General features: G+C 68.3%; 79 protein-coding genes, 4 tRNA genes and 2 pseudogenes (1 of these 85 only partly in view). 42 read left to right on the top strand and 43 right to left on the bottom strand.

The window, feature by feature from the left end; genetic code table 11:
• On the bottom strand, window positions 1-3,983 hold a 3,983-nt coding region (locus AB0L57_RS26320), incomplete at its 3' end, for an amino acid adenylation domain-containing protein (protein ID WP_364967351.1).
• Window positions 3,984-4,129: 146 nt separating this feature from the next.
• On the opposite strand from AB0L57_RS26320, the gene AB0L57_RS26315 reads away from it, so the two are divergent.
• From AB0L57_RS26315 to AB0L57_RS26305, 3 genes are all read left to right on the top strand, one after another.
• The gene (locus AB0L57_RS26315; protein WP_364967348.1) at window positions 4,130-5,158 is read left to right on the top strand and encodes a methyltransferase; all 1,029 of its coding nucleotides are present in this window, start codon (window positions 4,130-4,132) and stop codon (window positions 5,156-5,158) included.
• A complete protein-coding gene (locus AB0L57_RS26310) occupies window positions 5,155-6,390 on the top strand; it encodes a cytochrome P450 (protein WP_364967346.1) in 1,236 nt (411 codons plus the stop codon). The genes AB0L57_RS26315 and AB0L57_RS26310 overlap by 4 nt, the downstream gene beginning before the upstream one ends.
• Before the next feature lie 159 nt (window positions 6,391-6,549).
• Complete coding sequence (locus AB0L57_RS26305; protein ID WP_364967343.1) at window positions 6,550-7,878, top strand: salicylate synthase; 1,329 nt, start codon at window positions 6,550-6,552, stop codon at window positions 7,876-7,878.
• Window positions 7,879-7,985: 107 nt separating this feature from the next.
• On the opposite strand, the gene AB0L57_RS26300 is transcribed toward AB0L57_RS26305, so the two are convergent.
• Window positions 7,986-9,731: an ABC transporter ATP-binding protein gene (locus AB0L57_RS26300; protein ID WP_364967340.1), complete on the bottom strand. Its 1,746-nt coding sequence runs from the start codon at window positions 9,729-9,731 to the stop codon at window positions 7,986-7,988.
• Window positions 9,728-11,578 (bottom strand): ABC transporter ATP-binding protein, encoded by a 1,851-nt coding sequence (locus AB0L57_RS26295; RefSeq protein ID WP_364967338.1) that lies wholly within the window; start codon window positions 11,576-11,578, stop codon window positions 9,728-9,730. The genes AB0L57_RS26300 and AB0L57_RS26295 overlap by 4 nt, the downstream gene beginning before the upstream one ends.
• A gap of 363 nt (window positions 11,579-11,941) precedes the next feature.
• On the opposite strand from AB0L57_RS26295, the gene AB0L57_RS26290 reads away from it, so the two are divergent.
• The gene (locus AB0L57_RS26290) at window positions 11,942-12,442 is read left to right on the top strand and encodes a polyketide cyclase (RefSeq protein ID WP_364967335.1); all 501 of its coding nucleotides are present in this window, start codon (window positions 11,942-11,944) and stop codon (window positions 12,440-12,442) included.
• Window positions 12,443-12,620: 178 nt separating this feature from the next.
• Here AB0L57_RS26290 and AB0L57_RS26285 read toward each other — a convergent pair whose 3' ends face one another.
• Window positions 12,621-13,472: an SDR family NAD(P)-dependent oxidoreductase gene (locus AB0L57_RS26285; protein ID WP_364967332.1), complete on the bottom strand. Its 852-nt coding sequence runs from the start codon at window positions 13,470-13,472 to the stop codon at window positions 12,621-12,623.
• A 365-nt stretch (window positions 13,473-13,837) separates the two neighbouring features.
• On the opposite strand from AB0L57_RS26285, the gene AB0L57_RS26280 reads away from it, so the two are divergent.
• Together AB0L57_RS26280 and AB0L57_RS26275 are read left to right on the top strand one after the other, a co-directional pair.
• Window positions 13,838-15,283 (top strand): phosphatase PAP2 family protein, encoded by a 1,446-nt coding sequence (locus tag AB0L57_RS26280; RefSeq protein ID WP_364967330.1) that lies wholly within the window; start codon window positions 13,838-13,840, stop codon window positions 15,281-15,283.
• Window positions 15,284-15,526: 243 nt separating this feature from the next.
• Window positions 15,527-15,694 (top strand): hypothetical protein, encoded by a 168-nt coding sequence (locus AB0L57_RS26275; protein WP_364967327.1) that lies wholly within the window; start codon window positions 15,527-15,529, stop codon window positions 15,692-15,694.
• Between the two features lie 362 nt (window positions 15,695-16,056).
• Here the strand turns inward: AB0L57_RS26275 and AB0L57_RS26270 are convergent, their stop codons facing one another.
• Complete coding sequence (locus AB0L57_RS26270) at window positions 16,057-16,773, bottom strand: MerR family transcriptional regulator (RefSeq protein WP_364967324.1); 717 nt, start codon at window positions 16,771-16,773, stop codon at window positions 16,057-16,059.
• A gap of 334 nt (window positions 16,774-17,107) precedes the next feature.
• Here AB0L57_RS26270 and AB0L57_RS26265 point away from each other — a divergent pair, with 334 nt between their 5' ends.
• The 3 genes from AB0L57_RS26265 (at window position 17,108) to AB0L57_RS26255 (ending at window position 20,394) form a co-directional block, all read left to right on the top strand.
• On the top strand, window positions 17,108-17,758 hold the full coding sequence (locus tag AB0L57_RS26265) for a DUF3159 domain-containing protein (RefSeq protein ID WP_364967321.1): 651 nt from the start codon (window positions 17,108-17,110) through the stop codon (window positions 17,756-17,758).
• A gap of 475 nt (window positions 17,759-18,233) precedes the next feature.
• Window positions 18,234-18,974, top strand: a complete 741-nt coding sequence (locus AB0L57_RS26260; RefSeq protein WP_364967319.1) for an isochorismatase family cysteine hydrolase — start codon at window positions 18,234-18,236, stop codon at window positions 18,972-18,974.
• Window positions 18,975-19,437: 463 nt separating this feature from the next.
• Window positions 19,438-20,394, top strand: coding sequence for a glycoside hydrolase (locus AB0L57_RS26255; RefSeq protein ID WP_364967316.1), 957 nt, complete (start codon window positions 19,438-19,440; stop codon window positions 20,392-20,394).
• A 9-nt stretch (window positions 20,395-20,403) separates the two neighbouring features.
• Here the strand turns inward: AB0L57_RS26255 and AB0L57_RS26250 are convergent.
• From AB0L57_RS26250 to AB0L57_RS26235, 4 genes and pseudogenes are all read right to left on the bottom strand, one after another.
• Window positions 20,404-20,823 (bottom strand): annotated as a pseudogene (locus tag AB0L57_RS26250) (transposase); the annotation flags it as partial.
• Window positions 20,824-20,900: 77 nt separating this feature from the next.
• Entirely contained in the window at window positions 20,901-21,650 is a 750-nt protein-coding gene (locus AB0L57_RS26245; RefSeq protein WP_364967314.1) for an SDR family NAD(P)-dependent oxidoreductase, read from the bottom strand.
• 42 nt (window positions 21,651-21,692) lie between these two features.
• Window positions 21,693-22,211, bottom strand: coding sequence for a YceI family protein (locus tag AB0L57_RS26240; RefSeq protein WP_364967311.1), 519 nt, complete (start codon window positions 22,209-22,211; stop codon window positions 21,693-21,695).
• Between the two features lie 35 nt (window positions 22,212-22,246).
• On the bottom strand, window positions 22,247-22,684 hold the full coding sequence (locus AB0L57_RS26235) for a nuclear transport factor 2 family protein (protein WP_364967308.1): 438 nt from the start codon (window positions 22,682-22,684) through the stop codon (window positions 22,247-22,249).
• Window positions 22,685-22,809: 125 nt separating this feature from the next.
• On the opposite strand from AB0L57_RS26235, the gene AB0L57_RS26230 reads away from it, so the two are divergent.
• Window positions 22,810-23,700, top strand: coding sequence for a LysR substrate-binding domain-containing protein (locus tag AB0L57_RS26230; protein WP_364967306.1), 891 nt, complete (start codon window positions 22,810-22,812; stop codon window positions 23,698-23,700).
• A gap of 294 nt (window positions 23,701-23,994) precedes the next feature.
• Here AB0L57_RS26230 and AB0L57_RS26225 read toward each other — a convergent pair.
• A tRNA-Val gene (locus AB0L57_RS26225) sits at window positions 23,995-24,066 on the bottom strand.
• Between the two features lie 489 nt (window positions 24,067-24,555).
• Between AB0L57_RS26225 and AB0L57_RS26220 the strand changes: the two genes are divergently transcribed.
• From AB0L57_RS26220 to AB0L57_RS26205, 4 genes are all read left to right on the top strand, one after another.
• Window positions 24,556-24,628: transfer RNA gene (locus AB0L57_RS26220), tRNA-Gly, on the top strand.
• A 23-nt stretch (window positions 24,629-24,651) separates the two neighbouring features.
• Window positions 24,652-24,722: transfer RNA gene (locus AB0L57_RS26215), tRNA-Cys, on the top strand.
• 16 nt (window positions 24,723-24,738) lie between these two features.
• Window positions 24,739-24,813, top strand: a tRNA-Val gene (locus AB0L57_RS26210).
• Window positions 24,814-24,927: 114 nt separating this feature from the next.
• Complete coding sequence (locus AB0L57_RS26205) at window positions 24,928-25,386, top strand: SRPBCC family protein (RefSeq protein ID WP_364967303.1); 459 nt, start codon at window positions 24,928-24,930, stop codon at window positions 25,384-25,386.
• On the opposite strand, the gene AB0L57_RS26200 is transcribed toward AB0L57_RS26205, so the two are convergent.
• Window positions 25,383-26,150 carry a helix-turn-helix domain-containing protein gene (locus tag AB0L57_RS26200; RefSeq protein ID WP_364967300.1) on the bottom strand — a complete coding sequence of 256 codons (768 nt, stop codon included), beginning with the start codon at window positions 26,148-26,150 and terminating at the stop codon, window positions 25,383-25,385. The two genes, AB0L57_RS26205 and AB0L57_RS26200, sit on opposite strands and share 4 nt — an antisense overlap.
• A gap of 96 nt (window positions 26,151-26,246) precedes the next feature.
• On the opposite strand from AB0L57_RS26200, the gene AB0L57_RS26195 reads away from it, so the two are divergent.
• Both AB0L57_RS26195 and AB0L57_RS26190 read left to right on the top strand, forming a co-directional pair.
• A complete protein-coding gene (locus AB0L57_RS26195) occupies window positions 26,247-27,653 on the top strand; it encodes an MFS transporter (RefSeq protein WP_364967298.1) in 1,407 nt (468 codons plus the stop codon).
• Between the two features lie 98 nt (window positions 27,654-27,751).
• The gene (locus tag AB0L57_RS26190) at window positions 27,752-28,936 is read left to right on the top strand and encodes a hypothetical protein (RefSeq protein WP_364967296.1); all 1,185 of its coding nucleotides are present in this window, start codon (window positions 27,752-27,754) and stop codon (window positions 28,934-28,936) included.
• A gap of 3 nt (window positions 28,937-28,939) precedes the next feature.
• Here the strand turns inward: AB0L57_RS26190 and AB0L57_RS26185 are convergent, their stop codons facing one another.
• Entirely contained in the window at window positions 28,940-29,842 is a 903-nt protein-coding gene (locus tag AB0L57_RS26185; protein WP_364967294.1) for a hypothetical protein, read from the bottom strand.
• 299 nt (window positions 29,843-30,141) lie between these two features.
• Here AB0L57_RS26185 and AB0L57_RS26180 point away from each other — a divergent pair, with 299 nt between their 5' ends.
• Window positions 30,142-31,383 (top strand): MFS transporter, encoded by a 1,242-nt coding sequence (locus tag AB0L57_RS26180; RefSeq protein WP_364967292.1) that lies wholly within the window; start codon window positions 30,142-30,144, stop codon window positions 31,381-31,383.
• A complete protein-coding gene (locus tag AB0L57_RS26175; RefSeq protein ID WP_364967289.1) occupies window positions 31,380-31,919 on the top strand; it encodes a GNAT family N-acetyltransferase in 540 nt (179 codons plus the stop codon). Before AB0L57_RS26180 ends, AB0L57_RS26175 begins: the two co-directional genes overlap by 4 nt.
• 49 nt (window positions 31,920-31,968) lie before the next feature.
• On the opposite strand, the gene AB0L57_RS26170 is transcribed toward AB0L57_RS26175, so the two are convergent.
• Both AB0L57_RS26170 and zapE read right to left on the bottom strand, forming a co-directional pair.
• Window positions 31,969-32,775, bottom strand: coding sequence for a tyrosine-protein phosphatase (locus tag AB0L57_RS26170; RefSeq protein ID WP_364967286.1), 807 nt, complete (start codon window positions 32,773-32,775; stop codon window positions 31,969-31,971).
• A gap of 76 nt (window positions 32,776-32,851) precedes the next feature.
• On the bottom strand, window positions 32,852-33,871 hold the full coding sequence (gene zapE, locus AB0L57_RS26165; protein ID WP_364967283.1) for a cell division protein ZapE: 1,020 nt from the start codon (window positions 33,869-33,871) through the stop codon (window positions 32,852-32,854).
• A 35-nt stretch (window positions 33,872-33,906) separates the two neighbouring features.
• On the opposite strand from zapE, the gene AB0L57_RS26160 reads away from it, so the two are divergent.
• The 4 genes from AB0L57_RS26160 to msrB all read left to right on the top strand — a co-directional run bounded on the left by AB0L57_RS26160 (window position 33,907) and on the right by msrB (window position 38,270).
• Window positions 33,907-34,698 (top strand): pyrimidine reductase family protein, encoded by a 792-nt coding sequence (locus AB0L57_RS26160; protein ID WP_364967364.1) that lies wholly within the window; start codon window positions 33,907-33,909, stop codon window positions 34,696-34,698.
• Window positions 34,699-34,730: 32 nt separating this feature from the next.
• Window positions 34,731-36,299, top strand: a complete 1,569-nt coding sequence (locus AB0L57_RS26155) for an alpha/beta hydrolase (protein WP_364967281.1) — start codon at window positions 34,731-34,733, stop codon at window positions 36,297-36,299.
• A 159-nt stretch (window positions 36,300-36,458) separates the two neighbouring features.
• Window positions 36,459-37,784 carry a glycosyltransferase family 87 protein gene (locus AB0L57_RS26150; protein WP_364967278.1) on the top strand — a complete coding sequence of 442 codons (1,326 nt, stop codon included), beginning with the start codon at window positions 36,459-36,461 and terminating at the stop codon, window positions 37,782-37,784.
• Between the two features lie 33 nt (window positions 37,785-37,817).
• Window positions 37,818-38,270, top strand: coding sequence for a peptide-methionine (R)-S-oxide reductase MsrB (gene msrB, locus AB0L57_RS26145; protein WP_364967275.1), 453 nt, complete (start codon window positions 37,818-37,820; stop codon window positions 38,268-38,270).
• A gap of 127 nt (window positions 38,271-38,397) precedes the next feature.
• On the opposite strand, the gene hemQ is transcribed toward msrB, so the two are convergent.
• From hemQ to hemE, 3 genes are all read right to left on the bottom strand, one after another.
• Window positions 38,398-39,093: a hydrogen peroxide-dependent heme synthase gene (gene hemQ / locus AB0L57_RS26140; protein WP_364967272.1), complete on the bottom strand. Its 696-nt coding sequence runs from the start codon at window positions 39,091-39,093 to the stop codon at window positions 38,398-38,400.
• Window positions 39,094-39,260: 167 nt separating this feature from the next.
• Window positions 39,261-40,601 carry a protoporphyrinogen oxidase gene (locus AB0L57_RS26135; RefSeq protein WP_364967269.1) on the bottom strand — a complete coding sequence of 447 codons (1,341 nt, stop codon included), beginning with the start codon at window positions 40,599-40,601 and terminating at the stop codon, window positions 39,261-39,263.
• 138 nt (window positions 40,602-40,739) lie between these two features.
• A complete protein-coding gene (gene hemE / locus AB0L57_RS26130; protein ID WP_364967267.1) occupies window positions 40,740-41,807 on the bottom strand; it encodes a uroporphyrinogen decarboxylase in 1,068 nt (355 codons plus the stop codon).
• A 106-nt stretch (window positions 41,808-41,913) separates the two neighbouring features.
• Here hemE and AB0L57_RS26125 point away from each other — a divergent pair, with 106 nt between their 5' ends.
• Both AB0L57_RS26125 and AB0L57_RS26120 read left to right on the top strand, forming a co-directional pair.
• Window positions 41,914-42,552: a DUF3000 domain-containing protein gene (locus AB0L57_RS26125; protein ID WP_364967264.1), complete on the top strand. Its 639-nt coding sequence runs from the start codon at window positions 41,914-41,916 to the stop codon at window positions 42,550-42,552.
• 22 nt (window positions 42,553-42,574) lie between these two features.
• Window positions 42,575-43,876 carry a ribonuclease D gene (locus AB0L57_RS26120; RefSeq protein WP_364967261.1) on the top strand — a complete coding sequence of 434 codons (1,302 nt, stop codon included), beginning with the start codon at window positions 42,575-42,577 and terminating at the stop codon, window positions 43,874-43,876.
• Here AB0L57_RS26120 and AB0L57_RS26115 read toward each other — a convergent pair.
• Together AB0L57_RS26115 and dxs are read right to left on the bottom strand one after the other, a co-directional pair.
• A complete protein-coding gene (locus tag AB0L57_RS26115; protein ID WP_364967259.1) occupies window positions 43,864-44,667 on the bottom strand; it encodes an enoyl-CoA hydratase in 804 nt (267 codons plus the stop codon). The genes AB0L57_RS26120 and AB0L57_RS26115 overlap by 13 nt on opposite strands.
• Before the next feature lie 43 nt (window positions 44,668-44,710).
• Window positions 44,711-46,606, bottom strand: a complete 1,896-nt coding sequence (gene dxs, locus AB0L57_RS26110; protein ID WP_364967257.1) for a 1-deoxy-D-xylulose-5-phosphate synthase — start codon at window positions 46,604-46,606, stop codon at window positions 44,711-44,713.
• Between the two features lie 174 nt (window positions 46,607-46,780).
• On the opposite strand from dxs, the gene AB0L57_RS26105 reads away from it, so the two are divergent.
• On the top strand, window positions 46,781-47,473 hold the full coding sequence (locus AB0L57_RS26105) for an SIMPL domain-containing protein (protein WP_364967255.1): 693 nt from the start codon (window positions 46,781-46,783) through the stop codon (window positions 47,471-47,473).
• A 7-nt stretch (window positions 47,474-47,480) separates the two neighbouring features.
• On the opposite strand, the gene AB0L57_RS26100 is transcribed toward AB0L57_RS26105, so the two are convergent.
• Window positions 47,481-48,824 (bottom strand): TRAM domain-containing protein, encoded by a 1,344-nt coding sequence (locus AB0L57_RS26100; protein WP_364967252.1) that lies wholly within the window; start codon window positions 48,822-48,824, stop codon window positions 47,481-47,483.
• Window positions 48,821-50,809 carry an APC family permease gene (locus AB0L57_RS26095; protein ID WP_364967250.1) on the bottom strand — a complete coding sequence of 663 codons (1,989 nt, stop codon included), beginning with the start codon at window positions 50,807-50,809 and terminating at the stop codon, window positions 48,821-48,823. Before AB0L57_RS26095 ends, AB0L57_RS26100 begins: the two co-directional genes overlap by 4 nt.
• Window positions 50,810-50,977: 168 nt before the next feature.
• Between AB0L57_RS26095 and AB0L57_RS26090 the strand changes: the two genes are divergently transcribed.
• Together AB0L57_RS26090 and AB0L57_RS26085 are read left to right on the top strand one after the other, a co-directional pair.
• A complete protein-coding gene (locus AB0L57_RS26090) occupies window positions 50,978-51,649 on the top strand; it encodes a TrkA family potassium uptake protein (protein WP_364967248.1) in 672 nt (223 codons plus the stop codon).
• Window positions 51,646-52,326, top strand: coding sequence for a TrkA family potassium uptake protein (locus AB0L57_RS26085; protein ID WP_364967245.1), 681 nt, complete (start codon window positions 51,646-51,648; stop codon window positions 52,324-52,326). Before AB0L57_RS26090 ends, AB0L57_RS26085 begins: the two co-directional genes overlap by 4 nt.
• An 18-nt stretch (window positions 52,327-52,344) precedes the next feature.
• On the opposite strand, the gene AB0L57_RS26080 is transcribed toward AB0L57_RS26085, so the two are convergent.
• From AB0L57_RS26080 to AB0L57_RS26070, 3 genes are all read right to left on the bottom strand, one after another.
• Window positions 52,345-52,938: a sigma-70 family RNA polymerase sigma factor gene (locus AB0L57_RS26080; RefSeq protein WP_364967362.1), complete on the bottom strand. Its 594-nt coding sequence runs from the start codon at window positions 52,936-52,938 to the stop codon at window positions 52,345-52,347.
• A gap of 191 nt (window positions 52,939-53,129) precedes the next feature.
• Window positions 53,130-53,921 (bottom strand): DUF3159 domain-containing protein, encoded by a 792-nt coding sequence (locus tag AB0L57_RS26075; protein ID WP_364967243.1) that lies wholly within the window; start codon window positions 53,919-53,921, stop codon window positions 53,130-53,132.
• A 3-nt stretch (window positions 53,922-53,924) separates the two neighbouring features.
• Window positions 53,925-54,347: an OB-fold nucleic acid binding domain-containing protein gene (locus AB0L57_RS26070; protein ID WP_364967241.1), complete on the bottom strand. Its 423-nt coding sequence runs from the start codon at window positions 54,345-54,347 to the stop codon at window positions 53,925-53,927.
• A 277-nt stretch (window positions 54,348-54,624) separates the two neighbouring features.
• On the opposite strand from AB0L57_RS26070, the gene AB0L57_RS26065 reads away from it, so the two are divergent.
• Entirely contained in the window at window positions 54,625-55,353 is a 729-nt protein-coding gene (locus AB0L57_RS26065; RefSeq protein WP_364967238.1) for an alpha/beta hydrolase, read from the top strand.
• A 43-nt stretch (window positions 55,354-55,396) separates the two neighbouring features.
• On the opposite strand, the pseudogene AB0L57_RS26060 reads toward AB0L57_RS26065, so the two are convergent.
• Window positions 55,397-56,161 (bottom strand): annotated as a pseudogene (locus AB0L57_RS26060) (DUF3710 domain-containing protein); the annotation flags it as partial.
• A 1,454-nt stretch (window positions 56,162-57,615) separates the two neighbouring features.
• Window positions 57,616-58,110 (bottom strand): dUTP diphosphatase, encoded by a 495-nt coding sequence (dut, locus tag AB0L57_RS26055; RefSeq protein WP_364967237.1) that lies wholly within the window; start codon window positions 58,108-58,110, stop codon window positions 57,616-57,618.
• A 218-nt stretch (window positions 58,111-58,328) separates the two neighbouring features.
• On the opposite strand from dut, the gene AB0L57_RS26050 reads away from it, so the two are divergent.
• Window positions 58,329-58,772 carry a DUF3093 domain-containing protein gene (locus tag AB0L57_RS26050; protein ID WP_364967360.1) on the top strand — a complete coding sequence of 148 codons (444 nt, stop codon included), beginning with the start codon at window positions 58,329-58,331 and terminating at the stop codon, window positions 58,770-58,772.
• A 57-nt stretch (window positions 58,773-58,829) separates the two neighbouring features.
• Here AB0L57_RS26050 and AB0L57_RS26045 read toward each other — a convergent pair whose 3' ends face one another.
• Window positions 58,830-59,132, bottom strand: a complete 303-nt coding sequence (locus AB0L57_RS26045; protein ID WP_025351469.1) for a DUF4193 domain-containing protein — start codon at window positions 59,130-59,132, stop codon at window positions 58,830-58,832.
• Window positions 59,133-59,661: 529 nt separating this feature from the next.
• Here AB0L57_RS26045 and cei point away from each other — a divergent pair.
• Window positions 59,662-60,339 (top strand): envelope integrity protein Cei, encoded by a 678-nt coding sequence (gene cei, locus AB0L57_RS26040; RefSeq protein WP_364967234.1) that lies wholly within the window; start codon window positions 59,662-59,664, stop codon window positions 60,337-60,339.
• 41 nt (window positions 60,340-60,380) lie between these two features.
• Here cei and AB0L57_RS26035 read toward each other — a convergent pair whose 3' ends face one another.
• The gene (locus tag AB0L57_RS26035) at window positions 60,381-61,292 is read right to left on the bottom strand and encodes an inositol monophosphatase family protein (protein ID WP_364967231.1); all 912 of its coding nucleotides are present in this window, start codon (window positions 61,290-61,292) and stop codon (window positions 60,381-60,383) included.
• 119 nt (window positions 61,293-61,411) lie between these two features.
• Between AB0L57_RS26035 and ppgK the strand changes: the two genes are divergently transcribed.
• The 5 genes from ppgK to AB0L57_RS26010 all read left to right on the top strand — a co-directional run bounded on the left by ppgK (window position 61,412) and on the right by AB0L57_RS26010 (window position 67,394).
• The gene (ppgK, locus tag AB0L57_RS26030; protein WP_364967229.1) at window positions 61,412-62,170 is read left to right on the top strand and encodes a polyphosphate--glucose phosphotransferase; all 759 of its coding nucleotides are present in this window, start codon (window positions 61,412-61,414) and stop codon (window positions 62,168-62,170) included.
• A 152-nt stretch (window positions 62,171-62,322) separates the two neighbouring features.
• Window positions 62,323-63,702: an RNA polymerase sigma factor gene (locus tag AB0L57_RS26025; protein ID WP_364967226.1), complete on the top strand. Its 1,380-nt coding sequence runs from the start codon at window positions 62,323-62,325 to the stop codon at window positions 63,700-63,702.
• A gap of 94 nt (window positions 63,703-63,796) precedes the next feature.
• Window positions 63,797-65,386: a Na+/H+ antiporter gene (locus AB0L57_RS26020; RefSeq protein ID WP_364967224.1), complete on the top strand. Its 1,590-nt coding sequence runs from the start codon at window positions 63,797-63,799 to the stop codon at window positions 65,384-65,386.
• Window positions 65,387-65,584: 198 nt separating this feature from the next.
• Window positions 65,585-66,436 (top strand): MHYT domain-containing protein, encoded by an 852-nt coding sequence (locus tag AB0L57_RS26015; protein ID WP_364967222.1) that lies wholly within the window; start codon window positions 65,585-65,587, stop codon window positions 66,434-66,436.
• Window positions 66,437-66,533: 97 nt separating this feature from the next.
• A complete protein-coding gene (locus tag AB0L57_RS26010) occupies window positions 66,534-67,394 on the top strand; it encodes a rhomboid-like protein (protein ID WP_364967219.1) in 861 nt (286 codons plus the stop codon).
• On the opposite strand, the gene AB0L57_RS26005 is transcribed toward AB0L57_RS26010, so the two are convergent.
• The 3 genes from AB0L57_RS26005 to AB0L57_RS25995 are packed head-to-tail and all read right to left on the bottom strand — an operon-like array spanning window position 67,359 to window position 69,471.
• A complete protein-coding gene (locus AB0L57_RS26005) occupies window positions 67,359-68,537 on the bottom strand; it encodes a cation:proton antiporter (protein WP_364967216.1) in 1,179 nt (392 codons plus the stop codon). The genes AB0L57_RS26010 and AB0L57_RS26005 overlap by 36 nt on opposite strands.
• A gap of 4 nt (window positions 68,538-68,541) precedes the next feature.
• Window positions 68,542-69,024 (bottom strand): cation:proton antiporter regulatory subunit, encoded by a 483-nt coding sequence (locus AB0L57_RS26000; RefSeq protein WP_364967215.1) that lies wholly within the window; start codon window positions 69,022-69,024, stop codon window positions 68,542-68,544.
• Window positions 69,025-69,039: 15 nt separating this feature from the next.
• On the bottom strand, window positions 69,040-69,471 hold the full coding sequence (locus AB0L57_RS25995; RefSeq protein WP_364967213.1) for a DUF952 domain-containing protein: 432 nt from the start codon (window positions 69,469-69,471) through the stop codon (window positions 69,040-69,042).
• Between the two features lie 363 nt (window positions 69,472-69,834).
• On the opposite strand from AB0L57_RS25995, the gene AB0L57_RS25990 reads away from it, so the two are divergent.
• Complete coding sequence (locus tag AB0L57_RS25990; protein WP_030517230.1) at window positions 69,835-70,029, top strand: hypothetical protein; 195 nt, start codon at window positions 69,835-69,837, stop codon at window positions 70,027-70,029.
• 22 nt (window positions 70,030-70,051) lie between these two features.
• On the opposite strand, the gene AB0L57_RS25985 is transcribed toward AB0L57_RS25990, so the two are convergent.
• A complete protein-coding gene (locus tag AB0L57_RS25985) occupies window positions 70,052-70,867 on the bottom strand; it encodes a TetR/AcrR family transcriptional regulator (protein ID WP_364967209.1) in 816 nt (271 codons plus the stop codon).
• A gap of 171 nt (window positions 70,868-71,038) precedes the next feature.
• Between AB0L57_RS25985 and AB0L57_RS25980 the strand changes: the two genes are divergently transcribed.
• A complete protein-coding gene (locus tag AB0L57_RS25980) occupies window positions 71,039-72,727 on the top strand; it encodes a DEAD/DEAH box helicase (protein WP_364967206.1) in 1,689 nt (562 codons plus the stop codon).
• 1 nt (window position 72,728) lies between these two features.
• On the top strand, window positions 72,729-73,289 hold the full coding sequence (locus AB0L57_RS25975) for a hypothetical protein (RefSeq protein WP_364967203.1): 561 nt from the start codon (window positions 72,729-72,731) through the stop codon (window positions 73,287-73,289).
• A gap of 30 nt (window positions 73,290-73,319) precedes the next feature.
• Here AB0L57_RS25975 and AB0L57_RS25970 read toward each other — a convergent pair whose 3' ends face one another.
• A complete protein-coding gene (locus AB0L57_RS25970) occupies window positions 73,320-74,060 on the bottom strand; it encodes an SDR family oxidoreductase (RefSeq protein WP_364967201.1) in 741 nt (246 codons plus the stop codon).
• Between the two features lie 103 nt (window positions 74,061-74,163).
• Here AB0L57_RS25970 and AB0L57_RS25965 point away from each other — a divergent pair, with 103 nt between their 5' ends.
• A complete protein-coding gene (locus tag AB0L57_RS25965) occupies window positions 74,164-74,775 on the top strand; it encodes a TetR/AcrR family transcriptional regulator (RefSeq protein WP_364967199.1) in 612 nt (203 codons plus the stop codon).
• A 28-nt stretch (window positions 74,776-74,803) separates the two neighbouring features.
• On the opposite strand, the gene AB0L57_RS25960 is transcribed toward AB0L57_RS25965, so the two are convergent.
• On the bottom strand, window positions 74,804-76,525 hold the full coding sequence (locus AB0L57_RS25960; protein ID WP_364967196.1) for a DEAD/DEAH box helicase: 1,722 nt from the start codon (window positions 76,523-76,525) through the stop codon (window positions 74,804-74,806).
• 230 nt (window positions 76,526-76,755) lie between these two features.
• Here AB0L57_RS25960 and AB0L57_RS25955 point away from each other — a divergent pair, with 230 nt between their 5' ends.
• Complete coding sequence (locus AB0L57_RS25955) at window positions 76,756-77,949, top strand: YihY/virulence factor BrkB family protein (RefSeq protein ID WP_364967357.1); 1,194 nt, start codon at window positions 76,756-76,758, stop codon at window positions 77,947-77,949.
• A 767-nt stretch (window positions 77,950-78,716) separates the two neighbouring features.
• Here the strand turns inward: AB0L57_RS25955 and AB0L57_RS25950 are convergent.
• From AB0L57_RS25950 to AB0L57_RS25940, 3 genes are all read right to left on the bottom strand, one after another.
• Window positions 78,717-79,226 carry a hypothetical protein gene (locus AB0L57_RS25950; protein ID WP_364967193.1) on the bottom strand — a complete coding sequence of 170 codons (510 nt, stop codon included), beginning with the start codon at window positions 79,224-79,226 and terminating at the stop codon, window positions 78,717-78,719.
• 115 nt (window positions 79,227-79,341) lie between these two features.
• A complete protein-coding gene (locus AB0L57_RS25945) occupies window positions 79,342-80,355 on the bottom strand; it encodes an alpha/beta hydrolase family protein (protein ID WP_364967190.1) in 1,014 nt (337 codons plus the stop codon).
• 265 nt (window positions 80,356-80,620) lie between these two features.
• Window positions 80,621-82,291 carry an FAD-dependent oxidoreductase gene (locus AB0L57_RS25940; RefSeq protein ID WP_364967186.1) on the bottom strand — a complete coding sequence of 557 codons (1,671 nt, stop codon included), beginning with the start codon at window positions 82,289-82,291 and terminating at the stop codon, window positions 80,621-80,623.
• On the opposite strand from AB0L57_RS25940, the gene AB0L57_RS25935 reads away from it, so the two are divergent.
• Window positions 82,284-82,589: a hypothetical protein gene (locus tag AB0L57_RS25935; RefSeq protein ID WP_364967184.1), complete on the top strand. Its 306-nt coding sequence runs from the start codon at window positions 82,284-82,286 to the stop codon at window positions 82,587-82,589. The genes AB0L57_RS25940 and AB0L57_RS25935 overlap by 8 nt on opposite strands.
• 242 nt (window positions 82,590-82,831) lie before the next feature.
• Here the strand turns inward: AB0L57_RS25935 and AB0L57_RS25930 are convergent, their stop codons facing one another.
• The 3 genes from AB0L57_RS25930 to tatA all read right to left on the bottom strand — a co-directional run bounded on the left by AB0L57_RS25930 (window position 82,832) and on the right by tatA (window position 83,951).
• The gene (locus tag AB0L57_RS25930) at window positions 82,832-83,131 is read right to left on the bottom strand and encodes a hypothetical protein (protein WP_364967181.1); all 300 of its coding nucleotides are present in this window, start codon (window positions 83,129-83,131) and stop codon (window positions 82,832-82,834) included.
• An 86-nt stretch (window positions 83,132-83,217) separates the two neighbouring features.
• The gene (locus AB0L57_RS25925) at window positions 83,218-83,475 is read right to left on the bottom strand and encodes a hypothetical protein (RefSeq protein ID WP_364967179.1); all 258 of its coding nucleotides are present in this window, start codon (window positions 83,473-83,475) and stop codon (window positions 83,218-83,220) included.
• A 206-nt stretch (window positions 83,476-83,681) separates the two neighbouring features.
• Window positions 83,682-83,951 (bottom strand): Sec-independent protein translocase subunit TatA, encoded by a 270-nt coding sequence (gene tatA / locus AB0L57_RS25920; protein WP_364967177.1) that lies wholly within the window; start codon window positions 83,949-83,951, stop codon window positions 83,682-83,684.
• A 317-nt stretch (window positions 83,952-84,268) separates the two neighbouring features.
• On the opposite strand from tatA, the gene tatB reads away from it, so the two are divergent.
• Window positions 84,269-84,793 (top strand): Sec-independent protein translocase protein TatB, encoded by a 525-nt coding sequence (gene tatB / locus AB0L57_RS25915; RefSeq protein WP_364967175.1) that lies wholly within the window; start codon window positions 84,269-84,271, stop codon window positions 84,791-84,793.
• A gap of 204 nt (window positions 84,794-84,997) precedes the next feature.
• On the opposite strand, the gene AB0L57_RS25910 is transcribed toward tatB, so the two are convergent.
• The 3 genes from AB0L57_RS25910 to AB0L57_RS25900 all read right to left on the bottom strand — a co-directional run.
• Entirely contained in the window at window positions 84,998-86,386 is a 1,389-nt protein-coding gene (locus tag AB0L57_RS25910; protein ID WP_364967172.1) for an aminotransferase class I/II-fold pyridoxal phosphate-dependent enzyme, read from the bottom strand.
• Window positions 86,386-92,709, bottom strand: a complete 6,324-nt coding sequence (locus tag AB0L57_RS25905; RefSeq protein ID WP_364967170.1) for an SDR family NAD(P)-dependent oxidoreductase — start codon at window positions 92,707-92,709, stop codon at window positions 86,386-86,388. Before AB0L57_RS25905 ends, AB0L57_RS25910 begins: the two co-directional genes overlap by 1 nt.
• A 112-nt stretch (window positions 92,710-92,821) precedes the next feature.
• Window positions 92,822-93,803, bottom strand: partial view of a type I polyketide synthase gene (locus tag AB0L57_RS25900; protein ID WP_364967167.1) — the final stretch only. 5,024 nt of this gene lie beyond the right edge of the window; 982 of the gene's 6,006 nt are visible here — the last part of the coding sequence; its start codon lies off the right edge, out of view — the gene reads right to left on this strand; the stop codon is at window positions 92,822-92,824.

Here is a 93,803-nt window from a genome sequence, read left to right as displayed (position 1 = left end):
CGCACCTCCCCCACCGACGGCGCACAACTCACCACGTAATCACGAAACTCGACGGCCAATGGCGCCAGTTCGAGCCCGGGATCTGCGTACCAGCGCGTCCACTCCGACAGCAGCACGACGACGCTGAGGCCATCGGCGATCAGCGTGTCGAAGGCGGCACAGACCCGGACGTCCGCGCCGTCACGTACGACCCGGATATCGAACAGCGGCCAGGTGCCGGCATCGAGCAGGTGGTCGGACATCTCGTCACGTACCGCCGTGACGGGCCCATCGAGCACCGGAATCCGATACGGCGGCGGGTCGTCGAGGATCCGCTGCGTGCCATCCGCGGCGATCACCGCGCGCAGCATCGGATGCCGGTCGACAACCTGATTCCAGGCGGTCTCCAGTCGCGCCGGATCCACTCCGGGCCAGTCGTATTCGATGTACAACTGCGCCCCGATACCGCCCAGATCGAAGTCGGCGGATCGGCCCAGCCAGTACGCCACCTGGATATCGGTCAGCGGGAACGGCTCGTGCCGATGTCCGGGATCGGGGACGATCTCCGGCAGGCCCGTCGGCGCGCCCGCGGACAGGGTCGAGGCAAAGGCCGCGAACGTGGGTGCGGCGAACAGATGCGCCAGGTCGGCGCCCACCACACCGTCGCCGAGCAGCCGCCGGATCAGGCGAGTCGCCAGCAGACTGTCGCCGCCGAGGGCGAAGAAGTCGTCGTCGCGCCGGACGTCGTCGACGCCGAGAACCGTCGCCCAGGCATCGGCCACGATGCGTTCCACACCGAGGGCGGGAGTGGCGGATTCGTCTTCGCCGCGACTGCCGACGGCGGCAGCGAGGATGGCGTGTACCGCGTCGCGGTCGATCTTGCCGTTGCGGGTGATCGGGAGTTCGGCACTGCGGACGAACCGGCGGGGAACCATGTACGACGGCAGCCGCGCACCGGCCCAGACCCGCAGTGCGTCGTCGGTGAGGTCGTCGATCTCGCCGCCCGCGCCGACCACGACCGCCGCGAGGGATCTGCCGGGGTGTTCGAGCACGACGGCCGCCGCGGCGGCGACGCGGGGGTGGGCGGCGAGCACCGCCTCCACCTCACCCAATTCGATCCGGTGCCCGCGGATCTTGACTTGATGATCGGTGCGGCCGAGGAATTCGAGGGTGCCGTCGGATCGGTGGTGCACCAGGTCGCCGGTCCGGTACCAGCGGCGACCGTCGTACTCGACGAATTTCTCGGCGGTGCGCTGCGGATCACCGCGGTAACCGTGCGCCAATCCGGTTCCCGTGACCCACAATTCGCCGGGCGCCCAATCCGGGCAGTCCCGACCGTGCGTGTCCACCACCCGGCAGGCGGCGTGCGGGAGCGGAACCCCGTACGGCACGCACGACCAATCGGGATCGACGGTACCGACCTCGCAGACGGTGGCGTGGATGGCGGCCTCGGTCATCCCCCCGAGGCCGGCGAACCGGCAGCCGGGAACGCTGCGGCGCAACCGATCCGGCAGATCGACGGTGACCCGGTCACCACCGAGCATGACCACTCGCAGTGCGGTGCCCAGCCCGGAATCCGACGCCGCGACCAGCAGCATGTCCAGCAGCGCCGGTACCGCACTGACGACCGTGACCTCCCACCGTCGGATCGATTCCGCCCACGCCGCGGCATCACGACGCTGCGCCTGCTCGACCACGACCACCGATCCTCCGAAGGCCAGAAAGGCGAACAGGTCGTATGCCGACAGGTCGAAGTCCAACGCGGACAACGCGATCGTGCGATCGTCGGCCCCGATGCCGAAGTGGCCGTTGACGGAGTCGACGGTGGCCGCGACCGCGCGGTGCGCGACCTCGACCCCTTTGGGAGTACCGGTGGAGCCCGAGGTGAAGATGACATACATCACGTCCTCCGGATCGACCTCGACACAGCGTGCCAACGGGTCGACGGCGCGGGCCTGCTCCGGGAAAACCGGTTCGACATCGTCGGGCCACGACGCGGCGGTGACGGTGTCCCGGTCGGTGACGACCAGCCGGGCACCCGCCATGCGATAGATCCGTTCGCGGCGCGCGGCGGGGAGATCGATGCCGGCGGGCACGTAGGTGGCGCCGGCGGCGAGCACACCGAGCACCGCGACGATCTGGTCGACGCCCTTGGGCAACGTGATGGCGACGCTGTCACCGCGGCCGATTCCCTTGTCCCGCAACACTGCCGCCAGGCATCGAGCCCGCTCCGAAAGCTCACCGTAGGAGATCACCGCGCCGTCGGCGAGCAACGCGGCGCGTTCCGGATCGGCCCCGGCGCGTGCGAAGAACCGCTGGTGCAGCGGGACGGCGGGCGGCGGAGAGATCTCGCCGCACCGGGCGCCGGTCACCGGCCAGGGCGCCGCGCGCTCCCACGCGCCGGCGTCGTCCAGCAGCAGCTCGACGAACCGCACATAGGCGTCGAACATGGTGTCCAGCAGTCCGGACGGAAACAGTGACACCCGGGCGTCCCAGTTGAGCAGGATGCCGCCGTCGAACTCGGTCACCTGCGCGTCCAGCCAGACCTGCGGCCCTTGGGAAATCGTCCAGGTGGGGACACCCAGGCACCGCCGTACCTCCGGCGCGTACAACTCGCCCAGGCTCAGCGCACTGGTGTACACCACCGGCGCGAGGACCTGTTCCCCGCCGCGTACCCGGCCGAGGTCGCGCAGCACCTCCACACCGCTGTACGCGGCGTATCCGAGTACCTCGCGCAGGCGGCCGGTGAGCACCCGTCCGCGGTCGACGACCGACATCGGGCTGGACAGATCGACATCGAGCAGGACCGAGCTGGAGAAGTCTCCGACCAGGCGGTCGACGTCGTCGTGTAAGGGCTCCCGGTCGAAGGCCGGCATGTTCAGCAGGAACCGGTCGCCGCTGCTCCAGGCGCCGATGGTCTCCGCGAAAACCGTGGCGAGCGCGCTGGCGGTGGTCAGTCCGGCCCGGTGTGCCCGGGCATGCAGCAGTGCGGCACGCTCCGGGGACAGCCAGTGCCGGCGCCGATCGACCCGGGCCGCCCCTTCGGCGGTCCGCAGTGGAAGTTCCGGCGCCCCAGGCAATTCGGGCAGTTGCGACTGCCACCACAGCCGCGCGCGCTCCCCAGCGGCCGCCCGGGCACGGCCACGCTCGGCGAGGTACCGGCCGTAGCTGTATTCCAGCGCGGGCAGCGCATCGGGACCATGCTCGTACAGCGCGGTCAGATCGGCGAGAAGAGTGCGCAGGCTCAGCGCATCCCCCGCGATCATGTCCAGGTCCAGGTGCACCCGGGTCCGTCCGCCGGGCAGTAAGGAGAGCTGGAGGTCGATGACCTCGCCCGCTTCGACATCCATCCGCCGATGCGAGTTGGTGTCCTGTACCCGCGCCAGCCGCCGAAGTCGTTCCGGTTCGGGCAATTTCCGCAGATCGTGGACGACCAGTCCGGACCAGGATCCGTGCTCGGTCACCCGCTGCATGCCCGCGGCGTCGATTCGCACCCGCAGCATCGGATGTCGCGCGATCAGGGCGCGCATCGCGGTCTCGAGCCGGTCCGGTTCCAGACCGCCCTCGTGGTCGAACTCGCTGTAGAAGTGCGCGGCGACATCGCCCAGCTGCTGGGTGCGCGTCCGCCCGATCCAGAACGCGTGCTGCATCACCGCCAGACCGAACGGCTCCGAGAGGTCGACTGCGACCGGTTCCCGGGTTCCGGATTCGGCGGCCGCGGAGCCGGAATCGCGGTCGTGCAGCAGTTTCCACCACGCCGCGAGCGTCGGGGTCTGGACGAGGTCCCGGTACTCCACCCGCTTGCCCGCCCGGCGCATCAGCCCGGATATCCGCATCATGGTCACCGAGTCGATGCCCAGACCGAGCAGATCCGTGTCATCGGCCAGCTCATCGGCCGGCACCCCGGTCAGCTCGCTGACGTCCTGACGCAGACCACCGATACCGCCGGCCCAGCCCTCCCGCGCGGTCGAGCGTGCTGGTAGCAAACGAGGCCGTTCCTGCATCCCATTCCCAACTGTAAAACGATAATCATTTTCACTAATGCTAGAATCTACGACGTGCCGACGGATTCGGTCAAGCGGACCTCTTCGGTTCGGTGACACGAAACACGCAGGCGGCAAACAGCTTTGGTGACCAACGGGAAGTAGGCATGGCAGCCCATCAGCGACTCATGAACATGATGTTCGGCACGATCTGCTCCCAGGTTGTCGGCACCGCCGCCCGCCTGGGGCTCGCCGATCACCTGGGTGATGACGAACTCGGCTATCTCGAACTGGCCGAACTCACCGGCACCCATCCCGGCGCACTGTCCCGGCTGCTCCGGGCGCTGGCCGCGTTGCAGATCGTCGCCGAAACGCGTCCCGGCACGTTCCGGCTGGCAGAGGCGGGCCTCGCGCTGCGAACGGATCGGCCGGACTCCCAGGCGGCGGCCGTGCTGCTGTTCACCGATCCGGCTCTGCTGGATTCCTGGAAACTGACCGAGGAGGCGGTGCGCACCGGTCAGCCGACCTTCGAGAGCCAGTACGGCACCGACTTCTTCGGCTTCCTCGCCACCAGGCCCGAACTGTCGCAGCGGTTCAACGCGACGATGCGACAGGTCAGTCTGCCCATCGCACAACTGATTCCGGTGAGCTACGACTTCACCCGGCACCACACCGTCATCGACATCGGCGGCGGCGACGGCACCCTGATGTCGCAGATCTTGCGGGGCGCCCCCACGGTGCGCGGCGTGGTCTTCGACTCGCCGAGCGGGGTCGCCGAGGCCGCGGCGACTCTCACCACCGCGGGTGTCGTGGACCGCTGCCGCATCGAGGCCGGTGACTTCTTCGCCGCGGTTCCCGAGGGCGGAGACGGTTACGTACTCAAGAACATCCTGCACGACTGGGACGACGCGCGGTGCCTCACCATCCTCGAACGGTGCCGCGCGGCGATGCCCGCCGACGGGCGCCTGCTGATCGTGGAATCCGTGCTGCCCGACGTGGTCGACACCGCGGATCCGGCCCCCTATCTCACCGACATCAGCATGCTCGTCAACATGGGCGGCCAGGAGCGCACCCGCGCCGAGTACGAAACGCTCTGCCTGCGTGCCGGATTCGCGGTCACCGCCGTCCATCCGACCGTCCTGCCCACGTCGTATTCACTGATCGAGGCCACACCGGTCCGGACAGAACGCCGATGAGGCCCGGCAAGTCCCGCCCGATCGTGATCGACCTGCTGGCCGAGGATTTCCACGAACACGCGCACACCGTCTACGACCGGCTACGCGCACAATCGCCGGTCACCTTCGTCGAGCTCCCGCAGCAACCGGGGCGGGGTTTCTGGATGATCACCGGATACACCGCGGCCGACACGGCATTGCGTGAGAAGCGACTGGCCAATGATCCGCGCGCGCTGCTGTCCCCCGCACAACGCGCGGCCCGGGCCGCGGCCCGCATTCCCGGCCCACCGAACACCATGCTGATATCCGACCCGCCGGAGCACACCCGGCTGCGGCGGGCCGCGCAGCGGGCGTTCACCTCCAGATCCGTCACCGCCATGCATCCGGTGATGCTCCGGCACGCCGAACGGCTCCTGGACCACGCGGAGCAGGCAGCCCGCGACGGCGACGGCACCGTGGATCTGCTGCACGCATACGCGTATCCACTGTCGTTGACCGTCCTGGGCGAGATTCTCGGCTTTCCCGCGGCATGGCACGCCGGACTGCACGACCTCGCGGTCCGGGCCGCGACGGTGTCCACCCCGCTGTCGGGCCCCGATCCCCTCCTGCGCGACCGGCTCGACGGTTATACCCGCGACCTCGTCCTCCTCAAACGACAAGACCCCGGCGACGATCTGGTCAGCAGGCTGGCACATCCGGAATCCGATCGAGAAGCGCTCTCCGATGGCGAGCTGGGGGCCATGATCGGCCTGCTCGTGGCCGCGGGCTTCGAAACCTCGGCCAGCCTGATCGCCAGTGCCACCCTCTCGCTGCTCACCGATCCGCCGCAGTGGGCAGCACTGCGCGCCGAACCGGAGCTGGCCGCCGCCGCCGTGGAGGAGACCATGCGCTACTGGGGGCCGGTGGAGTCGGCGACGATGCGTCACGCGGTGGCGCCGTTCACGCTGGGAGACAAGCGCATCGAGACCGGCGATCGGGTTCTGGTCTTTCCCGCTGCCGCCAACCGGGATCCCGCCCACGTGCGGGATCCACACCGCTTCGACATCCATCGCGAGCCGCGGCCGCACCTGGGATTCAGCGGCGGCATCCACAACTGTCTGGGTGCCGCCCTCGCCCGCACGGAGGTCAGGTTCGCACTCACCACTCTCATCGCGCGATGGCCGCGACTGCGCCTCGACGCGCACCCGGCCGACTTGCGCTGGCGCTCCGGCATGGGACTGCGCGGACTGCGCCGTCTGCCGGTACGGCCGTGATCCCAACACGACGCGACGCGGACAGCCCCATCGACCGAAGCCCCCTCCCTCGTCCCTGACCGGTATCGGACGAACGGACCGGTTCGCGGCACCCGCAGCGACAACGCGATGCCGGTCGTTCGCGACCGGTGTCGCCCGAACCCGCAGATACGGAGCACCATGACCCGACCCACCGCACCGGACACCGACGACTACGTACACACCGTGCACCAACACGACACCGACCCGCTGACGCTGGCGGCCTCGATCGCGGCATCCGGGCAGCTCACCGAATACGTCGTCTACGAACAGCCGGGCCGCTGGTACATCGCCGGAAATCCCATCGGCACCGTGACCGTCGGTCCCGACCGGCTGCACACCACCCTCGGCGGCCACCATTCCGAGTCCTGGAACGACAATCCGTGGCCGCAGATCCATGCCGCGCTCGAACGGGCGCCGATGCCGGGGTGGCGGGCCTACGGCTGGGCGTGTTTCGAACTCATCCGCCCGGATACCGTTGCCGCGCAAGAGGTCCTCGCCCATTTCATGGTGCCCGGTGTGGAAGTCGAGATCACCGAGACCACCGTGCGCACGCGCAGCCGCGGCCCATTCGAACTCGCCCCGATCGATCCCGATGCGCTCCGATCAGCCCCCACGCCGGTTCCGGTGGACGCGGTCGACACCGCTTATCTGCTGCGTGTACAGGATGCGCTGAACCGGATTCGGCATGGCGATTTCCACAAGGTGATCATGTCCCGCCGGGTGGAGCTCCCCTTCGCGGTGGATATGCCGGCCACCTATGCGGCGGTCCGCAGAATGAATACCCCGGCCCGCTCCTTCCTGCTGGATCTCGGCGGCTGGCAGGCCACCGGCGTCAGCCCGGAGACGGTTCTGGAGGCCGACGGCACCGGCCTCGCCACCACCCAGCCACTGGCCGGCACCCGTGCCCGCACCGGTGACGCCGACCGGGACCGGGCCCTGCGCGACGATCTGCTCACCGATCCCAAGGAGATCTACGAACACGCCACCTCGGTACGGCTGGCCTGCGACGAACTCGACAGCATCGGAAACGCCACCCGGGTCAGCGAATTCCTCACCGTCAAGGAACGCGGCAGCGTCCAGCATCTGGCCTCGCGCGTCGAAACCCTGCTGCCCGAGGAGCGGACCTGCTGGGACGCACTCGCCGCCGTCTTTCCGGCGATCACCGCATCGGGTATCCCGAAAGCGCCTGCCTGCGCGGCGATCGGCGATATGGAACCCACCCCGCGCGGCCTCTACAGCGGTGCCGTCCTGCGCGCCGACAGCACCGGATCCCTGGATGCCGCACTGGTTCTGCGTGCCGCCTATCAACGCGGCGGCCGCAGTTGGTTGCACGCCGGAGCGGGCGTCGTCTCCGGCTCGACACCGGAGCGCGAACACGAGGAAACCTGCGAAAAACTGGCCTGTATCGCCCCGTATCTGATCCCGGCGCGGCGCACCGCCCGGGGCACGGACTCGGCGAGGGGGTGACCGGGGCGCCCCCGGACGACACGTGCGCGTCGTCCTCGGTGCCGGAGATCCGGCGCCGAGGACGATGATCTGTCTTGTGCGGCAGGCACATTCGCGCCCGGCCGCGGCTAGACGGTCGCGGTGACCCGCCAGTGGCGCGCCCGCGTCTGCGCCTCCCACATCGCGCTGTAGCGCCCCGGCCGCGCCAGCAACTCGTCGTGGGTGCCGCGCTCGGCGACCTCACCATCCGCCAGAACCAGGATCTGGTCCGCCGCCGCCACGGTGGAGAGCCGATGCGCGATCACGATGACCGTCTTCTGGGCGACCAGCGCGTCGATGGCCTCCTGCACGGCGACTTCGCTCTCGGTGTCCAGCGCGGCCGTCGGCTCGTCCAACAGGACGATCGGCGCGTTCTTCAAGATCGCCCGCGCTATCGAAATACGCTGGCGCTCACCGCCGGACAAGGCGCCACCGATCTCACCGACCCTGGTGTCGTACCCGTGCGGAAGCCGCTCGACGAAGGTGTGGACATTGGCCGCCCTGGCCGCGGCCTCGATGTCTTGCTGACCGGCGTCGGGGGCGGCCATCGCGATGTTCGCCCGGATCGTGTCGTCGAACAGGTACACATCCTGGAAGACCACCGCGATATTGCGATAGATCTCCACGGGGTCGAGGTCGCGAAGATCCAGGCCACCGATGCGGACACTGCCGGCACCGGGGTCCGCGTAGCGGGTCAGCAACCTGGTCACCGTCGTCTTACCCGAGCCCGACGGACCGACCAACGCCGTCAGCGATCGCGCGGGCGCGGCGAACGACACCCCCCGCAGGACCGGTGCGCCATCGGAATACGCGAAGTGCACATCCTCGAATTCGACGTCGTAGCGAGCGATTCGAGCCTCCGGCTCGGCCACGGGGAGCGCCGGGGCGTCCAGCACCGCACCGACCCGTTCCAGCGCCGAGTCGGTGATCTCGAAGATCGACGAGAGATTGGCCATGGTCGACAGCGGCTCGGCGAACCGCACCGCGGCGGCGACCACAGCGATCAGCAACGCCGCCGACAGGCGCATGTCGAGCACCAGGCCCGCCCCGACGGCGACCATCGCGACCAGGCACAATTGGACGACGCTGGACGCCAGCAGACCCGGCCAGGTCAGCCGCTTCTGCATACCCGACATGGCCGCATTCTGCTCTTCGAGAGTCTCGACCAGGCGCCGCGACGAACCGCCGATCTGCCCGGTGGCGCGCAACACCGGCAAGCCCTGCACATATTCCACGATCCGGCTCGCCGCGGCGGCATCGGCCGCGTCGGTCCGGCGCGCACCCGCTCCGGTGATCTGCTGGATGCGCCGGACGAACAGCACCGCGAACGGAAGCGATGCCGCGAGTACCAGACCCAGCCGCCAGTCGACAGCGATGATGATCACCCCGATGATCGCCGGGACCGTCACCATCTGGATGAACAGCAACGCCATTCCGGACGAACCCATCGTCGCGTTCGCGACATTGCCGCCCATCACCGTGGTGAGATCCCCCGCGGCCCGGCGCTCGAGGTCCGCCTGCGGCATGGTCCGCAGGGTGTCGCCGAGCCGCAAGCGGGTGGCGGCAAGCACATCGGCCCACCTGCCGAACTCGAACCGGAGCTGACCGTAGTGGAACGCCGCCTGAATCACCCAGCAGGCCACCAGGACGGCGAACCAGATCCACACGGCGGTGGTGTTCACCTCCGGCCGGCTCAGCTCGTACAGGATCGGGATCAGGGTGGCATACGCCGCCGCCTGCATGATCGAACCGAGCAGTGCGCACCACAGGGTGCGGCGGAATTCGTCCCGGTAGTCCCCGGCGGCGAGCAGCATGAGCCGCAGGATTCTCGTCATCGGTTCGTGGCCTCCTTGTTCCGGCCGCGGCCCAGGCCCCAGCCGCGAGCACGCTGGTGGTGCTCCCAGAGCTGGGCGTAGCGGCCGCCGTGCGCGAGTAGTTCGGTGTGCGTACCGGATTCGGACACCCGGCCGGATTCGAGCACCACGATGCGATCCGCGTCGACGATCGTGGACAGGCGATGCGCGACCACGAGCACGGTGCGACCGCGGGTGAGCTCGGCGATCGCGTCCTGGATCGCGGCCTCGTTCTCCGGGTCCGCGAACGAGGTCGCCTCGTCGAGGATCACGATCGGCGTATCGGCGAGCAGTGCCCGGGCGATGGTGATCCGCTGCCGCTGACCACCGGACAATCGCGCGCCCCGCTCACCCACCGGGGTCTCGTAGCCCTGGGGCAGTTCCGAGACGATGAAATCGTGGGCCTGTGCGGCACGCGCCGCGGCCTCCACCTCGGCGTCGGTGGCCGAGGGACGGGCCAGGCGAATGTTCTCCGCCACCGTGTCGGACAGCAGGAACGGATCCTGGAAGACCATCGCCATGTGCCCGAGCAGATCCTCGGAAGCGATCCGGCGGACGTCCACGCCGCCGACGCGCACTTCTCCCGCATCCACGTCCCAGAACCGTGGAATCAACCGTGCGACTGTCGATTTCCCCGATCCCGACGGCCCGACCAGCGCACACACGGTACCGCTGGGAACGGTCAGATCCACGCCGTCCAGCGCGAGCCGATCCGCGCCGCCGTATCCGAAGCGGACGGACCGGAACTCGATCGATCCGTCGGCCGGCGACAGCGGTTCCTCGGGCTCGGGCAGCGGTTCGATGTCGAGCAGTTCCGCGATCCGGGCGGCTCCGGCCTTGGAGTCGTTGATCAGATTGGACAGATTCATCAGTGGGACAACCGATTCCACCGGTAGCGTGCCGATCAGGATCGCCGCCACCAGTTGTGCCGGCGACATCGAACCGTTCGATGTCAGCCAGATACCGACGGTGGTCACGATCACGATGGTGGGCAGCGGTGCGACCGTCAGATTCGCGAAGATCATCGCGCTACGATTGTTGTTCTGCCATGCGGTCGTCGCCGCGGTGAACCGGCGGACCCGATCGACGAAGCGGCGGAACGAGACGGTGCCGTCATCGAAGGTCCGCACCACCGGCATGCCCTGAACGAATTCCACCGTCGCCGCGTTGATGGCCTCATTGGCCTCGTCGTAGCGGCGGCGGGTTTCGGCGTAGTCGCGCAATGTCAGCTGCATCCCGACGAACACCACCGGGAGGAACAGGGCGACCGCCAGCAACAACCGCCAATCCACGAAGCCCAGCGCGATGAGCGCCGCGATCGGCTGGGCCACGGTGAAACCGGCCAGCGGAACAGCGTCGGCCACCGTCATGTGCAATCCACGGACGTCGTCCTGGACGACCTTCTTGACCGCACCCGAACCCAGCCGCTGCGCCTCACCCAGCGGAACCCGGCCCAGATGCGCGGCGAGATCACTGCGCAGGCGTTGTTCGAGATCGAAGGACGCCAGGTGCGAGAGCTGGAAAGACCATGCGCGCATGGCGAATCGAGTGATGAATCCGCCCGCGGCGAGCACCAGCAAAGCCACGACGGAACCGGTATCGGTGCCGGCGTCCAGCAGCTCCCTGAGCGCCAGTGCCAATCCGACGAAGCCGGCCACCCCCGCCGCGCCGCCCAGCGCAGCGATCGCCGCTGCCACCCCCAACCGTCCACGGACCGGTTCGGTCACTCGGAACAGGGCGCCGCCGGGCGTCGTCCCGGCCTCGGCCGCCGCCGGCGCCGGAACTTGCCTTGCCTCGTCCACCTGGAGCGATGCCCCCGTGCCACCCATTCCCATCGGCTCCTGTCCGTCACCCACAAGACGCTGCCGCCCCACGTGTTCAGTGGGACGACACGACCTGCTGCCACGATCGACATCCCACTTCGACGTCGCCGACAGCTCAGTCTTCGAAAACGATTGTCATTGTCGAATAGCCGAACACTAACACACCCCCGTCCGCGGAGAGGCCCGGTCCGAGCCGCCACCCCCACTCCGATACCGAACGGCACACACCGAAGCGGATTGCGGCGCAGATCATCTCGTCACAGACTCCTTCCGCGGCATCACCGAAAGGACCGTGCGCGCGGTCGCCGGATCGAGATGGGACGGTCACACCCGACCCGGCCAACGCCGATACGGGTGGAGGATGGAGCAATGATCGGTGACCGCTGGGGAGTGAGCGACGACGAGGTCTCACACCCCTACCCGTGCGACGACTTCGTCACCTCATCCGCACTACAGGCATGGCGGGGTGTGACCGTCCGGGCGCCCGCCGAGGCGGTCTGGCCCTGGGTCGCCCAAATAAGGCTCGCGCCATATTCATACGACTGGATCGACAACCTCGGCCGCCGCTCACCTCGCGAGCCGGCACACCTGCCGGAGCCTCGCGTCGGTGAGAGTTTCACCACCGCAGGCGGCCGCAAGCTGGGGCGAATCGTCTCGGTGACCCCGGGCGAGCAATTGACCGCCACCATCATCGGCGCCTTCATGTCCTACGTCCTGCTACCCCGCGATGACAACACGACCCGGCTGTTGCTCAAGGCGGTCATGGACACCAGCCGCTGGGTGGCCCCCTGGGTGTCGGTCGGCGATCTGATCATGGCTCGGCGGCAGTTGCTGAACCTGAAGTCCCTGGCCGAGGCACACCAGCACTGAGCCGCGCCGCGCCGGTCAGCGGCAGGTGCGCCGATCACCCCTCCTGGCTGCTCTTTCGTCGGTGGCTTCTCCCTCGGCGCAGGAGCGAAACTCGGACAGACATGCACAGATGCGCATATCGCGGTAAAGGGATAGAAACGCCGCTCCCTCGATGCGCGGATCGAGCGGGAGCACAGAGTCAGCCGATACCGACGAGATCGGCTGAGGCAGACCACAATTCATCGATGAGGCGACGATTGTGCGCCTGTGGCGACTCGGGGCCTCGTGCGCGGTGCCGGTGGAAGTAGACGCCGTCGATCTCCGCATCCGCGCCGCGCCCGGCCAGCTCGATCAGTGGTTCGGCGCCGCGCTCGGGCGTGATGGTGCCGACGTGCCGCAGCGGGGTCCGGTACAGCAGGCCGACAACACGCGAATCCCGGCCGAAACTCGACGCCACCGGGCCCGGATGCACTGCGGCCGACACGATTCCGTCGGCCGACCAGCGCTGGGCGATACCACGGGTGAACATGATGTTCATCAGCTTGCTCGACCCGTAGGCGCGCCAGCCGAACGCACGACGCCGCCGGAAATCCAGATCGGAAATGTCGACGTGCCCGACGAGGTTGCCGATGCTCGCGGTGTTCAGTACGAGCGCACCCGCCGCGGCGGTGAGCCGATCGTGCAGCAGATTGGTCAGCAGGAACGGGGCGAGATGGTTGATCTGGAAGTTCGGTTCGTGCCCGTCGGCGGTGCGTTGTCGCGGATCGAACAGGCCACCCGCGTTGTTGAGCAGCACATCGATCGTGCGGGTGTGTTCGCCGATCTGCTCGGCGAGCGCGCGTACCTCGTCGAGAGCGGCGTAATCGGCCGTGAACGCGGTCGCTCCGGTATCGGCGGTCACGGCCGCGAGCTTGGCCGCCGATCTGCCGACGATGACGAGATCGACATCGGGCGAGGCCAGTGCCCGCGCGGTCACCGCCCCGATACCGTCGCTCGCGCCGGTGATCACAATCCGGCGCCGGGTGTTCGATGTTGATCGGCTGTCGGTCATTGCTGCCTCCAGGAGGTCGATGACGCGGTGCACTCCACATGTCGAGCTCATCGCCCACGGCCGGATCGGCCCGCGGCGGACGATCGCAGACGGCCCGAGACCGAGCCGGCGTTCCCGCGCTTCGACTCCCACCGGGTGCCGATCCGGTCGGCGATCGGCGCAACTCTTCCGACCTCAGCCTATGCGGTTCCGGCTCGCCCTGCCGGAGCGTTCCGGGTGCCGTGGTGGCGAGCGGGGATTCACCGAGCTGCCCGAGGCATTGCCGGCGGTCGAGCAGGTCACGAACAGCGCGGGATTCGTCCCGGTAGGCTTCCGAGGTGCGTAGACCTCGACTGTCACCTCGTCGGATCCACGGAATCAACGCGATGGATCGTCGGCTCGTCGATCACAGTGCGCGTGTGCGCCCGAGCGCGGCGGATTCCGCATTGCGCTCACTCAGCCTCGCCGCCAATGCCAATCGACTCTGGATCGCCGCGGGTGTGGGTGTGATCGTATTCGGCACCGGCGCCCAGCGGCGCGCCGGTGTGCGTGGGCTCGTCGCGACCGGACTGGCGAGCGCGATCGCCAATGGTGTTGCCAAGCCGCTGTTTCCGCGCCGCCGACCCCCGGCCGAAGCGGTGCCGCTGATGCGCCGTCTGGTCTCACCCCCGGTGTCGTCGTCCTTCCCGTCCGGGCACGCCGCCTCGGCGGCGGCCTTCGTCACCGGGGTCGCACTGGAGTCCCCGGCGCTGGCATTGGCCGTGGTCCCGGTGGCCGCGGCGGTCGGATACTCACGAGTGCATGTCGGCGTGCACTGGCCCACCGATGTGGTCGCCGGCGCCGCGCTCGGAGCGGCGGTGGCCGTCGGCACCAGGCGGTGGTGGGCGGTACGGCTCGACGAGCCCGCCGCGGTCGGCTCGGCGCAGCAAGTCGAACCGCTGGTCGGCGGTGCCGGACTGCTGCTGGTGGCCAATCCGAACTCCGGCGGCGGCGATGGCGCGGGGCTGCTCACAGACCTCGCCGCCCGGCTGCCCGCCGCGCAGATACTGCGACTCGGCAACGACATCGATCTCGACGCCGAGATCGATGCGCGCATGCGCGACGACTCGGTGCAGGCGCTCGGCGTCCTCGGCGGCGACGGCACCGTGTCGGCGGTCGCGGAAGCCGCTGTGCACCACAAGCTCCCGCTGGCGGTATTCCCCGGCGGCACACTCAACCACTTCGCCCGCGATATCGGATCCGACGATATCGCCGCCACCGTGCGGGCCCTGGTCTCCGGCCGGGTCGCCTGTGCCGACACCGCGCGGGTACGCCTGGACGACGGCAGCGAACGCACGGTGATCAATACCGCGAGTCTGGGTGGTTATCCGGATTTCGTGCGCTACCGCGAACGCTGGGAGCATCGCATCGGCAAATGGCCGGCCGCCGCGGTGGCGATGGTCCGCGTCCTGATGCGCGCACAGCCGCTGCACACCACCATCGACGGCGAATCGGCGACGGTGTGGATGTTGTTCGTGGGCAACGGGGCCTACCGCCCGAGCGACCAGGTCCCGACCGCCCGCACCGACCTGCACGAAGCCGGTCTGGACATCCGCTATCTGCGCGCGGACCGGCGATTCTCTCGCGGCAGGCTGATCTGGGCTTCGATCACCGGCACGCTGCGGGACTCGCCGACCTACGTGCAGCGACGCGCGGACACACTCGGAGTGCGGGTCCACGGGGCCCCGATCTCACTGGCGACCGACGGCGAAGTCGACAGCCGGAGTACGAGTTTCGAGTTCACCGGGATGCCCGGCACGCTGCAGGTCTACCGCCCCACCGACGAATTCTGAGCCGAACCCCGCCGACAGGGAGGCAACACATCCGTCCCCGAGGTGGCGCGTCGACCCGACCGGCCCGGTCGCGCACCGCCAGCTCGGGAGATGATGCGTGACGTCCTGTTCGCCGTGACCGCGAACATCGGTGCCACCCGACCTGGCACCTCCGGATCGACGTGGCCTTCACCGCACCGCACACCGCGCCGGGCGCGCAACTCCGGGTAGCATGTGGTGACACGATTCTGTAAGGGGGACATCATGTCGGACAGTCACCGAGACCAGGTCGGCGATCCACGCGCGCGCTGGCGCCACCTGCCCGCCGAACCCGCCCGCTATGTCGAGGAAACCGACATCGACGGGAATTCTGCGAGCTACACGGTGCCCGCCGTCGACCCGACCCAGGACTTCATCCGCCTCTACGGCTGACACCGCGACCGGCGGACTCCGGTAAGTGATCCGGACGTGTTCGGCATCGCTGTTCCTGCCACCGCTCACCCGCGTCGTCTCCCGGCTCGGGCCGGCAATTCTGTTGCCCCGCAACACCTCCCCCGGTCCGGCCGCCGAACTCGTACGCACCGTGCTCGACACCGGCGCGATCGTCATCCGCGACAACCGAGTGCGCGACCGTCCGCCACGGTCCCGTCGCCCCGCAGATCCTTCGTGCCACTGCCCCGCGACTTGGCCCGGCATTTGCGCACGGCCGTCATCGAGGTCGGCCTTCGGAGGTCGCACTGCCGGGCGGCCTCCGAAGCCGACCTCCGCGGGTGGCATCGCGAAACCCGGCGTACTCAGTCCGGGGCCGGTACGTCGAGTTGCTGGTTCACGCGGAACAGAACGTCGAGCTGGGCCTTGTTGTAGAGGTCCTTCAGCGCCACCGCCAGTGCCTGCGCAGCCCGCTCGGGACCGACCGGTGAGTCGTCGACCTTGCCGAGAGCTGGGTGTTCGGCATAGAGCTCGCGGACGATCGGGGTCATTCGCTCGGCCAGCTCCGCCCGGGTCCGCTCATCGGCGTCCTCCGGCAGACTGTCGAATTCGGCGCTGTCCGGCGGGGCGTTCAACGTCTGACGCAAGGCGTCGAGCCCCGCGGGGCCCAGCACACTGTTGAGAATCATCGTGTAGGAACGGTCGGCCTCCGACAGCCCGGCGACAGCCCCGCCCAGTTCGGGCGGGAGGTCGGTGTGTACGTCATTTTTCATGATGAGTGCGAGCTCGACGCGAATACGTTGCAGGCGATCGATGGTCGAGGCCAGCTCCGCGTCCAGCGTCTGGAGCGCCTCGCGTGGGTACTGGTCTTCATCACCCATGGTGGCGATCTGCGACAGCGGAATTCCGAGAGCGGCCAGGCGCTTGACCCGCAGGACGCGCAGCAGATGGGATACGCCGTAGTGCTTGTAGCCGTTGGATCCCCGCTCGGGCTCGTCGAGCAGGCCGATGTCGTGATAGTGCCGCACTGCTCGCACGGTGGTGCCGGCGAGTTCGGCGAGCTGGCGGGTACTCCACGTCATGATCGGCTCCTCGGAATGCGGATCGGCCGGGCGCGAGTGCGGCGGCCCGTACCAACAGCCTGAACCGTGCCGCACCGGCACAGTCAAGCGCGTGGGTCGTGGCGGGGCGCTCCCCCTTCGGCGAGGACGAGCCCGTGGACGCATCCGCCCCTGCCGAACTCAGGTCACCTGAGGCGCTCACCAGCTCGAACCGCGTCCTCGGCCGACATTCGACCGCACCGGGGCCGGGCAGCTCGGAGTGATCTGGAGCACAAAAAGCCCGCTTCGACTTGAGTGTGCCGCAACGGCACACCTTTTCCTCGATGGCAGGCATCCGACGACCCTTGGAGGACCGATGAGCTCTACCCCGGAGCGCCCCGGCAACGGCAAGCAGAGTGTGCTCGACCAGCTGGGTGGCCCGCTGGGCTTCGTCTATTCCACCGTGCCGGTGGTCGTGTTCGTCGCGGCCAACGCGGTGTTGTCCCTGCCCGTGACGATCGGCGTCTCCATCGCGACCGGCCTGGCGCTGTTCGTGTTCCGGCTGGCGCGCGGTGAGCGGATCGCCTCCACGATCGGCAGCCTCGCCGGGGTGGCGGTAGCCGCCGGCGTGGTGGCGTGGACCGGTTCCGCGCGGGACTTCTTCGTACTGGGGATCTGGGTTTCACTCGCCGGGTTCGTACTGACCTTCGGCTCGGTGCTGGCGCGGCGGCCGCTGACCGGGGTCGTCTGGAACGCCGTCCACGGCGGCGAGCACCCCTGGCGCGCCCACCGGGCCGTTCTGCGGGCCCACGATATCGCCACCCTCGCGGCGGCCCTGGTGTTCGGCGCCCGGTTCATCGTCCAGCAGTGGCTCTACGTCACCGAGAGCACCGGCGGACTGGGCACCGCCCGCGTCGCGATGGGCACCCCGCTGACCGTGCTGGCCGCACTCGTCGTCGTATGGGCCTTCCGCCGCAGCACGAAGCTGCTACGCACCACCGTCACGGTGCCCGCCCTGGACCGCTGAGCAGAAAAGTGTCCCAGCATGGCTGTGCCGCAACCGATCTCCGCACAATGCGCCCTGCGCCCACCGAGCGCTCCACCCCCCGTCATGATCTCCCCGGACGGCGCCCGCACAGCCCCTCGGCCGGACCGTTCCACCGCATCTCGACGAACGGCGAGCCCCACCCGACACGCGAGCAGCGTCCCGGTCGGCGTCGGCACCTCGTGCAGCAGATCATCTCGGGAGACACCAATGTTGTTCACCAGAACGTGCAGAACCCCGCCGGTCTACCGGCGGGCAAGACGAGCCTCCAATCCATCGAACTCACCCACAGCATTGACAATACCTAAAGCTATTAGATAATTTCGATTGAGTCGAGCACACCCAGAGCGCCATCACGACCGGCGGAAGCCCCTCCGGCCCACAGGTTTCGGGCGCGCTCTTTCCGCACGAGTGCTGGTCGGGCATCAAGCAGGTCAGGCGAAGAAGGGAGCACCGTATGGATAGCCGCGATGCACCGGAACCGGGCGGTGAAGTCGCACCCCGGTATCGAAAAGCCGATGCAGCCGGGGCCATCGACGCGCGACGCACCGCGGTGGTGGTGATCGACATGGTCAACCACCAAGTGACCCCGGGCCGATGGTTCCTCGCCGATACCGAATCCCGGGGTCTGGATACGACATATTTCGTCGACCGATTGAAGACCCTCGTTCTGCCCGCGCATCGACGGCTGCTCCCCGCGGCACGTTCGGCTGGTGCTCGCGTCGTGTACCTCCGTATCGGATCCCTCGCCGCCGACTACGCCGACGCCTCGCCGGCAACCAGAGATCTCTTCCCGCTCTGGGAAGCACACGATGCGTCCCCCGCTTGCGCCGTGATCGATGAACTCCAGCCGCAGCCCTCGGACCTCGATATCCTCAAAACCGGATCCGGCGGATTCACCACGTCCTCCCTTGATGTGCATCTCCGAAATATGGGCGTCGAGAATGTGCTCTATACGGGCGTGGCCACCAACGCCTGTGTCCTCGCGACGGCGGCGTCTGGGTTCGATCTCGGCTATCGGGGATTCCTCGTCTCCGACGCGACCGCCACTTTCACACAGCGTATGCAGGACATCACCGAAGAGATCATCGGATTCGCGATGACGGAAGTCGTGACCACCGATCACATCATCGGACGGTTGCGCGCCGGCCGTGGAACCGGCAACTCCGCGACGGAACCCGATACCGGACAGTGCTGATCCACAGCACCCGACGGGCGCCGTCGACGACGCAACCAACGCACTGAGAGTCACTGCAAGGCAAGGGATTCAGTGACCGCCCAAGCTCTCGCCGAGGAAAATGGATTCGACCATCTCGGTCCTCTCACCACACCGTCCCTTCCTGGCGACCCCCACTACACCCGATGCCGTCGCTGCGGCGAGCTCAGCGCGGAACGGCTCGGAGACATCGGCTTTGGCTGTACCTGCAACCGCTCAACCTCTCGGTGAAGCCAGTCATCAATGTGTCGGACGGGGCTGCTACAGGATGGGGTGACACCGACACCCGATCGTGCAGCAGCCCCGCGGCATATCGACCTACTCACGACGCGCGGTGTGTCAGCGATCATTCAGCGTTCACGGGCTGAATAATCCGCATATGACGTCGACCGGGCTGTCCCGCAGAGCGATGCTCGCCCTGGCAGCGAGCGTACCGTTGAGCGTTGTGGCATCCCGACGTGCAGCGGCCGCCGCTCCGCCGATCCGATACACGATGACGGCGTTCACCAACGCCAGCCAGACCGATATGTGGGTCTACGAATCCACCGACGCAACGAATTTCCAGCTCGTCCAGGCCGACGCCTACCGTCCGGCGGACGCCGACCCCGCCGACACCCCAGCAGCGGCCCCCACGACCAAGAAGGGCTTGTGCCGCGACCCCAGCGTCTTTCGTCACCTCGACGGCGAGTACTACCTGACGTACACGACCGCATGGGACGGCAACACCATCGGGTTCGCTCGCAGCCACGACCGGATCCACTGGGAGTTCCTGTACGAGTACACGATTCCGTTCGGCGGGGTCACCCATACCTGGGCGCCGAAATGGTTCGTCGACCGTGACGGCACGGTCAGCGTCCTGGTGAACATCAACGACGGCACGGTCTTCCGGCCCTGCGTCATGACCGCGACCACCTCATCGCTGAGCCGGCTGCATTGGACCACGCCCATACCGCTGGCAGGCATCATTCCCGCACCGGACGGCCTCGGATACATCGACACCACGGTCACGTTGTCGCAGGGACGCTACTACGCGTTCGTCAAGAACGAATCGACCAAGAACGTCGAGGTCGCGGTGGCCGACCGCCTGGTCGGCCCGTACACGTTCGCGCGGACCGGGAACTGGGCGCGCTGGGGCGGACCGGGCCCGGGACAACCGCGCGAGGGACAGTGCGTGATCCCGCTTCCCGACGGCCGTTGGCGGATCTACCTGGATGCCTACGACCTCGACGAACCCACGCACGGTCACTATCTCTACAGCGACACCGTCACCGGCGACCTGCTCGGCGAGTGGACCACACCGAAGGACCTGCCCGTCCTGTCCGGGTTCGTCCGCCACTTCACCGTGTTGCCCGAACAGCTGAACACCGGCCCGCAACCGGGCCCGCAGCCCGCCACGCGGTGAGGACGATCGCGCGAAGTGCGCCGAAACCTCCCCTGTGGTCAGGCCTTTCGCTGTCAGCGACAGCACGATCTCATCCACACCGGTCAGGCGGCGCTGACGCTTACGGACGATCTTCGGGTCGAACGAGGAGTTCGTGTCTCGGGGCACGTCGATCTCGACCGGCCCGATCTCGGTGATCACTGTCTTGGATCGGGTTCCGTTGCGGGAGTTGCTGGTTCCGCGGCCGGCGCTGTCGTGTTTCTCGTAGCCGACGTGCTCGGTCATCTCCGCGTCGAGGGCGCTTTCGAGCACGGTTTTGGTGAGCTGGTTGAGCAGCCCGCCCGGCCCTACCAGGTCGATCCCTTACTCTTTGGCCTGGGCCAGCGGTTGCTCGGCCAGTTTCTCGGTGTCCGCCGCGTCGTTCGCCACGGACTCGAGTGTCTCCGACATCAGTCGGTCCTTCCTGCCGAACCATCAGGTTCAGCCGGTCAGACCGAGGTCAGATCCGCCGTTATCCCGACACTCCCTCACCAGGCGACGGGGCCGAGGCGGTCGATGAAGGTCCCGGTTGGTCCGTCGGGGTCGAGGGTTGCCAGTTCGAGGATGGAGTCGGTGCCCTCGGTGACTGTCAGGGCGCCGGTGTTGTTGTTCATGTCGGTGGCGGCGAACTTGCGATTGGCGATCTCGCCGGGGGTGGCGAGGTTGAATTTGATGTCGGGCAGGGCCTGGGCGTAGCGGACGGTGACCATGTTGAGCGCCGCTTTCGACGAGCTGTAGCCGAGTTCGTGGATGCGGGAGATGGGTTGATCGGGATCGGTGACGACGCTGAAAGAGCTTCCGGCGCTGGAGATCATGACCACTCGCGGGTTCGCCGCGGCGCGTAGCAGGGGAATGAGCGCGTTGGTGACTCGGATCGGTCCGTAGACGTTGGTGTCGTACACGGCGTGGATCTCGTCGATGCTCACCTCGGCCGGCGCGGTGCCCCGACCCGGCGTGCCCGCGTTGTTGATCAGCACATCCAGAGAGTCGGTGTGTTGGCGAACAAGCTTTTCCGCGGCCGCCACCGACTCGTCGGAGGTGACATCGAGGCTTACGGGGACAGCATGGATGCCCTCGGCGATCAACCCCTCGGCCGCCGCGCGGCCGCGGGATTCATCTCGGGAGCCGAGGAAGACCGTCCATCCGCGCACACCGAGCCGGCGGGCGGCTTCCAGGCCGAGCCCCTTGTTGGCTCCGGTGATCAGCACCGTGGTCGTATTCGCGCTCGTCATGCTCATCTGGATCTCCTTATGGTTGGTACGGTTCGATGTCTGTGCGGGTCAGGCCCGTTGGGCGGCGGTGATGTCGAATTCCAGCGCGACCGTCTTGCCGATCGAGACCTTTGTCGCCGCATTCCAATTCACCTGCCAGTCACGGCGATCGATCACCGCGGTGCCGGTCATGTGAACCAGGCCGTCGGCCGCGGCGTGGCGCTGGAAGGTCACCGCGGTCGATTTCGTGATGCCTCGGATGCTCAGATCGCCGACCAGCTCGACGGTCGATTCGCCGACGTCTCGCGCTGCGGTGGAAACGAATTCGATGGTCGGATAGTCCGGCGTGCGCAAGAATTTCGCACACAGCAGTTCGTCGCGCTGCCGGTTGCCGGTGTCGATGCTGTCGGCCCGGATCGCCACGTCGACCCGCCACTGCGACAGATCGCCGGAAAGGTCTGCGTTGCCGTCGAACTGAGCGAATCGGCCGACCACGGCAGGGCCGATGACGTGGCGGGCCCGGAAGCCGATCCCGCAGGCGGTGGTGTCGAGGACATACGCGCCGGAGCGCAGGTCGAACGTGTTCATCAGGATTCCTTCGAAGTGGTTGAGCGGCTGATGGTTCATGCACTCGTGATGCCCAGCAAGGGCGTGGTGTCGAGGTAACGGACCTCGTAGACCCGCTGGCTGAACTTCCAGCCGTCGGGGGTGCGCTGGTAGCGGTCGTGGTAGACGGCGAAGTTCGAATGGGAACTGCCGTCGCGCATTCGGCCGAACTCGTGAATGTGGGCCCGGCCGGTCGCGGTGTCGCCGTATAGCTGGATGACGCCGGGGTGGACGTTCTGGATGAAGAACTCCCACCGGCTCTGGCCCCGTTCGATGCCGGCCCGGATCGCGGCGCGGCCGACGAACTCCTGGTCGATGTGCGGCCATCGCATCGCGCCGTCCAGGGTGAACAGTGCTGCCGCACGGTCGAAGTCGCGCATCATCACCGCATCGGTGAGCTCGCCGCGCAGGGCCTCGATCTCGACTCGATCGGCGATCGCTCCAAGGTCGGTCACCGTGCCCTCCTGGGTTATCGATCTGTCGGCCGGGCGTGTGCTCCGGCCGTATCCAAAGCATTGCCGCAGGTCAAACGTCGAACAAGGTAAGGTTCGTGGACTGATCCATAACGCTGGAGTTATTTGTGGAGCTACGCGACATCGAGATCTTCTTGACCTTGGCCGAGGAATTGCACTTCGGCCGTACCGCCGAGCGGCTGCGCGTCTCTCAGGCCCGGGTCAGTCAGGCCATCAGTCGTCAGGAGAAGCGGCTCGGCACAGCGCTCTTCGATCGCACCAGTCGCAAGGTCGGTCTCACGCCGGTCGGTCGGCGGCTGCGCGAGGACCTGCAACAGGTGCAGGATCTGTTGCAGCAGGCGCTCGCCCGGGCCGAGGCCATGGGGCCCGGGGCGAGCCGAACGTTGCAGGTCGGAGTGTTCGGCCACGCCGGGCACGAACTGCGCCCGCTCGCCGACGCGTTCCGAACTCGGCACCCCGGCAGCGACATCCAATTCCGGGAGATCAACGGCAGCGACCCGTTCGGCGCCCTGCGCAGCGGGCAGCACGATATCAATGTGCTGTGGCTGCCGGTGCTGGAACCCGACCTCACCGTCGGGCCCACCGTGCTCACCGGCGGCCGTGTGCTCGCAGTGGCCGCCGATCACCCGCTCGCCGAGCGTGGCACCGCGTCCCTGGAGGATCTGGCCGACAACCGGGTCGTCGACTTCGGCCCAAATGCGCCCGAATACTGGATCACCGCAATGGTTCCCACCCGCACCCCGCTCGGCCGCCGCATCCCCCGCGGACCGGCCGCCCGCACCTTCCACGAACTACTCGCCCTGGTCGCGGCCGGACACTGCGTGCACCCGCTCGGCGAGATCGCCGCCCGCTACAACAATCCCCCCGGCATCGTCTTCCTCCCCCTCCCCGATGCCCCCAGCCTGCAATGGGCCCTCGCCTGGAGTACCGCCGCCGACAACCCCGCCATCCGCGCGCTCGCGCGCACCGCCGCCGACCTCGGACCCATCGCACTATGACGGAACCGCCGCAGCAGCCGCGCAACTGGTGACGGGGGCGACACGTCCAGGGGCGGACACAGATACGAATCGCCATGGAAGACATCGATGCGGCAATGCGGCCCGTTCGGTAGATCCAGAGGAACGGCAGGCACAGCCCCGCTGACAACATTGTGACGTATATCACTTCGGCTGACCATCGCAGATCTCAACCAGCGCACCCAATGCGGCATATCGCTTCAGGGGATCTGGCACGTATCTGGCACGAAACTAACGGCAATCCAGAAAAAGTGTCGCTGACCTGGACATAAAAAGTGGTCCCAGCTGGTTTCGAACCAGCGACCTCTCGCGTGTGAGGCGAGCGCTCTCCCACTGAGCTATGGGACCGTGGGATTCGAGGCGGCGAAGGTGCCGTTCCGAACGAGAAGGAACCTTAACACGCACCACCCGTGTCACACCAAATCGGGGTGTGAGCTGGGGAAATTCCGTGAGGCTCGACGAACGGAACGTGAACGGGCGCAGCGGCTGTCGGCGACCGCGATTCGGGTGGACGAGGGGCTGCCAGAAGGGCGTCAGCTCTGGATGCGACAGGCGGCCCAGGTTCGGCCTCTCGTCGGATACGAACCCGGGCGAGGTGTGGGCCGGAGACGGGGTAGCGGGAACATTCGGCGGCGGGGCGGTGAGCGACCTTCGGGGCTCTCTTGGAGACGAGCGCGATCACCGGCTCGATGCGCCTCGTCGCACAGGCCTCGGAACAACACTCGTGTCATTCACATTTACCCCCATCTACCAGCCGATTTGTTGAGCGCACAGGTAGTGGGCTAATGTTCTCTCTCGCAGCCGGAAGGAGCCCGCAAGGCCCCGGAGAAGCTGCATGCGGATGTAGCGCAGCTGGTAGCGCATCACCTTGCCAAGGTGAGGGTCGCGGGTTCGAATCCCGTCATCCGCTCGAAGGCCAACCCGGCCTTGGTTGGCGGTGTGGCCGAGTGGTGAGGCAACGGCCTGCAAAGCCGTGCACACGGGTTCGATTCCCGTCGCCGCCTCTTAGTAGGCGAACACGCGCGATTAGCTCAGCGGGAGAGCGCTTCCCTGACACGGAAGAGGTCACTGGTTCAATCCCAGTATCGCGCACCATATAGGCACGAAAGCCCCGGTTCACACCGGGGCTTTCGTATTTCCGTAGCTTTTCGGGCACAGCGCGTCTTGTCGGCGGTTACCGTCGAAGTGCAGCGATCGCAAGGAGATATCGTGCGTGATTCGGTCACCGTCCGGATGTCGGCGACACCCGCCGAGGTGTGGGGTCTCGTCAGCGATGTCACCCGGATCGGCGAGTTCAGTCCGGAGACGTTCGAGGCCGAATGGCTCGGTGACGCACAGGGTCCCGAGGCCGGAGCGAAGTTCCGGGGCCACGTCCGCCGCAACGAGATCGGTCCGGTGTATTGGACGACGTGCCGTGTGGTCGTCTGCGAGCCGGAGCGTGAATTCGCCTTCGCCGTGCTCGGGCCCGGCGGAAAGACCATCAACCGGTGGTCGTACCGGATCGCACCACGGGACGACGGCAGCGATGTCACCGAAGCGTTCGAACTGTCGGGGACGCTGCCGCTGCGGATGTACTGGACGGTGTTGGGGTGGGCCCGTGGCCGACGCAACCGCCACGACATGACCACCACCCTCGAACGGATGAAAGCGGTGCTCGAGGACCGTTAGCCGGGCAGGTCCACGCCCAGCACGCGGTCCAGAACCAGCGCTCCCCGATCGGTCACACGCAGAGTTCTGCGAGTGCCGGGCCGGTCGACCCAGCCCGCGGATTCCATGCGCGTCAGCACCGCCGCGCCCAGTGCACCGCTGAGATGGTGCCGCTGTTCGCTCCAGTCGACGCAGAATCGCAGAAGCGGCCTGCGCTGACCGCGGGCCGCGTCGAGGTCGACTCCGAGCTCGCCGAAGACGGATGCCGCATTCGGGCCCAGCCGATAGGGGTGTTGCGGGAGCGGCGCGGACATCGGATCACCGTGTGCGCGCTGAGTTCCCGTGACACCGTCCACCCTGGTCAAGGCCGAACGTTCGAGGAGCGCTTCGGTGACCTCGACGCCGAGCCGACCGGCCAGGTGGTCGTAACAACTGCGTGCGCGGCGCAGTGCCGCCGCCCGGGTCGATTCCCGCAACGACCGGACCGGACGGGTGGGTGCGAGTACCGCCAGCGCTTCGATCGCGGCGCCCACCTGCGCATTGGCGATGCGGTAGTACCGGTGCCGGCCCGAACGCTGCACGCTGAGCAGGCCGCCCTCGACCAGGCGGGTCAGATGTTCACTGGCCGTGGAGGCCGCCACTCCGGCTTCCGCGGCCAGCACGGAGGCGGGCAGTGCCCGTCCGTCGGCCAGGCCGACCATCATCCGTGCCCGGGTCGCATCGGCCAGCAGGGCACCGACGGCGGCGATGTCGGAGTATCCGTGGAGCGGTCGGTGGTCGGTCACAGGACCAGTGTCCCGCCACGACACTTCGGCCCGCACCGAAATATGCCGGCGGATACTTCGGTCCACACCGAAGCATTCCCGGCCGACACTGCCCTCATGATCGCTACTCCGACCACCGCGTCCGGCCGCGGCCTCGTGCTGACGGTGATGTGCGCCGGGATGTTCCTGGTACTGCTCGACGTGACCATAGTCAACGTGGCGCTACCCGCGATCGGGCACGGGTTGCGGGCAGCGGTGGCGCAGCTGCAATGGGTGGTCGACGGATATGTGGTGGCCATCGCCGGGCTACTGCTCGCGGCCGGGACGCTCGGCGACCGGATCGGACATCGCCGGATGCTGCTGACCGGCTTCGCGCTGTTCGGCGCCGCGTCGCTCGCGTGCGCGCTGGCTCCGGGCATCGAGGTGCTCATCGGGGCGCGGGTGGCCCAGGGGGTGGGTGGCGCCGTGTTGCTGCCCAGCACGATGGCGGTGATCGTGGAGGTGTTCCCGGGGCGCGCGGAACAGGCGAAGGCACTGGGGACCTGGGCGGCGGTGTCCTCGCTGGCGCTGCCGTGCGGTCCCCTGCTGGGTGGCGTGCTGGTGACGCATATCGGGTGGCGGCCGGTGTTCTGGATCGCGGTCCCGCTGACGATCGTCGCGGCGGTCGCGGCCCGGTTCGTGGTGCCGGTGGATGCCGCGCGGCGCGGTGGTCGCGTGGATGTGCCCGGTCTGGCCGGATTCGTCGTGGGGCTGAGCGCGCTGATCTTCGCCATCATCGCCGCGGGTCATCACGGTGGTCCGGTGCGGATCCTCGCCGCCGGCGCGGTCGCGGTGTCGGGTCTCACCGTGTCCGTCGCCCGCGCGCGCCGCGGCGCCGATCCGTTCCTGCCGCTGGACCTGTTGCGGCGCGGCGAATTCCTGGCACCGAATGTCGTGGCCGTGCTGATGAACCTGATCGTCAACGGGATTCTGTTCGTGAGCACGTTGTATCTGCAGGACACCCTGGGCCGGTCGGCCGCCGCCGCGGGGCTCGCGGTGGTGCCGCTCGCGGTGCCGCTGGTGATTCTCGCGCCGGTGTCGGGGCGCCTCACCGCGCGATACGGCCCGCGGCCGGCGATCGTGGCCGGGTGCGTCCTGGCCGCCGCCGGCTCGGCGGGGCTGACCCGGCTGGCCGCGGCCGGCGGAATCGGCCTGTTGCTGGGATCCTTCACCCTGCTCGGCTGCGGCGCCGGACTGATCACCGCCTCGGTCGTGGCGGCCACCGTCCGGGCCACGCCGGCACAGCGGTCCGGCCTCGCGACCGGGGTGTCCAATACCGCGCGTCAGATCGGAACCGCCTGTGGTGTGGCGATATTCGGCGCCGTCGCCGGCGCACCGTCGGCTACGGGATTCCCCGGCCGTATTCACCTGCTCGGGGCCGGATCGGCGATCGTCTGGGTGGTGGCCGCGGTGATCACCCTGTGCGCGGTGGACCGCGGCTCTCGGCCCGCCGCCGCGGTCGCCGTCACCGAACCCGCCCGCTGAGCGAACCCATCGCGGTGGACACGCCCGCGCCTGACCGTCCGAAACCGCACGAGGGCATAGGCTTTCGAAGGTACGTGCGACACGGCGAAAGGCTCGAGGTGACGACCAACCGGATCGAGGAGATTCAGGCCGGGCTGCTCGACGACCTGCGCGACGGGATGTCCTTCGCCTCCGAGCAGATGGCCGCCACGCTGGCGGAGATGGTGGCCGATCAGGCCGAGGACCGTCCCCGGGACGGAGAACTGCTCACCCGGCGGCTGGGATTGCAGGGCATCCGACCGGAGACGTTGACACTGCTCGGTGCGCGTCTCGAGCTCTCACGAGACCGGGTCCGCCAGCTCTACACCCGGGCCGCCGGGCAGGTGCTGCGGCGGGTGCAGGCCACCGGATCGCCCGATCCTTCGGTCTTCGCCGAGCGGTACCCGGTCGGCACCGGCGATCAGAGCCTGATCCGCACACTGCTCATCGAAACCTATGTGAGCGACAGCGATATCGCCGCGCAGGATCTGGCCTATCTGAAGCTCCGGCTGGCCGGGCACGGGCTGATCGATGCCAAACGGGTGGCGGGATTCGTCTTCCAGCGCATCGCCGGCTGGCAGCAGCGCGGCCGCTGGCATCCGGATCATCCCCGCGGTGGCGAACCTGTTGCCGGACAGTTGCTTCCCCTGCTCCGGCGGGCGACGTGGCCGGAGAGCGACCCGGCCGGGCTCCCCGAGCTGCCGATCACCACCGTCGACGCCGGCGACGACGCCCGCGGCCGGATGTTCGCCGAAAAGCTCGGCCGGGAAACGACATTCGACACCGCGCTGCAGGCCCGGCTGTTGCGGATTCTGGACGAGGCCGAACAGGTCGCCGGTTACGTCGAACGTCCCTTCGGCGTCGACTACGACCTGGACGGCATACCGGACTCCTACTGCCCCACCGTCGCGGTCCGGCTCACCGACGGCCGGGTGCTGCTCGTCGATGTGATCGCGCTGGGGCAGATCGGTCTACACCCCCACCGCGTCCGGATCGACGCCGCCCGCGCCGAGGCTCGTGCCCGTGGCTGGGGCTGGCTGGTGTTCACCGGCAGCAGTCTCGGCGAGCCGGATCTGCTGCAGCACAAGGTCTCCGCGCGTTCGGAGAACATCCTGCGCAACCGGCTGGCCGACGGCGCGATCGGATGGCGCGAATTCCGGGACTGCGTCGAGGACACCGGCCTGGAACCGGTGGATCTGATCGCGCTGACCCTGCGCCACGGCTGGCGCTGGGACCGCGCCCCGTTCCGGCTCGGTGCCACCTGAGGCTCAGCGCAGCATGAACCCAGCGATGATGAAGGTCACGATCACCAGCATCGCGAAACATGTCAGCAGCTGCCAGTGCAGCACCGTCTCGCGCTGACGGGCTATCCGCACCCGCAGGCCCGCCTCGAGCCGATCGCGGTCGGCCAGCCGGCGGCGGGCGGCGTCCAGGTCGGTGACGACCGATTCGGCCCGTTCCAGCCGGTGATTGAGCTTGTGGATGTGTTTGGCCCGATCCCGAGTCGCTCTGCGCGCCACGGCCAGTTCGGTGCGCTGATCGAGCAGCTCCTGGCGCTGCTGCGCGATCATCATCGCCTGCGCGTGGGTGTGGGCCTCCCAATCGCTCACCGTCGCCCACCCTCTCGTGTCCTCGTCCAGATATCCGCAGGCCAGCTCGCCCACGACCCATCTGTCAATGAATTTCCTTATATCCCAAGGTGTTTCCCGATGGGCAAGAATACCGTCGGAATCGATGACCAGGCCGCCCGACAACGCCCGGTACTCACACCCGGCGGCGGCGAAATCGTCGACACCGAGCGCGGGTATCTGCCCGATCCAGTATCCGGTCGGGCACAACCACAGCACCTCGTCACAGCCCACCGCCTTCAACCGGGCGGTGCGTTTGCCGGCGTGAGCCAGCGAAACGGGTGCGCTGCGCACCTCGATCGCACACAACCGGTCCCCGCGCCGCCACAACAGTCCGGGCGTCTGCGCCCCCAGCGGCTTGTCCACTTCGGCATCGTCGGCACCGGCCGCCAGCAGCCGGCCACGCAACCAGTACTTGAGCCGCTGGACATCCCAGTGGCAATCGCCGCATCCGGGCTCGCGGCACCGGTCCCCTGCCTGGTGTCCGCGCGGATTCGGCTCGACCACAGGAAGTTTCACTGTCTCCAGAGGAGCCAGCGTCATCGTCTGCCGCCTCGTGTCGGCCCGTTCCGTCGTACTCACGCGACCACTTCCCCTACCCGTGCACCCGGGGCCCGTCCGACCCGCTCCTTCAAGAGTGCCGTACGTGCCAGGGGGCTTCACGTACCCGTGACCGGATTCGTTATCCAACCGGGAGCCCGGCGTGATCATGTCGCATGGCGAGCAGCGAATTCAGCACGATCGGACACCGGCGTGATCGGGACGCGGCAGAACCGGAACCCGCCGGGCGGACCAAACCGTCGAGCTGTGTCGAATGCGGCGGGAACCATTAGGCTGGGCCGATGTTCGACCGCGGATACATGTCTGTATCGGCCCCGCTCCGGGCCGCCCGGACCGCGAATTCGGTGGCGTTCGCCCTGCAGGGGTTCTTCCTCGCGGTGATCCTCACCGAGCTGCCCCAGCAGCGTGACCGGCTGGGTCTCACCGACACCGTCATTCTCGTCGCGGTCGTGATGATCTCCGGACTCGCGGCGGGTGGCAGCCTGCTCGCCGAGCGAGTGGCGCTGCGGTGGTCGAGCCGGGTGGCGCTGCGGGCGGGACTGATTCTGATCGCGGTGACCGGACTGGGCATCGCGGCGGCGCCCGATATCGTGGTCGACCTGATCGCACTCGGTTGCTATGGCGTGGCAGTCGGCATGGTCGACGCGGGCACGAACATGCAGGCGGTGTTCATTCAGCACGGGTACGGGCGATTCGTGCTGTCGTCGTTCTACGCGGCCTGGAGCGCGGGGTCGATTCTGGGCGCGCTGTTCGTCTCGGGGTGCGAAAAGGCCGGGATCACACTGCCGTACGCGGTGGCGATCGCCGCCGCGGTCGTCGCGATCGCCACGGCCGTGTTCGGACCGCGATTACTCGGCCGTGAACAGGCCGAGGCGCACTCGGCGGCGCCGGACCGGACCGATGCGCAGGGCGCGGCGGCGGTGCCGCTGCGGGCGTATCTGGCACTCGGAATCGCGATGGCCCTGGTGTTCGCCATCGATCTGGCCGTCGGCAACTGGTCGGCGCTGTATCTGACCGACGATCTGCTGTCCTCGTCGGCGACCGCGGCGTTGGCGCTGGCCGCCTATCAGGGCGCCTCGCTGATCACCCGGCTCACCGGCGACTGGTGGGTGCGCCGATTCGGCGCGCGCGCCGTGGTCCGGGTGGCCGCGGCCACCGGGGCGGCCGGGCTGGTCCTGGTGGTCACCGCGCCGGGGCCGGTGCTGGCGCTGGCCGGATTCCTCGTCGCGGGACTGGGACTGCCGGTGATCGCCCCGCTCTGCTTCAGCGAGGCGGGCCGGCTGACCGGCGGCAGCGGACTGGACGCGGTGATCGCGCGCCTCAATCTGTTCAACTACGCGGGCACCCTGATCGGCGGTGGTGTGGTCGGGGCCGTGGCCGCCGTCGCCAGCCTGCGTGCCGGGTTCGTCATACCGCTGCTGTTCGCCGCGGCACTGATCGCGACCGCCCGATTCTTCCGGCCGCGTCCACCCGTCAGCGAACAGGCCGCTAACCAAACCGGACGTGCTGTACTGGACTCATGAGCGAGCACGAAGTCGTCGTCGACCGGGCCGGGCTCTGGGATGCCGAGGCCCTCAGCGACGTCGCCGCGGCGACCTTTCCTCTGGCCTGCCCGCCGGAACTCACCGACGAGAGCATCGAGACCTTCATCGCCGATGTACTGTCCGACGAGCGCTTCGGCGATTATCTGAGCGATCCGCGGCGCGTGGTTCTCAAGGCGATGGCCGGTAGCGACATCGTCGGCTACGCCATGCTGATCGCGGGCGATCCGGCGGATCCGGCGGTCGCCGCGGTGATCGATCGCCGGCCCGCCCTCGAGATCAGCAAGATGTACGTGATGCCCGGCCACCACGGGAGCGGAGTGTCGGCGGCACTGATGGAGGCGACGATCGACTATGCCCGCCGCGGTGGATATTCGGTGGTGTGGCTCGGGGTCAACCAGCTCAACGAACGCGCGCAGCGCTTCTACCGCAAACATGGCTTCCACGAGGTGGGCACCAAGACCTTCACCGTCGGCGACCAACTGTGCCACGACTTCGTGATGCGGTTGACGCTGTGAATCCGGCTGTCGCGCAGCCGGACTCACTCGCGATCTTCGAAAACCCCACTCAGGCCAGCAGTTTCGCCTTCAACGCGGCGACATCGGTATCGGTGAGCTTCAGCCCGTCGTGGACGTAGTTGCCGAAACTCCCGTAGCTCTGATCCACCTGATCGAAGGCCGAATCCAGCGCCGAGAGCACCACCCCGTCGAGCGGGTCACCCTCGGAGGCATTGCGGTAATAGTTCGACAGCAGGAAGTCGTAGTTCACGGTGTCGCGGTCCACGCCCAGGATGGTCAGCAGCACGGCCGAGGTCCAGCCGGTGCGGTCCTTACCCGCCGAACAGTGGAACAGCACGGATCCGTCGGCGTCGACGATGTCGTGCAAAACACCGGCGAAGGCTTCGCTCGCGCCCGGGGCGGTGATGAAACCGCGGTACAGATCGTTGCCCGCACTGAGGGTCGACGCCATGACCTGCGGCGGCGCCTGGCCGATCACATCGTGGACGTGCAACTGCGCCCCGGCCGGGATCCGGTCCGGGCTCAGCGCCCGCTCGTAACCGGTACGCAGATCGGCGACGGTACGCAGACTCCGCGCGGTCAGGGCGGCGGAATCGGCATCGGACAGTTTGCTCAGGTCCGCGCTGCGGAACACCAGGCCGGTCCTGACCACGCGGCCGTCGCCGGTGCGGTAACCACCCACGTCCCGGGCGTTCTGCACACTCGCCAGAGGCAATGAGCGGCCTGCGGTGTCCACCGCGACCGACGAGGTCGCGGCGGGCGGATCGGCGGCGACCGCGACACCCAGTGCCGGGCCGGTCACGATCAAGGCTCCGGCCGCGACCGCGGCGGCGAGGCGAATCGGACGAGGGGCCATGTCAGCTCCGATCAGAGATACTGGACGGTTGTCCATGGTGAGACTCGCCCCCGACGGTACGCCGTACGGAACGCGCTCAGCCCGCCGGTACCTCGAAGCGCGACAGCGCCAGCAGTCGCGAGATCGCCCGCAGATACTTCTTGCGGTACCCGCCGCCGAGCATCTCCTCGGAGAAGATCTTGTCCAGCGACGTCCCGGACACCGTCACCGGGATACCGGCGTCGTAGAGCCGGTCCGCCAGGACCACCATGCGCAGCGCCACAGCCTGATCGGTGATGGTGTGCACCGCAGAGATGTAGACCGCGGCGACACCGGCGATCAGCGAACCGTACTTCGACGGATGCAGCGTGCTCAGGTGATCGAGCAGTGCGTCGAAATCGTCGAGGGTGGAATTCGGTGTGGCCGCCGCCTTTTCGATCAGGACCTCGGCATCGGTGGGTTCCGGTGCGGGCGGAAGGTCACGGTGACGATAGTCGGGGCCGTCGACGCGGATGGTCTCGAACAGTGAACCCAGCTTGCGGATCTCGCGCAGGAAGTCCTGTGCGGCGAAGCGGCCCTCGCCGAGTTGATCGGGCAGCGTATTGGACGTGGCCGCCACCGAGACGCCGCGCGCGGTCAGCTCACTGAGCAGCCGCGACACCAGCATGGTGTCGCCCGGATCGTCGAGTTCGAATTCGTCGATGCACAGCACACTGTTGCCGCCGAGACGCTCGACCGCATTGGTGAAACCCAGCGCGCCCACGAGATTGGTCACCTCACCGAAGGTGCCGAAGGATTTCCGGCCCGGAGACGCGTGGAAGATCGAGGCCAGCAGGTGGGTCTTGCCGACGCCGAAACCGCCGTCGAGGTACAGACCCGCACCACTGACCTGCTTCTTCTTCCCGAACAGCGATTTCTTACCGGCCACGGCGTGGATCTTGCCGACCCGCCCGGCGAAATCCTGCGCCGCGCGCACGGCCGCGGCTTGGCTCGGCTCCTTCGGATCGGGAATGTAGGAGGCGAAACTGACATCGTCGAATGTGGGCGGCGGCACCATCTGGGCGATGAGTTGATCGGCCGGAACGTCCGGATGGCGATCGACGAGGCGTTGTTGCACGCTCGTAGCGTACTGACGTGGTGAGATCGGAGCTTATGCAGCGTGTCCCCGATGCGATCCAGTTCACAGCACCGACCGCCGACAGCGCGGGTGAGATCACCGACCTGGTTCAGCTATACACCTACCCGGCGGCGCTCGAGACCCCGTGGATCCGGGCCAACTTCATCGCCAGCCTCGACGGTGCGGCCACCGTCGACGGCCGATCCGGCGCACTCGGCCGGCCCGCGGATGCCACCGTGTACGCCATCCTGCGTGATCTCGCCGACGTGATCGTGGTCGGGGCCGGAACGGTGCGGTCGGAGAACTACGGCGGTGCCCGCACCGACTCCCGCCGCCGCATGCGGCTGCACCATCACGGGCTCGGCGGCGCTCGCGACGGCACACCTCCTCCGATCGCGGTCGTCACCGCGAGTGCGGCACTGGATCCGGCGAGCCGGTTGTTCACCGATACCGAGCGCCTGCCCATCGTGCTGACCACCGTCACCGCCGACGCCGAACACAAACGCCTGCTGGCCGATACCGGTGCCGAGGTGATCGAGGCAGGCCACAGCACCGTCAGCGCCGCCGACATCCGCCGCGTACTGGGCGAACGAGGTCTGTTGCGGGTGCTGTGCGAGGGCGGGCCGTCGCTGTTCGGCGAACTGATCGGCGCGAATGCGGTCGACGAGTTGTGCCTGACCGTGTCGCCGCTGCTGGTCGGCGGCACCGCCGGGCGAATCGCGGTGTCGCCCAACGCCTTGCCGACGGCGATGAGCCTGCGCCACGCACTGCTCGACGACGACGGCACGGTGCTGACCCGTTGGGAGCGGACCCGCACCCAGAGCTGAAACGGCGCACCGAACCTGGCAGGGTGTAGCGCATGCGTTGGACTCGGGCCGCCCTGCTGGCATCATCGCTGACGGTTCTGCTCACCGCCGCCTGCGGTGCCGGACCGTCGCAGCGGCCGGGAGTAGCCGTGGAACAACCCCACGGCGGCCCGGGACCCGCGGTCACCGGCACCAGCACCGCACCGCCCCCGCCGCCACAGGCTCAGGTCCCCAAAACCGATCTGTCCTGGCACGATTGCGCCGCGCCCACGTTCAACCTCCTGGGCACCGGGGCGCCGCCGCCGGGAGTGATCTTCGAATGCGCGGACTTCTCCACGCCGATCGATACCGGCGGCACGGTCCTGGGCACCTTCCGCACCGGGGCCGTCCGTGTCCGTACCGCGCAGACCCCGGCGGACGCGGCTCCGGTGGTGGTCACCTCCGGCACCGATCGGTCCACGACGGCCACCCTCGCGGGTCTGGTCTCGGGCCCGGAGGCGACGATCCTGGCCGATCACCCGCTCGTCGGGGTGGACCGCCGCGGCCTGGGCAGCTCCCAGCCGATCGATTGCCTGTTCGAAGACACGCGCCGGGATCTGGCCGACAACGGGCAGTTCACCCCCGGCGGCGACCGCGTGGACGCGACGGCGAAGCTGAGCCAGGATGCCACCGTCGCGTGTCAGGACTTCCTGCAGCCGTATCAGGCCGCCTACGACGCCCCGCACGCCGCCGACGACATCGAACAACTGCGCAAACAGTGGCAGGTCGACCGGATCGACCTGCTGGGCACCGGTAACGGCACCCGGGTCGCGCTCAGCTACGCCGCGAAGTACGGCAACGACCACCTGGCCCGGCTGGTGCTCGACTCACCCGAAACGGTCGGCGCGGATCAGGTCACTCGCACCGAACAGCAGGTCAAGGGCGCGGAAGCCGCACTGACCGGATTCGCCCGCCGCTGCGCCGATCTGAACTGCTCGCTCGGCGCCGATCCGCGCGCCGCGATCACCGATCTCGTCGGCCGGGCCGGTGCGGGCCAGCTCGGGACCGTATCGGCCTCCGCACTGACCACCACGATCACCGCCTTCCTCGGTGATCCGCGCGCCGATCAGACCGCACACACCGCCGAACTGGCCGATGCGCTGTCGGCGGCCGGACGCGGTGATCTCGGCGCACTGCAGGCCCTGATGACCCGGGAGACCGCGGCGGTCGGATCCGACGGCCAGTTCGTCTCGCGATGCAGCGACAATCAACAGGCCGCCACCCCGGACCGGGCCAAACAGCTCGAAAACGACTGGGGCACGAAGTATCCGGTCTTCGGCCGGAGTGCGGCCAGCGGTCTGATGGAATGTTCGGCCTGGCCTGTGGTACAGGCGCCGCGCCAACCCGACAAGTTCACCCTCCCGGTGCTGGTCGTCGGCACCGCCGCCGACCCGGTGACCGGTGGGGACGGCCCGGCATCGGTGACCGGTGTGCTGGGAGCGGCCGGTGCGCGCACCTCCACACTGCAGTGGCAGGGCTGGGGTCATCCGGTCCTTTCGCACTCCAGCTGCGCCCAGCAGAACATCACCAGGTACCTGAAGGACGCCGAGCTGCCGGCCGACGGGACCGTCTGCCCCGCTTGACCGAGCAGCGCCCGGCGGCGGCGAGGAGGTGTCACCGCGCCGGGCGCCCGTCGGCCGGCGGACAACTGCCCGTGACGCCGGTGGCCGAGTCCGGTCTCCGGCACGCATTACGGCGGGTCCGCGCAACCATCACCGGGGTTTCCGGTGTACCGTGCCCCAGTGTTCCTTCGCCAGCTCGAGCCGCGCACCGCTCGCACCACCGCCGAAGTGTTCAACTTCGCTCTGTGGCCCTTCGCGATCCTCACCGTGCTGCATCAGGTCGTCGTCAAAGGGACCAACTTCACCATCACCGACGACTTCGCGCCGGTCTACAAGGCATCACTGGCATTTCTCAACGGCCGGTCGATCTACGGTGAGAACTTCGATCTGGTCGATCCGCACTACCTGTACCCGCCGAGCGGAACACTGCTGATCGCGCCGCTGGCGATCATCGACCCGGAGAAGTCGCGGTGGTTGTTCATCGGGCTCAACGCGATCGCGATCGTGCTGGCCTGGTATCTGCTGCTGCGCCTGTTCAAGTATTCGATCAGGTCGGTGGCGGCACCGACGCTGCTGCTGCTGATGTTCGCCTCCGAAACCGTCATCAACACACTGGGATTCGGCAACGTCAACGGCTGCCTGCTGCTGGCCGAGGTGCTCTTCATTCACCTGCTCCTGCAGCGGCGCGATCTGCTGGCCGGGGTGGTCATGGGCCTGACCATCGCGGTGAAACCGACGCTGGCGCCGCTGCTGCTGATACCGCTGGCACGCCGGCAATGGCAGGTGTTCATCACCGCGATCGGCGTTCCGGTGGTGCTGACCGCGATCGCGTGGCCGCTGATCAAGGATCCGATGGACTTCGTCCACCGCACGACGCCGTATCTGCTGAAGTCACGCGACTACTTCAACAGCGCCATCGTCGGCAATGCCGGGTACTACGGGCTGCCCGTCTGGCTGAGCTGGGGTATGCGCATCGCGCTGGGCGTGCTGGTGCTCGTCTCGCTGTGGCTGCTGTACCGGTACTGCCGCGAGGACGAACTGTTCTTCATCTGCACCACCTCCGGCATCATCCTCACCGCCTCGTTCCTGCTTCCCGGTTTGGGCCAGCAGTACTACTCGATGATGCTGTTCCCGTTCCTGATGACGGTGGTGCTGCGCAATTCGGTACTGCGCAACTGGCCGGCGTGGCTGGCGATCTTCGGATTCATGACCTACGACAAGTGGCTGCTCGATCACTGGCAGAGCGCCGGGCGCGCATTCGAGTACCTGCGCGTCACCTTCGGCTGGGCACTGCTGCTGATCGTGGTGTTCTGTGTGCTCGGCGACCGCTATCTGGCCGCTCGCCGGGAGGGACGCCTGGATTCCGGAATCGAGCCGTCGTTCCTGCTGCCCGGCGCCCCCGGACGCGCCGCGCCGCCCGCGCGACGGACCAACGGCCGCGAACCGGTGGCGGCCACCGACGTGGTCGATCAGCAGGAATCGACGCAGGCGGGCGTCCTGAGCTGACCGCCGGGCCCACCACGTCACTAGAATCGGCTCATGAGTTCACAGTCCGATTCCCCGACCTCATCGCTTCCGGCCGCCAAGATCGAATTGAGCCCGCAGCAGTGGCGGGCACGGCTGACCCCGCAGGAATACGCGGTACTGCGCGAGGCGGGTACCGAACGCGCGTTCACCGGTGAGTACACCGACACCGAGACCACGGGCGTCTACACCTGCCGCGCATGTGGTGCCGAGCTGTTCCGCAGCACCGAGAAGTTCCATTCGCACTGCGGGTGGCCGTCGTTCTTCGATCCGGCCGAATCCGAGGCGGTGATCCTGCGCTCCGACGATTCCCTCGGGATGCACCGCGTCGAGGTGCTGTGCGCGAATTGCCACAGCCACCTCGGGCACGTCTTCGAAGGCGAGGGCTATCCGACGCCAACGGACAAGCGGTATTGCATCAACTCGATTTCGCTGCGTCTGCACCCCTCGGACGACGCGGCCGGCTGACCGGGGCCGCTTGTCCACGATCACGCGCGTCCCAAGGAGACGCGCGGTGAGCCGACGGTAATTTTACGGACCGCTCACCACCCCGGCACGCCCCGAATTACGGGGGCATGCCGGGCCGGAGCGGCGATCAGGGCAACGCGGTGACGAGCTGTTCCACCTCGACACGGGGGCCGCTGAAGAACGGAATCTCCTCGCGCACATGGTGACGCGCGTCGGTGGCGCGCAGATCGCGCATGAGATCGACGATGCGATGCAGTTCCGGCGCTTCGAACGCGAGGATCCACTCGTAGTCGCCGAGGGCGAACGAGGCGACGGTATTGGCCCGCACATCCGGATAGGAGCGGGCCTGCTTACCGTGGTCGGCCAGCATGCGGCGCCGTTCCTCGTCGGGCAGCAGGTACCAGTCGTAGGAGCGGACGAACGGGTACACGCAGATGTAGTTGCCCGGGTCCTCACCGGCGAGGAACGCCGGAATATGGCTCTTGTTGAACTCGGCCGGGCGATGGATGGCCGCATTGCTCCACACCGGTGTGCTCGCCCGGCCCAGGTCGGTGGTCCGGCGGAAATCGGCGTAGGCGGCCTGCAGATCCTCGATCCGCTCGGCATGCCACCAGATCATGAAATCGGCGTCGGCGCGCAACCCCGCGACATCGTAGAGGCCCCGCACCACGACACCGCGCTCGTCGAGCGAGTCGAAGAACTCCCGCGCCTGCTTGACCACGGTGTCCCGCTCATCCCCCAGCACTCCGGGTTTGACCTGGAACACCGAGAACATCAGATACCGGATGGTCGAATTGAGAGCTTGGTAATCGAGTCGCGCCATGGTCCCCATCGTGCCACTGCGTGCCCGATCGCGGCACAGCCGCACCCCGTGCGAACCTCCCGGGATCGACTCCCCCGCCCCGGCCGCGCCTATCGCGCGCCACCGCTGGGGGCCGGTCCCGGCCATGCGGCCTGCCCGCGACGCCCGTCCGTCCGTCCGCAGAGCGGCTACCGGGACAGTAGCCGTTGTGCGGCAGCGGTTCCCGAGGCCGCACAGGCCGGAACACCGACACCGTGCAGATACGCCCCGGCGACCGCCAGCCGCGGCAACGTCTCCACCTCGGCCGCCAGCGCGGCGATCCGCTCGGTGTGCCCGGGCGCGTACTGCGGCAGCCCGCCGCGCCAGCGCTGCACCAGGGCGGTTTCGGGCCGCAGAGACAGCCCGGTGACCGTCGACAGGTCCGCCACGGCGGCGGCGATCAGCTCCTCGTCCGGCCAGGACAACGGTGTGTCGTCCCCGAAACGGCCGAACGAAGCCCGCACCAGCGCGAGTTCTCGATCGGCCAGATGCGGCCACTTACGACTGGAGAGAGTAAAGGCCTTGGCACGCAACGATTCTCCCGTGGCGACCAGGATTCCGGAGTTGTCCGGCAGCGCGGTGTCGGCGGGCAATCCCAGCGCCACGACGGCCGAGGACGACAGCTCGATCCCACCGGCGGCGGCCGCGGCCCCCGGTGCGATGTCCCGGAGCAGTGCCGCCGTGACCGGGGCCGGAGTGGCCAGCACCACCGCGTCGACCGCTCCGATCGGATCGACCTGCCAGCCGCCCGCGGTCCGCACCAGACCCGTTACCGGCGTATCGATTTCGACCTTGGGCGCGGCGGCGTGGCGCAATGCCTCCAGCAGGACTCCATAGCCGTCGCGCAGTCCGCCGAACACCGGGCCGGTCGACGGTGGCGGGAGAGCCCGGGAGATCGCGGCGGTGAGATTCGGCGCACCGGCGTCGAGTGCGGCGGCCAGGGCGGGCAGGGCCGCCCGTACACCGATCGATTCCGCGCGCCCGGCGTACACGCCGCCCAGCAGCGGGTCCACGCTGCGCGCGACGACCTGTGCACCGAAACGCTCGGCGACCAGCTCGGCGACCGAGGCGTCGGTGCCCAGCTCCCAGCGCAGCGGCAGCGTCGGCTCCTCGGCGATCCGGGCCAGCGTGGCCTCGTCGACCAGACCTTCGACGGTGTCCGGACCGGACGGGATACCCATCAGCGTGCGCTCGGGCAGCGGATGGGTGGTTCCCCCGGACCAGATCAGCGGACGCCGCCCGGCGGGATGCACCAGCTGGTCCGACAATCCCAATTCGTCGAGCAGCGAGGGTATTTCGGGCCGCCGCCCGATGAATGCCTCGGCACCGACGTCGACCGGCTCCCCCGCGAGCGCAACGGTCCGCAGGGTCCCGCCGAGGCGATCACGCCGCTCGAGCAGAATCAGTTCCAGCTCCGGCCCGAGTGCCGCCCGCAGCCGGTACGCCGCCACGAGACCGCTGATTCCGCCACCGACCACCGCAACACGCATCGCCCCAACTCCTCGTCGTCATCACCTCGGTGCCCACGGTGACACCGGGCACGCCCGGGCCCGCACACCGAGCAAAGTACTCCCCCGCCCGCACCGGGCCCGCGCGGTGCACACGCCCGGATCGGCGGCGGGTGGCACCTACAGCGGTACCGGCAGGCTGTGGATCACTTCGACGGCGGCGGTGATGGCGCCCGGATCGGTGTCGGGCAGCACGCCGTGGCCGAGGTTGAAGATGTGGCCCGTCGCGCCGAGCGTGATCGCCTCGTCCGCCTCGTGCGCGATACGGCGGATCTCACGCTCGACGACCTGCGGCCCGGCGAACAGCACGGCCGGATCGAGGTTGCCCTGCAATGCTTTTCCGGGGCCGACCCGGCGCACAGCGTCGGTCAGCGGGACCCGCCAGTCCACGCCCACCACATCGGCGCCGGCCTCACCCATCGCACCCAGCAGTTCCCCGGTTCCCACCCCGAAGTGGATGCGTGGCACTCCGGCCTCGGCGATCTCGGCGAGGACCCGCTCCGAATGCGGCAGCACGAATTCCCGGTATTGCGCCAGCGACAACGCACCCGCCCACGAATCGAACAGCTGCACCGCGTCCACGCCCGCGCCGAGCTGGGCGCGCAGGAATTCCACGGCGATATCGGTGAGCATCCCCAGCAGTGTGTGCCAGGTCTGCGGATCGCCGAGCATCATCGATTTGGTGCGCTCGTGGTTGCGGCTCGGTCCGCCCTCGATCAGATAGGACGCGAGAGTGAAAGGGGCGCCCGCGAATCCGATCAGCGGCGTCTCACCGAGTGCGTCGAGCAGCAGGCCGATGCCGTCGGTGACCGCGCCCACCTCCTCGCGGCGCAGCCGCGGCAGTGCCCGCACATCGTCGACCGAACGCACCGGATTCGCGATGACCGGCCCCACACCGGGCACGATGTCGAGGTCGACACCGGCGGCCTTGAGTGGAACGACGATGTCGGAGAACAGGATTGCCGCGTCCACACCGTGCCGGCGAATCGGCTGCATGGTGATCTCGCACAGCAGCTCCGGATCGAAGCACGATTCCAGTATGCCGATACCGGCACGCAGTTCGCGGTATTCGGGCAGCGAGCGACCGGCCTGCCGCATGAACCAGACGGGGCGCCGACCGGGCGCGGCGCCAGTGGCGGCGGCGAGGAACGGCGCATCGGACAGACGGCGGCGGGTTGGTGTGCTCATCACCGCTATCGTAGGCGGCCACGCACGGGGTGCCCGCGCCACCGTGCATTGCCGTAGCGGCGCGCCTCCGCGTGCCGGAGACCGTTGAGGTCTACCGTTCACAGTCGTGACACCGCTCGACTTCCGCGACGGCGCCGCACCGACCCCGGGCCCCGACAGCGAACCCGCCCAGTTTCGCGCCGCGGTCGATGCGATGGGCACCGCATCCGTCCACCCGAGGATCGAGCTGGCACCGATCCGACCTCCCCAACGCCTGGCACCGTATTCGTACGCCATCGGAGCGGAGGTCGCACACCCGGACACGAACGTCATCCCCGTCGACTCCGACGACGATGCGTTCGGCCGCCTGATCCTGTTACACGATCCGAACGGGCAAGAGGCCTGGCACGGAGTGTTCCGTCTGGTGGCCTACATCCAGGCCGACATCGACGCGGCACTCGCCGGTGATCCGCTGCTGCCGGAGGTGGCATGGAGCTGGCTGGTGGACTCGCTGGAATCGCGCGGTGAGGAGTTCACCGCGCTCGGTGGCACCGTCACCTCGACGAGTTCGGTTCGCTACGGCGACATCGCCGGACCACCGCGCGCCTATCAGCTGGAGCTGCGCGCCTCGTGGACGGTCGGATCACCCCAGCTCGCGCCCCATGTCGAGGCATTCTGCGAAGTGCTCGCCTACGCCGCCGGCCTGCCCCCGGCGGGCATCACCCATTTGCCGTCGCATCCGCGGATTGCCGACGACCGGTTCTGAGGGCCACGTAGAGTTCAGCTTTATGCCCGAAGCCGACGAGTCCGACACCGCCCAGGGGGCGCCACCCACAGCACAGCCCGACCCCAGTGGTGCCGTTCCTCTGCTGGCTCCGGCCGACGGAGTCCCCCCGGTGCTCGATTCCGCGGCCGAGATCGCCGCCGCGGCCGCCGCGATCGCCGCCGGTTCCGGCCCCCTGGCCGTCGATGCCGAGCGCGCCTCCGGATTCCGGTATTCGAATCGGGCCTATCTCGTCCAGTTGCGCCGTCGCGGCAGCGGAACCTTTCTGATCGATCCGATTCCGGAACCCGGCGCGATGGACGCACTCGCCGCCGTGATCAACGAGCTGGAATGGGTGCTGCACTCCGCGGATCAGGACCTGCCGTGCCTGGCGGAACTCGGCCTGCGGCCGGACCGGCTGTTCGACACCGAACTGGGTGGGCGACTGGCGGGATTCGATCGGGTCGGCTTGGCCGCGATGGTCGTCCGGCTGCTCGGCCGGGAGCTGCGCAAGGGCCACGGCGCCGCGGACTGGTCGACCCGGCCACTGCCCCAGGACTGGCTCAACTACGCGGCCCTGGATGTGGAACTGCTCGTAGAATTGCGCGACGAGGTCGCCGCGGCGCTGTCCGACCAGGGGAAATCCGACTGGGCGGCACAGGAATTCGAGCATGTGCGCACCGCCGCGCCCGCTGCGCCGAAACCGGACCGCTGGCGCCGTACCTCCGGTATCCACACCTTGCGCCGCGCCCGGCAACTGGCGACGGTGCGCGAATTGTGGTCGGCCCGTGACGGTATCGCACGACATCGTGATGTCGCCCCGGCACGAATTCTGCCCGATTCGGCGATCATCGCCGCGGCGCAGGCGGATCCGAAGACCATCCCGCAACTGCGCACGCTGCCGGTGTTCGGCGGACCACGCCAGCGCCGGTACTCGCGCGAGTGGCTCACCGCGGTGGAACGTGCTCGGGCACTGCCGGATTCTGCGTTGCCGCCGATGTCGCAGCCGTTCGACGGGCCGCCGCCGGTCAATCGCTGGGAGCGCCGCGATCCGGTCGCGGCCGCCCGGCTCGCCGCCGCCCGGGCCGCCATGAGCGAATTGTCGCAGCGATACACGGTACCGGTGGAGAACCTGCTGACACCGGATCTGCTGCGGCGGCTGTGCTGGGACGGATTGCCCGAATTCCGCTCCGGCGCAATACCGTCGGATCCGGAGTCGGCGATCGGCAAGTATCTCGAAGCGGGCGGTGCCCGGGCCTGGCAGCGCGAGCTGGCGGTCGGCGAGCTGGCCGCCGCGCTGTTCCCGGAATCCGATCAGTCTTCGTAGACCGGAGGGCGCCGGTCCCGGCGGGCACGGATGGCCTCGTCGAAGTTCTCCGTGGTCAATCGCACGTACAGCTGCGCCGTCCCTTCGTGCTGCATATGCGATTCCAGGCTGCCCGCCTCCATACCGCTCCACAGCATGCGCTTGGTCAGCTCGGTGCCGACCCGGCTGTAACCGATGATCCGCTCGGCCAGCTCGTAACAGGTGTCGAGGAGATCTTCGGATGCCACTGCGCGCGAGACCAATCCGATCCGTTCGGCTTCGGCGGCGTCGATATCGCGTCCGGACAGCATGATCTCGAAGGCTCGTGACGCCCCCACCGCCCGCGGCAGCAGATAGCTGATGCCCAGTTCCGCGGAGGTCAGCCCGTTGTTGATGCCCGCGGCACGGAAATAGGCCTGCTCCGAGGCGATTCGGATATCGGTGGCCATGCTCAGGCAGAAGCCGCCGCCGATCGCGGCGCCGTTGATCGCCGAGATCACCGGCTGATGCATGCGCCGCAGCGTCGTCATCACATTGTCGAGCAGGTCCATCGACCGGCGAGCCACCGTGGTGCGGGTCAGGCCCTCGACATTGGGTACCCGCCCGGCCCCCTGCAGATCGGCGCCGGAGCAGAAGCCGTGCCCGGCGCCGGTCAGGACGACCACGCGCACCTCGTTGTCGGCGGCCACCGCCTCGAGGGTCTCCCGCAGCGGGATCATCACATCGAAGGCCATCGCGTTCATGCGTTCCGGCCGGTTCAAGGTGACCAGTGCCACCTGCGGACGCGGCTTCTCGACGAGCACGAACGACATACGGACTCCTACCGGCGACGGAAACTGTAACCGGTTTCAGAATCTACACGGTGCCGCCGGACAACCACCGGGTAACGCGCTCGGCGATACTCTCCGCCGTCAGCCCCAGCTCCTGATGGATCTGCGCACGCGACGAATGATCGAGGAACTGCTGCGGGACGCCGAGTTCGCGAGTCGTCACATCGAGACCCGCCTCCCGCAACCGTGCGGAGACGGTACTGCCTATCCCGCCGTGTACACCGCCGTCCTCGACGGTCACCACCAGCCGGTAGTTCTCGGCCAGCTTGACGAGGGTGTCGGACACCGGCAGCACCCAGCGCGGATCCAGCACCGTCACCGAAACGCCGTGCGCCGCCAGCAGATCCGCTGCCGCGACGGCATTGGCACCCAGTGCGCCGACGGCCACGAGCAGCACGTCACCGCGCACCGCCTGCACGGAGGCACCTTCCGGCATCCGCAGCACATCGATGCCGTCGAGCCGCTCCAGCGCCGTAACCTCCTCGACGACAGGGCCTTTGGGGAACCGCAGCGCGGTCGGCCCGTCACCGACGGCCAGTGCCTCGGCCAGTTCCTCGCGCAAGGTCACCGCATCGCGTGGCGCGGCCACCCGGATTCCGGGCACGATGCCCAGCACCGACAGATCCCACATACCGTTGTGGCTGGCGCCGTCGTCACCGGTGACACCCGCGCGATCCAGCACCAGGGTCACGGGCAGTTTCAGCAGTGCGACATCCATCAGCAGCTGATCGAAGGCGCGGTTGAGGAAGGTCGAATAGATCGCGACCACCGGGTGGATTCCGCCCAGCGCCAGACCGGCCGCCGAGGTCATCGCATGCTGTTCTGCGATTCCGACGTCGAACAGGCGATCGGGGAAGCGTTCACCGAAGGGAGCCAGCCCGGTCGGGCCCGACATGGCCGCGGTGATCGCGACGATGTCGTCGCGCTGTTCGCCGTGGCGGATCAGCTCCTCGGTGAACACCGACGTCCAGCCGACGGTCTTACCGCCGGTCGGCCGGCCGGTCTCGGGATCGATGGCACCGATGGAATGCATCTGATCGGCGACGTGATCGACCGCGGGTTGATATCCGCGCCCCTTCAGGGTCACCACGTGCACCACGGCGGGCCCGCCGAAATCCTTGGCCCGGCGCAGTGCGGCCTCCAGCGCGACCGGATCGTGCCCGTCGACCGGTCCCACATATTTGAGCCCGAGATCGCTGAACAGTTCCTGCGGCGCGACGGCGTCCTTGATCCCGGCCTTGAGCGCATGCAGCATCGAATAGGCCGAACTCCCGACCCGCGGAATGCCTTGGACGAACCGCTTGGTGGCGTCGAGGGCCTGCTCGTAGGCCGGTTGCATGCGCAGCGCGGTGAGCCGATCGGCCAGGCCGCCGATGGTCGGCGAGTAGGAGCGGCCGTTGTCGTTGACGACCACGATCAACGAGCGGTCCGGGCCGGCGGCGATATTGTTCAGCGCCTCCCAGCACATACCGCCGGTGAGCGCGCCGTCGCCGACGACGGCCACCACATGCCGATCCTGTCCCGTCAGCGCGAAGGCTTTGGCCAGGCCGTCGGCATAGGACAGCGAAGCCGACGCGTGCGACGACTCGACCCAGTCGTGCTCGCTCTCGGCGCGGCTCGGATACCCCGACAGCCCGCCGTGTTTGCGCAGCCGGTCGAATCCGTCCTTGCGGCCCGTGAGGATCTTGTGCACGTAGGACTGGTGGCCGGTGTCGAAGATGATCGGGTCGGCCGGTGAGTCGAAGACTCGATGCAGGGCGATGGTCAGTTCCACCACGCCCAGATTCGGCCCCAGATGACCACCGGTGACCGCGACCTTGCGTACCAGGAACTCCCGAATCTCCTCGGCCAGCTCGCGCAGCTGGGGTACCGTCAGCCCGCGCAGGTCCTCGGGCGTATCGACCCGGGAAAGAACTCCCACCGTTCTCGCTCCCTCTCCGATGGCTTGTTGTTTCGAACAGTCTACGGAGCCGGATCCCGGCCCGATGAGGGGAATGACCGGCGAGCTGCAATATTCGAGATCGGTGTGAGACTCGACATAGATCATCGGCATGACAGCGGGCGGCGAGGAATCCGCGCCGCGGGGAAGGACGACATGAGCACCGAGCAGCCGCGACCTGCGAACACCGCCGCACCCCGACCGGGAACCGTCACCACATTCGGCCACGGCAGCGCGTCCGCGACACCCGACCGGATGCAGGTCTCCATTTCCGTCGAGACCCGGGCGCAATCGGTGGCGCTCGCCTACGGACGGGCGGGTGAGCGGACCGCCGCGGTCACCGGCGCCCTGCGCGCCGACGGTGTCGCCGCGGCCGACATCGCCACCACGGGACTGTCGGTGCGTACCGAAACCACCTGGATCGAGAACGAGGGCAACCGCATCACCGGCTATGTGGCGACCACCTCGCTGACGATCGGGCTGCGCATCCCCGCCGCCTCCGGTGCGGCGGCCGATCCCGCGGCGATCATCGCCCGCGCGGTCGCGGCCGGCGGTGACGACGTCCGCCTCGGTGGACTGAATCTCACCGTCGCCGATCAGGCCGAACTGCTGATCCGGGCCCGCGAGGCGGCGTGGGACGACGCCCTCGACCGCGCCCGGCGCTACGCGGCCCGGGCGCAACGCGACCTCGGCCCGGTACTCGAGATCACCGAGAACACCGCGGCCGCACCGGAACCCCGCGGCGAGATCCGTTTCATGGCCGCCCGCGCCGTCGACACGCCCGTCGGTGTCGAATACGGCGAACAGCAGGTCGGCGCCGATCTGCGCGTGACCTGGCAATTGGATTGAGCCGCAGTCACTTCCGTTCGAGCATGGCCACGCATTCCACGTGATGGGTGGCCGGGAACGCATCGAAGGCACGCAATGCGCCGACCCGGTAGCCCGCATCGCGATAGAGCCCGATGTCGCGGGCGAAGGCGGCGGGGTCGCATCCGATGTGGATGATCCGGCCGGGATTCGCCGCGGCGAGCGGGGCGATGACCTGCTTTCCGGCACCGGCCCGCGGCGGGTCGAGCACGACCACCCCGGGCACGTCCGTCCGTGCGGCGATCCAGCGTTCCACCCGATCGGCATGCAGGTGCGCACCGGGGAGATCGCGCAGCGCCGCGGTGCCGTCGGCCACCGCCGACCGCGACGATTCCACCCCCTGCACCGAGCCGGTCGGGCCGGCCTGTTCGGCGAGCCGCGCGGCGAAGACGCCCGCACCGCAATACAGATCCCACGCCGTGGATCCGGAATCCAGATCTGCCCATTCGGCCACCAGATCCGAATAACATTGCGCCGCACCACTGTGCGCCTGCCAGAATCCGGTGGCCGCGACCTCCCAGCGCCGGCCGGCCACGTATTGCACCGCACGCCCGCTACCGGAGAGCACCCGTTCCGCGCGTCGGGCATGTGCCGCCGCCCGGCGCGCCGCGGTCGCGCGCCGATCCCCTCCACGCCGCGGTGTGGCCGGCGCGGCGAGCTCCACGATGTGCTGCAGTCCGTCCGCGTCGACCGCGATCACGAGTTCGGCGCCAGGGGCCCAGGTGCGATCGGCGATTCCCGCCAGCGCGCCCGAAATCGGTTGCGGACAAAGGAGATCCGTCATCACCTCGGTGCTGCGATAGCGGTGCACGCCCGCACGGCCGGCGGCGTCGACCACCAGCCGTACCCGGGTGCGCCAGCCGGTTTCGGGAACATTCCCGCGGGTCGCGCCCGACTTGCGCGTCGCGATATCGGCGGAGACGTCCGTATCGGTGCGGGGCGGATCGATCGGCCCGGGAATCGGCTCGACGACGACCTCGGTCTCCCACCGGGCCAGCCGCCGCAACTGCTCGCCGACCACCGCGGCTTTCAGCCCTCGCTGCGCGTCGGGTGTGGCGAAGGAGAAATCACAGCATCCCGCCCCTCCCGGACCGGAGACCGGGCAGTTCGGTGCGACCCGGTCCGGGGACGGTTCCAGGATCTCGATCGCCTCGGCACGGCAGAACGAACCGCCCCGATCCTCACTCACCCGGGCGAGTACCAGCTCACCGGGCAGTCCGTGCCGGACGAACAACACCCGGCCCTCGTGCCGGGCGATGCAGAACCCACCGTGGCCGGGCGCGCCCAGTCGCAGCTGGAAGGTTTCACCGAACCAGTCCGGACCCGTACTCATGGGCGATCCTCGTAGCCGCGGCGTACCGCGCCGGGCGCGTTGACCACTTCGGGCCTGTGCGCCTTGGTCGACGAACTCAGCTGCCACGGCACGCTGGTCACCATCACGCCCGGTTCGAACAGCAGCCGGCCCTTGAGCCGCAGCGCACTCTGGTTGTGCAGCAACTGTTCCCACCAGTGCCCCACCACATATTCGGGGATGAACACGGTCACCACGTCGCGCGGTGAATCCTTGCGCACCCGCTTGACGTAATCGACCACGGGCTTGGTGATTTCACGATACGGCGATTCGATCACCTTGAGCGGCACCGGAACATCGCTGTCGGCCCATTCCCGCACCAGCGCCCGGGTATCGGGCTCGTCCACGTTCACGGTGACGGCTTCGAGGGTGTCGGGCCGGGTGGCACGGGCGTAGGCCAGGGCGCGCCGCGTCGGCAGATGCAACTTCGACACCAGCACGATCGAATGGGTGCGACTGGGCAGTACCCCCGTGAACTCCTGCTCCTCGAGCTCCCGGCCGACGGTGTCGTAGTGGCGGCGGATCAGGCGCATCAGGCCGAAGATCGCGGCCATGGTGACGATCGCGATCCACGCTCCGGCAAGGAATTTCGTGATCAGCACGATGATCAGCACGGCGCCGGTCATGGTCAGGCCGATGGCGTTGATCACCCGCGAGCGCAGCATCCGCCGCCGCACGACCGGATCGGTCTCGGTCCGCAACAGCCGGGTCCAGTGCCGCAACATCCCGGTCTGGCTCAGGACGAACGAGACGAACACACCGACGATGTAGAGCTGGATCAGGCGCGTCACCTCGGCGCCGAACAGCACCACGAACGCGATCGCGGCGCCGGACAGGAACAGGATGCCGTTGCTGAAGGCCAGCCGGTCACCGCGGGTGTGCAACTGCCGCGGCAGGAACCGGTCCTGGGCGAGGATCGACCCCAGTACCGGGAAGCCGTTGAACGCGGTATTGGCGGCCAGCACCAGGATCAGCGCGGTGACGATGGTGATGTAGAAGAAGCCCGCCGGGAAGCCGTCGAAGATCGTGTGGGCCAACTGGGCCACGAGCGTCTTCTGCTCGTACCCTGCCGGGGCGCCGACCAGATCCGTGGTGTCGGCGGCGAACACGACGCCGAGCTTGCGAGCCATCAGAATGATGCCCATCAGCAGGGTGATCGCGATCAGGCCCAGCATCAACAAGGTCGTGGCGGCATTGCGGGACTTCGGCTTGCGGAAGGCGGGAACACCGTTGCTGATCGCCTCCACACCGGTCAGCGCCGCACATCCGGACGAGAACGCGCGCGCGATCAGGAAGGCGAAGGCGATGCCCTGCAGATGCGATTCGTTTCCGTTGAGACTGAAACCGGACGATTCGGCATGCAGATCGTCACCGAAGACGAAGATCCGGACCATACCCCAGCCCAGCATCAGGAAGATCCCGATCATGAAACCGTAGGTCGGGATCGAGAACGCCGTCCCCGACTCCCGCACCCCGCGCAGATTCACCGCCGTGAGCAAGGCGATCGCGGCGACCGCGAACAGCACCTTGTGGGTGGCCACGAACGGCACCGCCGAGCCGATGTTGGAGGCGGCCGAGGAAATCGACACCGCGACGGTGAGCACGTAGTCGACCATCAGCGCACTGCCCACGGTGAGCCCGGCCATCGGCCCGAGATTGACCGTCGCCACCTCGTAGTCACCGCCACCGGACGGATAGGCGTGCACGTTCTGCCGATAACTGGCGACCACGACCGCCATGACAGTCGCGACCGCCAGCCCGATCCACGGCGTGTAGACGTAGGCGGACAGGCCCGCCGTGGACAGGACGAGGAAGATCTCCTCGGGTGCGTACGCCACCGACGACAGGGCGTCGGAGGCGAAGACGGGCAGCGCGATCCGCTTGGGCAGCAGGGTATGTCCCAGGGAATCGCTACGGAAAGGGCGGCCGACCACCATACGCTTGACGGCCGTCGTCAACTTGGACACTCGGCACAGCATAAGCGCACCACCCGATGTGACATAGCCGGTGGTTCACTCGGGTTTCGGTATCCGCGGATGGGGGAAAATGCTGCAGGGAATCGTCAGCGGGTACGGTTCCCCCGAGAGGGAACCAGACCGCACACCACGGTTTTCGGCGGAATTGGGGTTGACACGGTGTACGTAGTGATCATGGGGTGCGGCCGGGTCGGCTCCGCGTTGGCTCGCGCCCTGATCCGGATCGGCCATGAGGTAGCCGTCATCGACCGCGATCCGGGCGCATTCCTGCGGCTGGGCAAGGATTTTCCCGGTGAGCGGGTCACCGGTGTCGGATTCGACCGGGACGTGTTGATCCGCGCGGGAATCGAGCGGGCGGGAGCGTTCGCCGCGGTGTCCAACGGGGACAATTCGAATATCATCGCGGCCCGCGTGGCCCGCGAGACCTTCGGTGTGGAACGAGTCGTCGCGCGGATCTACGACGCGAAACGCGCGGCGGTCTACGAGCGGCTCGGTATCCCGACCATCGCGACCGTCCCCTGGACCACCGATCGGTTCCTGCGCACGCTCACCGGCGACGAAACCACCGCCACCTGGCGAGATCCCACCGGTGCCGCCTCGGTCACCGAGCTCGTCCTGCACGAGGACTGGTACGGCCGCACCGTTCGCGACCTCGAGGACGCGATCCCGGTGCGAGTGGCCTTCCTGATCCGCTTCGGACAGGCGCTGCTGCCCACCAGCAAGACGGTGCTCCAGGCCGACGACGCCGTCTACATCGCCGCCGTCTCCGAACGCGTCGGCGAGGTCGTCGCCGTCGCGGCCACCGCACCTTCGAGCGAGGACCAGTCGTGAAAGTAGCGATCGCGGGGGCCGGTGCCGTCGGCCGCTCCATTGCCCAGGAATTGCTGCGGGGCGGACACCGGGTCACACTGCTCGAACGCCGGCTCGATCACATCGACCCGGCCGTGGCTCCCGGCGCCAACTGGGTCCACGGCGATGCCTGCGAACTCGAACTGCTCGAGGAAGCGGGCCTGCAGGATTACGAGGTGGTCATCGCGGCCACCGGCGACGACAAGGCGAACCTGGTGTTCAGCCTGCTGGCGAAGACCGAATTCGGGATGCGGCGGGTGGTGGCCCGGGTCAACGATCCGCGCAACGAGTGGCTCTTCGACGAGTCCTGGGGTGTGGATGTCGCGGTCTCGACGCCGCGACTGCTGGCCTCGCTCGCCGAGGAAGCGGTATCGGTCGGCGATCTGGTCCGGCTGATGACACTGCGCCAGGGCCAGGCCAACCTGGTGGAGATCACGCTGCCCACCGATACGGCTCTGGCCGGGCGCGCGGTGCGGACCCTGTCGCTGCCCCGCGATGTCGCCCTGGTGACGATCCTGCGCGGTGGCCGGGTGATCGTGCCGCAGCCCGACGATCCGCTCGAGGGTGAGGACGAACTGCTGTTCGTGTCGTCGGTGGAGGCCGAGGACGAACTGCGCCGCAGCCTCACCGGCGAACCGGCCGAGGCCGCGGGGGCCTAGGCCCGATGCGGCGACCGCTCAGGCGGTGAGCCGGGCACGCAGCTTGGTCAGTGCGCGGTGCTGCATCACCCGCACGACGCCGGGGCTGGTACCGATCGCCTCGGCGGTCTGCGCCGCCGTCCAGCCGAGCACGATCCGCATCACCAGTACCTCCCGGTGTGCGGGAGCCAGAATCTCCATCAGCTCGCGGGTCGCCCGGCGGCGTTCGAGATTCAGCGCCATTTCCTCCGGTCCCGGTGCGGTCGACGCGACATCGGGGAATTCGGCGACCGGATACGACGGATGCTGCTGTGCGCGCCGGAAGGCGTCGGCGACCTTGTTGGCCGAGATGCCGTAGACGAAGGCCAGGAACGATTTGCCCTGATCGCGATAGCGCGGAATCGCCGTGACGGTCGCGATGCAGATCTCCTGCGCGATGTCGTCGGCGGTGATGTTCGGATTGCCGGTGCCCACCCGCGCGGCGCAGTACCGGCGCACCAGCGGATGCACGATCCGGATGATCTCGGTGACGGCGCGCTGATCACCGGCGGCGGCCGGGCCGATCAGCCGATCGAGTTCGGCTGCGGCACGGCGGCTGTCGGATCCCGCGGGCGCCGATCTCGGTGAGCGGATACCCGCGCCCTTCGCCGGGCTGCTCGTCGCCACCGTGCTGTCCTCGGTAACCACTGGGAGATCCTCTCGCCGATCGCTGTTGATACAAACGATCGTGCGCGAAATCCCGCCATCGCAATAGGCACCCCAGGGGTGGGTTCACCTCACCCCACCGAGGTATTCCTCGATTCCGGGGCCGGACGCGGGCCCGTTCAGTCGGCCGTGGACGAGGCCGGCATATGACCGGCGCGGCGCACCGCCCACACGGTGACCAGCAGCGCCACCGCGGTCAGCGGCCAGCCCATACCGATCCGGGCGGCGGCGAGCCAGCCGGTGGAATCGGTGTCGTAGAAGTGGTTCTGCACCAGATAGCGAGCGACGAAGACGACCACCCACACGACGGTGGCCAGATCGTAGAGGCGCATCGCGCGGCGATCGGAGCGCCACTCGTGACCGTGCCCGTTGAGCACTCCCCAGATGACGCCGGCCAGTGGCCAGCGGACCAGCAACGACACCAGGAACACACCCGCGTACGCCAGGCTCGCCCAGATGCCGAACAGGAAATAGCCCTTCGCGGCGCCCGTGCGATGCGCGATGAAAGCGCAGACCGCGACGCCGATGAAGCCGGAGATCGCCGGCTGGATCGGTGCGTGGCGCGCGAGCCGCCAGACCAGAATGCCCGCGGCGGTGGCCAGCGCCGTCCAGATGCCGACGGTCAGACCCCACAGGGTGTTGGCCGGGACGAACACCACCACCGGCAGGGTCGAATAGACCAGGCCGCTGATCCCGCCGAGCTGCTCCAGCAGCGTCTGCTGGATCTCGCCCTCGCGCACTTCGTCGGGGTAATCGTCGGGATCGGAATCGGCGGGCTCCCGCTCGGCTTCCGTATCACGCGCGTCATGCTCCGCGGACTCGCGAAGACGGTGGCGCCCACCACCCGGGGGCATCCGAAGTCCGGCCGCGGCGGCCGGGTCGGCGCCCTCGTCGTTGTGGGGTATCGGCATACGTCAGGAATTCTCGCGGAGTTCGTAGTAGGGGTTGTACATCACCTTGGCACCATCGCGATCACCGATGCGGCCACGAACCAGGATACGTCGTCCCGGCTCGATACCCGGAATGCGACGGCGGCCGATCCACAGCAGTGTCACCGCGTCGGTACCGTCGAAGAATTCGGCCTCCACGGTGGCGCTGGCCGATTTCGGACAGGCCTCCACACTGCGCAACCGACCCAGCATGGTGACCTCTTCACCACGTCGGCACTCGGCCGCCCTGCACGCCCCTGACGCTTCCGAGGTCTCGGCCAGCTCCTCCGCATCGAGCACATCGAGATCGGCCGTCAGCCGACGCCCCAGACGCCGGAAATATCCACTGTCGGGGCCCATCTTGCCCACGGCACCGGATCCCGTCTTGTTACCGCCTGTGAAAGGCATCTCGCAACACTTCCTGCACTACAGACGGCGTGGGTCACACGTCGTCGGTTTCCCACACGACCGGCTGGTCGGCCGTACAACGCCACTGTAGATGCACCCCGATCACCCCGCTACGCGGAGTCCGGCACACCCTCGGCGCTACGACCGCACCGCTTGCCGGATTCCCCGCGCGAGCGGTCCCGAACCCTCCGATTCGCGTGTTCGACAACACGTTTTCCGAGCGGTCCGAACAGAGGCCGCAACGGGCTCGTTCCGTCCGCCGCGTAGGCTGCCGCCCGTGTCACAGCCAGCCCGCTCCGGCGGTCTCCCTCCGGCCGTCGTCGTCGGCCTGCCGGGTACCGGATCCGATGCCGACTTCGCCCGGCGTGCGTTCGAACCCGCCTGTGCCGCAAGAGATCTGCCGTTCATCGCCGTCGAACCCGATCCGCTGGCGGTGGTGGCGAGCTGCCGGGCCGCGCTCGATGCGGCGGCCGAACGCGGGCCGGTCCTCGCGGTGGGTATCTCCCTCGGTGCGGCCATCGCGATCGAGTGGGCCGCCGCGCGGCCGGAGGCGGCCGCCGGGGTGCTCGCCGCGCTGCCCGCGTGGACCGGCGCCGATACGACCGGCTGTCCCGCGGCACTGAGCGCGGCGACGACCGCGGCACAGCTGCGTGCCGACGGCCTCGAGCCGGTGATCGACCGCATGCGGGCGGGCAGCCCCCCGTGGCTGGCACAGGCCCTGACCCAGTCCTGGCGCACACATTGGCCGGAGCTGCCCGCCGCTCTGGAGGAGGCCGCCGCCTACGCCTGGCCGGAGCCGGCACTTCTCACCGCTCTGTGTGTTCCGACCACGATCGTGGCCGCCGTCGACGACCCGGTACATCCGATTTCGGTGGCCGAGCGGTGGTATGCCCTGCTTCCGCACGCGCGCCTGCATCGCATCACGCTCGCCGAACTCGGCGCCGATCCGGGCGTTCTCGGCGCCCGGGGCCTCGACGAACCGGCGACCGCCGCCGCACCACGGTGATGAACGACCGGGCGCTCGGCCATCCGCCGAACGCCCGGTGCGATCAGTTGCGGCCCAGCTGTTGCATGGCCGAGCCCTCGGTGCTGCGCCGTGGGCCCTGCTGTTCGGTCGTGACGGCCGGGAAGGTACCGGTCGCCGCGGCCTCGGCAGCGGCGGCCTGAGCCGCGACCGCCTGTTCCTGTGCGTCGACCTGCTGCTGATGCGCGGCGATGAGCTGATCGGCGAGCTGCTGTGGGAGCACCACCGGCAGCGGTTCACGGACCGGCATCGGCTCTTCACCACGCCGGACCACGGTATCGGCGAGGAGCCGGCGGGCCGCGTCGACCAGCGGGGTGCCGTCGTCGGCGGCACCGGACGGGCCGGCCGCGACGAGGCGCACCATCCAGCGGTACCCGTCGATACCGATGAAACGCAGATCGGCGCCATCGGTGACGGCGTGCAGCTCGCGTCCCCACGGACCGGTCTGAACCGACACCTGCGCGCCGTCGCCGCGCAACGATTCGGCCAGATCGGTGGCGACCGTCCGCCACTGGCCGGGCGATTTCGGCGCCGCGTATGCCGCGACCGTGAGCCGGCCGTGCGGGGTTGCCAGATGAACCGCCTGCGGGGTGCCGTCCGGCGTCATCTCCACCTGCAGCTGGCCACCATCGGGAACCGGCAGGAGGATCGAGCCGAGGTCCAGGCGTTGTTCGGAGACCTCGTCGAGGATCTCCGCGACCTCCTCGTAGTCGAACGGGCCCGTACGGGGTTCGGACGCCTCGTCGTCGGCCTCGATGTCCTCGTAATCGTCGGATTCCTCGTACTCGTCGGCGTCGTACTCGTCGACATAGCCGTCGGCCTCGTACTCGTCGGCCGCATACTCGTCGGCTTCGTACTCGTAGTCCTCGGCGTCGTAATCATCGGCCCCGTATGCCTCACCCGCGCCGGCGAACTGCGCATCGGGTTCGGCGTAGCCCTCGGGACGGACCTCACCGGCATAGGCGGCACTCGCCGGGTAATCGGGTGTCCCGGTGCGGTCGTCACGGTAGGCCCGAGGTGGTTCGTAGATGTCACGACTGTGCGCGCCACCGGTCTCCGGATGATCGTCGGCAACCGCGAAACCACCCGAGGCGGGACCGGGTTCGCCTCCTGCGGTCTCGACCGGGTACCCCCCACCACGGACGTACCCCTCGAACGGGCGCTCGTCACGGCGCGGCGCGGGAGCATTGCGGGGCACGCCGTCGCGACGCACCGGGGCCTCGTGCCCCGGACCCGTGAACGGATCCACCGGACTCGCCCCGGCGCCCACCTGATGATGGCGGCCGGTCGGGAACGGATCGGCGGGCCGAGGGCGACCACGACCGGGTTCGCCAGGCGGCGGCCGATGAGCGGGGGCCACCGGATGCTGTCCGATCACCGGACCTCCGGGCACAAGGCCGGCGGGCACGGGCCCACCCGGCACAGGTCCCCCCGGCACAGGCCCACCCGGCACCCGGCGCGGCGGCATCGGCGGTGCGGGGCGCGGTCCCGCCGGATTCGGGCGACCGGGACCACCGGGCGTCCGAGGCAGCGCGCCGGTTCCACCCGGTCCAGGACGCTGTGCCAGGCCAGGGCCACCGGGAAGGCGCGGCACCGATCCGGTCGGCGGGCCGGCCGGTCCCGGGCCGGGAGGAATCCGCGGCACGCCGCCGGTCCCCGGACCGGGCGGAGGACGCAGCGTCGGGCCCGTGCCCACCGGCCCGGGGCCCGCGGGGACTCGGGGCAGCGCGCCGGTTCCACCCGGTGCGGGCCGGCCGGGGGGCGGACCCGCCGGAATTCGGGGAATGGGCCCGGTGTCGTCGTTGTCGCCTGGAGGAAGTGGGACCGGGCGCGGCCCACCGGGCGCCCGCCGCGGCGGGCCACCCGGGAGATCACCGCGTACCGGTCCACCCGGTCGTCCCGGAACTCGCGGCTGGGCACCCGTTTCGGGGAGCCGTCCACGCGGCGCCGGATACGGCGGTTCCACCCGGCCGTGCCGACCGGTCGGGTACCGGTCCTCGTACGCCTCGAGCTCTCCGGACGGATACCGGCTGTCGGCACGGCCGGGTGGGTGGGCGAACTCACCGAAGGCGCCCCCGTCGTCACCGGGCTCGGGCGCACGGTGGGTACCGGTCCGGGCGTAGCCGCCCTCGGCGTGGTACCGCTCGTCGCGGTACCCGGCCTCGCCGAAACCGGTGTCACCGCGGCCGTGGTCGTCGCGCTCGGAATCCCGATCGGATCGGTGATCCCCCTCGCCGAACATGTTCATGCCTTCCCTCCGGCGCGGCCCGCACCGGTCTGCCCCGACAGGCTCTCGTGTCCACCACTGGACCCGTGACCACCTGTGCCGCGCGCGGTGTCGTCGAGCTGATCGACCTCTATGAAGTCCACCAGTTCGACCCGCTGCACGACCAGCTGCGCGATCCGATCACCGCGGCGCAGCTGGATCGGGGTACGCGGGTCGTGGTTGATCAGGCAGACTTTGATCTCGCCGCGATATCCGGCGTCGATGGTGCCGGGAGTGTTGACGATCGACAGACCGGTCTTGGCCGCCAGGCCCGATCGCGGGTGCACGAGGCCGACGGTTCCCACCGGCAGTGCGACGGCGATCCCGGTGCCGACGAGCACCCGCTCGCCCGGGTCCAGGATGACGTCCTCGGTGGTGCACAAATCCACTCCGGCATCGCCCGGGTGCGCACGTGTGGGCACCGGGACGCCGGGATCGAGCCGCAGCAGGGGTATGGGTGCAATTCCGGTCACGTCCAGCGAGCCTACGCGTCCGACCACCGGTCTCGGACCTCGACGCGGCACGGATGGCACACACCGGTCATCGGTATGCCCGATCGGCTCCCGCCGAGAGTGAATATGTCGGCCTGACCTAGTCTGATGTGGTGTCCGACCAGTCCCACGCAGTCCCCCCGCGCGAGTCCGCCACGCCCGCGCAATCCACTTCCGCCGCCGCGGTCCATTCCGAGCGGCTGTGGGTGCCACTGTGGTGGTGGCCGATCGCCCTCGCGATCACCGGTCTGCTGGCGGCGGAGATCCACATGGGCGCCCCGGGGATCCGGGCCTGGCTGCCCTATGTGCTGCTGTTCCCGGTCCCCGTGTGGGCACTGCTGTGGGTGAGTCGCCACCGGGTCGAGGTGGCACCGGATGCCGACGGCATCCTCGAATTACGCGCGGACCGGGCGCATCTGCCGGTAACGTATGTATCCCGGGCGGTTGCGGTTCCGTACAGCGCCAAGAGTGCGGCACTGGGCCGTCAGCTGGACCCCGCCGCATTCGTTCAGCATCGGCCGTGGATCGGGCCCATGCTCCTGCTCGTCCTCGACGATCCGGACGACCCAGCTCCGTACTGGCTGGTGAGCACGCGCAAGCCCGACAAGGTACTGGCCGCGCTCGGCGTGCCGAGCGCGGGCTGACGATACCTGCCGGGCTGTTCGTTTACTCGGTTACTGAATTCTCGGCACGCGGTCCGATCAGGCCGCGCAATCCATGCAGATCATCTGCCCACCGGCTTCGCTGGCGAGTCTGCTGCGGTGGTGAACCAGGAAGCAGCTCGAGCAGGTGAACTCGTCGGCCTGTTTGGGGATCACCCGGACCGAGAGCACCTCCTCGGACAGATCCGCGCCGGGAAGCTCGAACGACTCCGCGGTATCGGATTCGTCGATATCCACGACGGCGGACGCGGCCTCGTTGCGACGAGCCTTCAGCTCCTCGAGCGAGTCCTCCGACACCTCGTCGGATTCACTGCGCCTAGGTGCGTCATAGTCGGTTGCCATGTCGTCTTCCCCTCGTCCTTACTCCGTATATCCCGGACCGGCCCCGCCGCTGCCGCTTCCTTTCGGAATCGGCCTCGGCAAATGCCGCCCCGCCGTGGTGCACGTCACGTGTGCACCGCTCACCGACCGGCCGGATCACCGGAGATCCATACCGGATCGCGCTCGGACAACGCAGGAGAAGCCCTGGTTGTTCCCGAAATCGCTGCCCTGATTCCCATCTTCCGATTCGTGTCGGGCCGCCAGACAATAGCGGACGTCGGGGCAAAAGTCGCAATCAAAACCCGAGCGAGTCGAAACCGAGGGGTAATCGTCATTGCGACGGTGGCGTTGTGGCGATATGCCGTCGGTCCGTGTTCTACGATTCCCCGGCCCGTGATCGGACCGCGATCCGATTCCCGGCAGGGATCGTTACCGTCTCGATATCGGGGGTGGTGTCCGGCCCGATTCCCAACTCCCCCATCGCGTCCGCATCGGCGCGCGGATGTGTCCGCGTGCACGAGAGCCGGTCGCCAACTCGTAAGGTGTGCGTGTGGTTTCACTGATCACCGAAGGTCGCACGGTCGACAAAAAGGGCCGCCCGTATCTGCGTCGCCGCTACCAGCCGTGGGTCGCGCTCATCGCGGTTCTCGCCCTCATCTGCGCAATTGTGTGGATCAAGGCGATGACCACCGCGGATACCACGCATGCGGCGATGGCCTGTAAGGCGCCCGCCCCCGCCACGGATCCCAACGCACAGCAGCCGGCGGCGCTGGGTCAGGTGGTCTCGCCGTCGCGGCTGCACGATGTGGAGCCCGCGCCGCTGGCGCAGTCGAAGGTGCGCGTGCTCAACGCGTCGGGTCAGCGCGGTCTGGCCGAGCACATCGCCTCGAAACTCGGGGATTACGGCTTCGCCAGCCCGCCGGCACCGGTCTTCGGCAACGACCCCGTCTACGTCAGCGGTGATCTCGAATGCACCGGCCAGATCCGCTACGGCGTGAGCGGCCGCCCGGCCGCGGCGGCCGTTCAGCTGGTGGCCCCATGCGCCGAACTCATCGAGGATCAGCGCACCGACGACACCGTCGATCTGGCCCTGGGGTCGCTGTTCGGCAACGATTTGCAGCCCAGCACCGACGCCGAGGAAGTGCTGCACGCGCTCAAGAACCCGGCCCCCGGCAGCCCGGATGTGGATTCCGCGCTGTTGCAGGCCGCGCGCACGGCTCGCTGCTAGGGGAAGGCCACCGGGACCGCGCCGAGGCGGTCCCGGTGCGCTCAGGCCTGCGGAATGGGCGCGCTGACGCCGAGCCCGTCGAACAGGCCGATCAGTTCCGCCGCGATCCCGGGCGCGGCGGCGACGGTCAGCTCGCCGTCCGCTCCGGTGGAATCGGCGGCGGGTAGCCGCAGCACCGCTCCCGCCTCGGCCGCGACCAGCGCACCCGCGGCCCAGTCCCACGGATTGAGCCCGTGCTCGTAGTGGGCATCCACGCTGCCCGCCGCCACCATGCACAGATCCAGCGCCGCGGATCCGATACGGCGGATGTCGCGGACCCGCGGCAGCAGCCGCGCGACCAGTTCGCCCTGCCGCTCGCGCCGCGCCGCGCCGTAACCGAATCCGGTGGCCACCAGCGCCAGTTGTGTGGAGTCGATGTCGTTGCAGCGCAACCGGATCGACGTCCCGGCCGCGTCGGTGCGGGTGGCGCCGGCCCCGAGCCCGGCGCTGTAGGTGGCGGTGTTCGCCACATCGACGACGGCACCGGCGAGGGAGCGGCCGGCACGCACGGCGGCCACCGACACCGAGTAGGCCGGGATGCCGTAGACGAAGTTGACCGTGCCGTCGATGGGGTCGACCACCCACACGATGTCTGCGGCGGCCCCCAGGCTGCCGCCGCCCTCCTCGCCGAGTACCGACTCGCCGGGCCGGACCTCGGCCAGCAGCGACCGGATCAGCTGTTCGGTTTCGGTGTCCACCACGGTCACCGGATCGGTGGGCGTGGACTTCGTCCGCACGGAATCGTCGCCGGTACGACCGGGACCGAAGACCTCGGGGCGGCGACGGCGTACGTGCGCAGCGGCGGTTTCGGCCAGATACACTGCCACACGGCGCAATTCGGCGATGTCCGCAGGATCTTCGACATTCGGGCCGGTGATGTGGGCGGGAGAATTCGTCTCGGGCACGGTATCCATCCGACCACAGATCCGGTGGAACTCGCATCCGCGCCGTCGCGGCCGCGGGCAGCTCACCCGGTGTAACCTGCCGCTGGCACCGTCATCGGCCTAGACAACAGGGAACAAGGGAGTTCGCGATGTCCGCTCGGGGGCAAGCATTCGGAATCGATATCGGTGGAAGCGGGGTGAAGGGCGCGGTGGTCGATCTCGCCACCGGTGAACTCGCCCACGAGCGGATCAAGATCTCCACGCCGCACCCGGCCACTCCGAACGCCATCGCCGAAACGGTCGCCAGACTCGTCACCCAGGCCGACTGGGACGGCCCGGTGGGACTCACCCTGCCCAGTGTGGTGGTCAACGGCATCGCCCGCACCGCCGCCAACATCGACAAGAGCTGGATCGACACCGACGCGAATCAGCTGTTCTCGCTGGCGCTGGGCGGCCGTCAGGTCGCGGTCGTCAACGACGCCGATGCGGCGGGACTCGCCGAGGACCGCTACGGCGCGGCCCGCAGTATCGATGGTCTGGTGATGTTGCTGACCTTCGGCACGGGGATCGGCTCGGCGCTGCTGCATCACGGCGTGTTGGTTCCCAACACCGAACTCGGCCACCTCGAGATCCATGGCAAGGAGGCCGAGCACCGGGCCGCCTCGTCGGTGAAGGAACGAAAGAATCTGTCGTACAAAGAGTGGGCCGGTGAGGTGTCCAAGGTGCTGGTCACCCTGGAGAATTTGTTCTGGCCGACGGTCTTCGTCGCGGGCGGCGGGATCAGCCGGGATGCCGAACATTGGATTCCGTTGCTGGCCAATCGGACTCCGGTGGTGGCCGCCAAACTGCGCAATACCGCGGGCATCGTCGGAGCCGCAATGGCCGTCGATAGCGGGATCGCGCCGTGAGCACTCGTCACGGATAGTTACAATGGAACGAGACCGGCGGTGAGCCGGAAAACGAGCCCGGCCCGCGAGCCGGGATTAACCCCGACAGAACCGCTCCGCCGGAAGTTTAACTCTGGCGTGACGCCGCACGAGACCGTCACGAAAGGGCGTACGTGGTAGCCACGAATACCCGACAGACCGCCGAATCGGCCGACGCCGCCGACTCCGCAGAAGGCATCGCAGCACGGCCGGTCCGCAAGGCTGCCGCGAAGAAGGCACCGGCCAAGAAGGCCGTCGCCAAGAAGGCACCTGCCAAGAAGGCGGGCGCCAAGGCTGCGAAGAAGGCACCCGCCAAGAAGGCCGGCCCGAAGAAGGCCGGCGGCACCGACGAGAACGCCGAACAGATCGAAGACGAGTCGATCGAGCTCGACGATCTCGGTGACCTGGAGGTCTCCGAGGACGATCTGAGCGAAGACGGCGAGGAACTGGTCGACGAGGCCGAGGAATCCGAGGAAGAGGCGGAAGCCGAGGCCGACGAGCCGACCGAGAAGGACAAGGCCTCGGGCGACTTCGTCTGGGACGAGGAGGAGTCCGAGGCGCTGCGGCAGGCCCGCAAGGACGCCGAGCTCACCGCATCCGCGGATTCGGTGCGCGCCTACCTCAAGCAGATCGGCAAGGTCGCACTGCTCAACGCGGAGGAGGAGGTCGAGCTCGCCAAGCGGATCGAGGCCGGTCTCTACTCCACCGAGAAGCTGCGCGAATTCGCCGACAAGGGTGAGAAGCTGCCCGTGGCCACCCGCCGCGATCTGCAGTGGATCATGCGCGACGGCAACCGGGCCAAGAATCATCTGCTGGAGGCCAACCTCCGTCTGGTCGTCTCGCTCGCCAAGCGCTACACCGGTCGCGGTATGGCGTTCCTGGATCTGATCCAGGAAGGCAACCTCGGCCTGATCCGCGCGGTGGAGAAGTTCGACTACACCAAGGGCTACAAGTTCTCCACGTACGCCACCTGGTGGATCCGGCAGGCCATCACCCGCGCGATGGCCGATCAGGCCCGCACCATCCGTATTCCGGTGCACATGGTCGAGGTCATCAACAAGCTGGGCCGTATCCAGCGCGAGCTGCTGCAGGACCTGGGCCGTGAGCCCACGCCCGAGGAACTCGCCAAGGAAATGGACATCACCCCGGAGAAGGTCCTCGAGATCCAGCAGTACGCTCGCGAGCCCATCTCGCTGGATCAGACCATCGGTGACGAGGGCGATTCCCAGCTCGGTGACTTCATCGAGGATTCCGAGGCGGTCGTCGCGGTCGACGCGGTGAGCTTCACGCTGCTGCAGGATCAACTGCAGTCGGTACTCGAGACGTTGTCCGAGCGCGAGGCGGGCGTGGTCCGGCTGCGCTTCGGCCTCACCGACGGCCAGCCGCGCACCCTCGACGAGATCGGCCAGGTTTACGGGGTCACCCGTGAGCGCATCCGCCAGATCGAGTCGAAGACGATGAGTAAGCTGCGCCACCCCAGCCGGTCGCAGGTACTGCGCGACTACCTGGACTGATCAGCATGATCGACGATGCCGCCGAGGTTGGACCTCGGCGGCATCGTCGTTTCGTCCACGCGATCGTCCCGCTCGCCCCATAGGCTTGGCTGTCGTGGATCAGTTGGTGTTGGTTTTCGTGCTGGCGTTCGCGACGATCGTGGCGCAACCGCTCGGCCGGCGGATCGGTCTGGCGCCCGCGGTGTTGATGACCGTTTTCGGGTTGATCATGGCCGTGCTGCCGTTCGTGCCCAATGTCGACCTCGAGCCGGAGCTGATCCTGCCGCTGGTCCTGCCTCCGCTGCTGTATGCCGCCGCCCGCCGCACCTCCTGGCAGCAGTTCGCCTCCAACTCCGGCGCGATCCTGCTGCGCGCCGTGGGCCTCGTGATCGCCACTGTCGTGGCCGTGGCCGCGGTCTTCCACATCTGGTACCCGGCGCTTCCGCTGGGCGCCGCCTTCGTGCTGGGCGCGGTGGTCGCCCCACCGGACCCGGTGGCGGTCAGCGCGATGGCAGATCGCCTGGGTCTGCCGCGACGTCTGGTGGCGGTGCTCGAAGGCGAGGGACTGTTCAACGATGTGACCGCGGTGGTGATCTACGACGTCGCGGTGATGGCGGTGGTGACCGGACATTTCTCGACCTGGCGGACCGCGCTGGAATTCGTGGTGTCCGCGGTGGTGGCGGTGGCGATCGGACTGGCACTCGGCTGGGCCGGCAGCGCGATGATGCGCTGGTTGACCGAGGCGCCCTGGCAGGTCGCGCTCGGGCTGCTGCTGCCGTTCGCGGCCTACCATCTCGCCGAGGCCGCACATGGTTCCGCGGTACTCGCCGTCCTGGTGTGCGCGCTGTATCTCACCGACGCCGCAACAGATTTCAGCGATGTCGGCTACCGGCTCGTCGGCGATTCCTTCTGGGATGTGATCGACATGCTGGTGACCGGCTTCGCTTTCGGGCTGGTCGGGCTGGAACTCAGTACGGTCCTGGCCACGACCGGACCGAATTGGCCGCGGTTGCTGGGCGGGGCCGCGGCGGTCGTCGGGGTGGTGGTCGCGCTGCGGCTGCTGTGGCTGCTGACCGTCACCCGGGTGTTCCACAGCTGGTGGCGCCGGAAACGGGTCGACGAGCCGTACACCTGGCGCGAGACGATCGTGACCTGGTGGGCGGGAATGCGCGGGGTGGTGACCGTGGCGCTGGCATTGGCCGTACCGCTGACCACGGACGCGGGAGCCGATTTTCCGGGCCGGACCGAGGTCCTGTTCATCTCGTTCGTGGTGGTGCTGTTCACGCTGCTGCTGCAGGGCCCCACCCTGCCGCTGGTGGTGCGCTGGACCGGTGTGCAGGCCGACACCGAACACGAGCGGGCGCTCGAAAAGCGTTTGTGGACACGCATTCTGCGTGCCGAGCTGGCGCGGCTCGAGGAGATCGCCGACAACGAGGATCTGCCGGACGAGGTGTATCAGCGCCTGCGCGATACCGTCGAGCGGCGATTGGTGCGCGCCGATCCGGAGGCCGCGGAGTCCGCCGACGCCGGCAAGGCGGTCGAGAACGCGATGCGATTGACGGGCAAACTGCGCACGATAAGCAATGATGTGCTCGAAGCCGGCCGCGGCGAGGCGCTGGCGGCCCGCCGCGAACCCGAGATGCCACCGGATCTGGTCGACCGGGTGATGCGGCGATTGGATCTGCGGCCACCGCCGCTGCTGTGAGGTTGCCGCGGCGGGCGCCGTGGCCCAATTGAGCCATTCCGCCCCGGCTGGGCGTGCTACCAGGACCTCGAGTCCAGCAAACCCCAGCTAATTTGAATGAAATCCTTTCGGGAAATTTACTACCTGCGAGTATGCGGCTAATGTCGGCGCCGTCACCGGCGTGGCACCGGCGGCCATGTGTTTCGGCAAGGAGTCCGCATGCTCGAGATCGACCAGTTCACCTACGGGTGGTTGACACCCGGACTGGCCTACGTCATGTCCGTCATCGGATCGTTGCTCGCGCTGCGCTGTATGGTCCGCGCACGATCCAACCCCGGCCATCGCGGATGGACCGTCACGGCGGCGGTGGCACTGGGCGGCACCGGTGTCTGGGTCATGCATTTCATCGCCATGCTGGGCTTCTCGGTGCACGGTGCGACCATCCGATACAACATCCCGATCACTCTGATCAGTGTCGCGATCGCCATCGTAGTGGTGTGGATCGGCCTGTCGCTGGTGCTGCGGCGCGGAACCAGCGCACTGCTCACCGGCGGTGCGGTGACCGGAATCGGTGTGGCGGCCATGCACTACGCCGGCATGTACGCGATGAAGACCGATGTCGCGATGCGGTACGACCCGTGGCTGGTGCTGGTGTCGATCGTGATCGCCGTGGTGGCCGCGACCGCGGCCCTGTGGTTCGCCCTGCACGTGCAGGGCGTACCGGCCACGATCGCCTCGGCCATGATCATGGGTGTCGCGGTGTGCGGGATGCACTACACCGGGATGTACGCGATGCAGGCCCACATGAGCGATCACATGGGCACACCGTCGGGTGCGCAGGCGGGGCAACTGCTGACTCCCTTGATCATCGGCGTGAGCATGGTGACGCTGCTGTTGTTCCTGCAGGTCGGCATCACCGATATCCACGAGCCCGATCTGTCCCGTATCCGCGGCCAGCACGCGAGCCGATACTGGCCCAGCCGCAGCACGTCCGTCGATACGGACGAGACCGATCGATACGTGACCGGCACGTACCGGCACATCGACGACACCGGTCAGCACCGCCGCTAGCCGCCACGCGGTTCGCACGCCGCCGCCGACCGGCCATCGGCATCGGGTTACGCGGGTCGGCGAGCGCACCGGCGCCGGGCGGGCGACACTGGGCTACGTGGCGTCCTCCGCGTTGAATCACTACCGATCTCCCTGGACCCGGACGATCGACATCGGCACCGGCCGGCGGTCCGTGCTGGACTGGTGGCACGGACCGGACCGGATCTACCGTGCCGGTCGAGCGGTGCACGACCATCTGGGAGGTGCTCCCGCGTCCTGCGCCTATGCGTTCACGCTGTTCGTCACCTGGTGGACGCTGCGCGGCGTCAGCGATGTCGCCGGCCATCGCCTGATCCTGTCGGCGTCGACGAATCTGCACAATATGCGTCGCGAACCCGTGCAGGTACTGGTCGCCTCGGCGTTCTGGACCGACGGCGGCTTTCCGTGGGTGATCATCATCGGATTCCTAACCGTGATGGCCTTCGCGGAACGCTGGCTGGGCACCCTGCGCTGGATCATGGTCTTCGTCTGCGGGCATGTCGGCGCCTCGATGATCGTGGTCACCGGCATCGCGTTCGCGGTGCACCACCACTTGATCCCGCTGCACATCGTGGTCGCCTCCGACGTGGGATCGTCCTACGGATCGACTGCCGTGCTCGCGGCACTGGCCTACCACCTGCGCGGCACCCAGCGCGCGCTGTGGGCGGCGGTACTGCTGGGATGGTTCGGTTTCGCCGCCTGGCACGGCCGCACCTTCACCGATTACGGCCACCTGACGGCGCTGCTGCTCGGCTTCGCCGTGGGGGCGGTCGCGGTGGCCCTGTCGCGCCGGCTCGAACGGGCACGAGATCAGCGGGCGGACGAGACCACCGCGGTCCCGCCGCGGCGGGAGGTGCCCACCACGGCCCCACCGGTGTTCGCGGACGAGGATCCCCCGGAACGCTCAGCCGGCGGCCGGAGCGAGCCGACGCTGCACTGACTGCACCACCGGCTCGACCACCCTGGCCGCGACCGGTCCGAGAATCGCCATCAGCAAGACGTACGCCGACGCCAGCGCGGCGAGCTTGGGCTCGACCGCGCCCACCGAAACCGCCAGTCCCGCAATGACGATCGAGAACTCACCGCGCGCCACCAGGGTCGCACCGGTTCGCGCACGCCCGAGACGGCCGATGCCCTGGCGCTTGGCGGCGAACCAGCCGGTGGCGATCTTGGTCAGCGTGGTGACGATCGCGAGCAGAACGGCCCAGCCGAGTACGGCCGGAATCTTCGACGGATCGGTGTTGAGGCCGAAGGCGACGAAGAAGATGGCCGCGAACAGATCCCGCAACGGTTCGAGTAGTTTCGCGGCGCTCTGCGCGGTCGAACCCGATATCGCGATACCCAGCAGGAAAGCACCCACGGCCGCGGAAACGTTGAGCCCCGAGGCGATTCCGGCGACCAGCAGCGCGGCGCCCAGGAGCTGCAGCAGGAACACCTCGCGGTCCTTGCTGTCCACGATCGCGGAGACGTAGCGGCCGTAGCGCAGCGCGATGACCAGCACGACGGTGATCACCAACATCGCCAGCGCCAGCGAGCGCAGCCCCGCCATCCAGCCGACACCGGCGAGGATGGTGGTGAGAATCGGCAGGTACACCGCCATCGCCAGATCCTCGAACACGAGGACCGACAGGATCACCGGCGTCTCACGGTTACCGAGGCGCCCCAGATCGTTGAGCACCTTCGCCGCGATACCGGACGAGGAGATGTAGGTGACACCGGCCAGTGTGATGGCACCGGTCGGCCCCCACCCGAGGATCAGTGCCACCGCGGCACCGGGTGTGGCGTTGAGAAGGATGTCGAGCAGGCCCGCGGACCAGGATTTGCGCATCCCGGAAACCAGTTCCGGTGCGGTGTATTCCAGGCCCAGCAGCAACAACAGCAGCACGACGCCGATCTCACCGGCGAGGTGACCGAAGTCGGCGGCGGCGCGGACGGTGATCACACCACCGTCGCCGAAGGCCAGACCACCCAACAGATAGAGCGGAATCGGGGACATACCGAAACGCCCTGCTACGCGCCCCAGGACTCCTAGGGCGAACAGGACCGCTCCGAGCTCGAACAGGGCTAGTGCGGTCGACTCCACCGGCTCACCCGCCGGTCAGGATCTCTAGGGCCTCGTCGAGACCATGTGGCGTACCGACCACGACCAGCAGGTCCGAGGACACGAGGACGAAGTCGGGGCCCGGCGACGGGTAGATCTGCCCTGCTCGCATCACCGCGACGATCGACGCCTTGGTTCGGGTGCGCAGCCGGGTCTCACCGAGCGGCCGCCCGGAGTACGGCGAGTCCTCGCCGATCGGCAGCTGCCGGGTCGTGATGCCCGGCAGATCGCGATGGTCCTCTTTGAGCTTCTCCACCAGCTGTGGCACACCCAGCAGATTCGCCAGCACCGCGGCCTCGTCCACGGTGAGCGGTATCTGGGCGGCGCAATCGTCGGGATCGTCGCGTTTGGAGACGATCAGATCGATACCGCCGTCACGGTGGGTGACGACCCCGATCCGGCGACCCGAGCGCGCCTGGAAATCCTTGCGCACGCCAATACCCGGCAGCTGTGTTACATCGACGTTCACGAAATCCAGCCTAAATCAAGCACTTCGAGCGGCCGGCCACTGCTCCGGATCTGCGGTGAGCGCCGGAAATGTCCCTTTTTCATCAGGTGCATAGTAACTGGTACCCACCACGGCCGCGACCGGGAGCGGCCCGTACAGATGCGGAAAGCGCATCGACCCCGGGTCGGTCGCCACCCCCGCCTCCCAGCGCAGCGGCGCCTGCAGGCGCGCCACGTCGAGCCAGAGCAACACCAGGTCGGTACGGCCCGCGAACAGCCGGTTCGCCGGCAGATGCACCTGATGCGGCGCCGACAGATGAATGAATCCCTCCGATTCCAACGACGGCGCGACGCGTTCGCCGACTCGGCGCGCCTGCTCCCACTCCGGACTCGTACAGAGGTGAACGAGCCTGCGGCCGTTGCTCTTATCGGGTTCGGCGGCGGGCGCGGCGCGATCGTCGGCAGTCACGGCAGCACCATACCCAGATCCCGCGCCACGCCCATCGGATCGGACGAAACCGACGGTTGATTGTCGTATACCGCGGGTAATCTGCGGGCAGACAACTGGATAGGCCTGTTCCCGATTTGTTCAACCGCAGGTGGCGCACCGAGGTTCCCAAGCGTGGCCATGCTGTTCGCCAGCAGCGAAATACCTGGTCATGTTAGGGAAAACACATACGAACATCTTCGGGAACAAAGCCCCCGTCCCGAACGTCTGACAAAGTAGTTACCAACCCCTGCTGGGAAGTAGCGGTAGCGAGCCCGCGGAAGGGACCGTGGGCCCCACACCAGGCGAACGGCTTTCTGCGCCGGGAGCCAGGACGGAGGAGTCATGCCAGGAACACTGACAAGCACCCCACTGACCGCGGTCGATCGTTGCGACCGTTGCGGGGCGGCGGCGCGCGTACGCGCGACACTTCCCGCTGGTGGCGAGTTGCTCTTCTGCCAGCACCACGCGAACGAGCACATGGAGCGCTTGCGCGAACTCGAGGCCGTCATAGACACCGAGTCCGCACCGGCGCTGTAATTCCACGGCTCCTCACGTCCCCTTATCGACCAACGGGCGGCCCCTCCGGGGGCTGCCCGTTCTGCTGTCCGACGCCGGAAGCCGGACCACCGGCCCAGCCTTCGACCAATCCATCGATCAGGCGCGACAACCCGTACTCGAACGCGCCGTCCGGATCACCCGGCGCCTGGTAGAGCTCCCCCACCGCGGTACCCACTCGCTGCGACAGCGGAAAGTCCCGGCCCGACATGGCCTCGGCGAGCGCGGGCCCGTAGACCTCCCACCACTGCGCATCGCTCATCTGCCCGTCCCGGCGCCGCGCCGCGACCGCGGTACGGGCATTGCCGGTCGCGAAGTCCGACAGCACGGCGATGACGCGATCCATCACGACATCCGGCAGACCCTCGTCCACCAGTGCCGCCAGCTGCCGTTCGTATCGGCGCAGACGGCCCGGCCCCAGATCCAGACGCCAGGGCGGCACCTCCAGCAACCACGGATGGGCGAGCACCTCCGTGCGGACGGTGCGGGCGATGCGGGCCAGCCGGTCCCGCAGGGGCGCCGCGGAGTCGATCGGCGCGTCGTCGTCGCACACCAGGTCGACCATCGCGATGATCAGCGCCTGCTTGTCCGGCACGTAGGTGTAAAGGCTCATCGGTTTCAGCCCCATCGCGGCGGCCACCGCGCGGATCGACACCGCGCCGTACCCGTCCCGGTCGGCGATGCCCACCGCGGTCCGGATCACCTCGTCGACCGCGACGGTCTGCTTGGGGCCGCGCAGGACCGGGCGGGCGGGAAGTTCCCGGCGCCACAGCAGTGCGATCACCTGTCGCGCCCGGTCGGCGGCCGATTTCTGTGCCACATCACTCCTCGGGAATCTCAGTACATCGTACGTGGTTATAATACTTCGTACGCTATACGTAGATAAGCGAGGGTTCTTCTGCACACCACACACGCCACCTACCTGCCCGATCGGCACGCCTTCGCACTGTGGACATGGACCGGACGAGCCCCCGGGCCGGCGGCACAGGGCGTGGACGACCGGGTGCGGCTCGCCGTACCGGAACCCGATGGCGCCGCGATCACCGTGACCGAGGTCGACTGCGCGGTCGTCGACGTCGAACGCATCGCCGAGATTTCCGGCCGGCACGCGGGTGCGTCGGTGCCGGCCTGGCAGACCGTGGCCCGTGGGGACGCCGGACCGGAGGTGCTGCCGCCCGCCGCACACGCGGTGGCCGATGCCACCGCCACCGCGATCGTGTCCGCCGATCGTGCCGTCCGCGCGTATCGCGATACCGAACGCGTCACACGAGAACTGCGCGAGCCGTTGCGGGCGACGTTGCGGCCCTATCAGGCTCGGGGTATCTCCTGGTTGCACCAGGCCACCGCCGAGTACGGCGGCGCGATCCTCGCCGACGAGATGGGGCTCGGAAAGACCGTGCAGGCCATCGGCTTCCTGATCGGCCGCGCCGAATCCGGTCCGCAGCTGGTGGTCTGCCCGACCTCACTGGTGGGCAACTGGGTGAACGAGATCACCCGGTTCGCACCGGGACTGCGGGCGATCGCCTGGCGCGGCGGCGCATTCGACGATCCCGCGCCGGGCACCGTGCTGGTCACCGGATACCCGACGCTGCGGGGGCACGGACCGGCCCTGTCCGGGGCGGACTGGGCGACGGTGGTTTTCGACGAGGCGCAGGTGCTCAAGAATCCACGCACCCAGGTGTCACGTGCCGCGCGGGCGGTGACCGCCCGGGCGCGGGTGGCCCTCACGGGCACACCGGTGGAGAACCATCTCGACGAGCTGTGGGCGCTGCTCAATCTGGTCACGCCCGCGGCCTTCACCCACAAGGCGCGGTTCCGGCGCCGATTCGTCCGCCCGATCGAGGAGGGCTCCACGACCGCCGTGCGGCGATTGCACGACACCATCGAGCCGATTCTGCTGGGGCGCCGCAAACTTCAGGTCGCCGCTCCCCTGCCACCGAAGATCCACACCGATCTGGTCTGCGATCTGACCGGTGAGCAGCAGCGGCTCTACGACGAACTACTCGACCGCGCCGAGGCCGACGGATTCGGAGTCGGCGCCGAGCGCAACGCCCGGGTGCTGGCCGCGCTCACCGCGCTCAAACAGGTCTGCAACCATCCGGGGCTGATCTCCGGTGATGTCGGCGAACTCCCCGGCCGCAGCGGCAAGTTCGACGTCTGCTCCGATATTCTCGTCAACAATCTCGAACTGGACTGCCCGACACTGGTGTTCACGCAGTACCGGGCCACCGCCGAGCTGCTGGCGCGGCACTGTGCCGAGGCGTTCGCGGTGACGGCGCCGGTGTTCCACGGCGGGCTCTCGCAGGCCGAGCGGGCCACGATCGTCACCGGCTTCCAGGAACCGCAGGGTCCGCCGATCCTCATTCTGAGCCTGCGTGCCGCCGGAACCGGCCTCACCCTGACCCGGGCCGCCGACGTGGTGCATTTCGACCGCTGGTGGAATCCGGCGGTGGAGGCCCAGGCGTCCGACCGCGCCCATCGCATCGGCCAGACCCGCCCGGTCACGATCACCACGCTGACCAGCGCCACCACCGTCGAGGAACATATCGCCGGCATGCACGATCGCAAATCCGCACTGGCCGGCCTCGGCGCCGGAGACGGCCGGTCGGCGGTGGCCAGGCTGGCCCGCCTCGACGACGACGATCTGCTCGCGGTTCTGCGCCGGAAGCGAGGTAACTGATATGCCCGACAACGAATTCGGCTATACGCCCTGGGGAATGGGCTGGGTACGGCTGGCCGAGCCGCTCAGCGCGTCCCGGCCGGAACCACTGCTGCCCCGCGCCCGCAGTATCGCCCGCAACGACGGGGTGCAACTCGAGATCGAGGGCACCTCGGTGTGCGCGCGCATCCACCGGGGCGGTCAGGCCTCGGTCACCCACCTCGAGATCGCGGCCCTGCCATCGACACAGGTGCGCGCAATCGCAGAGCGGATTCCGGCGCACACGGTGGATCTCACCGACGGTGTGCACGCGGAGCTGTCGGCGGCCGGCCTGCTTCCCCGGCCCCGGCTGGCGGATTCGGATTGCTCCTGTTCGGCCCGGACGCCGCGCTGCCTGCACCTACTGGCCACCTGCTACGCGCTGGCCCGGCAGGTGGATGAGAACCCTTGGCTGACATTGGATCTACAGGGTTGTCGTTCGGGCGGGCGGAGCGAGGAGCACGATGGCGCCGCGCCCGCCCGCTGGACTCTCATCGACACCCTCGATCCGGCATCGTTCTTCGCCTGCCCGGCCGAGCCATGAACCGGCACCCGCCGAGTCGAGGGCGCCACCTCAGGCGTTGGTGCCGCCGTCGACCGTCAGCGTCGCACCGGTGAGGCGCGCGCCGTCGGGACCGGCCAGGAAGGCGACCAGACCGGCGACATCGTCGGCGACACCGAAATGCCCGAGCGCCGAGGCACGTATCTGCCGTTCGGCGTGGGCGGCCGCGGCGGGATTCATATCCGTGTCCGTGGATCCCGGCTGCACGAGATTGACCGTGATCCCGCGCGGTCCCAGCTCCCGTGCGAGCGCGCGGGTGAATCCGTTGAGCGCCGATTTGCTGAGGTTGTACAGCGTGAGCCCGTCGAACAGCGCACGCTCGGACAGGTTCGAGCCGATGCTGATGATGCGACCGCCGCGATCCATATGAGCCACGGCGGCCTGCGCCGCGACGAAAGCCGCACGGGCGTGGATGTTCAGGGCACGGTCGATCTCGGCGAGGGAGAACTCCTCGAACGGTTTCGCCGGGAAGATACCCGCGTTGTTGACCAGAATGTCCACCCGGCCCAGCTCCGCTACCACCCGGTGCACCGCGTCGGCGACCTGCTCGGCGTCGGCACTGTCCGCGGCCAGCGTGAGCGCGCGCCCACCGGCGTCGCGAATGTCGGCGGCCACGGCCTCGGCCGCCCGCGCACCGTTGCGGTAGGTGATCGCGACATCGGCTCCCGCTGTGGCCAGCCGCCGTGCTGTCGCCGCGCCGATCCCCCGGCTGCCACCGGTGACGAGGGCCACGGTGCCGGTCAAGTCGCTCATACGCGCTCCTATTTCTGTGTTGATCAATACAGAAATAGCCAAGCAGGCGGGCGACCGGCCGTCAAGAGATATATTCAGCGATCGACACAGAAAGAGGATTCGGATGGCCGAACGCGGACGACCACGCGGGTTCGATCGCGACATCGCGCTGCGACGCGCCATGGAGGTGTTCTGGGAACGCGGCTACGAGGGCGCGGCGATGAACGATCTGACCACCGCGATGGGTATCAACTCCCCCAGCCTGTACGCCGCGTTCGGCTGTAAGGAACAGCTGTTTCGCGAGGCGGTGGAACTCTACGGCCGCACCGAGGGTGGTTACACCGACCGTGCCCTCGCGACCGCGCCGACCGCACACGCCGCGATCGAGGCGATGTTGCGCGACAACGCCGCGGCCTACTGCGATCCCGCGACCCCGCGCGGCTGCCTGGTGGTCGTCGCGGGCAACACCGCCGGACTCCGCAACGGCGCCGTACGCGACTTCCTGGCCGAGCGCCGCCGGCACACCGTCACGGCGATCCGGCGACGGCTCGAACGCGGCATCGACGAGGGCGACCTGGCGGCCGGCACCGACACCGACGGCCTGGCCGACTTCTACACCACGGTGCTCTTCGGCCTGTCGGTGCAGGCCGGCGACGGCGTCGAAGCCCAGCGCCTCGGCGCGACCATCGACCGCGCACTACGCGCGTGGCCGGAGTCCGCCGGCGCGCACCGCTGACCCCGGTGCGCCGCGGCGTGGCCCGTCGTCACATCCGGCGCAGGGCCGAGATGCGCTGCGACAGCTGATCGGCGGTGGCCAGGGCGGTCGGCGGTCCCCCGCACTCGCGGCGCAATTCCCCGTGGATGACCCCGTGCGGTTTCCCGGTGCGGTGATGGTGCATCGCGACCAGCGAGTTGAGTTCGCGCCGGAGCTCACCCAGCCGGTCGGCGGTCGCGACCCGTTCGGCGGCCGCCGCCGCGGACGGCCCGGCCCCGGGCGCCTCGGTGACGGTCGCGGCGGCGCTGCGCTCGCGGATCTGGCGAGTCTGCCGGTCCCGCAGCAGCGCCCGCATCTGATCGGCGTCGAGCAGACCGGGGATGCCGAGGTAGTCGGCTTCCTCATCGCTGCCGGCGAAGGTGGCGGTGCCGAACGAATCACCGTCGTAGATCACCTGATCCAGTTCGGCATCGGCGGCCAGCGCGACGAACGCGCGTTCCTCCTCGCCCGGCTCGTCCTTCTGCTTGTTCGCGTCGATCAGCAGTTCGTCGTCGAGTGCGTTCTTCTCCCGATGCGGTTTGCCGATGACGTGATCGCGCTGCACCTCGAGCTGTGCGGCCAGATCGAGCAGCACCGGCACCGAGGGCAGGAAGACGCTCGCGGTCTCGCCGGTGCGCCGAGCTCGCACGAACCGCCCGATGGCCTGGGCGAAGTACAGCGGTGTGGAGGCGCTGGTGGCGTACACACCGACGGCCAGCCGTGGGACATCGACTCCCTCGGACACCATGCGCACGGCCACCATCCACGGATCGGTGCTGTTGCTGAACTCACCGATCCGGTTCGACGAGCTGGGGTCGTCGGACAGCACCACGGCGGGCTTGCTGCCCGAGATGTGTTCCAGCAGTTCGGCGTAGTCGCGAGCTTTGTCCTGATCGGTCGCGATCACCAGACCACCGGCATCGGGCATGCCGGTGGCGCGCAACTGCCGCAGCCGGGTGTCGGCGGCGGAGAGCACCTTCGACATCCAGTCCCCGGCGGGGTCCAGCGCGGTACGCCAGGCTCGGGCGGTCTGCTCGGCACTCAGCGGTTCGCCCAGCCGCGCGGTGTACTCCTCGCCGGCGCTGTCGCGCCACTGTGCCTCACCGGAATACGCGAGGAACACCACGGGGCGCACGACGCCGTCGGCGAGAGCCTCGGAATAGCCGTAGGTGTAGTCGGCGCTCGATCGCGGGAAACCCGATTCGTCGGGTTCGTAATTGACGAACGGAATCTGCGAATCGTCGCTGCGGAAGGGTGTGCCGGTGAGTGCGAGCCGCCGGGTGGCGTCTCCGAATGCGTCCGCGGTGGCCTCACCCCAGCTCTTGGCGTCACCGGCGTGGTGGATCTCGTCGAGGATCACGAGGGTGCGGCGATTCTCGGTCCGCACTCGGTGTTTGAACGGATGCGAGGCCACCTGCGCGTAGGTGACCACGACACCGTGGTAATCACCCGAGGTGCCGCCGGTGCTGTTGGAGAAGTTGGAATCCAGGGCGATACCGATGCGCGCCGCGGCGGACGACCACTGATGTTTGAGGTGCTCGGTCGGAGCCACCACCGTGATCTGATCGACCGTGCGGTCGGTCAGCAACTCGGTCGCCAACCGCAGCGCGAAGGTCGTCTTACCGGCACCCGGCGTAGCCACGGCGAGGAAGTCGCGCGGTTTGGTCGTCAGATATCTGGTGAGTGCCCTGCGCTGCCATGCTCGTAACGAACCGCCACCACCCGAAGTCACTCCAGAGAGATTAGCGACCGCCACCGACACCTAGCCAATTCGACACCAGCAGATCCGTGACGCATCGGAGCGAACCCCGGCTCACCTCGGACATCCTCGCGGGCATGTGCCGCAGAACACGGTGCGCGCCACCGCGGGGTCGCCCGGCGACACGATCGGCACCTGCTGCTGCCAGAACGGCCCCGGTGGGCAATGCTGTACACACGATGTCCACCCGCCGTCCGAACCAGATGCCCGGCACAGCCCGCCTCCTGCGGCTGCTGTGCGGCCGGGTCGCGGCCGCCGGACGGCGGATCGGCCAGGTGATCACCCGGGTGGCGGTCAAGGCCTGGAGTGATTCGATCTTCGCGAAATCCGCGGCCGCGGCCTTCTGGCAGACGCTGTCGCTGGCTCCGCTGCTGCTGGGACTGCTCGGCAGCATCGGTTATATCGGCGGCCTGTTCGGTCCCGACACCGTGCACATCGTCGAGAGCAAGATCATCGCCGCGAGCGGTCATGTGTTCAGCGCCAACGTCGTCGACGAGATGATCGCGCCGACCGTGCGCGACGTCCTGCAACGCGGCCGCGGCGCGGTGGTGTCGGTGGGATTCGTGCTGTCGCTGTGGGCGGGGTCCTCGGCGATGGCGACCTTCGTCGATGCCATCGTCGCCGCCCACGGCCAATCCGACGCCCGGCATCCGGTATGGCAACGCATCTTCGCCCTCGGGCTGTACCTGCTGTTCCTGGTGGCGGCCGTCTTCGTGCTGCCGCTGGTCGCGCTGGGCCCGACACTGATCGGGCGCACGCTCCCGGAGGGATGGCGCGAGCCGGGCCTGCGGCTGATCGACAATTTCTACTATCCGGGCGCGGGACTGCTGCTGGTCGTCGGGCTGACCACGCTCTACAAGCTCGCCCTGCACCGGTCGCTGCCGTGGCATCGGCTCTTCGGCGGGGCCCTCATCGCGGTGATCCTCTTCATGAGTGCCAGCGACATCCTGCGCCGATACCTCACCTGGGCCGCGCGCGCCGGAATCAGTTACGGCGCGCTGGCCACGCCGATCGCCTTCTTGCTGTTCACGTTCTTCCTCGCGTTCGCGGTGATCCTGGGCGCCGAGTTCAACGCGACCGTGCAGGAGTTCTGGCCCGCCCGCGCCACCCGGTACGAACAGTTCAAGCAGTGGTGGGCGCGGCGGCACGAGACACCGGCCGCCGACAGCGGCGCTCCGCGGGACCCTGCCGCCGAGACGGGCACGGCGGATCTGTCACGGGGTGGCTCCGACCGGACCGCCGACCGGCAGGACGGCGCCGATCAGGCCTCGGCGCCGGGCCGGTCGGCGCTCGGTGACGGCGCGTCGGCCGACGGTGATTCGGCCACCGCCGGTTCCGGCGCCGAGCCCGAGACGATCGGCGACCGCAGCCGCAGGCGAATCCGGCCCACCGGGTGATCGCGCATCCACTGCGTGACGACGGCCACGGCGGAGATCACCGAGAGCGCGCATGCCACCATGCCCCACGGTGTCAGTCCCGCGCTGGAGTAGTCGCTGCGCTTGACTCCCGGGATCGCCAGCGATCCGTTACCGAAGGCCCACGCCATCAACGAGCCGAGCTGCCCGCCCATGTCGTACTTCCGCGCGGTCATGGCCTTGAGATCGGGCGCCTTGGCATTGATGTACACGAGGGTGATCAGCACCAGCGCGGCGACGACCACCGCGCAGATCGCCGTGCAGCGGGCGATCATCTCCGTGCGCATGCGCATGCTCACCACCGCCAGCAGACACAGGACGACGATGGCCGCCGCGGCCAGAATGGCCCAGATACCGCTGATCCGGGCTATGCCGCTGTGCTGTTGCGACCATGCGCTGAGATAGGTGGTGCTGGCGCGGACCTTCCCGAAGGCGTTCGCGCTCGCCTTGCCATCCGGGCCACTGGCGCTCGCCCATGGCTGGAACAGCAGCACGAGTGTGATGACCCCGGCGACGAGAGCGCACCAGGCTCCCCAGGATTGTCGTAATGTGTCCGCCTGCAAGCGAACAGGAAACCGGCCGGATGTCGATGGTGTCGTCGACGGCGCCGACGTCGATGGGGCGGGGTGGCCGGGCGAGGCATTGCTCGACCCCCATGGGGTGGGCTGAGCCATTGTTCGAGCGTAGGCATCGGAACGTCCGAATGACCGATCGGCTATAGCCAGCGCTGGGAACGGCGCCGCCGCTCGTCAGCCCGGCATCGTCAGACCCACGATGAGATTCGCGTCGACGGAACCGTCGGCCTGTTCGGCGCCATAGACCATGATCATCGAGCCCGAGCCGATATCGCTCACCTTCGACCCGGGGAACACGTGCGTCGAGGTCCCGGCATCGGTGTGCACGGTCGTCGTATCGCCGGTCAGTCCGCGCACTCGAAGCGTCCGGCCGTCGTTGTCGACGACCGAGCCGACAGCGATGCCTCCGGCGAGCCGCCCGAGCGGATGCGCGGCCTGCACCGCCCGGGTGTCGCGGTGAGCACTCGCGGGCGAACCCGACCACGAGACATCCTGCAGGAGGACGACGAGCAGAACACCGATCACGCCGACACCGATCCAGGCCACCAGTTCGGCCACCGGGCCGATCTGCTTGTCGGGGGGCCGGGGCGGCTCGGTGGCCGCCTCGACCGGACGCACCGGCTCGGGCTGCGTGACAGCCTGTGACACAGTCGCTTTCGACCACGGAGTCGCCGAGGCAGCCATATTCCGAGAATAGAACCGAACCCCGGGCGGGTATCTCCAGCAGCGGGAGCAACGGTGCCGCAACCCCTGGGCGGTTGTTTGCCGCGGTCACCGTGACGCATCGGCGGCGTATCGCTCAGTGGCCCGGCAGCCCCATGCCCCGCGCCAGCAGCGGCCACGAATCATGCAGTGCCGCTTCCCAGTACGGCCAGTAGTGGGTGCCCTCCGGCGTGAATCGGAAGGTGGCCGGAATGTTCAGTGCGCCGAGGCGAGCCTGGAGATTGTGGGTGCACATGTCGGCCACCGCCTCGATCATCATGCCGAGCGCCAGATTCACACCGCCCATCGGCCCCGGCGACGCAGCCGAGTAGTTGCGCACATCCTGCATCTCCGGAATCCCACTGCCACTGGAGAGATAGAGCGCCGTGCCGCGCAGCTTGTCCGCGTTGATCACCGGATCGTTGGCGGCCCACGCCGGAGCACCGGGCGGGCCGTACATGTTCACGGTGTCACCACCCGACCACAGCTCGACGGACGCCTTCACCGCCGACTGCCCCACCGGATCGGCGATCTGCGCGCATCCGCTGTAGGCGGCGACCGACTTCCACAGACCCGGGGCGGCCTCCGCCAGCTGGAGTACCGAGGTCCCCGACATCGACAGCCCGGTCAGCGCGTTGCGCCCGGTGGAATGCAGTGTCGCGTCCAGCAGTGGCGGCAGTTCCTCGGTGAAGAAGGTCTTCCATTTGTTCACGCCCAGTTTGGGATCCGGGCGCAGCCAGTCGGTGTAGTAGCTGCCCCGGCCACCGATCGGCTGGATCACGTTGACGGGCTGGTCGGCCAGCCAGTCCAGCGCCTTGGTCTGGCCCTGCCAGTTCATTTTTCCCAGACCGGCGTCCAGACCGTTGAGCATGTACAGATTCGGGGCCGGCCGCGATTCGTCGGCCGGGCGCAGGACATCGATCCTGATCTCGGAGTCCATCGCCGCGGAGTGCACCGTCAGATGCCAGGTACGCCCGTCCTTCTCGATGGCGGTGATCGCCGGCGGCGCCGCGGTGGCGGTGCCACCCAACAGCACCGTGCCGGACAGCACGGTCAGTGCCACGGCGAACAGCCGCGACAGGAGGAGCTGAATTGACGCAGCAGACTTCATCGAATATTGCTTCCGGTCCAAGGCCACGAACGGCCACCGAGTCGAATTGTTTTCCCTTGCCGTCGTTCTCGGCGATCCGGCCGCGACGCCGAGAACCGAGTGGCCCGGAGACGAGGTCCGGGCCACTCGGACCGGCCGCGAGGTCGTGCGGGCCCTCGCGGCCGGCGTTCCACTGCGACGGATGACCGTTGCAGCGTGGCGATCCGGTGCCCGGACCGCCATCGGATCGAGCGGGGATGCGCGATACGAGCGGAGAATCCCGCGGTCAGTGATCCCAGATGTGCGGCTTACCCTGTTTGTAGAGACCCGCGTCCTGTGCCCGGATACCGTCGAATTCCTTGATGGTCTTGCGCGCCCAGATCTTGGCCTTCTCCGAAGTCGACCCGGAGGCGGCGAGGATGCCGTTGGCCGCCATCCGGCCACCCTCGTTCGCCCCCTCCATGGTGGCGAGGTCGATCTCGGTCTTGTTGTAGTCGCCCGCCAGGAACATGTTCGGAATCTTCGTCGGCGACTGCGGACGGATGTCCCACGAGCCGGCCGTATTGATCAGCAAGGGGTCGTCGTTCGTGTATTTCGAACCGTCCCACACCAATCCGGGATCGAGGAACCAGCCCACCAGGTTGTTGGCGTGGATCTTGTCGCTGGTCTTGGTGATCTGGTACCAGGCCTCCTTGGCGACGTCCTCCGGGCTCAGCTGGTCGGCCGCCTTCTTGTTCTGGACGCCGGGCGTGTGCCAGTCGGAGATGTCGACCGACAGGATCCCCTTGACGCTGCCGTCGCCGTATTCCTTGGCGATATTCGGATGCAGCTTCTTCCAGTGCGCGGTCTGATGGATACCGGACATGCGCCACGGCGACTCGAGCCAGCCGATGTGTCCGGGCGACTCGACGACATCGGTGTTCAGGTAGAACTGGATGCCGGTCATCCAGTCGCAGAACAGCTCCTTGATCCGCCCCAACGAGGGATCGAGAGTGAGAATTTCCTGGTTGAACAGTGCGCTGACCTTGTCGGGCGGCAACGCCACCACGAACCAGTCCGCCTCCACGTCCTTGGTGGCCCCCGAGGCGTCCTTGATGGTCGCCGCGGCGATCTTGCCGTCCTTCACGGTGAGTTTCTGGACCGACGAACCCAGTTGCATGTCGACATCGAGTTTCTTGAGCTGGACGGCCCACGGGTCGATCCACGTCTCGGTGGTCGGCCCGCCCAGTGCATTGTCGCTGTGCATGCCGTTGTTGTTGCGGCCGAGGAAGTTCAGCAGGAAGTTCTCGGCCTGGTTGCACATCGTCTTCGTACTCGCGATGTCTTCCTTCGCCGCGACGAAGGTGCGAGCCAGGGTCGAGACCAGAACTCGCATGGTCTCGTTGGAGCCGGCGCCCAGATGTGCGAAGTCTCTGAAGGAGGTCTTCTCCCACTGCCCGACACGACGCTCGTCGGAACTGGCGAAATACACCAACAGCCGTCGCACGAAGGTGACCAGATCGCCGTAGGGCAGCTTGGGCAGCCAGTACATCCCACCCAGCAGCGTGTCGATGAGCCAGTTCGCATCCAGTGCGGTCCCGATGTCACCGGTCCAGAAACCGAACGGGATGGTGATGTTGCCGCCGCGCTGCTCGCCCGCGGCGGTCGGGACGGCGACCAGATTGTCCTTGACGCCGTTCTTGTTGCTACCGAACGGAATCCGCTCCATGGTGTCGAAGACGACGCGATAGTAGCCGGGAAAGAAGCGGAAGCCGTGCTCACCCGGCAGTGGCTTGCGGCCGTTGGTGACCGGCAGCGGAGTGTCCATACTCCGCGCCTTGCCGCCCCAGGCCCGCGGTTCGAAGATGGAGACCCGGAATCCGCGCTCGGCCAGTTCGTGAGCCGCGGTCATACCGGCAACCCCACCACCCAGGATGGCCACCCGGTTGGCACCGGGCGCGGTCGCGGTGGTGTTCATCGCCGCCGACGGCGCGGAGGTCGTCGGCTTCGCGGGTGTCGCGGTTCCGGATGTGGTCGAGGGCTGCGCCGACGTGGTACCCGACGGGGTCGGTGTTGCGCTGGGTGTCGTCGTGCCCGACGGGGCAGGGGTCGTGGTCGTGGGCTGCGCTTGCGCAACTCCCGCCGCCGCGGCGGCAGCCACGGCGAGCGAGCCGGCGGCTGCGCCCTTCAATACCTTGCGGCGGTTTACTTCCGAGTCGGCCATTGAATCCGTCCTCATCGACAGCAGGCCAGCGGTCGAGTCCCGACAACTTTAGGCATGCGTCATCCATGAGGTCAACAATGTGCCGCCAATTGGTGCATTGTTACAACGCTCCATCGCTGTACTCAAAGATGTTCCGTCACAGCCTGTTCGACATACGGGAATGCCACGGCGGACCGGGCGAAGAAGAACCACTCCCTCGACACACGAGTGGTGCCCACCCTCACCTTTCGATGAGGATGGGCACCACGATCGTGAAACTACCGGGGCCCGTATCGAACCCGCGGAATCAATCGATCATCCCGGCACACAGAGCGGAATACTGGAAGCTGTGGTCGCACCACACAATCCCAGATTCGCGCTGAAACTCGCCAGGGCCGGAATCGAGCCGACCGAGCCGGCACTCGATCCCAGATCCGGAACACCGGAGCTGAGGAATCCGGGTACTCCGGCGGTGGAGCCGGACAGGCTGTCGTCCACGAACGACACCCCCGAGGGCGCCGGCTCCGCGGCGACGGCGGCGCCCGCGACGCCGGCGCCCATGGACAGGCCGCCCGCGACAACGGCTGCCACACACAACTTTTCGATGACACGCATGCTGAACCACAACCTTCTGCGCGGCTGAATTCATGAGGGCGAGCGCCCGGCCGCCCAGGGCGATCCGGGCGCTCGCGTCGATCCGGCTAGCTGCAGCCGGGCAGATCCGGCACCGAGGAGCCGATCACCGATGCGCCCGAACCGGTGATGCCGGTGATGAAGGCGCAGCCGAATTCAGTCACCCCGTCGAGGACGCCCGAACCGGTGGCCGGCAGCGACGAACCGGTGTCGCCGGAGCCGCTGTCGGCGACCGGGGTCACGGTGGCGGCTCCCGCGGGTCCGGCGGCCAGCACCAGACCTCCGGCGATCGCGGCAGCCGCACATGTCTTCTTGAATGCACTCATAACCTGACAACTCTCTCTTGCGCGGCGACTTAAGTGGTCGGAGCAAAGACTAACCGAGTTCCACTGTGCCGCAATATCATTCGTGACAATGCACAACTCGCAGGATGGGTACGGATATGCGTGGATACAGCCCACGAGAAAGGCCGGGCCACCGTGAGGCAGCCCGGCCCGATCGGCGGCCGCACTTCTTTCGAGGAACGCCGCGATCAGATTTCCACGGCCTGCCTGCCGCTCCGGTCCGCCGCGGGCGGACTGGATGCCTGCGCCGGCGACGGCGGCAGTTCCGGCTGTACGGAGACGCCCTCTGGCGCCTGCTGTGATTCTTTTCCGCCCGATTGCATTTCCTGCACTTCGGTCTTGAAGATACGCAGGGATCGCCCCATGCTGCGGGCGGCATCGGGCAACCTCTTCGCTCCGAACAACACCACGAACAATCCTGCGATGACCAGCCAGTGTGTCGCGCTCAGCGAACCCATGACAGTGACCTCCTACCGTGCGAAAGGTGAACGGTCCGCCGAGGTTCGGCCACCGGATCGGGTGATCGGATCCGGGAATACGACGGGACCGGCCCGATTCGGCGAGCTGTGGTCCATTCACCGAAATCAGGGCATTTCCGCAGACAGATTATCCGGAACAACTCCAGAAACAAGACATGTCGTGAGAATGCACAAAGAATAACCAGAAACAGCCGGAGCTCGATATATACAACATAATTCGACATTTCCCTGTGCATCGGCACAGTGTCTTTCGCATGGCAACTCGAAAGTCCGTACCCGGACGCTATTCTCCAGACATGTTCGGTGGAATCGGCTGGCCCGAATTCATGATTCTGCTCGTTGCGGCGCTGGTTGTTCTCGGCCCGGAACGACTGCCCGGCGCCATGCAATGGACCCTGAACGCCGTACGGCAGGCCCGCGATTATGTCAGCGGCACGGCCGAGCAGCTGCGATCGGAAATAGGTCCTGAAGTGGACCAGTTCCGCGAACCCCTGGCGCAGCTGCGCGAACTGCGCGGGATGTCTCCGCGCGACATCACCACGAAATATCTTCTGGACGGCGATGATTCGATCCTGACCGGCGAATTCGGCTCGGCGCCGAAGACCGGCGCGGAACCGATCGCACAGAGTACGGCCGAGCCGAGCGCTCCCGCCGCGGCTACCCGCTTCCAAGAGAAGATCGATCCCGGCAACTGCGGGATCGTACGTCCGTCGGAACCGGTGGACCCGGCCAACTGCGGTGTCGTCGACCCGGACGCTTGGGCGGCGGCCGAACCCACCGTGGTGCCGGAGCTGCCGCGGATCGACACCGACGCCACCTAGTCTCCGCAGTTCACCGATGGTGGGCCGGCTACTCGGCAGCCCGGTCACCCGGAGTCACCGGGCACATCGATGCGTTTGCCGCCCTGGCGGATCGAGGTGTGCGGGCCCGGACGAGCAGCGGCCTGCGAGTGGGTGCGCGGCCACCGCACCGGTCCTGTCACCCAGCGCGACAGGACCGGTGGGCGACTTACCGGTGGCCGTACTTCAGCCCGGCACGGTGGCGAGCCCGTCCAGCGTCGCCGCTGTCGCGGCGATCAGCTCGACCGTCGAATCCAGTTGCCGCTCGGTATGTTCCGAAGTCAGGAAGAAGCGCAGGCGCTCCTTACCCGCCGGAACGGTCGGAGCCACGATGGCGGCGGCGTAGATCCCGTTCCGGAGCAGGGTGGCGGAGACGTACCCGGCTTGGACCTCGCCGGGAATGATGACCGGGCAGATGGGGGTCTGCTGGGATTCGCCGAGGTCCATGCCGCGCTCGCGCAGAGCAGTGTGGAAGTGTTTCGCGTTGTCCCACAGACGAATCAGCCGCTCCGGCTCGTCGGCCAACACGTCCAGGCCCGCCAGCGCCGCGGCGATCGCCGACGGCGCGGGAGCCCCGGTGAGCATCGCGACGCCCGGCGCGCTGGACTTCATCGCCCCGATCAGATCGGCGTCGCCGGCGATGAAACCGCCGCAGCTGCCCAGAGCCTTGGACAGCGTACCCATCCAGATGTCGACGTCGGCGCCCGCCATCCCGTAATGCTCGCGGATACCGTGCCCGCCCGCACCGAACACACCGAACGAGTGCGCCTCGTCGACCATCACCGCACAGTCGTATTCTCTTGCCACAGCAGCCAGTTCGGCAACCCGGCCGACGGTGCCGTCCATGCTGTAGTGGCCCTCGATCACCACCAGCGCACGATCGAAACCCGCTCGCGACGTGCGCAATACCGCCCGCAACGACTCCGGATCGTTGTGCCGGAAATTGATTCGGCGGCATCCCGCCCACTGCGTGCCCGACACCACGCTGCCGTGAATCAGCGAGTCGCAGAACGCGACGTCGCCGCTGCCGAGCAGGTATCCGATGACACCGGCATTGGTGAGATAGCCACTGGTGGTGACCATCGCGTCGCCGACGTCGTAGATCCCGGCCAAGCGCTGCTCGATCTCGTGGTACAGCGGGATCTCGCCGCCGACGATCCGGCTGGCCGACGCCGAGGCGCCGTACTCGCCCAGCGCCGCGGTGGCCGCCGCCACCACCCGGGGATGGCTGGCCAGACCCAGATAGTTGTAGGCGCTGTAGTTCACAAGTTCGCCTGCGGCGGAATTGATTACGTGATCGTTGGGGCTGGTCCGCGGCAGGAAGTACGGGCTGGGCAGCCCGGACTGCTCGGTCAGCGCGGCAATCGTCGCATTCTGCGCCGCGGCCGCGACCACCCCGGGATGATCGGCGAACTGCTTCCCGGGGCCGCGCACGACACGACCCGGGCGCGGTGCGGTGGTCGTGCGCGGGGCCGTGGTGGCACTCACGCCCGGAGCGGACCCGCTGTACCGGTCGGCGGCAGCCTCACTGCCGGACAACAGCTTCCGGGCCAGATCCCGCGCCGACTCGCTCATTACCGCACCTCCTCGGCCGACACGCCGATCAGCGCCGCGGCGACATTCGCCCCGAGCTGCTCCAGCGTGAACGCCCGGCCCATCTGCACCGATGTGATGTCGACACCCAGATTCTTGGTGACAAGCGCCGAGAATTCCACGGCCATCAGGGAATCGAGACCGAGCTCCGGCACCGGCACGCTCTGGTCGACCGACTCCGCGGTCACGCCCATCACATCCGCCAGCTGTTCGGCGAGCATGTGCGCGACCACCTCGTTGCGCTTGCCGATCTCCAATTCCCGCAGGGCCGCGGCCAATTGGGCGGACGCCGAATCATCCTGGGCGGAGGCGGCGATGACCGCCTCGACCCGTCCGGTGCGGGCGAACAGGCCACCGGCCGCAACGATCTTGTTCCAATCGATCGGAATGATGTCGGCGTGGTGGTGCAGGCGCAGGCGCAGTGCGGCCTCGAGGTATTCGGGCCCCTCGTCCATGTCGATGGTGTCGAATCCGGTATTGCGCAGGAACCGGGCCATGGTGTCGGTGTCGACCATGCCCCCGCCCTGCATATGGCCCCAGCCGATGGCCAGCGCGGTGCCGCCGGAGCGCACGATCTCGTCGGCGAGGGCATTGACCGTCAGGTTCGCCGCCGTGTAGGTGTAATGGCCCAGTCCACCGAAAATCGCACTGCCGGAGGAGAACAGCACGAACATCTCCGGCGTGACACCCGCCGCGGCAAGGCCCGACACCAGCGCGCGGGCACCGGCCACCTTGGGGTCGAAGACCCGGGCGAGGCTGTCGTAGTCGACGTCGGCGAGCAGCTTGTCGTCGACGGCGCCCGCGGCGTGGAAGACACCGCGCAGCGGATGTTCCGGGGTGTGCGCCCGCCCGATCATCGCGGCGACGGCCTCGGCGTCGGCGATGTCGAGCCGTTCGCCCGTCACCTCGACGCCCATGTCCTGCCAGGCCCGCAGCTGCGCCCGCGCCGCGTCCGTCCTCGCGCCGCTCCGGCCCGCCAGCGTCAGCCGTCGCGCGCCCTTGCCGACCAGCCAGCGCCCCACGGCCAGGCCGAATCCGCCGAATCCACCGGTGATCAGGTACTGCGCGTCCGGCGCCACGGTGACCTCGTCGAGGGCGGGCCGGACCAGCGGCGCGGCATCGGCGAGGTTCAGGACCACCCGCCCGATCCGGGTGGAGCGCGCGACCTCCTCGAAGGCCTTCGCCACCTCGGCGGTGCCGTAGCGTTCGTACGGCAGTGCGGTGTATTCGCCGGCGTGGATGGCCTCGTTGACGTGCCGGATCAGCGCCATGGATTCGGTGATCTTCAGCGCCATCATCCGGTCCATGTCGATGGAGTGGTAGGCGACGTTCTTCTCGAAATGGTGCAGGTCCAGAACCCCGCCGGCGTAGGCGTCGGTCTTGCCGACCTCTACGATCCGCCCGAATTCGGCGACCGCGTCGAAGTTCTTGCGCAGCAGGTCGCCCGGGGTCGTGCTGATCACGATGTCGGCCCCGCGCCCGTCGGTGAGGGCCAGGACCTCCTCGGCGAAGTTCAGCGACCTCGAATTCAGCACGTGATCGGCGCCCTGGGCGAGCACGTAGTCGCGGCGTTCGCCGGTGCCGGCGGTGCCGATGACGATGGCTCCGTGCCGTTTCGCGATCTGCACCGCGGCCGAGCCGACACCACCTGCCGCACCGTGCACCAGCACCGTCTCCCCGGCGCGCAGCCGGGCCGATTCCATGAGTGCGTACTCGGCGCTGAAGAACGCTGTTCCGCTGGAGCAGATTCCGGGGTCGCTGTCGGCGGGAACTGCGAACGCGACGGAGGTGTCGACGGTGTTGTAACGCCGGATCATGCCGCGCTTGCAGAAGTTCACCCGGTCACCGACCCTGAAGTCGTCGACGCCCGGCCCGACCCGCACCACTTGGCCGACACCCTCCATACCCGGCTCGAGGCCGTAATAGGTTGCGCCCAGCTCTCGTTCGGTCAGCACACCCATGACCTTCATCGGGTCCTTGAAGTTCAGGCCGATCGAGTGGGTCCGGATCTCGATCTGCCCGGCGCCCGGCTCCTGCCGGCCACAGCGCCGCCAGGCCAGTTGCGAGAGCAGGCGCGTCCTCGGGATCTCCAGGGCGTAGTTGGCCTCCGGATCTTCCAGGGGCGCAGCCTGATCGAGTGCCTCGAGGCGGCCCTCCAGAGTCCGGCCGACCACCGGCACCCAGCGCAAGCCGTCGCGCAGGTACACCTCGTCCGCATGGTCATAGGTGAATGCGCCGGGGATGGCGAGTTCCGCTGCGAGGTCGGCCGATTCGGTCCCCGGCTCGACATCGACCAGGCGCCAGCGCAGCACGGGCTGTTCGTTGAGCAGTACCCGTCGCGCGCCGACCAGCGCGGCGTGCCGCGAGTTCGGCAGTTGGTCGCTGTCCGGATGGACGAAGGCCCGCTCGGTGATCAGGGTGGCGTGGATCCTGCCGTCTCCGGTCATCGGCCGTTCGGCGACGTCACCATAGCGCTCTTCGTCGTATGCGCGCAGGGTCAGCGCCAGCCTGCGCAGGGTCAGCAGATTCGCCGGATCGTCGTAGCCGGCGCCGGCGACGACCACGACGTGCACGCGCGACGCGTTCGGGTCGGTGTCTCGAAGCTGTCGCTCGAAAGCGGCTTCCAGGTCGTCGCGGTCCGGATCGCCGACGGTGAAATCGGAGGCCGACGGTGACAGCGAGGCGATGTCGGCGGCCCGCGCACTCGGCTGCGCGCCCAGGGTGACGACGAGCGTATGGACCTCACCGCTGGCGGGCAGCGCCGAGGTGTCCACGGGATCCCTGAGCTCCCAGGCGGTTTCGTAGAAGAAGTCCGTCATCCGTTGCAGCGCACCACGACCGGGGTCGATGGCACCCAGCCGCATGCCGAGGATCTGCATGACCACCCGCCCCTGCGGGTCGAGCAGGTCGTAGTCGATGAGCAGCGCGTCCGCATCGATCAGCCGGGTCACCACCGTCACCTCGTCGGGTAGCGACCCGAAGACACGCACCCCCTTGACCGCGACCGGGACCATGGCCCCGCCCCTGCGGCCGGCGCCCATGCGCAGCGCGCCGATGCACTGGATCGCGGCGTCCACCACGGCCGGGTGCACGAGATGCCCGGACCCCGCCGCAATGGTCCCGTCCACGGTCGCCACCACGGTCGCCGTGGCGGCCCGGAGCGAGGTGAACCGCCGGAACGCGGGACCGTACCGCAGCCCGGTCTCCTCCATCGCGGAGAACACCGATTCCGGGTCCACCGGCAGCGTTTCGCCGGCATCGGGTATCGGCACGCCGGTCGGCGGGTCGTAGTAGCCGTCCACCAGGCGCCCGGTCGCATTGACGGTCCACAGGTCCGCGTCGGCGGACCGGGAGCGGATGGTGAATCGCCCGGTCGATTCCTCGACGCGCAACTCGGCCACCGGAATATCGCCGTCGGCGATGATGAGCGGGGCCAGGAAGCGCACGTCCTCCACCGCCAGCCGCTCCCCCTGGGTCCGCGTCGCCAGCGCGCTGAGCGCCGCGTCCAGATACGCGGCGCCGGGCAGGATCCGGGAGCCGCCCACGACGTGGTCGTCGAGCCAGGGCAGCGCGGCGACGCTCACTTCCGTCCGCCAGAGGTGCTGGGGTTCGTCCAGATCCGGGTCGCCGAGCATCGCGTACGAGCCGGGTGTGCCGCGCCGCTCCTGCGCCACGAAGGGCAGCTCGTTGCACAGCCGGGTGCGTTGCCACGGGTAGCGGGGCAGATCGACGTGCGGAGTGGGCCGGGCGTGCACGGCGGCGAACAGCGCATCGATGTCCAGCACGCCGGCGCCGTAGAGCCCGGCGATCATGTGCCGTACGCTCGTGTGGTCGTCCTGTTTACGGTTGAGGGTGGCGATCGTGGTGCCGGTCTCGCCCGCGCCGATGAGGATCTCGCGAATATTGGCGCCCAGCACCGGATGTGGGCCGACCTCGAGGAAGGTGCGGCTGCCCGCGCCGACCAGCCCGATGATCGCCTCGGCGAACCGCACCGGCTGCCGGACATTGCGGCACCAGTACTCGGCATCCCACTCCGGCCCGGTCACCTGGGCGCCCGTAACGGTCGAGAACAGTGGGACGTTCGGCGCAGCCGGGGACAGATCGGCCAGGGCGGAACGCAATTCGTCGAGAATCGGCTCCATCAGATAGCTGTGGTACGGCACCTCCACCTGCAATCGCTTGGCGAAAGCGCCTTCGGCCGCGAGCTTTTCGGCGATCTCGTCCAGGCGCCGCTCGTCGCCCGCGAGGGTCACCCCGCTCGGGCTGTTGATCGCGGCGATATCGACCAGATCGTCGCCGGCCAGCAGCTCCCGCGCCGCCTGCTCGGCGATACCGACGGCCAGCATGCCGCCGGAACCCGCCGTGGTGGCCTGTAACCGGGCCCGGTGACAGGCGACGGTGAGGGCGTCGCGCAGCGACAGCATCCCGGTGACATAGGCGGCGGCGACCTCGCCGACACTGTGCCCGACCACCGCCGCGGGGGTGATGCCGTGGGCCTCGAGCATCGCGTACAGCGCCACCTGCACCAGGAAGTTGGCGGGCTGCGCCACCGCGGTGCCGGTAACCCGGGACTCGGCCTCGGGTTTGCGGAGTTCCTCGATGATCGACCAGCCGGCGATCTCGGTGAACACCGCATCGATCCGCCGCGCCTCGGCCGCGAAAGCGCCGTCGCTCGCGAGCAATTCGCGTCCCATGGCCCAGTGCTGCGGGCCCATGCCGGTGAAGACGAATACCGGTTCGGCCGCCTCGCGCGGGATCACCTTCCCCGCACGCCCTTCGCCCCCCGCGAATTCGACCAGGCCGCGGACCAGTTCGGCATCGTCGCCGAAGGTGATACCGGCGCGCACCGAACTGTGCCGCCGCCGCGTCCATGCCGCCTCGGCCAGCAGTGCGGGATCCGCGCCCTCGGCGATCCGCTCGGCGTAGCGCCGCGCCAGCTCGCGGACCGCCGCCTCGTTGCGGCCCGACAGCGGCAGCACGCCGAAATGCGCCGGCGTGTGCGGGGTACCGGCGGCGGCGCGGTGTTCGGTGAGAATCGCGTGGCCATTCGTGCCGCCGAAGCCGAAACCGTTGACCGCGATCGTCATTCGCTCCTCGGGCGGGACAGGCCGCGCCTCGAGCTGCAGGGCCAGGTTCAGTTCCGCGAACGGGATGTCCGGGTTCGGTGTGTCCAGCCACCCCTGCGGGGCGATGGTCCGATGCGAGATCGCCAGCGCCGACTTGATCACGCTCGCGATGCCGGACGCGGCCTCGGTGTGCCCGATCTGGCCCTTCACCGATCCGACGCCGAGTGGTGCGGTGCGCCCGTCGACCGCGCCGTAGGCCCGCCCGATCGCCCGCAACTCCAGGGGATCGCCGACCGGTGTGCCGGTGCCGTGCGCCTCCACGTAGGTCACCTCGTGCGGTGCGATTCCCGCCCGCCGGGTCACCGACTTGGCCAGATTCTCTTGCAGATCCGCGTTCGGCACGGTGATGGCGCTGGTGCGCCCGTCCTGGTTCGATCCGGTCGCCTTCACCACCGCGTAGACGCGGTCGCCGTCGCGTTCGGCGTCGGCCAGCTTCTTCAGCACCACGACGCCCGCGCCCTCGCCGCGCCCGTATCCGTCGGCGGCGGCGTCGAAGGGCTTGCTGCGCCCGTCGGCGGCCAGGAAGCCGCCCTTGCACATGGTGACGAACGTTTCCGGCGCCATCAACATCGTGACGCCGCCGGCCACGGCCATCTCGCAGTCGCCGTCGGCGATCGCCCGGCAGGCCAGGTGGAAGGCCACCAGCGACGACGAGCACGCCGTATCGACGGTGATGGCGGGTCCGACCATGTCGAGCGCGTACGCGATTCGGTTGGAGATCAGTGTGTACGAGGAGCCGGCCGCGGTGTGCATGTCCGTATGGGGCAGTGCCGGGCCGCCCACCGTGGCGATCCCCTGGTCCACGGTGAACGCGCCCATGTAGACACCGACGGGCGCGCCGCCGACCCGGCCGCCGAGACCCGCGTCGTCCAATGCCTCCCAGGTGACTTCGAGGGCCAGCCGCTGCTGCGGATCCATGGTGGTGGCCTCGCGCGGGGAGATGCCGAAGAATTCGGGGTCGAATTCCCACGGGTCGCCGGTCGTGAACGCGCCCCGCTTGGTGTACATGCGGCCCGGTGCGCGGCGGTCCGGGTCGTAATAACGGCGGTAATCCCACCGATCTGCGGGGATGTCGACGACCCCGTCACGCTTCTTCAGCACGAAATCCCAGAAGGATTCGGGGGATTCGATACCGCCCGCGTAGCGGCAGCCGATTCCGACGATGGCGATGTCAGACACTGGAACTCCTAGAAAAACTCTGATCGAAACTTCGGTTCTCCCCCGAGAAAACCGTTGTGGTACAGCGGGATCCACCCGCGATTCGCGCAATACTTCCCGTGCGCTCGATAATTCAGCCGGCGTCGACTCCAACCGCCGGGCGGAGCAGGAAGTTCACCTCGGGACCCCGGCGGCCGAGCCTGGTCTTGCCGACGAACTCACCGCCCAGCGCCTCGTAGAAGGGCAGATTCGCGTCCTTGCAGATCCCGCCGACCATGACGCCCTGCGCGTCGGCGTCCGCCACGGCCCACTTGGCCAGGTCCATGCCCACGCCGGAGGTCTGCCACTCGGGCACGCAGGCGAGGTAGACCAGCATGCTGTGCGGCTGGGCTGGAGCCATGCGGGCGATCGCGGCGTCGACGTCCATGCCGCGGCGCGTCCCGAGGCCCATGGCTTTGAGCAGCAGTGGGCCCGAGACCATCTCGCGCCAAATCGACGCGCGGTACCCGGGCGGATACCACAGCAGCACAGCCACGATCCGGCCGCCGACGGTCGCCACCGCCGCGCCGCCGACGGGCAGGAACCGGTATTTGATCATGAGGCGCACCATCTCCGGCGCCCGCCGGTGCCGCACCCGCGGATCCGGGAAGATGTACTCCTCGATCGGATCGTCGACGTCGAATGCCCGGGCGACAACCTCGGCCATTTCCTCGATATCGTCCGCGGTCGCCGGACGAATGACGGGTATGGCCGAACCGTCGCCATCGGTATTCGCGCGATCCGCCCACCCGGTCGTGATGGACCGCAATCGGGTTGCGATTCGCCGCTTTTCGCGATCGTCCCAATCCCCGGCGCCGAGGGCGGCTTCCAATTCGTCGAGTACCGTGGCGACCGCCCGGACTTCGATTTCTTCTTCCTTATCGCCTTCCTTGTCGCCGAGTTGTTCGTGGAGATGGCCGGCGAGCGCGGTGGCGGTGGGGTATTCGAAGGCGACCGCGACCGGGAGTGACAGGCCGGTGGCCCGCTGGAGCCGGTTGCGCAGTTCGACCGCGCCCAGGGAATCGAAACCCTGCTGGGTGAACGCGCGATCGGGGTCGACGGCGGACACGCTGTCG

Source organism: Nocardia sp. NPDC052254 (genome assembly GCF_040679495.1).
Classification (GTDB): domain Bacteria; phylum Actinomycetota; class Actinomycetes; order Mycobacteriales; family Mycobacteriaceae; genus Nocardia.
Note: the sequence above shows the minus strand (reverse complement) of the source record. Positions and strands in the feature narration are given on the sequence as shown.

Coding starts and splice junctions, on each gene's coding strand:
- AB0L57_RS26120 (WP_364967261.1), top strand. CDS start 42,575: ATGCCCGAAGCCGACGAGTCCGACACCGCCCAGGGGGCGCCACCCACA.
- AB0L57_RS26170 (WP_364967286.1), bottom strand. CDS start 32,775: ATGGCCCCTCGTCCGATTCGCCTCGCCGCCGCGGTCGCGGCCGGAGCC.
- AB0L57_RS26315 (WP_364967348.1), top strand. CDS start 4,130: ATGGCAGCCCATCAGCGACTCATGAACATGATGTTCGGCACGATCTGC.
- AB0L57_RS26180 (WP_364967292.1), top strand. CDS start 30,142: ATGTTCGACCGCGGATACATGTCTGTATCGGCCCCGCTCCGGGCCGCC.
- AB0L57_RS26135 (WP_364967269.1), bottom strand. CDS start 40,601: ATGCGTGTTGCGGTGGTCGGTGGCGGAATCAGCGGTCTCGTGGCGGCG.
- ppgK (WP_364967229.1), top strand. CDS start 61,412: ATGTCCGCTCGGGGGCAAGCATTCGGAATCGATATCGGTGGAAGCGGG.
- msrB (WP_364967275.1), top strand. CDS start 37,818: ATGAGTTCACAGTCCGATTCCCCGACCTCATCGCTTCCGGCCGCCAAG.
- AB0L57_RS26115 (WP_364967259.1), bottom strand. CDS start 44,667: ATGTCGTTCGTGCTCGTCGAGAAGCCGCGTCCGCAGGTGGCACTGGTC.
- AB0L57_RS26260 (WP_364967319.1), top strand. CDS start 18,234: ATGGATAGCCGCGATGCACCGGAACCGGGCGGTGAAGTCGCACCCCGG.
- hemE (WP_364967267.1), bottom strand. CDS start 41,807: ATGAGCACACCAACCCGCCGCCGTCTGTCCGATGCGCCGTTCCTCGCC.
- AB0L57_RS26310 (WP_364967346.1), top strand. CDS start 5,155: ATGAGGCCCGGCAAGTCCCGCCCGATCGTGATCGACCTGCTGGCCGAG.
- AB0L57_RS25930 (WP_364967181.1), bottom strand. CDS start 83,131: ATGCGTGTCATCGAAAAGTTGTGTGTGGCAGCCGTTGTCGCGGGCGGC.
- AB0L57_RS26045 (WP_025351469.1), bottom strand. CDS start 59,132: ATGGCAACCGACTATGACGCACCTAGGCGCAGTGAATCCGACGAGGTG.
- AB0L57_RS25945 (WP_364967190.1), bottom strand. CDS start 80,355: ATGAAGTCTGCTGCGTCAATTCAGCTCCTCCTGTCGCGGCTGTTCGCC.
- AB0L57_RS26185 (WP_364967294.1), bottom strand. CDS start 29,842: ATGACGCTGGCTCCTCTGGAGACAGTGAAACTTCCTGTGGTCGAGCCG.
- AB0L57_RS26270 (WP_364967324.1), bottom strand. CDS start 16,773: ATGACGTGGAGTACCCGCCAGCTCGCCGAACTCGCCGGCACCACCGTG.
- AB0L57_RS25910 (WP_364967172.1), bottom strand. CDS start 86,386: ATGAGCGAGTCGGCGCGGGATCTGGCCCGGAAGCTGTTGTCCGGCAGT.
- AB0L57_RS26100 (WP_364967252.1), bottom strand. CDS start 48,824: ATGAGTACGGGTCCGGACTGGTTCGGTGAAACCTTCCAGCTGCGACTG.
- AB0L57_RS26195 (WP_364967298.1), top strand. CDS start 26,247: ATGATCGCTACTCCGACCACCGCGTCCGGCCGCGGCCTCGTGCTGACG.
- hemQ (WP_364967272.1), bottom strand. CDS start 39,093: ATGGCGCGACTCGATTACCAAGCTCTCAATTCGACCATCCGGTATCTG.
- AB0L57_RS26265 (WP_364967321.1), top strand. CDS start 17,108: ATGAGCTCTACCCCGGAGCGCCCCGGCAACGGCAAGCAGAGTGTGCTC.
- AB0L57_RS26175 (WP_364967289.1), top strand. CDS start 31,380: ATGAGCGAGCACGAAGTCGTCGTCGACCGGGCCGGGCTCTGGGATGCC.
- AB0L57_RS26285 (WP_364967332.1), bottom strand. CDS start 13,472: ATGACCGACAGCCGATCAACATCGAACACCCGGCGCCGGATTGTGATC.
- AB0L57_RS26300 (WP_364967340.1), bottom strand. CDS start 9,731: ATGACGAGAATCCTGCGGCTCATGCTGCTCGCCGCCGGGGACTACCGG.
- AB0L57_RS26280 (WP_364967330.1), top strand. CDS start 13,838: ATGGATCGTCGGCTCGTCGATCACAGTGCGCGTGTGCGCCCGAGCGCG.
- tatA (WP_364967177.1), bottom strand. CDS start 83,951: ATGGGTTCGCTGAGCGCGACACACTGGCTGGTCATCGCAGGATTGTTC.
- AB0L57_RS25965 (WP_364967199.1), top strand. CDS start 74,164: ATGGCCGAACGCGGACGACCACGCGGGTTCGATCGCGACATCGCGCTG.
- AB0L57_RS26105 (WP_364967255.1), top strand. CDS start 46,781: ATGAGCACCGAGCAGCCGCGACCTGCGAACACCGCCGCACCCCGACCG.
- AB0L57_RS26275 (WP_364967327.1), top strand. CDS start 15,527: ATGTCGGACAGTCACCGAGACCAGGTCGGCGATCCACGCGCGCGCTGG.
- AB0L57_RS25925 (WP_364967179.1), bottom strand. CDS start 83,475: ATGAGTGCATTCAAGAAGACATGTGCGGCTGCCGCGATCGCCGGAGGT.
- AB0L57_RS26070 (WP_364967241.1), bottom strand. CDS start 54,347: ATGCCTTTCACAGGCGGTAACAAGACGGGATCCGGTGCCGTGGGCAAG.
- AB0L57_RS25970 (WP_364967201.1), bottom strand. CDS start 74,060: ATGAGCGACTTGACCGGCACCGTGGCCCTCGTCACCGGTGGCAGCCGG.
- AB0L57_RS26240 (WP_364967311.1), bottom strand. CDS start 22,211: ATGAACACGTTCGACCTGCGCTCCGGCGCGTATGTCCTCGACACCACC.
- tatB (WP_364967175.1), top strand. CDS start 84,269: ATGTTCGGTGGAATCGGCTGGCCCGAATTCATGATTCTGCTCGTTGCG.
- AB0L57_RS26155 (WP_364967281.1), top strand. CDS start 34,731: ATGCGTTGGACTCGGGCCGCCCTGCTGGCATCATCGCTGACGGTTCTG.
- AB0L57_RS26295 (WP_364967338.1), bottom strand. CDS start 11,578: ATGGGTGGCACGGGGGCATCGCTCCAGGTGGACGAGGCAAGGCAAGTT.
- AB0L57_RS26160 (WP_364967364.1), top strand. CDS start 33,907: ATGCAGCGTGTCCCCGATGCGATCCAGTTCACAGCACCGACCGCCGAC.
- AB0L57_RS26290 (WP_364967335.1), top strand. CDS start 11,942: ATGATCGGTGACCGCTGGGGAGTGAGCGACGACGAGGTCTCACACCCC.
- AB0L57_RS25990 (WP_030517230.1), top strand. CDS start 69,835: ATGCCAGGAACACTGACAAGCACCCCACTGACCGCGGTCGATCGTTGC.
- AB0L57_RS25940 (WP_364967186.1), bottom strand. CDS start 82,291: ATGAACACCACCGCGACCGCGCCCGGTGCCAACCGGGTGGCCATCCTG.
- AB0L57_RS25950 (WP_364967193.1), bottom strand. CDS start 79,226: ATGGCTGCCTCGGCGACTCCGTGGTCGAAAGCGACTGTGTCACAGGCT.
- AB0L57_RS26305 (WP_364967343.1), top strand. CDS start 6,550: ATGACCCGACCCACCGCACCGGACACCGACGACTACGTACACACCGTG.
- AB0L57_RS26245 (WP_364967314.1), bottom strand. CDS start 21,650: ATGAGCATGACGAGCGCGAATACGACCACGGTGCTGATCACCGGAGCC.
- AB0L57_RS25975 (WP_364967203.1), top strand. CDS start 72,729: ATGCCCGACAACGAATTCGGCTATACGCCCTGGGGAATGGGCTGGGTA.
- AB0L57_RS26015 (WP_364967222.1), top strand. CDS start 65,585: ATGCTCGAGATCGACCAGTTCACCTACGGGTGGTTGACACCCGGACTG.
- AB0L57_RS26035 (WP_364967231.1), bottom strand. CDS start 61,292: ATGGATACCGTGCCCGAGACGAATTCTCCCGCCCACATCACCGGCCCG.
- AB0L57_RS25955 (WP_364967357.1), top strand. CDS start 76,756: ATGCCCGGCACAGCCCGCCTCCTGCGGCTGCTGTGCGGCCGGGTCGCG.
- AB0L57_RS26075 (WP_364967243.1), bottom strand. CDS start 53,921: ATGCCGATACCCCACAACGACGAGGGCGCCGACCCGGCCGCCGCGGCC.